Annotated in this window: 110 protein-coding genes, 1 pseudogene and 1 riboswitch; of the genes and pseudogenes, 75 read left to right on the top strand and 36 right to left on the bottom strand. The window is 73.5% G+C overall.

Annotated features, from left to right (window positions below):
• The first annotated feature begins 43 nt into the window (after positions 1 to 43).
• The 3 genes from VM95_RS01790 (at position 44) to VM95_RS01780 (ending at position 2517) form a co-directional block, all read left to right on the top strand.
• Complete coding sequence (locus tag VM95_RS01790; protein WP_052707089.1) at positions 44 to 478, top strand: DUF5304 family protein; 435 nt, start codon at positions 44 to 46, stop codon at positions 476 to 478.
• A 192-nt stretch (positions 479 to 670) separates the two neighbouring features.
• A complete protein-coding gene (locus VM95_RS01785) occupies positions 671 to 1612 on the top strand; it encodes an ROK family glucokinase (protein ID WP_045692161.1) in 942 nt (313 codons plus the stop codon).
• A 158-nt stretch (positions 1613 to 1770) separates the two neighbouring features.
• Entirely contained in the window at positions 1771 to 2517 is a 747-nt protein-coding gene (locus tag VM95_RS01780) for an endonuclease/exonuclease/phosphatase family protein (RefSeq protein WP_045692160.1), read from the top strand.
• A gap of 48 nt (positions 2518 to 2565) precedes the next feature.
• Here VM95_RS01780 and VM95_RS44005 read toward each other — a convergent pair whose 3' ends face one another.
• Positions 2566 to 3336 (bottom strand): hypothetical protein, encoded by a 771-nt coding sequence (locus VM95_RS44005; RefSeq protein ID WP_244178574.1) that lies wholly within the window; start codon positions 3334 to 3336, stop codon positions 2566 to 2568.
• Positions 3329 to 4123, bottom strand: coding sequence for an alpha/beta hydrolase (locus tag VM95_RS01770; protein ID WP_045692159.1), 795 nt, complete (start codon positions 4121 to 4123; stop codon positions 3329 to 3331). Before VM95_RS01770 ends, VM95_RS44005 begins: the two co-directional genes overlap by 8 nt.
• A 196-nt stretch (positions 4124 to 4319) precedes the next feature.
• Between VM95_RS01770 and VM95_RS01765 the strand changes: the two genes are divergently transcribed.
• Genes VM95_RS01765 through VM95_RS01755 form a run of 3 tightly spaced genes read left to right on the top strand, consistent with a single transcriptional unit; the run spans position 4320 to position 7097 of the window.
• Positions 4320 to 5135, top strand: coding sequence for a lysophospholipid acyltransferase family protein (locus VM95_RS01765; protein WP_063773435.1), 816 nt, complete (start codon positions 4320 to 4322; stop codon positions 5133 to 5135).
• A gap of 52 nt (positions 5136 to 5187) precedes the next feature.
• Complete coding sequence (gene macS / locus VM95_RS01760) at positions 5188 to 6405, top strand: MacS family sensor histidine kinase (protein ID WP_244178573.1); 1218 nt, start codon at positions 5188 to 5190, stop codon at positions 6403 to 6405.
• Positions 6402 to 7097, top strand: a complete 696-nt coding sequence (locus tag VM95_RS01755; protein ID WP_045692157.1) for a response regulator — start codon at positions 6402 to 6404, stop codon at positions 7095 to 7097. Before macS ends, VM95_RS01755 begins: the two co-directional genes overlap by 4 nt.
• 31 nt (positions 7098 to 7128) lie before the next feature.
• Here VM95_RS01755 and VM95_RS01750 read toward each other — a convergent pair whose 3' ends face one another.
• On the bottom strand, positions 7129 to 9063 hold the full coding sequence (locus tag VM95_RS01750) for an anthranilate synthase family protein (protein ID WP_045692156.1): 1935 nt from the start codon (positions 9061 to 9063) through the stop codon (positions 7129 to 7131).
• A 302-nt stretch (positions 9064 to 9365) separates the two neighbouring features.
• On the opposite strand from VM95_RS01750, the gene VM95_RS01745 reads away from it, so the two are divergent.
• Together VM95_RS01745 and VM95_RS01740 are read left to right on the top strand one after the other, a co-directional pair.
• Complete coding sequence (locus VM95_RS01745) at positions 9366 to 10700, top strand: class II 3-deoxy-7-phosphoheptulonate synthase (protein WP_045692155.1); 1335 nt, start codon at positions 9366 to 9368, stop codon at positions 10698 to 10700.
• Between the two features lie 270 nt (positions 10701 to 10970).
• A complete protein-coding gene (locus VM95_RS01740) occupies positions 10971 to 11276 on the top strand; it encodes a (2Fe-2S)-binding protein (RefSeq protein WP_045692154.1) in 306 nt (101 codons plus the stop codon).
• A 14-nt stretch (positions 11277 to 11290) separates the two neighbouring features.
• On the opposite strand, the gene bfr is transcribed toward VM95_RS01740, so the two are convergent.
• Positions 11291 to 11770: a bacterioferritin gene (gene bfr, locus VM95_RS01735; protein WP_045692153.1), complete on the bottom strand. Its 480-nt coding sequence runs from the start codon at positions 11768 to 11770 to the stop codon at positions 11291 to 11293.
• Between the two features lie 241 nt (positions 11771 to 12011).
• Here bfr and VM95_RS01730 point away from each other — a divergent pair, with 241 nt between their 5' ends.
• Positions 12012 to 12662 carry a sulfite oxidase-like oxidoreductase gene (locus VM95_RS01730; protein WP_045692152.1) on the top strand — a complete coding sequence of 217 codons (651 nt, stop codon included), beginning with the start codon at positions 12012 to 12014 and terminating at the stop codon, positions 12660 to 12662.
• A 24-nt stretch (positions 12663 to 12686) separates the two neighbouring features.
• Here VM95_RS01730 and pknB read toward each other — a convergent pair whose 3' ends face one another.
• The 4 genes from pknB to thiO form a co-directional block, all read right to left on the bottom strand.
• Positions 12687 to 14465, bottom strand: a complete 1779-nt coding sequence (gene pknB, locus VM95_RS01725; protein WP_244178583.1) for a Stk1 family PASTA domain-containing Ser/Thr kinase — start codon at positions 14463 to 14465, stop codon at positions 12687 to 12689.
• A gap of 91 nt (positions 14466 to 14556) precedes the next feature.
• Positions 14557 to 15354, bottom strand: a complete 798-nt coding sequence (locus tag VM95_RS01720; protein ID WP_045692151.1) for a thiazole synthase — start codon at positions 15352 to 15354, stop codon at positions 14557 to 14559.
• A gap of 2 nt (positions 15355 to 15356) precedes the next feature.
• Positions 15357 to 15566, bottom strand: coding sequence for a sulfur carrier protein ThiS (gene thiS / locus VM95_RS01715; protein WP_045692150.1), 210 nt, complete (start codon positions 15564 to 15566; stop codon positions 15357 to 15359).
• Complete coding sequence (gene thiO, locus VM95_RS01710; protein WP_425265274.1) at positions 15563 to 16747, bottom strand: glycine oxidase ThiO; 1185 nt, start codon at positions 16745 to 16747, stop codon at positions 15563 to 15565. The genes thiS and thiO overlap by 4 nt, the downstream gene beginning before the upstream one ends.
• Positions 16741 to 16854, bottom strand: a riboswitch (TPP riboswitch). (Overlaps the previous gene by 7 nt.)
• Positions 16855 to 16941: 87 nt before the next feature.
• Here thiO and VM95_RS01705 point away from each other — a divergent pair.
• The 3 genes from VM95_RS01705 (at position 16942) to thiE (ending at position 19219) form a co-directional block, all read left to right on the top strand.
• A complete protein-coding gene (locus VM95_RS01705; RefSeq protein WP_052707086.1) occupies positions 16942 to 18141 on the top strand; it encodes an NAD(P)/FAD-dependent oxidoreductase in 1200 nt (399 codons plus the stop codon).
• A 65-nt stretch (positions 18142 to 18206) separates the two neighbouring features.
• Positions 18207 to 18572, top strand: a complete 366-nt coding sequence (locus VM95_RS01700) for an Rv2175c family DNA-binding protein (RefSeq protein WP_045692147.1) — start codon at positions 18207 to 18209, stop codon at positions 18570 to 18572.
• Positions 18569 to 19219: a thiamine phosphate synthase gene (thiE, locus tag VM95_RS01695; RefSeq protein WP_045692146.1), complete on the top strand. Its 651-nt coding sequence runs from the start codon at positions 18569 to 18571 to the stop codon at positions 19217 to 19219. Before VM95_RS01700 ends, thiE begins: the two co-directional genes overlap by 4 nt.
• A 96-nt stretch (positions 19220 to 19315) precedes the next feature.
• On the opposite strand, the gene VM95_RS01690 is transcribed toward thiE, so the two are convergent.
• Positions 19316 to 20422, bottom strand: coding sequence for a polyprenyl synthetase family protein (locus tag VM95_RS01690; RefSeq protein ID WP_045692145.1), 1107 nt, complete (start codon positions 20420 to 20422; stop codon positions 19316 to 19318).
• A gap of 183 nt (positions 20423 to 20605) precedes the next feature.
• Between VM95_RS01690 and metF the strand changes: the two genes are divergently transcribed.
• Together metF and VM95_RS01680 are read left to right on the top strand one after the other, a co-directional pair.
• Positions 20606 to 21520: a methylenetetrahydrofolate reductase [NAD(P)H] gene (metF, locus tag VM95_RS01685; RefSeq protein ID WP_045692144.1), complete on the top strand. Its 915-nt coding sequence runs from the start codon at positions 20606 to 20608 to the stop codon at positions 21518 to 21520.
• 187 nt (positions 21521 to 21707) lie between these two features.
• Entirely contained in the window at positions 21708 to 22643 is a 936-nt protein-coding gene (locus VM95_RS01680; protein ID WP_052707085.1) for a hypothetical protein, read from the top strand.
• A gap of 13 nt (positions 22644 to 22656) precedes the next feature.
• On the opposite strand, the gene VM95_RS01675 is transcribed toward VM95_RS01680, so the two are convergent.
• Together VM95_RS01675 and VM95_RS01670 are read right to left on the bottom strand one after the other, a co-directional pair.
• Positions 22657 to 24180: a phytoene desaturase family protein gene (locus VM95_RS01675; protein ID WP_045692143.1), complete on the bottom strand. Its 1524-nt coding sequence runs from the start codon at positions 24178 to 24180 to the stop codon at positions 22657 to 22659.
• A gap of 22 nt (positions 24181 to 24202) precedes the next feature.
• Entirely contained in the window at positions 24203 to 24802 is a 600-nt protein-coding gene (locus tag VM95_RS01670; protein ID WP_045692142.1) for a DUF4126 domain-containing protein, read from the bottom strand.
• A 550-nt stretch (positions 24803 to 25352) separates the two neighbouring features.
• Here VM95_RS01670 and VM95_RS01665 point away from each other — a divergent pair.
• The 3 genes from VM95_RS01665 to VM95_RS01655 all read left to right on the top strand — a co-directional run bounded on the left by VM95_RS01665 (position 25353) and on the right by VM95_RS01655 (position 27568).
• Positions 25353 to 25913 (top strand): SAV_6107 family HEPN domain-containing protein, encoded by a 561-nt coding sequence (locus VM95_RS01665; protein WP_045692141.1) that lies wholly within the window; start codon positions 25353 to 25355, stop codon positions 25911 to 25913.
• Between the two features lie 58 nt (positions 25914 to 25971).
• Positions 25972 to 26724, top strand: coding sequence for a methyltransferase domain-containing protein (locus tag VM95_RS01660; protein ID WP_045692140.1), 753 nt, complete (start codon positions 25972 to 25974; stop codon positions 26722 to 26724).
• A 454-nt stretch (positions 26725 to 27178) separates the two neighbouring features.
• On the top strand, positions 27179 to 27568 hold the full coding sequence (locus VM95_RS01655) for a DUF3040 domain-containing protein (RefSeq protein ID WP_045692139.1): 390 nt from the start codon (positions 27179 to 27181) through the stop codon (positions 27566 to 27568).
• A 120-nt stretch (positions 27569 to 27688) separates the two neighbouring features.
• On the opposite strand, the gene VM95_RS01650 is transcribed toward VM95_RS01655, so the two are convergent.
• The 4 genes from VM95_RS01650 to VM95_RS01635 all read right to left on the bottom strand — a co-directional run bounded on the left by VM95_RS01650 (position 27689) and on the right by VM95_RS01635 (position 33273).
• The gene (locus VM95_RS01650; RefSeq protein ID WP_045692138.1) at positions 27689 to 30109 is read right to left on the bottom strand and encodes a transglutaminase TgpA family protein; all 2421 of its coding nucleotides are present in this window, start codon (positions 30107 to 30109) and stop codon (positions 27689 to 27691) included.
• Positions 30106 to 31425, bottom strand: coding sequence for a DUF58 domain-containing protein (locus tag VM95_RS01645; protein ID WP_045692137.1), 1320 nt, complete (start codon positions 31423 to 31425; stop codon positions 30106 to 30108). Before VM95_RS01645 ends, VM95_RS01650 begins: the two co-directional genes overlap by 4 nt.
• 1 nt (position 31426) lies before the next feature.
• A complete protein-coding gene (locus VM95_RS01640; protein WP_045692136.1) occupies positions 31427 to 32470 on the bottom strand; it encodes an AAA family ATPase in 1044 nt (347 codons plus the stop codon).
• Between the two features lie 257 nt (positions 32471 to 32727).
• Positions 32728 to 33273 (bottom strand): beta-class carbonic anhydrase, encoded by a 546-nt coding sequence (locus tag VM95_RS01635; protein ID WP_045692135.1) that lies wholly within the window; start codon positions 33271 to 33273, stop codon positions 32728 to 32730.
• 538 nt (positions 33274 to 33811) lie between these two features.
• Between VM95_RS01635 and rsmH the strand changes: the two genes are divergently transcribed.
• The 16 genes from rsmH (at position 33812) to VM95_RS01555 (ending at position 52347) form a co-directional block, all read left to right on the top strand.
• Positions 33812 to 34786, top strand: a complete 975-nt coding sequence (gene rsmH / locus VM95_RS01630; protein ID WP_045692134.1) for a 16S rRNA (cytosine(1402)-N(4))-methyltransferase RsmH — start codon at positions 33812 to 33814, stop codon at positions 34784 to 34786.
• Between the two features lie 157 nt (positions 34787 to 34943).
• Positions 34944 to 35459, top strand: coding sequence for a cell division protein FtsL (gene ftsL / locus VM95_RS43535; RefSeq protein WP_063773431.1), 516 nt, complete (start codon positions 34944 to 34946; stop codon positions 35457 to 35459).
• Complete coding sequence (locus VM95_RS01620; RefSeq protein WP_244178572.1) at positions 35456 to 37774, top strand: peptidoglycan D,D-transpeptidase FtsI family protein; 2319 nt, start codon at positions 35456 to 35458, stop codon at positions 37772 to 37774. Before ftsL ends, VM95_RS01620 begins: the two co-directional genes overlap by 4 nt.
• Positions 37775 to 37867: 93 nt before the next feature.
• Entirely contained in the window at positions 37868 to 39433 is a 1566-nt protein-coding gene (locus tag VM95_RS01615) for a UDP-N-acetylmuramoyl-L-alanyl-D-glutamate--2,6-diaminopimelate ligase (protein WP_045692133.1), read from the top strand.
• On the top strand, positions 39430 to 40833 hold the full coding sequence (locus VM95_RS01610; RefSeq protein WP_045692132.1) for a UDP-N-acetylmuramoyl-tripeptide--D-alanyl-D-alanine ligase: 1404 nt from the start codon (positions 39430 to 39432) through the stop codon (positions 40831 to 40833). Before VM95_RS01615 ends, VM95_RS01610 begins: the two co-directional genes overlap by 4 nt.
• The gene (mraY, locus tag VM95_RS01605) at positions 40833 to 41894 is read left to right on the top strand and encodes a phospho-N-acetylmuramoyl-pentapeptide-transferase (protein WP_045692131.1); all 1062 of its coding nucleotides are present in this window, start codon (positions 40833 to 40835) and stop codon (positions 41892 to 41894) included. The genes VM95_RS01610 and mraY overlap by 1 nt, the downstream gene beginning before the upstream one ends.
• Positions 41891 to 43342, top strand: a complete 1452-nt coding sequence (murD, locus tag VM95_RS01600) for a UDP-N-acetylmuramoyl-L-alanine--D-glutamate ligase (RefSeq protein ID WP_045692130.1) — start codon at positions 41891 to 41893, stop codon at positions 43340 to 43342. The genes mraY and murD overlap by 4 nt, the downstream gene beginning before the upstream one ends.
• Positions 43343 to 43417: 75 nt before the next feature.
• Positions 43418 to 44758: a putative lipid II flippase FtsW gene (gene ftsW, locus VM95_RS01595; protein WP_045692129.1), complete on the top strand. Its 1341-nt coding sequence runs from the start codon at positions 43418 to 43420 to the stop codon at positions 44756 to 44758.
• A 6-nt stretch (positions 44759 to 44764) separates the two neighbouring features.
• On the top strand, positions 44765 to 45871 hold the full coding sequence (murG, locus tag VM95_RS01590) for an undecaprenyldiphospho-muramoylpentapeptide beta-N-acetylglucosaminyltransferase (RefSeq protein ID WP_045692128.1): 1107 nt from the start codon (positions 44765 to 44767) through the stop codon (positions 45869 to 45871).
• Positions 45864 to 46640, top strand: coding sequence for a cell division protein FtsQ/DivIB (locus VM95_RS01585; protein WP_052707084.1), 777 nt, complete (start codon positions 45864 to 45866; stop codon positions 46638 to 46640). Before murG ends, VM95_RS01585 begins: the two co-directional genes overlap by 8 nt.
• 366 nt (positions 46641 to 47006) lie before the next feature.
• Positions 47007 to 48233: a cell division protein FtsZ gene (ftsZ, locus tag VM95_RS01580; RefSeq protein ID WP_045692127.1), complete on the top strand. Its 1227-nt coding sequence runs from the start codon at positions 47007 to 47009 to the stop codon at positions 48231 to 48233.
• Positions 48230 to 48961, top strand: coding sequence for a peptidoglycan editing factor PgeF (gene pgeF, locus VM95_RS01575; protein WP_208615388.1), 732 nt, complete (start codon positions 48230 to 48232; stop codon positions 48959 to 48961). Before ftsZ ends, pgeF begins: the two co-directional genes overlap by 4 nt.
• Positions 48961 to 49749 (top strand): YggS family pyridoxal phosphate-dependent enzyme, encoded by a 789-nt coding sequence (locus VM95_RS01570; RefSeq protein ID WP_078859510.1) that lies wholly within the window; start codon positions 48961 to 48963, stop codon positions 49747 to 49749. Before pgeF ends, VM95_RS01570 begins: the two co-directional genes overlap by 1 nt.
• A gap of 214 nt (positions 49750 to 49963) precedes the next feature.
• Positions 49964 to 50566, top strand: a complete 603-nt coding sequence (locus VM95_RS01565; protein ID WP_031071810.1) for a cell division protein SepF — start codon at positions 49964 to 49966, stop codon at positions 50564 to 50566.
• A gap of 102 nt (positions 50567 to 50668) precedes the next feature.
• Positions 50669 to 50950, top strand: a complete 282-nt coding sequence (locus VM95_RS01560) for a YggT family protein (RefSeq protein ID WP_045692126.1) — start codon at positions 50669 to 50671, stop codon at positions 50948 to 50950.
• Positions 50951 to 51009: 59 nt separating this feature from the next.
• Positions 51010 to 52347 carry a DivIVA domain-containing protein gene (locus VM95_RS01555; protein ID WP_045692125.1) on the top strand — a complete coding sequence of 446 codons (1338 nt, stop codon included), beginning with the start codon at positions 51010 to 51012 and terminating at the stop codon, positions 52345 to 52347.
• Positions 52348 to 52506: 159 nt separating this feature from the next.
• Here VM95_RS01555 and ileS read toward each other — a convergent pair whose 3' ends face one another.
• Entirely contained in the window at positions 52507 to 55638 is a 3132-nt protein-coding gene (ileS, locus tag VM95_RS01550) for an isoleucine--tRNA ligase (RefSeq protein WP_045692124.1), read from the bottom strand.
• A 622-nt stretch (positions 55639 to 56260) separates the two neighbouring features.
• Here ileS and VM95_RS01545 point away from each other — a divergent pair.
• The 4 genes from VM95_RS01545 to VM95_RS01530 all read left to right on the top strand — a co-directional run bounded on the left by VM95_RS01545 (position 56261) and on the right by VM95_RS01530 (position 59001).
• Positions 56261 to 56725, top strand: a complete 465-nt coding sequence (locus VM95_RS01545) for a TraR/DksA family transcriptional regulator (RefSeq protein WP_244178571.1) — start codon at positions 56261 to 56263, stop codon at positions 56723 to 56725.
• 165 nt (positions 56726 to 56890) lie between these two features.
• On the top strand, positions 56891 to 57541 hold the full coding sequence (gene lspA, locus VM95_RS01540; RefSeq protein WP_078859508.1) for a signal peptidase II: 651 nt from the start codon (positions 56891 to 56893) through the stop codon (positions 57539 to 57541).
• Between the two features lie 60 nt (positions 57542 to 57601).
• Positions 57602 to 58540 carry an RluA family pseudouridine synthase gene (locus VM95_RS01535; RefSeq protein WP_045692122.1) on the top strand — a complete coding sequence of 313 codons (939 nt, stop codon included), beginning with the start codon at positions 57602 to 57604 and terminating at the stop codon, positions 58538 to 58540.
• The gene (locus VM95_RS01530; protein WP_045692121.1) at positions 58540 to 59001 is read left to right on the top strand and encodes a GNAT family N-acetyltransferase; all 462 of its coding nucleotides are present in this window, start codon (positions 58540 to 58542) and stop codon (positions 58999 to 59001) included. Before VM95_RS01535 ends, VM95_RS01530 begins: the two co-directional genes overlap by 1 nt.
• Before the next feature lie 98 nt (positions 59002 to 59099).
• Here VM95_RS01530 and VM95_RS01525 read toward each other — a convergent pair whose 3' ends face one another.
• Complete coding sequence (locus VM95_RS01525) at positions 59100 to 60122, bottom strand: mechanosensitive ion channel family protein (RefSeq protein WP_244178569.1); 1023 nt, start codon at positions 60120 to 60122, stop codon at positions 59100 to 59102.
• Between the two features lie 139 nt (positions 60123 to 60261).
• On the opposite strand from VM95_RS01525, the gene VM95_RS01520 reads away from it, so the two are divergent.
• The 3 genes from VM95_RS01520 (at position 60262) to VM95_RS01510 (ending at position 64592) form a co-directional block, all read left to right on the top strand.
• Positions 60262 to 63039, top strand: a complete 2778-nt coding sequence (locus tag VM95_RS01520; protein ID WP_045692119.1) for an alpha/beta fold hydrolase — start codon at positions 60262 to 60264, stop codon at positions 63037 to 63039.
• Positions 63036 to 63893: an ABC transporter permease gene (locus VM95_RS01515; RefSeq protein WP_045692118.1), complete on the top strand. Its 858-nt coding sequence runs from the start codon at positions 63036 to 63038 to the stop codon at positions 63891 to 63893. Before VM95_RS01520 ends, VM95_RS01515 begins: the two co-directional genes overlap by 4 nt.
• 99 nt (positions 63894 to 63992) lie before the next feature.
• Positions 63993 to 64592 carry a dienelactone hydrolase family protein gene (locus VM95_RS01510; RefSeq protein ID WP_045692117.1) on the top strand — a complete coding sequence of 200 codons (600 nt, stop codon included), beginning with the start codon at positions 63993 to 63995 and terminating at the stop codon, positions 64590 to 64592.
• Positions 64593 to 64677: 85 nt separating this feature from the next.
• On the opposite strand, the gene VM95_RS01505 is transcribed toward VM95_RS01510, so the two are convergent.
• A complete protein-coding gene (locus VM95_RS01505; RefSeq protein ID WP_045692116.1) occupies positions 64678 to 65943 on the bottom strand; it encodes an MFS transporter in 1266 nt (421 codons plus the stop codon).
• A 120-nt stretch (positions 65944 to 66063) separates the two neighbouring features.
• Between VM95_RS01505 and VM95_RS01500 the strand changes: the two genes are divergently transcribed.
• The 3 genes from VM95_RS01500 to VM95_RS01490 all read left to right on the top strand — a co-directional run bounded on the left by VM95_RS01500 (position 66064) and on the right by VM95_RS01490 (position 67349).
• The gene (locus VM95_RS01500) at positions 66064 to 66477 is read left to right on the top strand and encodes an ArsR/SmtB family transcription factor (protein ID WP_045692115.1); all 414 of its coding nucleotides are present in this window, start codon (positions 66064 to 66066) and stop codon (positions 66475 to 66477) included.
• A 69-nt stretch (positions 66478 to 66546) separates the two neighbouring features.
• Positions 66547 to 67008, top strand: coding sequence for a hypothetical protein (locus VM95_RS41165; protein WP_045692114.1), 462 nt, complete (start codon positions 66547 to 66549; stop codon positions 67006 to 67008).
• A gap of 194 nt (positions 67009 to 67202) precedes the next feature.
• The gene (locus VM95_RS01490; RefSeq protein WP_208615387.1) at positions 67203 to 67349 is read left to right on the top strand and encodes a hypothetical protein; all 147 of its coding nucleotides are present in this window, start codon (positions 67203 to 67205) and stop codon (positions 67347 to 67349) included.
• A gap of 48 nt (positions 67350 to 67397) precedes the next feature.
• Here the strand turns inward: VM95_RS01490 and VM95_RS01485 are convergent, their stop codons facing one another.
• Positions 67398 to 68429, bottom strand: coding sequence for an aminoglycoside phosphotransferase family protein (locus VM95_RS01485; RefSeq protein WP_045692112.1), 1032 nt, complete (start codon positions 68427 to 68429; stop codon positions 67398 to 67400).
• A gap of 87 nt (positions 68430 to 68516) precedes the next feature.
• On the opposite strand from VM95_RS01485, the gene VM95_RS01480 reads away from it, so the two are divergent.
• Positions 68517 to 69209, top strand: coding sequence for an alpha/beta fold hydrolase (locus tag VM95_RS01480; RefSeq protein ID WP_045692111.1), 693 nt, complete (start codon positions 68517 to 68519; stop codon positions 69207 to 69209).
• Here the strand turns inward: VM95_RS01480 and VM95_RS01475 are convergent.
• Positions 69206 to 69508 carry a DUF6191 domain-containing protein gene (locus tag VM95_RS01475; RefSeq protein ID WP_157881967.1) on the bottom strand — a complete coding sequence of 101 codons (303 nt, stop codon included), beginning with the start codon at positions 69506 to 69508 and terminating at the stop codon, positions 69206 to 69208. The genes VM95_RS01480 and VM95_RS01475 overlap by 4 nt on opposite strands.
• A 297-nt stretch (positions 69509 to 69805) precedes the next feature.
• Here VM95_RS01475 and VM95_RS01470 point away from each other — a divergent pair, with 297 nt between their 5' ends.
• Together VM95_RS01470 and VM95_RS44000 are read left to right on the top strand one after the other, a co-directional pair.
• Positions 69806 to 70552: a class I SAM-dependent methyltransferase gene (locus tag VM95_RS01470; RefSeq protein WP_045692110.1), complete on the top strand. Its 747-nt coding sequence runs from the start codon at positions 69806 to 69808 to the stop codon at positions 70550 to 70552.
• An 82-nt stretch (positions 70553 to 70634) separates the two neighbouring features.
• Complete coding sequence (locus tag VM95_RS44000) at positions 70635 to 71336, top strand: signal protein (RefSeq protein ID WP_244178568.1); 702 nt, start codon at positions 70635 to 70637, stop codon at positions 71334 to 71336.
• Positions 71337 to 71420: 84 nt separating this feature from the next.
• Here VM95_RS44000 and VM95_RS41160 read toward each other — a convergent pair whose 3' ends face one another.
• Together VM95_RS41160 and VM95_RS01455 are read right to left on the bottom strand one after the other, a co-directional pair.
• Entirely contained in the window at positions 71421 to 71885 is a 465-nt protein-coding gene (locus tag VM95_RS41160; protein WP_045692109.1) for a hypothetical protein, read from the bottom strand.
• Between the two features lie 25 nt (positions 71886 to 71910).
• Positions 71911 to 73005: a hypothetical protein gene (locus tag VM95_RS01455; RefSeq protein WP_052707082.1), complete on the bottom strand. Its 1095-nt coding sequence runs from the start codon at positions 73003 to 73005 to the stop codon at positions 71911 to 71913.
• Positions 73006 to 73130: 125 nt separating this feature from the next.
• Here VM95_RS01455 and VM95_RS01450 point away from each other — a divergent pair, with 125 nt between their 5' ends.
• Positions 73131 to 73445: a hypothetical protein gene (locus VM95_RS01450; RefSeq protein ID WP_045692108.1), complete on the top strand. Its 315-nt coding sequence runs from the start codon at positions 73131 to 73133 to the stop codon at positions 73443 to 73445.
• Between the two features lie 44 nt (positions 73446 to 73489).
• On the opposite strand, the gene VM95_RS01445 is transcribed toward VM95_RS01450, so the two are convergent.
• Entirely contained in the window at positions 73490 to 74032 is a 543-nt protein-coding gene (locus VM95_RS01445; RefSeq protein WP_045692107.1) for a HEAT repeat domain-containing protein, read from the bottom strand.
• A gap of 218 nt (positions 74033 to 74250) precedes the next feature.
• On the opposite strand from VM95_RS01445, the gene VM95_RS01440 reads away from it, so the two are divergent.
• The gene (locus tag VM95_RS01440; protein WP_157881966.1) at positions 74251 to 74538 is read left to right on the top strand and encodes a hypothetical protein; all 288 of its coding nucleotides are present in this window, start codon (positions 74251 to 74253) and stop codon (positions 74536 to 74538) included.
• A 57-nt stretch (positions 74539 to 74595) separates the two neighbouring features.
• On the opposite strand, the gene VM95_RS01435 is transcribed toward VM95_RS01440, so the two are convergent.
• Entirely contained in the window at positions 74596 to 75114 is a 519-nt protein-coding gene (locus tag VM95_RS01435; RefSeq protein WP_045692106.1) for a DinB family protein, read from the bottom strand.
• Between the two features lie 58 nt (positions 75115 to 75172).
• Here VM95_RS01435 and VM95_RS01430 point away from each other — a divergent pair, with 58 nt between their 5' ends.
• The 7 genes from VM95_RS01430 to dnaE all read left to right on the top strand — a co-directional run bounded on the left by VM95_RS01430 (position 75173) and on the right by dnaE (position 84335).
• Complete coding sequence (locus VM95_RS01430) at positions 75173 to 75838, top strand: MOSC domain-containing protein (RefSeq protein WP_045692105.1); 666 nt, start codon at positions 75173 to 75175, stop codon at positions 75836 to 75838.
• 216 nt (positions 75839 to 76054) lie between these two features.
• Positions 76055 to 76483: a hypothetical protein gene (locus tag VM95_RS01425; RefSeq protein WP_045692104.1), complete on the top strand. Its 429-nt coding sequence runs from the start codon at positions 76055 to 76057 to the stop codon at positions 76481 to 76483.
• 153 nt (positions 76484 to 76636) lie between these two features.
• Positions 76637 to 77824, top strand: coding sequence for a hypothetical protein (locus VM95_RS01420; RefSeq protein ID WP_052707080.1), 1188 nt, complete (start codon positions 76637 to 76639; stop codon positions 77822 to 77824).
• Between the two features lie 134 nt (positions 77825 to 77958).
• Entirely contained in the window at positions 77959 to 78315 is a 357-nt protein-coding gene (locus VM95_RS01415; RefSeq protein ID WP_045692102.1) for a hypothetical protein, read from the top strand.
• 5 nt (positions 78316 to 78320) lie between these two features.
• Complete coding sequence (locus tag VM95_RS38450) at positions 78321 to 79526, top strand: hypothetical protein (RefSeq protein ID WP_052707079.1); 1206 nt, start codon at positions 78321 to 78323, stop codon at positions 79524 to 79526.
• A 24-nt stretch (positions 79527 to 79550) separates the two neighbouring features.
• Positions 79551 to 80636 (top strand): hypothetical protein, encoded by a 1086-nt coding sequence (locus tag VM95_RS01405; protein ID WP_045692101.1) that lies wholly within the window; start codon positions 79551 to 79553, stop codon positions 80634 to 80636.
• A gap of 156 nt (positions 80637 to 80792) precedes the next feature.
• The gene (gene dnaE / locus VM95_RS01400; protein WP_045692100.1) at positions 80793 to 84335 is read left to right on the top strand and encodes a DNA polymerase III subunit alpha; all 3543 of its coding nucleotides are present in this window, start codon (positions 80793 to 80795) and stop codon (positions 84333 to 84335) included.
• A 46-nt stretch (positions 84336 to 84381) separates the two neighbouring features.
• Here dnaE and VM95_RS01395 read toward each other — a convergent pair whose 3' ends face one another.
• Positions 84382 to 85269, bottom strand: coding sequence for a LysR family transcriptional regulator (locus VM95_RS01395; protein ID WP_045692099.1), 888 nt, complete (start codon positions 85267 to 85269; stop codon positions 84382 to 84384).
• 72 nt (positions 85270 to 85341) lie between these two features.
• On the opposite strand from VM95_RS01395, the gene VM95_RS01390 reads away from it, so the two are divergent.
• From VM95_RS01390 to VM95_RS39835, 6 genes are all read left to right on the top strand, one after another.
• Entirely contained in the window at positions 85342 to 86232 is an 891-nt protein-coding gene (locus VM95_RS01390) for a dihydrodipicolinate synthase family protein (RefSeq protein ID WP_045692098.1), read from the top strand.
• A 102-nt stretch (positions 86233 to 86334) separates the two neighbouring features.
• Positions 86335 to 87381, top strand: coding sequence for an aspartate-semialdehyde dehydrogenase (locus VM95_RS01385; RefSeq protein WP_045692097.1), 1047 nt, complete (start codon positions 86335 to 86337; stop codon positions 87379 to 87381).
• Positions 87382 to 87624: 243 nt separating this feature from the next.
• On the top strand, positions 87625 to 88935 hold the full coding sequence (locus VM95_RS01380) for an NYN domain-containing protein (protein WP_045692096.1): 1311 nt from the start codon (positions 87625 to 87627) through the stop codon (positions 88933 to 88935).
• Between the two features lie 83 nt (positions 88936 to 89018).
• Positions 89019 to 90017 carry an ABC transporter ATP-binding protein gene (locus tag VM95_RS01375; protein ID WP_045692095.1) on the top strand — a complete coding sequence of 333 codons (999 nt, stop codon included), beginning with the start codon at positions 89019 to 89021 and terminating at the stop codon, positions 90015 to 90017.
• Entirely contained in the window at positions 90014 to 90823 is an 810-nt protein-coding gene (locus tag VM95_RS01370) for an ABC transporter permease (RefSeq protein ID WP_045692094.1), read from the top strand. Before VM95_RS01375 ends, VM95_RS01370 begins: the two co-directional genes overlap by 4 nt.
• Positions 90824 to 90880: 57 nt before the next feature.
• On the top strand, positions 90881 to 91636 hold the full coding sequence (locus VM95_RS39835) for a hypothetical protein (protein WP_208615386.1): 756 nt from the start codon (positions 90881 to 90883) through the stop codon (positions 91634 to 91636).
• Positions 91637 to 91654: 18 nt separating this feature from the next.
• Here VM95_RS39835 and ybaK read toward each other — a convergent pair whose 3' ends face one another.
• The 3 genes from ybaK to VM95_RS01350 form a co-directional block, all read right to left on the bottom strand.
• Positions 91655 to 92149, bottom strand: a complete 495-nt coding sequence (gene ybaK / locus VM95_RS01360) for a Cys-tRNA(Pro) deacylase (RefSeq protein WP_045692093.1) — start codon at positions 92147 to 92149, stop codon at positions 91655 to 91657.
• An 18-nt stretch (positions 92150 to 92167) separates the two neighbouring features.
• Positions 92168 to 92905, bottom strand: coding sequence for an LON peptidase substrate-binding domain-containing protein (locus VM95_RS01355; protein WP_167352884.1), 738 nt, complete (start codon positions 92903 to 92905; stop codon positions 92168 to 92170).
• A gap of 66 nt (positions 92906 to 92971) precedes the next feature.
• Entirely contained in the window at positions 92972 to 94555 is a 1584-nt protein-coding gene (locus tag VM95_RS01350; RefSeq protein WP_045692091.1) for a hypothetical protein, read from the bottom strand.
• 95 nt (positions 94556 to 94650) lie between these two features.
• On the opposite strand from VM95_RS01350, the gene hisD reads away from it, so the two are divergent.
• From hisD to hisF, 8 genes are read left to right on the top strand one after another with little or no spacing between them, the layout of a single operon-like run.
• Positions 94651 to 95958 (top strand): histidinol dehydrogenase, encoded by a 1308-nt coding sequence (gene hisD, locus VM95_RS01345; protein ID WP_045692090.1) that lies wholly within the window; start codon positions 94651 to 94653, stop codon positions 95956 to 95958.
• The gene (locus VM95_RS01340; protein WP_045692089.1) at positions 95955 to 97055 is read left to right on the top strand and encodes a histidinol-phosphate transaminase; all 1101 of its coding nucleotides are present in this window, start codon (positions 95955 to 95957) and stop codon (positions 97053 to 97055) included. The genes hisD and VM95_RS01340 overlap by 4 nt, the downstream gene beginning before the upstream one ends.
• 4 nt (positions 97056 to 97059) lie before the next feature.
• Positions 97060 to 97653: an imidazoleglycerol-phosphate dehydratase HisB gene (gene hisB / locus VM95_RS01335; protein ID WP_045692088.1), complete on the top strand. Its 594-nt coding sequence runs from the start codon at positions 97060 to 97062 to the stop codon at positions 97651 to 97653.
• Entirely contained in the window at positions 97650 to 97802 is a 153-nt protein-coding gene (locus VM95_RS43130; RefSeq protein ID WP_045692087.1) for a hypothetical protein, read from the top strand. Before hisB ends, VM95_RS43130 begins: the two co-directional genes overlap by 4 nt.
• Positions 97803 to 97838: 36 nt before the next feature.
• The gene (gene hisH, locus VM95_RS01325; protein WP_045692086.1) at positions 97839 to 98474 is read left to right on the top strand and encodes an imidazole glycerol phosphate synthase subunit HisH; all 636 of its coding nucleotides are present in this window, start codon (positions 97839 to 97841) and stop codon (positions 98472 to 98474) included.
• A gap of 22 nt (positions 98475 to 98496) precedes the next feature.
• A complete protein-coding gene (gene priA, locus VM95_RS01320; RefSeq protein WP_208615385.1) occupies positions 98497 to 99231 on the top strand; it encodes a bifunctional 1-(5-phosphoribosyl)-5-((5-phosphoribosylamino)methylideneamino)imidazole-4-carboxamide isomerase/phosphoribosylanthranilate isomerase PriA in 735 nt (244 codons plus the stop codon).
• Complete coding sequence (locus VM95_RS01315) at positions 99228 to 99683, top strand: Rid family hydrolase (protein WP_045692085.1); 456 nt, start codon at positions 99228 to 99230, stop codon at positions 99681 to 99683. Before priA ends, VM95_RS01315 begins: the two co-directional genes overlap by 4 nt.
• The gene (gene hisF / locus VM95_RS01310; protein WP_045692084.1) at positions 99680 to 100450 is read left to right on the top strand and encodes an imidazole glycerol phosphate synthase subunit HisF; all 771 of its coding nucleotides are present in this window, start codon (positions 99680 to 99682) and stop codon (positions 100448 to 100450) included. The genes VM95_RS01315 and hisF overlap by 4 nt, the downstream gene beginning before the upstream one ends.
• A gap of 93 nt (positions 100451 to 100543) precedes the next feature.
• On the opposite strand, the gene VM95_RS01305 is transcribed toward hisF, so the two are convergent.
• Positions 100544 to 101320: a VOC family protein gene (locus VM95_RS01305; RefSeq protein ID WP_045692083.1), complete on the bottom strand. Its 777-nt coding sequence runs from the start codon at positions 101318 to 101320 to the stop codon at positions 100544 to 100546.
• 228 nt (positions 101321 to 101548) lie between these two features.
• Here VM95_RS01305 and VM95_RS01300 point away from each other — a divergent pair, with 228 nt between their 5' ends.
• From VM95_RS01300 to VM95_RS01290, 3 genes are all read left to right on the top strand, one after another.
• A complete protein-coding gene (locus tag VM95_RS01300; RefSeq protein WP_052707078.1) occupies positions 101549 to 102610 on the top strand; it encodes a helix-turn-helix domain-containing protein in 1062 nt (353 codons plus the stop codon).
• Between the two features lie 118 nt (positions 102611 to 102728).
• Positions 102729 to 103331 (top strand): RICIN domain-containing protein, encoded by a 603-nt coding sequence (locus VM95_RS38445; RefSeq protein ID WP_052706909.1) that lies wholly within the window; start codon positions 102729 to 102731, stop codon positions 103329 to 103331.
• A gap of 155 nt (positions 103332 to 103486) precedes the next feature.
• The gene (locus VM95_RS01290; protein WP_045692082.1) at positions 103487 to 103777 is read left to right on the top strand and encodes a hypothetical protein; all 291 of its coding nucleotides are present in this window, start codon (positions 103487 to 103489) and stop codon (positions 103775 to 103777) included.
• A gap of 59 nt (positions 103778 to 103836) precedes the next feature.
• On the opposite strand, the gene VM95_RS01285 is transcribed toward VM95_RS01290, so the two are convergent.
• The 4 genes from VM95_RS01285 to VM95_RS38440 form a co-directional block, all read right to left on the bottom strand.
• Positions 103837 to 104571, bottom strand: coding sequence for a dienelactone hydrolase family protein (locus VM95_RS01285; protein WP_045692081.1), 735 nt, complete (start codon positions 104569 to 104571; stop codon positions 103837 to 103839).
• Positions 104572 to 104756: 185 nt separating this feature from the next.
• The gene (locus tag VM95_RS01280) at positions 104757 to 105206 is read right to left on the bottom strand and encodes a hypothetical protein (protein WP_045692080.1); all 450 of its coding nucleotides are present in this window, start codon (positions 105204 to 105206) and stop codon (positions 104757 to 104759) included.
• 212 nt (positions 105207 to 105418) lie between these two features.
• Positions 105419 to 105601, bottom strand: coding sequence for a hypothetical protein (locus VM95_RS01275; RefSeq protein ID WP_045692079.1), 183 nt, complete (start codon positions 105599 to 105601; stop codon positions 105419 to 105421).
• On the bottom strand, positions 105589 to 106314 hold the full coding sequence (locus VM95_RS38440) for an ATP-binding protein (protein WP_052707077.1): 726 nt from the start codon (positions 106312 to 106314) through the stop codon (positions 105589 to 105591). The genes VM95_RS01275 and VM95_RS38440 overlap by 13 nt, the downstream gene beginning before the upstream one ends.
• A 320-nt stretch (positions 106315 to 106634) precedes the next feature.
• On the opposite strand from VM95_RS38440, the gene VM95_RS01265 reads away from it, so the two are divergent.
• Positions 106635 to 107948, top strand: a complete 1314-nt coding sequence (locus VM95_RS01265) for an NsdA family TPR-like regulatory protein (protein WP_045692078.1) — start codon at positions 106635 to 106637, stop codon at positions 107946 to 107948.
• Here the strand turns inward: VM95_RS01265 and VM95_RS01260 are convergent, their stop codons facing one another.
• Positions 107949 to 108974 (bottom strand): NAD-dependent epimerase/dehydratase family protein, encoded by a 1026-nt coding sequence (locus VM95_RS01260; RefSeq protein ID WP_045692077.1) that lies wholly within the window; start codon positions 108972 to 108974, stop codon positions 107949 to 107951. It abuts the gene before it with no gap.
• A 143-nt stretch (positions 108975 to 109117) separates the two neighbouring features.
• Between VM95_RS01260 and VM95_RS01255 the strand changes: the two genes are divergently transcribed.
• The gene (locus VM95_RS01255; RefSeq protein WP_045692076.1) at positions 109118 to 109477 is read left to right on the top strand and encodes a hypothetical protein; all 360 of its coding nucleotides are present in this window, start codon (positions 109118 to 109120) and stop codon (positions 109475 to 109477) included.
• Positions 109478 to 109502: 25 nt separating this feature from the next.
• Entirely contained in the window at positions 109503 to 110003 is a 501-nt protein-coding gene (locus VM95_RS01250; protein ID WP_045692075.1) for an NUDIX domain-containing protein, read from the top strand.
• A gap of 121 nt (positions 110004 to 110124) precedes the next feature.
• Here the strand turns inward: VM95_RS01250 and VM95_RS01245 are convergent, their stop codons facing one another.
• The gene (locus tag VM95_RS01245; protein WP_045692074.1) at positions 110125 to 110769 is read right to left on the bottom strand and encodes a TIGR03085 family metal-binding protein; all 645 of its coding nucleotides are present in this window, start codon (positions 110767 to 110769) and stop codon (positions 110125 to 110127) included.
• A gap of 1081 nt (positions 110770 to 111850) precedes the next feature.
• Positions 111851 to 112220, bottom strand: a pseudogene (locus VM95_RS01240) (hypothetical protein); the annotation flags it as partial.

The raw sequence follows: 112220 nt of genomic DNA, 5'->3' as shown, positions 1-112220 counted from the left end.
GCGGGGGCCGCGCGGTGCGGCCACGGCTGAGGAGGCGCCCGCGATGACCAGCACCGACGACCGTACCGAGCCCGTCGAGCCGCCCGTCGAGCCGCCCGTCGAGCCGTCCGCCGACGCGAACGCGGCCGGGGCCGGCGAGGGCGGCGGTGCGCCGGGCAGCCCGTTCGGGCCGGAGCTGGGCCCGCTGGTGGACGAGGTCCGCCGCTTCGCCGGCGCGGTCGGCGAGAAGGCGCAGGCGGCCGGCGCCGACACCCTGATCACCCTCGCCGGGCTGGCCGACCGCCTGCGCACCCAGCAGCCGGAGGTCTACGCCCACCTCGCCGCCGCCGGTTCCGGGCTGGCCGCCGCCGGGGCCGAGCTGCTGGCCGCCTACCGCGCCGCCGTGGCCGGCCACGAGAGCCGCTGGACGGCCGGCCCGGGCGCCCCCGCGGAGAAGATCGACCTCGACACCCCTGACGGGCCCTCCGCCAAGCAGTGAATCCGTAGATTCCGAAGCGTGATCGCCTCGCTCGCGTGCGTCACGAGGGGGGGAGATTGATACGACTTTTAAAGGATTCCGGCCCGGTTGTGCCGGAATTGTCTTCGGATAATGTATGCGGGGAGGTGTACGGGGGCTGGGTTGGGCGGTACCGTTCCGTCCAGCGGGAACGAGTGAATAGCTGAGGGACACATGGCTCTGACCATCGGCGTCGATGTCGGCGGGACCAAGATCGCGGCAGGCGTGGTCGACGAGGCGGGCGCGATCCTCGCCCGGACCAGGGTGCCCACCCCGGCGGACCCGCAGTGGGCGGTCGACGCCATCGCGCAGGCCGTGCGCGAGCTGAAGGAGCAGCACCCCGGCGTCGCCGCGGTCGGCGTCGGCGCCCCCGGCTTCGTCGACAGCAACCGCTCGACGGTGATCTTCGCCCCCAACATCGACTGGGAGAACGAGCCGCTGCGCGGCCGGATCGAGGAACTCACCGGCCTGGACACCGTCGTCGAGAACGACGCCAACTGCGCCGCCTGGGCCGAGTTCCGCTTCGGCGCGGCCGCCGACCACCAGGACATGGTGCTGATCACCGTGGGCACCGGCATCGGCGGCGGCATCGTCCTGGACGGGCGGCTGCACCGCGGCCGCTTCGGCGTGGCCGGCGAGATCGGCCACCTCAACATGGTCCCGGACGGCCTGCCGTGCGGCTGCGGCGGCAAGGGCTGCTGGGAGCAGTACGGCTCCGGGCGGGCGCTGCGCCGCTACGGCCGGGAGAAGGCCGCCGCCGACCCGGTGCGCGGCAAGCGGATGCTGGAGCTCAACGACGGCGTCGCCGAGACCATCCGCGGCATCCACATCACCGAGGCGGCCGAGGCCGGCGACCCGCTCGCCCTGGAGTGCTACAGCGAGCTCGCCGACTGGCTCGGCCGCGGCATGGCCGACCTCGCCGCGCTGTTCGACCCGGCGGTGTTCGTGCTCGGCGGCGGCGTCTCCGACTCCGGCCGGCTCCTGCTCGACCCGGTCGCCAAGGCCTTCGAGCACTACCTGACCGGTGGCGTGCACCGCCCCCGCGCCGAGGTCGTGCTGGCCTCGATGGGCTCCGCGGCCGGCATCGTCGGCGCGGCGGACCTCGCCCGCACCTGACGGTTGCTCCCCCTTCGCCTCAGGGGGAACCAAGCCCGCCGGCGGCGGTGCGACCGGGCCCCGACCAATCCCGGACGCGCCGCCGCCGACGCATGCCGGGCGGGAACCGCCGTCGTCCGACTACGGTCGGGGGCAGTGCCGTCGTCCCGGGGAGGACCATGCCCGCCGCGCCCGTCGAACCGCCGCCGCCCGGCCCGCGCCGGCTGCGCCTGCTCAGCTACAACATCCGCTCGCTGCGGGACGACCGGCGGGCGCTGGCCCGGGTGGTCCGGGCCTGCGCGCCCGACCTGGTCTGCGTCCAGGAGTCGCCGCGCTACTGGCGGCCGGAGGGCCAGGCGGCCTGGCTGGCCCGGAGCACCGGGACGGTCGTGCTGGCCGGCGGCGGACGGACGGCCGCCGGGCCGCTGCTGCTCGGCCGGCCCGGCGCGGTGCGGGTGCTGGCCGTCCACGACCGGCTGCTGCCCAAGACCCGCGGCCTGCACGCCCGGGGCTTCGCGAGCGCGCTGCTGCGGCTGCCCGGCACGGCGCCGTTCACCGTCACCAGCTGCCACCTCAGCCTGGACGCCGAGGAGCGGTACGGGCAGTTCGAGCTGCTGCTCGACCAGCTGCGGATCGCCGAACTCGGCATCGTGGCGGGGGACTTCAACGAGCACCCGGACGGGCCGGGCTGGCGGCTGCTGGCCTCCCGGCTGCAGGACGGCCACCCGACCGCGCCCTGGGGCGGCGAGTTCACCTCGGTGCCCGAGCGGCCGTACCAGCGGATCGACGCGGTGTTCGCCACGCCCGGGATCACCGTGCTCGGCTGCGGCGTCCCGCACGGGCTGCCCGGCGTCACCGAGGCCGACCTGCGGGCCGCCACCGACCACCTGCCGGTGCTCGCCGTGCTCGAACTGCCCGAAGGCTAGGCCCTGTTCGCCTGGGCTCTGTTCGCCTGGGCTCTGTTCGGGGCGGACCTACACCACCGCGCCGTGGTTCGGGTCCTCCGGCTCGTCGTCGTCGCGGTCCTTCATCCGGGCGACCAGGGTGACGAAGCCGCCGAGGAAGGCGGTGATGCCGACCCAGGCCGGCCAGCCGGAGACCTCCTGCCAGACCACCGCGTCGATCAGCAGCAGCGCCGGGCCGCCGAGCACCGCCAGCCAGGCGAACCGGCTGGTCACGTCGCCGGTCGGCAGCGGCGGGGGCTCCGGCGGGACGAAGTGGTCGTCGTCGCCGTCCTCGGCGAGCTCGAAGTCGCGCGGGCCCGAGCCGCCCGCCGGGAGCACCGGCCGGCCGGAGCGGGGGCGGGGCTGCGGGGCGAGGTCGGAGTGGTCGCCGGGGTCGGCCTCGCGGTCCGGGCCGTCCTTGTAGCCGCCCTTCAACTCGTTCTGGGCGCGGAGGTTCTCGATCTCGGGCCAGTTCGGGTTGTTCAGGTCGACCGGGTCGTCGAACTGGGCGACCAGGGCGGCGAAGATCTCGTCCTGCTCGGCCTGGCTGCGCTCGGGGGTCCGGTGCGGCCGGGGCCGGGCGGGGGCGGCGGGGCCGCCGTCCGCGGGCGGCGGCGTCGCGCCGCCGTCCGCTTCGGCCTCGCTGCCGGGCGCGGCGCCCGTGGGCGCGTCCGCCGCGGGCGCACCGCCCGTGGGTACGTCCTCCCGGGCCGTGCCGCCGTTGGTCGCGCCGTCCTCGCGAGGTGCCTCGTCCCCGCCGCCCGCCGTGCTGCTCTCGTGCACTTCCGGCCCTTCAGCCATGGTGATCGTCCGATTCGACCCGGGTGACGCCCGCCGCGTCCGCGGGGGCCAGCCGATGGATGAAGTCCAGGCTCGCCGCGAATATTTCCGCCGCGTCGTGGTCCAGCGTCGCGACGTGGAAGCTGCGCTCGCACAGCCGCTCCGTCACATCGGTCGAGGATATCCGGGCGAGCACCAGTTCCGAGTTGGCGGGCGAGACCACGTGGTCCTGCGGACTGTGCAGGAGCAGCACCGGCTGGGTCACCTCCGGCAGCCGCCGCTGGACCTCCCGCCACAGCCGGGCCAGCGACCAGGCGGCGTGCAGCGGCGTCCGGTCGTAGCCGTGCTCGGTCACGCCCGGTGCGGCGATGTCGTCCGAGATCCCCGGCACGCTCGGGACGAGGTGGCGCAGCACCGGAAGCAGCACACTCGCGGGGGTGTCCGAGCGCACCGAAGGGTTGACCAGCACCAGCCCGCTGATCCTCGGGCCGTGCAGCGCGGCCAGCCGCAGGGCCAGGGCGCCGCCCATCGACAGCGCGCAGACGAAGACCTGCTCGCACTCCTCGGCCAGGACCAGCAGCTCGCGCTCGACCTCGGCGTACCAGTCCTCCCAGCGGGTGAGCTGCAGGTCCTGCCAGCGGGTGCCGTGTCCGGGCAGCAGCGGCACCGAGACGGTCAGGCCGGCCGCGGCCAGTTCCTCGGCCCACGGCCGCAGCGAGGCCGGCGACCCGGTGAAGCCGTGGCACAGCAGCACCCCCACGCGTCCGCCGCGGTGGCGGTACGGTTCGGCACCGGGCAGCAGCGGCATGGGCGGGCTCCTTCGCGGGCGGACGGCGCTGGGGGAGGGGACGCTGGAGGGGGACGGGCTGCGGGAATTCGCATCGTCCCACGCCGCGCGCCGGGCCGTACACCCCCTTACGGCGGGCCCGGGCACGGCCCGCGCCCACGGGGCATTAGGATCGACCGGTCCGCATAACAGGAGGCCCGGGTTGTTCTACCGACTGATGAAGTTGATCGTCGCGCCACTGCTTCGGATCTTCTTCCGGCCGTGGTTGGAGGGCGAGGAGAACATCCCCGCCGAGGGTGCGGCGATCATCGCGAGCAACCACCTGTCGTTCTCGGACTCGTTCTTCTTCCCCGCGCTGATCAAGCGCCGGGTCACCTTCATCGCGAAGGCCGAGTACTTCAACACCCCGGGCCTCAAGGGCCGGCTGACCGCCGCCTTCTTCAAGGGCGTCGGCCAGCTGCCGGTGGACCGCTCGGGCGTGCGCGGCGCCGGCGAGGCGGCGATCCGCAGCGCCATCGCGGTGCTGGACCGCGGCGAGCTGTTCGGCGTCTACCCCGAGGGCACCCGCTCGCCGGACGGCAAGCTGTACCGCGGCAAGGTCGGCGGCCTGGCCCGCGTCGCGCTGGCCACCGGCGCGCCGGTCATCCCGGTCGCGATGATCGACACCGAGAAGGTACAGCCGCCCGGCCAGGTGATCCCCAACTTCGGCATCCGCCCGGGCATCCGGATCGGCCGCCCGCTGGACTTCTCCCGCTACCACGGCATGGAGAACGACCGCTTCATCCTCCGTTCGGTGACGGACGAGGTGATGTACGAGATCATGCGGCTCTCCGGCCAGGAGTACGTGGACATCTACGCCACGGCGGCCAAGCGGCAGATCGCGGACGACAAGAAGAAGGCGGACGCCGAGCGCAAGGCCGCCGCCAAGGCCGAGAAGGCCGAGGCGGAAGCGGAGAAGGCCGAAGCCGAGAAGGCGGAGGCCGAGAAGGCCGCCGCGGAGAAGGGCGAGCAGAAGGAGGGCGGGTCGGCCTGACCCGCCCGGCGGGGCGAGCCCCACGGCGGGGACGGGGAAGGGCTGGGCGGGGATGACGGACGACGGGCACGGCAGAGCTGCTGTCGGCGGCACGATCGCCGCCGGGGGCATGTCGGTCGAACTGCCGCTCTGGCGGGCCATCTCCTACTTCCGGGTGCTGGCCCTCGGCTACGCCCTGCTCCGCTACGTCAACTCCTACCTGCACTTCCTGCACCCCGTCTCCGGCTGGATCTACTTCGGCGCGCTCACCCTGTGGACGCTCGCCAGCACCCGCGCCTTCGGCGACCCGCGCCGCTGCACCTGGTGCGTCCTCGGTTTCGACCTCGCCCTGGTCGTCACCGGCATCGTGATGAGCGGCATGATCGACGCCCCGGCGCGGATCAGTCACGGCGCCCCCACCCTGCCGACGATCTTCGCGGCCGGCACGGTGCTCGGCTTCGCCGCCAAGGGCGGCTGGCGCCCGGCGGCCGCCTCCGGCTCGGTGATCGGCGTCGCCAACATCCTCGGCCACGGCGGCCCGACCGGCGACAACATCCACAACATCGTGCTGCTGCTGACGGCCGGCTGCGCGATCGGCTACGTGGTCGAGCTGGCCCGGGCCAGCGAGGCCACCCTCACCCGGGCGCTGCAGGTCGAGGCCGCCACCCGGGAGCGCGAGCGGCTCTCCCGGGACATCCACGACGGGGTGCTGCAGGTGCTCGCCCTGGTCCAGCGGCGCGGCACCGAGAGCGATACCGGGAGAGGCGCCGGGAGCGGCGCCGAGGGCCTCGCCGAGCTCGGCCGCCTGGCCGGCGAACAGGAGCGCGCGCTGCGGGCGTTGATGACCGGCGGCCCGCTGCCCGCGCAGCGCGCCGCCGAGCCGACCGCCGCCGGGCCCGGCGACCTCACCGCTTTGCTGCGCCCGTACACCGACGAGCGGATCACGCTGTCCGCGCCCGGCACCCCCGTGCTGCTGCCGGGCCCGGCGGCCGGCGAGCTGGCGGCGGCGGTCGGCGCGGCCGTGGACAACGTGCGCCGGCACGCCGGGGAGGCGGCCCGCGCCTGGATCCTGGTCGAGGACGAGCCGGAGGCCGTCACGGTCAGCATCCGCGACGACGGGCCCGGCTTCGCCCCCGGGCGGCTCGGCGAGGCGGAACGGGCCGGGCGGCTCGGCGTCTCCCAGTCGATCCGCGGCCGGCTGGCGGACCTCGGCGGCACGGCCGAGCTGTACTCGGCGCCCGGGGAGGGCGTCGAGGTGGAACTGCGCGTCCCGAGGAAGGCCACCCGATGACTGATCAGGGCACGACCGAGCAGCCGAGCACCGACCGGCCGGTGCGGGTGATGGTGGTGGACGACCACCCGATGTGGCGCGAGGCCGTCTCGCGCGACCTGGCCGAGGCCGGGCTGGACGTGGTGGCCACGGCCGGGGACGGCGAGGAGGCCGTCCGCCGGGCCCGGGCCAGCTCGCCGCAGGTCGTCGTGCTGGACCTCAACCTGCCGAGCCTGCCCGGCGCCGAGGTGTGCCGCCAGGTGGTCGCGCACGACCCGGCGGTGCGGGTGCTGGTGCTGTCGGCCAGCGGCGAGCACCAGGACGTGCTGGAGGCGGTGAAGTCCGGGGCGACCGGGTACCTGGTGAAGTCGGCCGGGCGGGAGGAGCTGCTGGACGCCGTACGGCGCACGGCCGTGGGCGACGCGGTGTTCACCCCCGGGCTGGCCGGCCTGGTGCTCGGCGAGTTCCGCCGGCTGGCCGCCGAGCCGGCCCCGGCCTCGGCGCCGGACGTCCCGAAGCTGACCGCCCGGGAGACCGAGGTGCTGCGGCTGGTGGCGAAGGGCCTGTCGTACCGGCAGATCGCCGACCGGCTGGTGCTGTCGCACCGGACGGTGCAGAACCACGTGCAGAACACCCTGGGGAAGCTGCAGCTGCACAACCGGGTGGAGCTGGTGCGCTACGCGATCGAGCAGGGGCTGGACGAGGAGCTGTAGTCGGCCCGGCTACAGCTCCCCGCCCGACCGCTCAGCGCCGTACGGCCGTCGCGGAGCGCAGCAGGCCCGCGACGATGTCCGCGCCCTCGCGGGTGAGCACCGACTCGGGGTGGAACTGCAGGCCCGCGAAGCCGGGCCCGCGCAGCGCGTGGACGTCCCCGGTGGCGGCGTCCCGGGCGACCTCGACGCCCCGGGCGGCCAGCCGCTCCGCGTCGGCGTCGGAGCAGCGCGCGGTGAAGGTGTTGTAGAAGCCGACCGTCCGCTTGGTGCCGAACAGGTCGACGGTCTCCTGCGCCCCCTGGTACGGGACGGCCTTGCGGGCGAGCGGGAGGCCGAGCTCGGCGGCGAGCAGCTGGTGGCTGAGGCAGACGGCGAGCAGCGGGGCCGTCCGCTCGCCGGAGCGGACGGCGGCCAGGGCGTCGGCGACGACCGGCCGCAGCAGCGCCATCTTCGGGTCGTCGGCGAGCGCCGGGTCGCCCGGGCCGGGGCCGAGCACCAGCGGGCCGCGGTGCGCCGCGACCAGCTCGCGCAGGCCGGGCCGGTCGAAGCGGACGACGCCGACCTGGTGGCCGAGCGAGGTGAGCAGGTGGGCGAGCATCGCGGTGAAGGTGTCCTCGCCGTCGACGACCAGGGTCGGCTCGGGCTCGGTGACCTCGGCGGGCGACTGCATCCGCAGCCAGAACGGTGCGAGGTCGGCCCGGCGCGAGTCGAGCGCGGCCTGCACCCGGTGGTCGTCGGCGAGCCGGGGGCCGGTGGGGCCGGGCACCCGGGCGGTGGCGGGCCGGGCGCCGATGGCGGTGAGCACGCCGGCGGCCTTGGCGTGGGTCTCGGCGACCTCGGAGTGCGGGTCGGAGTGGCGCACGAGCGTCGCGCCGGCCCGGACGACCAGGCGGCCGGTGGCCGCGTCGATGTCGGCGGTGCGGATGCAGATGGGGGAGTCGAGCAGCTGCCCGCCGCTGGCGGAGCGGCCGATCAGGGCGAGCGCTCCGGAGTAGTAGCCGCGCCCGGTGGGTTCGTAGCGCTTGATGACCCGGGTGGCGTTCTGCACCGGGCTGCCGGTGACGGTGGCGGCGAACATGGTCTCGCGCAGCACCTCGCGGACGTCCATCGAGGTGCGGCCGCGCAGCTCGTACTCGGTGTGCGCGAGGTGGGACATCTCCTTGAGCCGGGGGCCGAGGACCTGGCCGCCGAGGTCGCCGACCGTGCACATCATCTTGAGCTCTTCGTCGACGACCATGGTCAGCTCTTCCAGCTCCTTGGGGTCGTGCAGGAACTGGAGCAGCGAGTCGAGGTCGGCGCCGCCGGCCGGGTAGCGGTAGGTGCCGGAGATCGGGTTCATCACGACGGTGCCGCCGCTCTGCCGGACGTGCACCTCGGGGGAGGCGCCGACCAGGACGCGTTCGCCCGTGTGCACCAGGAAGGTCCAGTAGGCGCCGCGCTCCTGCTCCAGCAGCCGGCGGAAGAGCGTGAGGGCCAGCGCGGGGGAGAAGTCCTCCAGCGTGGCGTGGAAGTCGCGGCGGATGACGAAGTTGGCGCCCTCGCCGTTGCCGATCTCCTCCTCGATCACCCGCTGGACCATCGCGGCGTACGTCTCGTCGTCGACGTCGAACCCGCCGCCGGTCAGTGAGACCGGCAACTGGGGTAGCGCGGCGGCGAGTTGGGCCAGGGGCAGGGCGTGCTGCTCGGCCACCGAGAGGGCCAGCAGCGGGGTGCCGTCGTCGTGCGCCTCGAAGCCGCGCTCGCGGATCTGCCGGTACGGGACGAGCGCGAGCAGGTCGTGCACCGGGCCGCCGGGCGGGGCGCCCTCGGGTACGGGCAGGTCGGCGAGGTGCTCGTAGGCGTCGACGGTGCCCAGCAGCACCTCGACGGTGTCCGGGGCGTGCCGGGGCGTGCGGCGGTGCAGCAGGGCGAAGGCGGGGGCGCCCGGGGCGGTGAGACGGGCGAGCAGCTCGGCGGCGGTGGTCACAGTACGGCTTTCCTTCCGGGGTGGATGGCGAGGGCGGTGCTGGGTCCGCTCCCGGAGGGCCGTCTGTTCCAACGTCGACGGCCGCCCCGAGGGGCGGCCGTCGTGTCGTCTAGGAACGCGCGATCGGTGGGCCACCCTCGGGGGAGGCCCACCACCAGGAGTGGCTGTGGGGCGCGTGCATGGGGCCGAGCGTAACGGATGGGGCCGAGCGGGTGAGCTCGGGAGCGGCGATTGTCCGGAAGGTGTCTCACCCAGCGAGCAAAGGGCACGGATCGTCGCCGTCACCCCGTAGCCTTGGCGCTGTGACCGTGACGAATCTCCACTCCTGGCAGTCCCTGCCCGCGGCGCAGCAGCCTGAATGGCCGGACCAAGAGGCTCTGCGCAAGACCCTTGCGGAGCTCGCCTCCTATCCGCCGCTCGTCTTCGCCGGCGAGTGCGACCAGCTGCGCGCCAGGCTCGGAGCCGTGGCGCGTGGGGAGGCGTTCCTGCTCCAGGGCGGCGACTGCGCCGAGGCCTTCGACGGCGTCTCGGCGGAGCACATCCGCAACAAGCTGAAGACCCTGCTCCAGATGGCCGCCGTGCTGACGTACGCGGCCTCCGTGCCGGTCGTGAAGGTCGGCCGGATCGCCGGCCAGTACTCCAAGCCGCGCTCCAAGTCGACCGAGACCCGTGACGGCGTGACGCTGCCGGTGTACCGCGGCGACTCGGTGAACGGCTTCGAGTTCACGCCCGAGTCCCGCATCCCGGACCCGGAGCGGCTGAAGCGGATGTACAACGCGTCCGCCGCGACGCTGAACCTGGTGCGCGCCTTCACCACCGGTGGCTACGCCGACCTGCGCCAGGTGCACGCCTGGAACCAGGACTTCGTGCGCAACTCGCCGGCCGGCCAGCGCTACGAGCAGCTCGCCCGGGAGATCGACAACGCCCTGGCCTTCATGAACGCCTGCGGGGTCGCCCCGGAGGAGTTCAAGACGGTCGAGTTCTTCTCCTCGCACGAGGCGCTGGTCCTGGACTACGAGACCGCGCTGACCCGCGTGGACTCGCGCACCGGCGAGCTGTACGACGTCTCCGGCCACATGGTGTGGATCGGTGAGCGCACCCGGCAGCTGGACCACGCGCACATCGAGTTCGCGTCCAAGATCCGCAACCCGATCGGGGTCAAGCTCGGCCCGACCACCTCGGTGGACGAGGCGCTGACCCTGATCGAGAAGCTGGACCCGGAGCGCGAGCCGGGCCGCCTGACCTTCATCACCCGGATGGGCGCGGGCAAGATCCGCGACCACCTGCCCACCCTGGTGGAGAAGGTCACCGCCTCCGGCGCCCAGCCGGTGTGGATCTGCGACCCGATGCACGGCAACACCTTCGAGGCCTCCAGCGGCCACAAGACCCGCCGCTTCGACGACGTGCTCGACGAGGTCAAGGGCTTCTTCGAGGTGCACCGCGCGCTCGGCACCCACCCGGGCGGCATCCACGTGGAGCTGACCGGCGACGACGTGACCGAGTGCGTCGGCGGCGGCGACGAGGTGCTGGTCGACGACCTGCACCAGCGCTACGAGACGGCCTGCGACCCGCGGCTCAACCGCAGCCAGTCGCTGGACCTGGCGTTCCTGGTGGCGGAGATGTACCGGGGTCAGTGAGCCCCCCCGCCCCGAGCCGAAGGGCCGCGCCGGTGCCGAAAGCGACGAGCGACTAGCGACGAAGGAGCGCCGGAGCGAGGAGTGTCGGCACCGGGTCGGAGCGGCCCGGAGGCGAGCGGGCGAGTAACTGTGACGAAAGCCCCTCCGGATTCGGGATTCCCGAGGCCGGAGGGGCTTTTTCGTACCCGGTTCGCCAGGTAAGGTGAGGCTCAGTGAACTAAGGCTTGCCTTAGTCAAGATCCACTCCGCTCCACCCCGGGAGAGACCGCGATGTACGTGTGCATGTGCCATGCGGTCACCGAGGCCCGGGTGAAGCAGGAGATCGACGGGGGTGCCAGCACCCCCCGCCAGATAGCCAAGGGCTGCAAGGCCGGCACCGACTGCGGGTCCTGCGTCCGGCGGATCCAGGCGCTGCTCGGCGAGCACGGCGCCCGGCCCTGCCCCACCGCCCGGCTGGCGGCCAAGCTGGGCCTGGCCGATCCGGAGGCCGAGGCCGCGCCGGCCGACCCCGCACCGGCCCCGGCGGCTCCCGCCACGATCGCCGTGGCACCCGTGCTGCCGCTCCGGGTGGCCTGAGCCTCAGGACCGCCTCAGGACTCCGGCTGCTCGATCAGCTGGGCGATGTAGAGCGCCTCGCCGAGCTTCTCCAGCAGTTCCAGCTGGGTGTCGAGGTAGTCGATGTGGTGTTCCTCGTCGGCCAGGATGTCCTCGAAGATGTTCGCCGAGGTGACGTCGTTCTTGGCCCGCATCACCACGATCCCGCGCTTGAGCCGGTCGATCGCCTCGACCTCGATCTGGCGGTCCGCCTCGAACATCTCCTTGACCGTCTGGCCGATCCGGACGTGGAACAGCCGCTGGTAGTTGGGCAGGCCCTCCAGGAACAGGATCCGGTCGGTGAGCGTCTCGGCGTGCTTCATCTCGTCGAAGGACTCGTGCCGGGTGTACTTGGCGAGCTTCGTCCAGCCGAAGTTCTCCTGCATCTTGGCGTGCAGGAAGTACTGGTTGATGGCGGTCAGCTCGGCGGTGAGCTGCTCGTTGAGGAACTCGATGACCTCCGGGTCGCCCTGCATGGCGGTGCCTCCCTGCGTAAACGTCCTGCGGTGCCCGGCGGTCGGGCCTGCGCTGGGCATCCTGGCACCGCGATGGGAAGAAATTCCAGTAAGTGCACACTCACTAGGACATGTGTCGGAATATCCGATTTGTGCGGAAGTGGAGGGGTGGACGATCGACCGTTGGCCCGTACGGGCGGGGCGCGAACCGGCGCCAAGGGGCGCGCGTGGGGCGCCGCCCGCCGTCTGTCACCATGGAGCCATGGGTCAGTCCGAGCAAGAACCGATTCCGCCGTCTGACCCGGGCCGGCCCGAGGCCGAGGCCGAGCTCCCGCCGGGGCAGCGCGTGCAGCGCGGCTGGCCCGCCCTGCACTACGGGCCCGTCCCCCGGTTCAACCGGCTGACCTGGGACCTCCAGGTGTTCGGCGCCACCGCCTCGGCCGAGAAGCACAGCTGGGACTTCGCCGCCTTCAACGCCCTGCCCCGCACCACCGTCCGCGCCGACCTGCACTGCGTCACCAAGTTCTCCGTGCTCGGCAACGAGTGGACGGGCGTGCCCGCCGCCGCCCTGCTCGACCTCGCGCCCCCGGCGCCGGGCGTCACCCACGTGATGGTCTGGGCCGAGTACGGCTACAGCGCCAACCTGCGGCTGGCGGACTTCGCCGACGAGCGCACCCTGCTCGCCACCCACCGCAACGGCGAGCCGCTGACCGCCGAGCACGGCTTCCCGGTGCGGCTGGTCGTCCCCCGGCTGTACGCCTGGAAGGGCCCCAAGTGGGTCCGCGCGGTCGAGTACATGCGGGCCGACCGGCGCGGCTTCTGGGAGGAGCGCGGCTACCACAACCTCGCCGACCCGTGGCGCCAGCAGCGCTACTCCCACCAGGAGGAGCCCGGGGACGGGCCGCTGCGCTGAACCGCGTCCTTCTGTCGAACCGCTCTAGATGAACGGGAAGTTGACCGTCACGACGGACCGCTGCGGGCGCCGCTCGCCGGCCGCCGGGGACTGGCCGGACACCTTGCCGGTGCCGAACAGGTTCACCCCGCTGGTCTGCATCGTGAACCCGGCCGCCTGGAGCGCCTTCTGCGCGTCCTCCTTGCTCATCCCGGTCACGTCCGGGACGGGCACCATGCCCTTGCTCACCACCAGCGACACCGCGGTGTTCTCCGGCAGCTGCTGCCCGGCGGCCGGCGAGCTGCTGATCACCGCGCCCTCGGCCACGGCGTCGTTGTAGGTCTCGGTGACCGTGCCCCTGGTCAGCTGGACGCCGGTCAGCGCGGCGGCGGCCTGGTCGGCGGGCTTGCCGACGAGGTCCGGCACCGCGATCCGCTTGGGACCCTTGGAGACGGTGACCGTCACGGTGTCGCTGCGGCGGGTGCGCGTGCCCACCCCGGGGTCGCTGGAGATCACCTGCCCGGCCGGCACGGACTCGCTGTACACCTCGACGAACTTCCCGTGCATGCCCTCGTCGTCGAGCAGGCGCTGCGCCTCGGCGCGGTCCTTGCCGAGCACGCCGGGCACCGGCCCGTACAGGCCCTGGGTCAGCCCGTACGTGGCGCCGCCGACCGCCAGCACCAGCGCGGTCAGCACGGAGGCCCAGATCAGCGGCTTGCGGGGGAGGCGGCGCGGCCGGCCCGGCCGGCGCACCCGGGCCGGGGCCGGCTCGTCGTACGGGCGCGGCTCGGCGAGCAGCTGGTCCATCAGCTCCGGCGGCACGTCCAGCACGCTGGTGCGCTCGGTCGGCGGGGCGTCGGCGGGCCGGGGCAGCGGCTGGATCACCGAGGTCGGCTCGCTGGTCGGGTAGCGCGGGCTGGGCCGGGTGGAGGCGGGCGGTTCGGCGTCCAGCTCCGCCGGGGTGAGGCCGCGGCGCACCCGCTGCAGCGCGGCGAGCAGCTCGACCGCGTCGTACGGGCGGGCCTCGGGGCTGCGGGAGCAGGCGCCGGCCACTATCGCGTCCAGCGCCGGGGCGACGGCGGGGGCGACCAGCGAGGGGGCGGGGACGTCCTCGTGCAGGTGCTTGTACATGACCTGGACGGGGTTGTCGCCGGTGTGCGGGCGGCGGCCGGTGAGCATCTCGTACAGCAGGATGCCGGCCGCGTAGACGTCGACCCGCTGGTCGGTGGGCGCGTCCGGGAGGATCTGCTCGGGGGCCAGGTAGGAGACGGTGCCGAGGACGGTGGCGCCGGTCGCGGTGGTGGCCGAGGTGGGGGCGCCGTCCGCGCTGCCCAGCACCCGGACCAGGCCGAAGTCGGCGACCTTGACCAGACCGCTCTCGGTGATCAGCACGTTCTCCGGCTTGACGTCCCGGTGCACCAGCCCGGCCCGGTGGGCGGCGCCGAGCGCGGCGAGCACCGGCTCCAGGACGTCCAGCGCGGCCCGCACCGACAGCGCGCCGCGGTCGCGCAGCAGGTCGCGCAGGGTGCGGCCGGGGACGTACTCCATGGCGAGGAAAACGTTTCCGCCGTCCGCGCCCTGGTCGAAGACGTTGACCACGTTGGGGTGGGTGAGCCGGGCGACGGCCTTGGCCTCGCGGATGAAGCGGGCGGTGAACCCCTCGTCGCCGGCCAACTGCGGGTGCATCACCTTGAGCGCGACGACCCGGTCGAGCCGGGTGTCGGTGCCCCGGTAGACGGTGGCCATCCCGCCGGTCGCGATGCGCTGCTCGACCCGGTACCGGCCGTCGAGCAGGGTACCGGTCAGCGGGTCGTGCGATGCCATGTCCACCCGGGGGAGTCTAGTGGCGGTCCCGGACCGCCGGTCCCGGCGCACACCGCTCCGGGACCGGCTTGTGACATGGCCGACAGGAGCCCTAGAAGGCCGGGTGCTCGCGGGTGTCCAGGTCGGCCCGGCCGGCCATCGCGGAGGAGGCCTCGGCGTGGAAGCGGCGCGGGATGCGGCCGGCCCGGTGCGCCAGGCGCCCGGCCTCGGCGGCGTGCCGCATCGCCTCGGCCATCAGCACCGGGTCCTGGGCCCGGGTCACCGCGGAGGCGAGCATCACCGCCGAGCAGCCCAGCTCCATCGCCAGCGCCACGTCGGAGGCGGTGCCGGCGCCCGCGTCCAGGATGACCGGGACGCCCGCGCTCTCCACGATCAGCTGGAAGTTGTGCGGGTTGCGGATGCCCAGGCCGGAGCCGATCGGCGAGCCCAGCGGCATGATCGCCGCGCAGCCGACGTCCTCCAGCTTGCGGGCCAGCACCGGGTCGTCGTTGGTGTACGGGAGCACGGTGAAGCCGTCGTCGACGAGCGTCTCGGCGGCGTCCAGCAGCTCGATCGGGTCGGGCAGCAGGGTCCGCTCGTCGGCGATCACCTCCAGCTTCACCCAGTCGGTGCCGAGCGCCTCGCGGGCCAGCCGGGCGGTCAGCACGGCCTCCCCGGCGGTGAAGCAGCCGGCCGTGTTGGGCAGCACCCGGATGCCGTTGCGGGTCAGCACGTCCAGCACGGAGCCCTGGGTGCCGGCGTTCACCCGGCGCATCGCCACCGTGGTCAGCTCGGTGCCGGAGGCGAGCAGCGCCCGCTCCAGGATTTCCAGGCTGGGGGCGCCGCCGGTGCCCATGATCAGCCGGGAGGAGAAGGTCGTCCCGGCGATGGTCAGCAGGTCGTCGGCCATGGTCAGCCTCCCTGGACGGCGGTGAGGATCTCGATCCGGTCGCCGCCGCTGAGCGTCGTCTCGGACCACGAACTGCGCGGCACCACGGCCTCGTTGAGCGCGGCGGCGACGCCGGTGTTGGCGGCGCTGACGGTGGCCACCAGCTCGGCGAGGGTGGTCGTGGCGGGCAGTCGGCGGGGCTCGCCGTTGACGGTCAGGGCGATCTCGGTCATGCGGAGGCCTTCGTGACGGGGTGGTCCTGGGCGAACCGGGCGGGCGTGAACGGCCGTGCCAGCTCCGGGACTTCGCCGGTGGTCAGGTAGTCGGCGAGCAGGTCGGCGGTCACCGGGGTGAGCAGCACGCCGTTGCGGTAGTGGCCGGTGGTGGCGACCAGGCCGGGCAGCGAGGTCGGGCCCAGCAGCGGGGCGTTGTCCGGCGAGCCCGGGCGCAGCCCGGCCGAGGTCTCCAGCAGCGGGAGTTCGGTGATCCCCGGGACCAACTCATGGGCGTCGCGCAGGAGTTCGTACACGCCGCCGGCGGTGACGGTGGTGTCGTAGCCCTGCTCCTCGGTGGTCGCGCCGACCACCATCTCGCCGTTCTCGCGCGGGACGAGGTAGATGTGCCGGCCGCGCACCACGGCGCGCACGTTGCGGGAGAGGAACGGCCGGTAGGCGTCCGGTATCCGCAGCCGCAGCACCTGCCCCTTCACCGGGCGGATCGCGGGCAGCACGCCCTCGGGCAGGCCGGGCAGCCGGTGGCTGTGCGGGCCGGCGGCGAGCACGACCTGGTCGGCGCGCACCGTCTCCCCGGTGCGGAGCCGGGCGCCGACCGCGCGGCCGTCCTCGACCAGCAGCTCGACGGCCTCGGTGCGGTGCAGCAGCACGTCCGTCCGCTCGCAGGCGGCGACCAGCGCGGTGAGCAGCCGCCGGGGATCGACCTGGTGGTCGTCCGCGACGTGCAGGCCGCCGCGCACGCCGGGGGCGAGCATCGGCTCCAGCTTGCGGGCCTCCCGGCCGCTCAGCCAGGTCGAGTCCAGGCCGAGCCGCTGGTGGAAGGCGTGCAGTTCGCGCAGTTCCTCGCGGTCGTCGGAGTCCAGCGCGACGGCGACCGTGCCGCAGCGGCGGTAGCCGGTCTCCGCGCCGCCGCTCGCCTCGGTGAGCTCGGCGGCGAAGGCCGCGTACCGCTCGTTCGAGGCCGTGCCGAGGCGCAGCAGCGGCTCCTCGCCGTACTGCAGCTCGGTGACCGGGGCGAGCATTCCGGCCGCGACGGCGGCCGCCCCGCCCCCGGGGGAGGGGTCGACCACGATCACGGTCCCCGCGCCGCGCTGCGCGGCGCGCCAGGCGACGGCGAGGCCGATGATGCCCCCGCCGATCACCAGCACGTCGGCGCGGGCGCCCGATGGCAAGCGTGACAAAGCTGCTCTGCTCCCTTCGCCGGTATGACCCGGATCAGGTTCGGACGGTCGCGGGCCGTGCCAGCCCGCCTCTCAGCCCGGTTCGCCGGGCTCCCGTGTGTGCCACCACCTTAACGCCGGGGGTCGGTGCGGCCGAAGGGCCGTACGCAGGGCGGCCGGCGGGGCCGTGAAGGGCCCTGAGTACAGTGACGGGCGTGGCAGAGCTGAGCGGAACGGACCAGGTGGTCGTCGTCGTCGGAGCCGGGCTGGCCGGGGCGCAGTGCGCCCTGAAGCTGCGGCAGGGCGGCTGGCGGGGGCGGATCGTGCTGGTCGGCGAGGAGCCGCGCGCGCCGTACGACCGGCCGCCGCTCTCCAAGGACGTGCTCCTCGGCAAGGCCGACGCCACCACCCTGGACATCGACTACGACGAGCTCGGCGTCGAACTGCTGCTCGGCCGCCGTGCCACCGGCCTGGCCCCCGGCGTGCTGCACACCGACGCCGGCGAGCTGACGTACGACGCGCTGGTGATCGCCACCGGCGCCGTCCCCCGCGCCCTGCCCGGCGCCGACCGGGCCCACCTGCTGCACACCCTGGACGACGCCCTGGCGCTGCGCGCGCTGCTGCGCCCCGGCCGCCGGCTGGTGCTGGTCGGCGCGGGCTGGATCGGCGCCGAGGTGGCGACGGCCGCCCGGCAGGCCGGCTGCGAGGTGACCGTGGTGGAGGCCGGCCCGGCGCCGCTGCCGGGCGCGCTGCCGGTCGAGGTGGGCTCGGCGATGGCCGCCTGGTACGCGGAGGCCGGGATCGGGCTGCGCTGCGGCGTCGGGGTCGAGGCGGTGGAGCCGGGCGCGGTGCGGCTGGCGGACGGCTCGCACCTGGCCGCCGACGAGGTGGTGGTCGGCATCGGCGCCCGGCCCGCGACCGGCTGGCTGGCCGGCTCCGGCGTCGAGCTGGACGCGACCGGCGCCGTCGTCGTGGACGGGCGGCTGCGCACCAACCTGCCCGGCGTCCTCGCGGTCGGGGACTGCGTCAGCTACCCCTCGGCCCGGGCCGGCGGCCGGCTGGCCGTCCAGCACTGGGACCACGCCCTGCAGTCCGGCGAGGCGGCCGCCGCCGCGGTGCTCGGCGCGGACGCGCCCGCGTACGACCCGGTGCCGTACTTCTGGTCCGAGCAGTTCGGGCGGATGGTGCAGTACGCCGGCCGGCACGCCGAGGGCGACCGGCTGGTGTGGCGCGGCAGCCCGCAGGACGCCTCCTGGGCGGTGCTCTGGCTGCGCGACGGCGTGCCGAGCGCGCTGCTGACCGTGGACCGGCCGCGCGACCTCACCCAGGGGCGGAAGCTGATCGAGCGCGGCACGGCGCTGGACCCGGCCCGCGCGGCCGACCCGGAAGTGCCGCTCAAGGCGGCGGTGCGCTGACCTCACGGGTGCCCGTGACCGGGCCCTTGGTGCGCGGGGCCCCGTGGAGGTGGCAGTCTGGTGCCGTGAGTGAGATCGATGCCAAGACTGACGCCCTGGTCCCCGAGTGGCTGTACCTGCCCGACATCTCCGAGCGGTGGGGTGTGCTGGTCACCGAGGTCCGCAACATGGTCAAGAAGGGTGACCTGATCGCGGTCCGCCGCGGTCCCAACAAGTCGCTGCAGGTCCCGGCGGCGTTCATCGACGAGGACGGCCCGGTCAAGCACCTGGTCGGCCTGCTGACCGTGCTGCGGGACAGCGGCTTCAGCGACGACGAGATCATCGCGTGGATGTTCACCGAGGACGCGTCGCTGCCCGGCACCCCGGTGCAGGCCCTGTGGGAGAACCGCGCGACCGAGGTCAAGCGCCGCGCCCAGGCCATGGCGCTGTGACGACCGACCGCCGCGCCCGCCTGGCGGACGCCCGGCTCTACCTGTGCACCGACGCCCGTCGCGCGCAGGGCGACCTGGCCGACTTCCTCGACGAGGCGCTGGCCGGCGGGGTGGACATCGTCCAGCTCCGCGACAAGGGCCTGGAGGCGAAGCAGGAGCTGGCGGCGCTGGAGGTCTTCGCCGACGCCTGCCGCCGGCACGGCAAGCTGCTGGCCGTCAACGACCGCGCCGACGTCGCCCACGCGGCCCGGCCGGACGTGCTGCACCTGGGCCAGGACGACCTGCCGGTGCCGGCCGCCCGGGCGATCCTCGGCGAGGACGTCCTGATCGGGCGCTCCTGCCACGCCGAGTCCGAGGTGGACGCGGCGATCGCCGAGCCGGGCGTGGACTACTTCTGCACCGGCCCGGTCTGGCCGACCCCGACCAAGCCGGGCCGCCACGCGCCGGGCCTCGGCCTGGTCGGGTACGCCGCGAAGCAGCCCACCGACCGGCCGTGGTTCGCGATCGGCGGGATCGACCTCGGCAACCTCGACGAGGTGCTGGCGGCCGGCGCCCGCCGGATCGTGGTGGTCCGGGCGATCACCGCGGCGGACGACCCGCGGGCGGCCGCCGCCGAGCTCGCCCGCCGGGTGCGCGCGGCGGTCTGAGCCGAACGACGCCGAACGACGCCGAACGACGCCGAACGACGCCGAATGACCGGGCGCCGTCGCCGTCCGCCCGTACGGACTCCAGTACGTACGGACTCAGTACTTGCGGACGGTGGCGGCCTCGGCCAGCGCCAGCAGCACCTCGCGGGCCCGCTCGTCCGCCAGCGGCGCCGCCGCCAGCGCGGCCAGCGCGTGCCGCATCAGTTCGGCGATCCGCTGCTCCACGCGCTCGGGCGCGCCGCTGCGGGCGACCAGCTCGCGCAGCTCGACGACCTCGGCCGCGGCCAGGTCCGGCGCGCCGAGCCGGCGGTCCAGGTGCCGGGCCTCGTCGGGCGACAGGCCGCGCATCGCGTGCGCGACCAGCAGGGTGCGCTTGCCCTCGCGCAGGTCGTCCCCGGCGGGCTTGCCGGTGACCGCCGGGTCCCCGAAGACGCCGAGCAGGTCGTCCCGCAGCTGGAAGGCCTCGCCCAGCGGCAGCCCGAACGCGCCGAGCGCCTCGACCAGCTCCGGTCCGGCGCCGGCCAGCAGGGCGCCGACCTGCAGGGGGCGCTCGATGGTGTACTTCGCCGACTTGTAGTGCAGCACGGTCTGCGCGCGCTCCAGCGCGCCGTCGTCGGCCGAGTCGCCGGCCACCGGCTCCAGCACGTCCAGGTACTGGCCGACCATGACCTCGGTGCGCATCAGGTCGAACACCGGCTTGGCGGCCAGCACGGCGGCCGGCTCCAGGCCCGAGCGCAGGAACAGCTCGTCGCACCAGATCAGCAGCAGGTCGCCGAGCAGCACCGCGGCCGAGGCGCCGTACTGCTCGCGGTCGCCGCGCCAGCCGCTGTCCCGGTGCAGCGCCTCGAAGCGGCGGTGCACGGAGGGCAGGCCGCGGCGGGTGTCGCTGCGGTCCATCAGGTCGTCGTGCACCAGGGCGCTGGCCTGCAGCAGCTCCAGCGCGGCCGCCGCGTGGGCGATCCCGTCGCCGGCCGCCGGGCCGCCCGCGGCGCGCCAGCCCCAGTAGCAGAAGGCGGGGCGCAGCCGCTTGCCGCCGTCCAGCAGGAAGTCGCGCAGCGCCTCGGTGGCGGGCGCCAGCTGCGGCGAGATCTTGTCGAGCAGCGCGGCCTGGCCGTCCATGAACCCGGCGAGGGCGTCGTTGACGCGGGTACGGACGTCCTCCACGTCGATGGGGTTGGCCGGCCGGTTGCTGGACGAGGTCACGATGGGGCTCCGCTGATTCACTCGGGTGCAGCAAGCGTAGCGGGGCGGCTGGGAACATCCGTGCGAGCCGGCGCCGGGGCCGTACCGGCCATGGCCGGACATAGCCGGAATACCGCCCATCGACCGTCTCACCAGGTGGGACCGGGTTGTCGGCCGCCCGAACCCGGCCGATAGCCTGTCAGCATGGCACTCGGTATCGCTTCCACCCGGACGGACCGCGCACTGACGGTCCGCGAGCTGCTGGCGGCCGGCAAGCGGTCCTTCTCGTTCGAGTTCATGCCGCCCCGCACCGAGGTGGGCGAGCAGAAGCTCTGGGACGCCATCCGCCGCCTCGAACCGCTCGACCCGAACTTCGTCTGCATGACGTACGGCGCCGGCGGCTCCTCGCGCGAGCGCACCGTCAACATGGTCGGCCGCATCGCCACCGAGACGACGCTGACCCCGGTCGCCCACCTGACCGCCGTGGACCACTCGATCGCCGAACTGCGCAACATCATCGGCCAGTACGCCGACCAGGGCGTGCGCAACGTCCTGGCCGTCCGCGGCGACCCGCCCGGCGACCCGATGGGCGAGTGGGTCCGGCACCCCGAGGGCGTCACCTACGCGTACGAGCTGGTCGAGCTGATCAAGGGGATCGGCGACTTCTGCGTGGGCGTCGCCGCCTCGCCGAACATGCACCCGCGCTCCACCGACTGGGACGAGGACATCCGGCACTTCGTCGGGAAGATCCGGGCCGGCGCGGACTACGCCATCACCCAGATGTTCTTCGAGGTCGACGACTACCTGCGGCTGCGCGACCGGGTCGCGGCGGCCGGCTGCGAGGCGCCGATCATCCCGGAGATCATGCCGGTCACCAACGCCAAGCAGTTGGAGCGCTTCCCGCAGCTCAGCGGCTCGGCCTTCCCGGCCGAGCTGGAGGCCCGGCTGCGCGCGGCCATCGACGACCCGGCGGCGCTGCGGGCGGTCGGCATGGAGCACGCCACCGCGATGGCCGAGCGGCTGCTCGCCGAGGGCGCGCCCGGCCTGCACTTCATCACGCTCAACCACTCCACCGCGACGCTGGAGATCTACCAGAACCTCGGCCTGCACGTGCGCTGAGCGGGGCCTTCGTGCCCGTTCACGAGCCCGTTCACGAGCCCGTCACCGTCCGGACGGTGACGGGCTCGGTCGTGTGCGGCCGGGGCCCGGGGCGGAGGGAACGCGATGCGGTACCTCGGCCGTTGAACCGGTACAGTCGCCGCACACGCGCGGCGCGCGCGGGCACGCGACTGGAGGTAGCGGGCGGATGGGCATCGGATACCTGCTGCTGTACGTCGCGTTGGCGGTGGTGGCGCTCTGGCTGGTCGCCGAGGTGCTGCTGCAGAACCGGGCGCCGCTGCACTGGCGCCTCCTCGCGCTGGCCGGCTTCCTCGGCGTCGCCGCCGGCATGACCCTCGGCTCGGTCGTGGTGATCGGTGCCGGGGCCGTCCTGTTCGCGGTCGGCCAGACCTTCGTCACCCTCTCGGTCAAGCGCGGCTACCAGGCCGGCTGGTCCCTGCGGAAGGCGGACGGCGCCCTGCCCGGTCCGCTCGCCAAGGTGCCCCTGCTCGGCGCCCTGACCGGCGGCGCCGCCGTCGCCGCGGCGGCCGCGGCCGCCGAGGAGCGGGTCGGCGAGGTCGGCTCGGTGGAGGAGGCGGCCCCGGACGAGGTCGCGCAGGACGTCCCGGAGGTCGAGCGGACGGCCGCCTTCGAGCCGCAGGGCCTCGCCGAGGACGGCGTCTACGCGCCCGGCTACTACGAGCAGCAGCCGGAGGCCCAGCCCCAGGCCGGGCAGCACCAGGACTTCCAGCCCCAGGCCGGGCAGCACCAGGACTTCCAGCACCAGCAGCAGGACCCGTACGCCGGCGCCTACCAGGCGGGCTACGACCAGCAGCAGTGGCAGACCCAGCAGCAGCCGGCCTACGCCTCCTACGACCAGGCGTACGGCGGCTACCCGCAGCAGCACCAGGACCTCCAGCACCAGCAGCAGGACCCGTACGCCGGCGCCTACCAGGCGGGCTACGACCAGCAGCAGTGGCAGGCCCAGCCGCAGGGGTGGGACCAGAACGCCCAGCAGCAGTGGCAGCCCCAGCAGGCCGTCCCCCAGCAGGCCGTCCCCCAGCAGGCCGTCCCGCAGCAGCCGGGCTACGACCAGCACCAGCACTACGGCTACCAGCAGCAGAACACCTGGCAGCAGGGCTGATCCGGCCCGGCCGTCACGCCGGGCCGATCAGGCCGGCCGTGATGCAGGCCGACATGCCGACCCGGGCCAGTCCACCGCCCGGGTGGGCGCCGCCGCCGACCAGGTAGAGGCCCGGGACCGGCGACTCGTTGGCGGCCTTCAGGCCCGAGGACGGCGCGACGGAGCCGGCGAGCACCGGCTGGGCGACGGCGCCGAACAGCGCGCCGGTCTCCCGCCGGGTGTCCTCCGGGGTGCGCACCACCCGCCACAGCACCCGCTCGCGCAGGCCGAGACCGGCCGCGTCGACGTGGGCGAGCAGCCGGTCGGCGTAGTGGTCGGCGAAGCCGGGGGCCGTCCAGTCGACCTCGTCCTGGGCCGGGACGGTCGCGGTCAGCACCACGCTCTCGTGCGCGTCGTCCGGGCGCAGCGTCGGGTCGTCCGGGCGCAGCACCTGGACGGTCGGGCGCTCGCAGGGCGGCTCACTGAGGGTGAGCGCGTTCGCCTCGGCGGCCGGGTCCGCGGCGTGCACGACCGTCCGGTGCACGGTGCCGGCCGGCCGGCCGCCGCGCAGGGCCAGCAGCACGCTGAACCGGCCGGGCACCTCGACCGGCTCCCACTCCCGGGGCGGCACCCCCGGCCAGTCGGCGATGCCCTGGCGGAACAGCGCGTCCGTGTCCATCGCGGAGATCACCACGTCCGCGGCGATCCGGCCGTCCGCCGTCTCGACGCCGCGGGCCCGGCCGTCCTCGACGACCACCCGGGTGACGGGCGTGTCGAAGCGGAACGCGACCTTGCGCAGCTCGCAGCGCCGGTACACCGCGTCCGCCAGCGCCCGCAGCCCGCCCCGGACGTACCAGACGCCGAAGGACTGCTCCATGTACGCCAGCACGGCGGCCCCGGCCGGGGCCTGCCCGGCGGTCAGGCCGTACCGCAGCGCGGGCTCGCCCAGCAGCGCGGTCAGGCCCGGGTGGCCGCCGAGCTGCCGGTGCGCCACGGTGTCGAGCGTCCAGCGGACCGGCCTGCGCAGCCGGGCCAGGCCGGTGCGCGGCGGGACGGGGTACGGGTCGGTGTCGAACACCGCGCGGTCGGCCGGGGTCAGCACGCCGTGCTCGGACGGCAGCGGCTCCTCCAGCAGCGGGCGCCGGGTGGCCTCCCAGACCGTGCGGCCGTGGTTCATCACCGCGCTCCAGCGGGCGCCCGAGCCGGCGCCGAAGGCGGCGTCCAGGGCCTGGCTGACGCCGCCGCGCGAGGCGTTGGGCAGGGTCAGGTCGGTGCCGTCCGGGAACAGGTGCCGGCTCTCCGGGTCGACGGGCGTCAGCTCGACCAGCTGCTCCAGCGGCTCCTTGCCGGTCTTCAGCGCGAGGTCGCGGTAGACGGCGGGCAGGGTGAGCAGGCCGGGGCCGGTGTCGAAGGCGAAGCCGTCGCGCTCGTACCGGCCGACCATGCCGCCGTACGTGCCGCTCGCCTCGCAGACCGTCACCCGGTGGCCGAGGGTCGCCAGCCGGGAGGCCGCCGCGAGCCCGCTCATTCCTGCACCGATGACGACGATCTCTGCCATGGCACCCGATCCTAGATCGCCGTCAGACGTGGGCCTGCGCCCGGGCGGCCCGGCGCTCGCGGCGGCGGGCCCGGAAGGCCCGGATCCGGGAGACGGCCAGCCACACCAGCAGCAGGCCGGCGGCCAGCAGCGCGGCGGCGATCGAGGCGGCCGGCCACGGGTGGAAGATCGCCAGGGTGACCAGGCCGCCCACCGACAGGTCCTCCAGCAGGCTGACCGCGATGTTGCTGGCCGGCTCGGGCGAGGTGTTGACGGCCATCCGCAGCGAGGCCTTCACCAGGTGGGTGACCAGCGCCGTGGTGCCGCCCACCGCGCCGGCGGCGACCTCGCCGAGCGACCCCGGGTCGTGGCTCGCCATCAGCACGCCCACGGTGGCGCCGGCGATCGGCCGGATCACGGTGTGCACCAGGTCCCAGACGCTGTCCACGTACGGGATCTTGTCGGCCACCGCCTCCAGCAGGAACAGCAGCGCCGCCGCGACCAGCACGTCCGTGCGCTCCAGCGCGGGCGGCACCGACTCCGCGCCGGCGAAGCGGCCCAGCAGCCCGAGCAGCAGCACCACCGCGTACGCGTTGATGCCGCTGGCCAGCCCGCTGGTGAAGATCAGCGGCACGATCGTCATCGCACTCCCATGGTTCGGACCCCGGCCGTACCGTACCGGCCCGCCGACCGGGACGTCCGCGCAGGTCGCGGTGGTTCCCGGGGCGGTCGGCCGGTCGGGGCGGATCTGAGTACGAGTACTCAGATCCGGGGTTGAGTAGCGGAGCGGATGCCCGCGCACCCGCCGGGACGGGAGAGTGGTGGCACCCGGGAGGCCGGCGCGTCGGGCGTCCGACCGCCCGGGGGTGGCGGACCCGTCCGTCCCCGGCCGCGACGGCCGGCGGACGGCGGCGGAGGTCCGTCGAGGGCGCCGGTCACGGGCCCCGCACCGCCGGCACGGGGCGGCGGAGCGGGCCGGGGGGAGACCGGCCGACCCGGGGGAGTTCGCTCCGCCGCCCGCGGGGGGACGGCGGAGCGGGGCACACGGCGGCGGCGCGGAGCGGGGGAACGGTTCGCGCCCGCCGCCGGAATGCTGCCCGAAGCACCGTCAGGACCGCGTTGTCAGTGGTCCCGTTCACGATGGAGGAGCACGGGCCGCCCGGTCCGCGCGCTGCCTCGGAACGGGGGAGACCATGACCATCAGCCGTCCTGAGCCCGTCACCGCCCGCCTCCACTCCGCCGCCCTGCCGTACGACCGGGGCCCGCGCCCCGCCGGCGGCGACGTCCACCCCGTGCTGCGCCGGATCGCCGCGCCGCCCGCAGCCCTCGACCTGCTCACCGACGCGCACCGCACCCTCGCCCGGGCCCGGGCCCTGGAGGACCCGCTGGAGCGCTACGCCACCGCGCACCTGGCCGCGCTGCGCACGGTGGCGGCCGTCCTGGCGGTGCGCGGCCGGCCGGAGAAGAACCCGCGCCGGCGCAAGGCGATCCGCAGCGCCTGGGAGGTGCTGCCCGAGGTGGCCCCCGAACTCGCCGAGTGGGCGGTGTACTACGGCGCCGGCGCCCGCCGCCGGGCCGCCGCCGAGGCCGGGATCCGGGGCGCGGCCTCCGCCCGCGACGCCGACGACCTGATCCGCAACTCCGCCCTGTTCCTGCGGCTGGTCGAGCGGCTGCTCGGCCTGCGCGCGGCCCCGCCCGCGCCCCGGCTGCCGCTGGACGCCGGTGACCCGAGCGGGGGTGGGCCGAGCGTGTGACGACCCGGTCTAAGGTGGAGGCGTTCTGATCGAACTCCACGTGCCAAGGAGCCCGACCGTGTACCCGACGCGTCCCCGCAGTTCCCTGCGTACCGCCGTGGTGTGGGAGGTGGTGCGGGCAGCCCTGGAGAAGCGGGCGGCCGAGCTGGACCGGCCGGTGCTCGACGTGGTCGACACCGGTGGCGGCACCGGCAACTTCGCCGTGCCCGTGGCCAAGCTCGGCCACCGGGTGACCGTGGTCGACCCGAGCCCGGACGCGCTGTTCGCGCTGGAGCGCCGGGCCGCCGAGGCCGGGGTGACCGACCTCGTCCGGGCCGTCCAGGGCGACACCCAGACGCTGCCCGAGGTGGTCGACCCGGGCAGCGTGGACGCGGTGCTCTGTCACGGCGTGCTGGAGGTCGTCGACGACCCGGCCGAGGCGCTCGGCAGCCTGGCCGCCGCCCTGCGCCCGGGCGGGTTCGTCAGCCTGCTGGCCGCCAACCGCAACGGCGCCGTGCTGGCCCGCGCGCTGGCCGGGCACTTCACCGAGGCCCGCACCGTGCTCTCCGCCACGGACGGCCGTTGGGGCGAGCAGGACCCGATGCCGCGCCGCTTCACCGGCGAGGAACTGGGCCGGCTGGCCGAGGCCGCGGGCCTGCGGGTGGAGTCGGTGCACGGTGTCCGGGTCTTCGCCGACCTCGTTCCCGGCGTGCTGGTGGACACCGAGCCGGGCGCCATGGAGGCGCTGCTGAAGCTGGAGGAGGCGGCCGCCGCCCAGCCCGCGTTCCACGCCGTCGCCACCCAGCTGCACCTGCTGGCCACCCTGGCCTGAAACCGCCGCGGAGCCCCCCGCCCGCCGCTGTCCCGGCCGTCCGCCGCCGTACGGTTCGCACCCCGTCCGGCGGCGGTTCGCCGCGCGGACGCCTTCCGGACGCCCTGCGCCCGCTTCGGGTCGCGCCGTGGCCCGTTCGTGAAGCTCCCCAGGTCCGGGCCGATTCCACCCGTTCGGGCACTTGTCCGGCTCGCACGGCGTTGAGCCGGGTGCGGCCCCGACCGGCCGAAGTGGCCCGTCCCACGCGGCGCAGACCACTCCGGAACCGGCTCGTGGACCGTATGATCTGGGTAAAGCCGGAAAGCATGACCGCCGGACGCGTGGGGCATATGGCTGACACGGGCCGGGCCCCCGCACAGGCGTCCGACCACGTGCCCCAAGGCTGATTTGGACTGGCCGCCCCGACCGGGGTGGCGGACCGGTCGCACCCGCGACCGACGAGTAGGAGGACTCCGTGCCGCTCTCGGAGCACGAGCAGCGACTGCTCGACCAGATGGAGCGAGCGCTGTATGCCGAAGATCCCAAATTCGCGTCGGCGCTCGAAGGATCCGGGCTGCGCACCTACACCCGTCGGCGGGTCTACCTGGCCGTCGCCGGCTTCGTGGTGGGCATCGGCCTGCTGATGGGCGGCATGGTCGTCCCGGACCAGATCTGGGTCAGCGTCGTGGGCTTCCTGGTGATGCTCGGCTGTGCGGTGTTCGCCGTGACCGGTTGGCGGCGCGGGCCCGCGGGCCAGAGCTCCGGCCCCCGTCCGGCCGCCGCGCCGCGCCGCAAGGCCGGGATGATGGACCGGGTGGAGCAGCGCTGGCAGCGCCGCCGGGACGAGCAGACCGGCGGGTTCTGAGCCCACCGCCCACCGAAGCCTCGAAACGCCGGGGCGGGCAGTCGATCCGACTGCCCGCCCCGGCGTTTCGCTGTTCCCCGGCCGGGGGCCCCGGAGACGCGTGCTCCGGGGCCCCGGTGCTCAGGGCTTCGGGCGCCGGGTGAACGCCCGCCGCACCGGTCCGAGGACGGCCGCCGAGACCCGCTCGGCGCGGGCGCCGAGCGCGGCCCGGCCCGCCCGCACCGCGTCGGAGGCCCGCCACCACAGCTGCACCGAGGACGGCGGCAGCAGCAGCGCGCGCAGTCGCCTGCCCCGGCCGGCGTTGGCCCGCAGGACCTGCTGGACGGCCCGGACGTCGGCCGTCAGCGGCGCGGTGGTGACCTGACCGGACGGGGCGTAGAGCGCCCGCTCGGTGGCCAGCGCCACCCGGCCGGTGGCCGCCGCCGTGTCCGGGTCCAGCCGCGAGGCGTCGCTGATCCGGCGGGCGGTCGCCCGCGGGGTGCGCGACTCGTCCGGCGGCAGCCCGAGATCCCAGGCCGAGTCGACCAGCTCCTGCCAGGCGGCCAGCACCTGGGCGTCGGTGAGCTCCGCCGGACCGTCGCCGCCGGGGCGGCGCCGCCCGCCGCCGCCGAGCCGGCGCCGGCGCAGGGCGCCCCGCCAGAGCATCGGGACGAGCAGCAGGACGATCACCAGCAGCACCGCGGCGAGGGTGACCAGCAGCTGCCAGGACGGCAGCCAGGACTCGTCGGCGGTGTGGGTGACGGTCTTGGTCTGCCCGCCGCAGTCGCCCAGCTGCTGCTGCTTGCCGCCGCAGGCCTTGCTGGCGCTCGGCGTCGGCGTGGCACCGGCGGTCGGCGCGGCCGTGGTCGGCGCCGCGGTCGGCGCGGTGGTCGGGGTGCTGGACGTCTCGGTGTACTTGGGCGCGACGCCGCGGCTCGGCGTCGGCTCGAAGCGCAGCCAGCCGTAGCCGGAGAAGTACAGCTCGGGCCAGGCGTGGTACATCTTGCCGCTCACCGAGTAGACGCCGCCGCCCTTGGTGTCGCCGGGGGTGAAGCCGACCGCGACCCGGGCCGGGATCTTCAGGGTGCGGGCCATCGCCGCCATGCTGGAGGCGAAGTGCACGCAGAAGCCCTTGCGGTCGCGCAGGAAGACCGCGATGGCGTCGTTGCCGGTGCCGCCGGAGATCGAGGTGTCGTACGTGAACTGCGGGCTGGTGAAGTACCGCACCAGCGCCGTCGCCCGGTCGTAGTCGTTGTGCGCGTCGGCGGTGATCGCCTTGGCCTGCTCGGCGACCACCGGAGGGAGGCCGTCCGGCAGCGCGGTGTAGCGGTCCCGGATGTCCTGCGGCGGGAGCGCCGCGGTGCGCAGCTCGTTGGCGGTGGGGCGCAGGTCGTACGAGGTGACGTGGTAGTTCAGGTCGCGGATCGCGTTGTCGCCGACCGGCACGACGGTGCGGGTCAGCGGGTCGAGCTTCCACTCGCTCCGGTTGGGGACCTGGACGGACGAGGCCGGGTACGGCATCGGCAGCCAGCTCTTGCCGCCCAGCTTGTCGCCGACCCGGAAGTCGCTCTCGATCCGGGGGACCATGGAGTCCCGCAGGCCCTCGGGGTTGGGCAGGTTGGTCGGCAGGTCGTTGACCGTGGTGCTGCTGAGCTTCCAGCTGGTGCCGTCGAACTGGTCGAGCGAGCCGGTGCGCAGGTAGGTCTGGTCGGCCTGGGCGCTGTCCATGCTGTACGTGAACAGCACGGTGTCGTTGGGCTTGGTGATCGCCGCTTCCAGGCTGACCATCGGGTCGAGGCTGCTCGCGGTGCCGCCGCCGGTGCCGTTGCCGCTCCCGGAGGACGACCCGCCGGAGCCGGAGCCCAGCAGGCCGGCGCCGACCTGCGGGATCAGGACGGGCAGCAGCAGGGCCACCGCCAGCGCGAGCACGCCGACCTGCCGGCCGCCCGGGCTCACCGAGGTGGCGCCGCCGACGCCCTGCGGGCCGCGGAAGACCTTGCCCCAGCGGGTGGCGCGGTCCTGGCCCTCGGCGAACAGCAGGACGAGGTAGCCGAGCGCGGCCAGGGCGAACCAGATCCAGCTGCCGCGGTCCTTGGCCAGCCCGTTGCCGACCGAGTACAGCGCCAGCAGCGGCAGCCCGGCCAGCGCCGCGCGCCGGTAGGTGACCGCGAGGGTGTCCACCACGATGGCGATCAGGCCGACCGAGGAGACCAGGATCAGCCGCAGGCCGGCCGTGGGCGGCGCCGGCATCGCGTACTGCCCGATGTCGTAGACGCCGTCCGAGAAGGTGTTGCTGAGGTGGCGCATGGTCGTCGGCCCGGGCACGAACCCGCCGCCGAAGCCGATCAGCAGGAGCAGCAGCAGGAGCAGCAGCTGGGCGATCGGCACGCTCCACCGGAACAGCGGGGAGCGGCGCAGGCCGGCGCCGGCGGCCGCGAGCACGGCGATCACCAGCAGGCTGAAGGTGAGCCAGCTGCGGGTGGTCAGCAGCGGGAGCAGGCACAGCGAGGCGAGGGCGGTGGCCAGCGCCGAGTAGACGGTCAGTTTGGCCCGGGTGGTCACGCGCCGGCCCCTTCTCGATGGTGGGCGGTCGTCTTGGCGCCGTCGACGCGCTGCCAGAGGTCGGGCAGGGAGTCGCCGGCCCGCACGGGCAGGACGGTCCAGCCGGCCTCGCTCAGCTGGCGGGCCCGGGCGCGGAACTCGTCGCCGCCGGTGTGCGGGGCGAGCATCCGCAGACCGGTCCAGGTGCCGGTGTCCAGCAGGACGGCGATCGCCCCGCCGGTGCGGCCGCGCAGCCGGGCGAGCCGGGCGGCCTGGGTCTCGTCCAGCTCGCCGAGGACGGCGACCAGCAGGCCCTCGCCGGTGGCCCGCAGCGGCTCCTCGGCGCGGGAGAGCCCGCCGCCGTCCGACAGGTCGGCGACCGCGAGGGCGTCCAGGATCAGTCCGGAGATCTCGGCGGGCTGGTGGCTGCCGCTGTCCGGGCCGGGCACCCAGTGGCCGGTGTCGGTGAGCAGCTGGGTCTGGTAGCCGCGGTGCAGCAGGTGCGTGGCGACGGAGGCGGCGCAGCTCACCGCCCACTCGAAGGAGGAGGCGGGGCCGCTGCCCCGGTGGGCGATCTCCCGGGTGTCCAGCAGGACGGTGGCGCGGGCCTTCTGCGGCTGCTCCTCGCGGCGCACCATCAGCTCGCCGTAGCGGGCGGTGGACTTCCAGTGCACCCGGCGCAGGTCGTCGCCCGGCCGGTACTCGCGCAGGATCACGTCGTCGTCGCCGGCCAGCGCCAGGGTGCGGCTGCGGCTCTCGCCCTGGCCGGCCCACTCGCCGCTGATCCGCACGTGCGGCAGGGCCTGGGCCTGGGGGACGACGGTGAGCACGTCGTGGGCGGCGAAGGCGCGGCTGACCTCGCACATCCCGAACGGGTCGGTCAGCCGCAGGTGCAGCGGGCCGAGCGGGTAGCGGCCGCGCAGGTCGGAGCGGACCCGGTAGGACACCTCGCGGAATCCGTGCGGCTCGACCCGGTCCAGGACGAAGCGCGGGCGCGGCCCGAGCACGTACGGGACCTTGTCCTCCAGCAGCAGCACGCCGGTGGGCACCCGCGAGACGTTGTCGATCCGCAGGTGGACCCGGGCCTCCTGGCCGGCGACGGCCCGGTGCGGGCTGAGCCGGCGCCCGCTGGCCACCCGGTAGCGGGTGTTGGCGACCACCAGCACGGCGACCACCGGCAGCACGGCGAGCAGCACGCCGACGCGCAGCAGGGCGTCCTGGCCGAGCACGTAGGAGCAGGCCATCGCGGTGAGCCCGGCGGCCAGGAAGGAACGGCCCCGGGTGGTCAGGCCGCGGATTCCGGCCCGTAGCCCCGAGGCCTGGTCGGATGCCGTCACCTCAGCCCCTCCGGACGGCCGGGCCGCCCTGCGGGCGCGGCAGCGGCACCCGGGAGACCAGCTCGGCCACGATCTGCTCGGTGGTGCGGCGGTTCAGCTGGGTCTCGGCGGTCGGCATCAGGCGGTGCGCGAGGACCGGGACGGCCATGCGCTGCAGGTCGTCCGGGATGACGTAGTCGCGGCCGTCCAGCGCGGCGGCGGCGCGGGCGGCCCGGACCAGGTGCAGGGTGGCGCGGGGCGAGGCGCCCAGGCGCAGCTCGTGGCTGGTGCGGGTGGCGCCGACCAGGTCGACGGCGTAGCGGCGGACCGGGTCGGCGATGTGCACGGAGCGGACGAGGTCGATCAGCTTGAGGATGTCGGAGGCGTGCGCGACCGGCTGCAGGTCCGCCAGCGGGTCGGCGCCGCCGTGCACGTCCAGCATCGCGAACTCGGCCTCGGGGCTGGGGTAGCCGATCGAGATCCGGGCCATGAAGCGGTCGCGCTGGGCCTCGGGCAGCGGGTAGGTGCCCTCCATCTCGACCGGGTTCTGGGTGGCCACGACCATGAACGGCGAGGGCAGCTCGTAGCTGGTGCCGTCGATGGTGACCTGGCGCTCGGCCATCGACTCCAGCAGCGCGGACTGGGTCTTCGGCGAGGCGCGGTTGATCTCGTCGCCGACCACGATCTGGGCGAAGATGGCGCCAGGGCGGAACTCGAAGTCGCGCTGGTGCTGGTCGTAGATGTTGGTGCCGGTCACGTCGGACGGCAGCAGGTCGGGCGTGAACTGGATGCGGCGCACGGTGCAGTCGACCGAGCGGGCGAGCGCCTTGGCCAGCATGGTCTTGCCGACGCCGGGCACGTCCTCCAACAGGAGGTGGCCCTCGGCGAGCAGGACCGTGAGGGCGATCCGGACGGCCTCCGGCTTGCCCTCGATCACGCTCTCGATGTTGGCGCGGACCTTGTCCACGACGGCGGCGAGTTCGGGAAGCCCGACCCGGTGGTACCCGTCCGTCCCCTGGCCCCCCGCAGGACCGCCGAGACCGGCCTGATCGTTGTAGCTCGTCACCCGTTTACGCTCCCTGACACCCTGTCCCGCCTCACCCCGAGGCCGGACCCCACCCCTGCTGGACGCGGCCGGCCCGAGGGCGGTTCCGAGGGTGGAATCCGGCGCCGTGGGTGGCCTGCGGCCGCGCCGGCCCCAGGTGGTTCGGGGTCCGACCGGCAGGCGCATTCTCCCCCCTGGGGTGGCCGGAAGTCACCCCAGGGTTCGGTGCGGACGGAGGTGCCCGGGATGCCCCGGGATGCCCGGGGCGGGGGCGCTCGCTAGTGGATCTCGCGCAGCAGTCCGGTGTGGACGTCGAAGACGAAGCCGCGGACGTCGTCGGTGTGGAGGAGGAAGGGAGAGGTGCGCACCCGCTGCATGGACTGGCGGACGTCGCCGTCCAGGTCGACGAAGGCCTCCACCGCCCACTGCGGGCGCTGGCCGACCTCCGCCTCCAGTTCGCGGCGGAAGTCCTCGGTGAGGCCGAGCAGGCCGCAGCCGGTGTGGTGGATCAGCGCGATCGAGCGGGTGCCCAGGGCGCGCTGGCTGATGGTCAGGGAGCGGATGGTGTCGTCGGTGACGACGCCGCCGGCGTTGCGGATGACGTGCGCGTCGCCGAGTTCGAGGCCGAGCGCGGCGAACAGGTCGAGGCGGGCGTCCATGCAGGCCACCACGGCGATCTTCTGGACCGGGCGGGCGTCCATGCCGCCGTCCTGGAAGGTCACCGCGTACTCGCGGTTGGCGCCCACGAAGCGGTCGATGATGGTGGGTGCGGCGGGATTGGCAGCGGCGGCGTGCGGCGTGGGCCGGTCAGGGGTCACTGTCATGGGGGTGACGTTAGTGCGATCCGCGGGGTTGCGGAGGGGGGAAGAGCTACAGAACCCGAGGCTGTGACCGAGCGCATAGCCACAACGGGAGGGTTTGTCCGGGCTGGTCCCCGCGGGGGTCGCGAGCGGGGTCCGGGCGGGGGCGCGCGGCGGCCCGCGAAGGCCCCCGGACGTGGCCGCCCGCAGCCCACCCCAACGGCCGCGACCTGCGGTGATCCGTACCGCCGCCCGGGTGGTGCGCCGGAGCGGACCATTGACTGGCAGGGTCCGCGCGATAGAGTTCGTGGCGCGGTCGAGCACAGCCGCCGGAGCCCGTCAACCGGGCCTTCCCGGCCGGTGCGGCTCCACCGACGCGGCCCGTGGCCTCCACCCGCTCCGTGCTCTCCTGGCGCACCTTCCCCGGTGCCGGGCGCGCGCGTCCTTCCCCTCGAGCGGGCGGGGACCACGGGCCGCGTCGTGCTGCCGGGGGCCGGTGGGCGAGAATGGCCGCAGCTCCCGGACGTCGGGCGCTCCGCACCGAGGAAGGGCGCCACCGCGCATGACCAGCAACGAACCCGGCCCCAAGCACGTTCCGGTGATGCTGCAGCGGTGCATGGACGCGCTGGCGCCGGCGATCTCGCGCCCCGGGGCGGTGGTGGTGGACGCCACCCTCGGCCTCGGCGGGCACAGCGAGGCCCTGCTCACCCAGTTCCCGGAGGTCCGGCTGGTCGCGGTGGACCGCGATCCGCAGGCGCTGAAGCTGTCCGGCGAGCGGCTGGCGCGCTTCGGCGACCGGGCCACCCTGGTGCACGCGGTCTACGACGAGATCCCCGAGGTGCTGGAGCGGCTGGGCATCGACCGGGTGGACGGCATCCTGTTCGACCTCGGCGTCTCCTCGATGCAGCTGGACGAGGCGGACCGCGGCTTCGCGTACGCGCAGGACGCGCCGCTGGACATGCGGATGGACCAGACCCGGGGGATCAGCGCGGCCGAGGTGCTGAACACCTACAGCCATGGCGACCTGGCCCGGATCCTCAAGGTGTACGGCGAGGAGCGGTTCGCCGGGAAGATCGCCTCGGTGATCCTGCGGGAGCGGGAGAAGGAACCGTTCACCAACAGCGCGCGTCTGGTCGAGTTGGTGCGCAACGCCATCCCGGCGGCGACCCGCCGCACCGGCGGGAACCCGGCCAAGCGGACGTTCCAGGCCCTGCGGATCGAGGTCAACGGCGAGCTGGAGGTGCTGGACCGGGCGATCCCGGGCGCGCTGGACGTCCTCGCGCTCGGCGGTCGGATCGTCGTGATGTCCTACCAGTCGCTGGAGGACCGCCTGGTGAAGCAGTACTTCGCCGCCGGGGCGACCAGCACCGCCCCGCCGGGGCTGCCGTTCATCCCGGAGGAGCACCAGCCCTGGCTCAAACTGATCACCCGCGGTGCCGAGCTGGCCACCGAGGAGGAGATCGAGGAGAACCGGCGCGCCGCGCCCGTACGGCTGCGGGTGGCGGAGAGGATCAGGGACCGTAACAAGCGGGGCTGACACGACGGCCCCGGCGGGGTCCGAAGGGCGGAGGAAAGCGGTGGGGCCGGTGGCCGGTGGGGTCCGGACGGGGCGGGGAACACTCCCGGGGCAGGGCAGGGCGCGGATCACGGTCCGGCCGGGGCGGCGCCCGGTACGGGGGCGCACGCCGTTCGCCGTGCTCGTGGTGGTGCTGCTGGCCGGCGGGCTGTTCGGGCTGCTGGCGCTGAACACCGCCCTCAACGAGGGCTCCTTCGAGCTGTCCCGGCTGCAGAAGCAGACCACCAAGGCCACCGACGAGCAGCAGGGCCTCCAGCACGAGATCGACCAGTCCTCCGCGCCGGACGCGCTGGCCAAGCGGGCCGCCGAGCTGGGCATGGTGCCGGCCGGCGGGATGGCCTTCCTGGACGTCCCGAACGGCGGCAAGGTGCTCGGCACGCCCGGGCCGGCCCAGGACAGCCCGCCGGTGAAGCGCTCGACGGCCGAGCCGTGGCCGATGAAGCCCGCGCCGCAGGCGGGCGGCCAGCCGAGTGGTCAGCCGACCCCGCCGGCGACCGCCCCGGCGGCCGCGCCCTCCGGTGCGCCCAGCCCGGCGGCGTCGAGCAGTGACCCGGTGGTCCAGCTCAACCCCGCCGCCCCGGCGACCCCGGCCGCGCCCGCGCAGCCGCAGCACAGCGGGGGTGCGGCCCGGTGACCACGCCCCGCCAGCCCTCCGGCGGCTCCGGATCCGGCAACGGCTCCGGCAGCGGCCGCCGCCAGCCGCCCCGCGCCGGCGCCCCGCGCCAGGGCGTGCCGCGCGAGCGCTCCGCCACCGGCCGGCCGCAGCCGGCCAAGGGCCAGCCCGCGAAGCCGCAGCCCGCGAAGGGGCAGCCGGTCCGGGGGCAGTCCGCGAAGCCCGCGTCCGCGAAGGCCGCCGCCGCGAGACCCGCGGCGCCGAAGGGCCAGCCCGCCCGGTCGGCGCAGCCCGGCCGCGGCCCCGCCGCCAAGGCGCAGCCCGCCAAGGCCGCCGCCGCCCGTACCCCCCGCGCGCCGCAGCAGCGCCGCCCCGAGGGCCGCCCGCCGGCCCGGGGCCAGGCCGCCGTCCGGCCGCGCCCGAAGCCGCGGCTGCCGCAGCGGCCCAAGGCCCTGCGGCTGGCCGAGCCCAAGCGCCGGCTGCGGGTGATCACCGTGGTGATGTCGCTGGTGTTCTCGGTGTTCGCGGGGCGGCTGGTGCAGCTCCAGCTGCTGGACTCCGACGCGCTGGCCGCCGACGCCAACACCAACCGCTACCAGAACATCCCGATCACCGCCGAGCGCGGCTCGATAACGTCCTCGGACGGCGTCGCGCTGGCCGCCACCGTCGACGCGTACGACATCACCGCCGACCCGGCGATGTTCACCCCGGAGTCGACCGGCATCCCGGACGCCCCGGAGCAGGCCGCCGCGCTGCTGGCGCCGATCCTCGGCGTGTCCAAGGAGAAGATCGCCGCCGACCTGCACACCCCCAAGACCCGCTACAAGCGGCTCGCCGCCCAGCAGACCCCGGCCGCCAAGAACCAGATCAGCGACCTCAAGGCGAGCCTGGAGAAGCAGGCCGGCTCGCGCACCTGCCAGGCGCAGCGCAAGCTCCTGACCAAGCCCGCCGAGCAGGGCGGGCGCACCCGGATCGACAACGAGTGCGCCAACCCGCTCGCCGGGGTGTTCAACCGGGAGACCCAGAAGCGGATCTACCCGGCCGGCGGGCTGGCCGCCAACCTGGTCGGCTTCGTCAACGGCGAGGGCGAGGGCGCGGGCGGCCTGGAGCTGCAGTTCCAGAAGCAGCTCGCCGGCAAGGACGGCCACAGCAGCTACGCCCAGGCGGGCGGGCGGCTGGTGCCCACCGCGGGCGGATCGCGCGAGCCCGCCGTGCCCGGCAGCGACATCAGGCTGACCATCAACCGCGACATCCAGTGGGCCGCCCAGCGGGCGATCACCGACCAGGTGGCCAACTCCGGCGCGGAGAAGGGCTACGTCGTCGTCCAGGACGTGAAGACCGGCCAGGTCCTCGCGATGGCCACCGCGCCCGGCTTCAACCCGGGCGACCTGTCCAGCGCCAAGCAGTCCCAGCTGGGCAACGCGGCGCTCCAGGACGCGTACGAGCCGGGCAGCACCGCCAAGCTGATGAGCCTGGCCGCCGTGCTGGACACCGGCAAGGCCAACTGGGACACCAAGGTGACGGTGCCGTACCCGCTGGTCCGGGCCGGGCAGCAGTTCAAGGACGACGTCGAGCACGGCACCTGGTACCTGACCCTGGCCGGGGTGCTGGCCAAGTCCTCGAACATCGGCACCATCGAGGCGATCGAGACCCTCGGCGACGGCGACCAGCTGAAGGCCAACCAGGTGCTGGACGGCTACATGCGCAAGTTCGGGGTGGCCCAGCCGACCGGTCTGAACTTCCCGGGGGAGACCCCGGGCAAGCTCAAGAAGCCGGAGGACCTGGTCGCCTCGGAGAAGTACAACATCTCCTTCGGCCAGGGCCCGATGCAGATGAACGCCCTGCAGGCGACGTCGGTGTACTCGACCATCGCCAACGGCGGGGTGCGGGTCGCGCCCAGCATCGTCCAGGGCGTCACCGGCCCGGACGGCACGTACACCCCGACGCCGCCGGGGGCGCGGACCCAGGTGGTCAGCGAGCAGACCGCCAAGACCCTCACCTCGATGCTGGAGTCGGTCGTCGACGACGAGCAGGGCACCGGCGGCAAGGCCGCGATCCCCGGCTACCGGGTCGCCGGCAAGACCGGCACGGCCAACCGGGGGGCCGCCAACGGGGTCGGCTACGACGGCTACACCGCCTCGTTCATCGGCTTCGCCCCCGCCGACGCCCCCCGGTACACCGTCTCCTGCACCCTCCAGGGCCCGGTCAACGGGCACTTCGGCGGCCAGCTGTGCGGGCCGGTGTTCAAGCAGGTGATGGAGTTCACCCTGAAGACCATGCAGGTCCCGCCGAGCGGCAGCCAGGCGCCGAACCTGGCCGTCGACTGGAAGCCGTGAGCGCGCATGAGCAACCAGCGGACCGGGCGGGACGACGGCGCGGCGCAGGGCCGGTTTGGCCCTGGACGCCCTTCGGCGGATAGCCTTCCCGCCGTGCCGAAACCCGATCAAACCACCGTGAGTCCGCCCCGCCCGACCGGGACCGCCGCCCTGCCGCTCGCCGAGCTGGCCGCCCGGCTGGGCCTGCCGCCCGTCGAGGGCGGCGCCGTCACCGGCGTCACCCACGACTCCCGCGCGGTGCGCCCGGGCGACGTGTACGTGGCCTTCCCGGGCGCCAACCACCACGGCGCGGCCTTCGCGGCCAAGGCCGCGGACGCCGGCGCGGTGGCCGTGCTCACCGACCCGGCCGGGGCCGAGCTGGCGGCCGGCACCGGCCTGCCGCTGCTGGTCGTCGACCGGCCGCGGGCCCGGATGGGCGAGCTGGCCGCGATCGTCTACGGCCACCCGTCCGAGCGGCTGCTGATGATCGGGCTGACCGGCACCAACGGCAAGACCACCACCTCCTACCTGGTCGAGGGCGGTCTGCGCGGCGCCGGGCGCAGCCCCGGCGTGATCGGCACCGTCGAGATGCGGGTCGGCGCCGAGCGGATCAAGAGCGAGCGCACCACCCCCGAGGCCACCGACCTGCACGCGATCCTCGGCGTGATGGCCGAGCGCGGCGCCGACGCGGTGACCATGGAGGTCTCCAGCCACGCCCTGGTCTTCGGCCGCACCGACGGGGTGGCGTACGACGTCGCGCTGTTCAACAACCTCACCCCCGAGCACCTCGACTTCCACCCGGACATGGAGGACTACTTCCAGGCGAAGGCCCGGCTCTTCCAGCCCGGCAAGTCCCGCCGCGGCGTGGCCAACCTGGACGACGAGTACGGCCGCCGGCTCGCCGCCGAGGCCGAGATCCCGATGACCACCTTCTCCGCGACCGGCGCCGCCGAGGCCGACTGGCGGGCCGTGGACGTCCAGCTCGGGCCGGCCGGCTCCACCTTCCGGGTGCTCGGCCCGGACGGCGCCGAGGCCGACGCCGCCGTCCCGCTGCCCGGCCCGTTCAACGTCGCCAACGCGCTCGCCGCGATCACCGCGCTGGTCACCGCCGGGCTGCCGCTGGAGCGGGCCGTGGCCGGCGTCGCCGCCGTCCCCGGCGTGCCGGGCCGGCTGGAGCGGGTGGACGCCGGGCAGCCGTACGTCGCCGTCGTCGACTACGCGCACAAGCCGGACGCCCTGCGGGCCGTCCTCGCCTCGCTGCGCGAGGTCACCAAGGGCCGGCTGCACGTCGTCGTCGGCTGCGGCGGCGACCGCGACCCGCACAAGCGCGGCCCGATGGGCGACATCGCCGCCCGGCTCGCCGACACCGCCCTGCTGACCAGCGACAACCCGCGCAGCGAGGACCCGCTGGCGATCCTCGCCAGCATGCTGACCGGCGCCGCCGCGGTGCCCGAGGCCGAGCGCGGCGCCGTCCTGGTCGTCCCCGACCGGGCCGAGGCGATCCGCCTCGCCGTCGCCCGCGCGCAGGCCGGGGACACCGTGCTGGTGGCCGGCAAGGGCCACGAGCTCGGCCAGTACGTACGAGACGAGATCCGCCCCTTCGACGACCGGGAGGTGCTGCGCGAGGCGATCGCGCGGGCCACGGCCGCCCGGGGCGACCGAGGAGTAGAGCAGCAGTGATCGCACTGACCCTCGCCGAGGTGGCCGCCGCAGTCGGGGGCTCCCTGGACGGCGCCGACCCGGACACCCTGGTCACCGGCCCGGTCGAGGTCGACTCGCGCAAGGTGAACCCCGGCGGCCTGTTCGCGGCCTTCGTCGGCGAGAACGTGGACGGCCACGACTACGCGGACACGGCGGTCGCCGCCGGCGCCGTCGCGGTGCTGGCCTCCCGCCCGGTCGGCGTGCCCGCCGTCCTGGTCGACAGTGTGGTGGACGCGCTCGGCAAGCTGGCCCGCGCCGTGGTCGCCCGCGCCGAGGACACCGCCGTGGTCGCGCTGACCGGCTCGGCCGGCAAGACCAGCACCAAGGACCTGATCGCCCAGCTGCTCCGGCGCCTCGGCGAGACCGTCTACCCGCCCGGCTCGCTGAACAACGAGATCGGCCACCCGATGACCGCGCTGCGGGTCGAGGCCGGCACCCGGCACCTGGTCATGGAGATGGGCGCCCGGCACAAGGGCGACATCGAGTACCTCACCTCGATCACCCCGCCCCGGATCGGCCTGGTGCTGAACGTCGGCACCGCGCACGTCGGCGAGTTCGGCTCGCAGGAGGCGATCGCCGAGGCCAAGGGCGAGATCGTCGAGGCGCTGCCCGCGCACGGCACCGCCATCCTCAACGCGGACGACCGGCTGGTGCGCGCCATGGCGACCCGGACCAGGGCGAAGGTCGTGTACTTCGGCGAGTCCCCGGACGCCGACGTGCGGGCCACCGGAGTTCGTCTGGACGCCACCGGACGGCCATCGTTCACGCTCACCACCCCGGCCGGTTCCGCGCCCGTGCAGCTGCGCCTGTACGGTGAGCACCACGTCTCGAACGCCCTCGCCGCCGCCGCGGTGGCGATGGAGCTCGGGATGTCCGTCGACGACACCGCGGCAGCCCTGGGCGAGGCGGGTGCGCTGTCCCGCTGGCGCATGGAGGTCGTCGACCGGGCCGATGGTGTCACCGTCGTCAACGACGCCTACAACGCGAACCCCGACTCGATGCGGGCCGCGCTGCGGGCGCTGGTCTCGATGGGGGGCCGGGGCCCGGAGCGCCGCCGCACCTGGGCGGTGCTCGGCGAGATGCGGGAGCTCGGCGAGGACAGCCTGGCCGAGCACGACGCCATCGGACGGCTCGCCGTCCGGCTGGACGTCACCAAGCTGGTGGCGGTCGGCGGACGCGAGGCGGCCTGCATGGAACTCGGCGCGAGGAACGAAGGTTCGTGGGGTGAGGAGTCGGTGCTGGTGTCCGACGCGGACGCGGCGGTCGAGCTGCTGCGCAGTCAGCTGCGGCCGGGGGATGTGGTCCTGGTGAAGGCGTCCCGTTCGGTGGGGCTGGAGAAGGTGGCCGAGGCCCTCCTGGCGGACGGTGCTGCCCGATGATGAAGCAGATCCTCTTCTCCGGGATGATCGGCCTGATCCTCTCGCTGGTCGGCACCCCCGCCCTGATCAAGCTGCTCGCCCGGCGCGGCTACGGCCAGTACATCCGCGACGACGGCCCCAAGGCGCACCACAGCAAGAAGGGCACGCCCACCATGGGCGGCATCGCCTTCATCCTGGCGACGCTGATCGCCTACTTCGGGACCAAGGCGATAACGGGCGAGGCCCCGACCGCCTCCGGGCTGCTGGTGCTCTTCCTGACCGCGGGCCTCGGCCTGGTCGGCTTCCTGGACGACTACATCAAGGTCGTCAAGCGCCGCTCGCTCGGCCTGCGGGCCAAGGCCAAGCTGGCCGGCCAGTCCATCGTCGGCCTCGCCTTCGCCATCCTGGCCCTGCAGTTCCACGACAGCCGCGGACTCAGCCCGGCCTCGGAATCGCTGTCCTTCGTGCGCGACTTCAAGTGGGCGATCGGCCCCGTGCTGTTCGTCATCTTCGCCTACTTCATGATCGCCGCCACCTCCAACGGCGTGAACCTGACGGACGGTCTGGACGGCCTCGCCACCGGCGCCTCGGTGATGGCCTTCGGCGCCTACACCTTCATCGGCGTCTGGGAGTACGGGCAGAGCTGCGCCTACGCCGCCACCGCCACCGTCAGCTGCTACGACGTCCGCGACCCGCTGGACCTCGCCGTGGTGGCCGCCGCCCTGATGGGCTCCTGCTTCGGCTTCCTCTGGTGGAACACCTCGCCCGCCAAGATCTTCATGGGCGACACCGGCTCGCTCGCCCTCGGCGGCGCGCTGGCCGGTCTGGCGATCTGCTCGCGCACCGAGCTGCTGCTCATCCTGCTCGGCGGCCTCTTCATGATCATCACCCTGTCGGTGATCATCCAGGTCGGCTCCTTCCGGATGACCGGCAAGCGCGTGTTCAAGATGGCACCCCTGCAGCACCACTTCGAACTCAAGGGCTGGAGCGAGGTCCTGGTCGTGGTCCGCTTCTGGATCATCCAGGGCCTGTGCGTGGCCGTCGGCCTCGGCCTCTTCTACGCGGGATACCGGACCGGATGACGAACAATCCCCAGGTGATCAAGTTGGAGTTTGCCGACCTTCCCGTCGTGGTCGCCGGGCTCGGCGTCTCCGGCATCAGCGCCGCGCGCGTGCTGCGCGGCCTCGGCGCCGCCGTCACCGTCGTGGACGGCGGCAGCGGCGAGGGCCTGAAGGCCCGCGCCGCCGAGCTGGAGGCACTCGGCGTCGCCGTGCGCCTGGGCGACGGCGCGAGCCTGCCCGAGGGCACCCGGCTGATCGTCACCTCGCCCGGCTGGGCCCCCGACAGCGCGCTGTTCGCCGCCGCCGAGGCGGCCGGCGTCCCGGTCTGGGGCGACGTCGAGCTGGCCTGGCGGCTGCGCAAGCCGCTGCCGGCCACCGGCGAGCCGGCCCCCTGGCTGGCCGTCACCGGCACCAACGGCAAGACCACCACCGTCCAGATGCTCGCCTCGATCCTCACCGCCGCTGGCAAGCGCACCGCCGCGGTCGGCAACGTCGGGGTCTCGGTGCTGGACGCGGTCCTCGCCGAGGAGCCGTACGACGTGCTCGCCGTCGAGCTGTCCAGCTACCAGCTGCACTGGGCGCCCTCGCTGCGCCCGTACTCGGCGGCCGTGCTCAACCTGGCCCCCGACCACCTGGACTGGCACGGCTCGATGGAGGCGTACGCCGCCGACAAGGGCCGGATCTACGAGGGCAACGTCGTCGCCTGCGTGTACAACCTGGCCGACCCGGCCACCGAGGCGCTGGTCCGCGAGGCCGACGTCGAGGAGGGCTGCCGGGCGGTCGGCTTCGGCCTCGGCGCGCCGAGCCCGTCGAACTTCGGCGTGGTGGACGGCCTGCTGGTGGACCGCGCCTTCGTCGAGGACCGGGCCAAGAACGCGGCCGAGCTGGGTTCCGTCGAGGACGTCAACCCGCCGGCCCCGCACAACATCGCCAACGCGCTCGCCGCGGCGGCGCTGGCCCGGGCCTACGGGGTCGAGCCGAAGGCCGTCCGCGAGGGCCTGCGGGCCTTCCGCCCGGACGCGCACCGGATCGCCGAGGTCGCCACCGTCCGCGAGGTCGCCTACGTCGACGACTCCAAGGCCACCAACACCCACGCCGCCGCCGCCTCGCTGGCCGCCTTCCGGCCGATCGTCTGGATCGCCGGCGGCCTGGCCAAGGGCGCGACCTTCGACGACCTCGTCCAGGGCGCGGCCGAGCGGCTGCGCGGGGTGGTGCTGATCGGCCAGGACCGCGCGCTGATCCGGGAGGCGCTGGAGCGACACGCTCCGGATGTGCCGGTGATCGAGGCGGCCGAGGGCCAGACTGGCGCGGTGGCGATGGCCGAGATCGTTCGAACGGCCGCATCGCTCGCTCGATCGGGTGACACGGTGCTGCTGGCGCCGGCCTGCGCCTCGATGGACATGTTCACCAACTACGGCGAGCGCGGCGACCTCTTCGCGGCGGCCGTGCGGGAGCTGGCGAACGGCTAGGGCCGCTGGCGGTCAGGGGCTCGAGAAGGAACGGGTAGGGGCGGCGTGGCGGGGCAGGGCAGGGCGGAATCCGGCGTGGGGGAGCGGGACGCCGCCGAGCCGTGGCGCGTGATCTCCGCCACCACGACCAAGTACAAGTCGGCCGGTCCGCTGGCCCGGCTGCGGGCCTTCCGGCTCCGCGTCGGGTACTGGCTGGACCGGCCGCTCACGCCCTACCTGCTGATCCTCGGCACCGTCCTGCTGCTGGTCGTGCTGGGCCTGATGATGGTCTTCTCGGCCTCGCAGATCCTCGCCCTGAACCAGCACCACACCGCCCAGTACTACTTCCTCAAGCAGCTGATCGCGGCCATCCTCGGCCTCGTCCTGCTGGTCGGCTTCGCCTCCGTCCCGGTGGCGGTGCTGCGGGTGATCGTCTACCCGGTGATGTTCGGCGTGATCGGCGCGCTCGCGCTGGTCGCGGTCCCCGGCATCGGGGTGCGGATCAACGGCAACCAGAACTGGCTGGACTTCGGCTTCTTCCAGTTCCAGCCCTCCGAGTTCGCCAAGCTCGCCCTGGTGCTCTGGGGCGCCGACCTGCTCGCCCGCAAGCAGCGGACCGGCACCCTCGGCTCGTGGAAGCACCTGCTGGTGCCGCTGGTGCCGGGGGCCCTGCTGCTGCTCGCGCTGATCATGATCGGCGGCGACATGGGCACCTCGATGATCCTGGTGGCCATGGTCTTCGCGCTGCTCTGGATGGTCGGCGCACCGCTGCGGCTGTTCGTCGCCACCCTCGGGGTGGCGGTGGTGGTCTGCACCGCCCTGGTGATCACCGTCCCGCACCGCGCGGAGCGCCTGGGCTGCATCGGCATCACCAAGCTCGACCCGGACGGCGCCTGCTTCCAGGCCCTGCACGGCGTCTACTCGTTCGCCCTCGGCGGCGGCTTCGGCACCGGCCTCGGCGCCGGCGTGGAGAAGTGGGGGCAACTGCCCGAGGCGCACACCGACTTCATCTTCGCCGCGACCGGCGAGGAACTCGGCCTCGTGGGGACGCTGTCGGTGATCGGTCTCTTCGCGGCACTAGGCTACGCGGGTATCCGTGTGGCCATCGGTACGAAGGACCCCTTCGTCAGGTACGCCGCGGGAGCCGCCACCACCTGGATCATGGCGCAGGCCATGATCAACCTGGGGTCGGCGCTGGGACTGCTGCCGATCGCGGGCGTCCCGCTCCCGCTGTTCTCCTACGGCGGTTCCGCCATGCTGTCGGCCATGTCCGCGATCGGAGTGCTGCTGTGCCTGGCGCGCAGCTCCTCGGGCGCGAAGGCGGCCCTGGCCGCCCGGAGCAAGAACTCCCGGATCAGGAAGCGACTGGCCCGGGTGCTGCCACGACGACGAACCACAGCGCGCCCGGCCCCGGGGCCGGCACGCAGGGAGCGGTGAATTTCGGTGCATGTCGTACTCGCCGGCGGGGGGACCGCCGGTCACATCGAGCCGGCCATGGCCCTCGCGGACGCCCTCCGCAGGCACGACCCGTCAGTCGGGATCACCGCCCTGGGCACCGAGAGGGGTCTGGAGACCCGGCTGGTACCCGAGCGCGGCTACCAGCTGGAGCTGATCCCGGCCGTCCCGCTGCCCCGCAAGCCCACCCCCGAGCTGATCACCGTCCCCGGCCGGCTGCGCGGGACCGTCCGGGCCGCCCAGGAGATCATCGAGCGGGTCAACGCCGACTGCGTCGTCGGCTTCGGCGGCTACGTCGCGATGCCCGCCTACCTGGCCGCCAAGCGGGCCGGCGTGCCGATCGTCGTGCACGAGGCCAACGCCCGCCCTGGCCTGGCCAACAAGATCGGCGCCCGCTACTCCGACTTCGTCGCGGTCTCCACCCCGGACAGCAAGCTGCGGGACTCCCGCTACATCGGCATCCCGCTGCGCCGCACCATCGCCACCCTGGACCGGAACGCCTCCCGCCCCGAGGCCCGCCAGTACTTCGGCCTCGACCAGCGGCTGCCCACCCTGCTGGTCTCCGGCGGCTCGCAGGGCGCGCGCCGGCTGAACGAGACGATCACCGCGATCGCTCCGCGGCTGCAGCAGTACGGCGTGCAGATCCTGCACGCGGTCGGCCCGAAGAACGAGCTGCCGCAGGTCGCGGACGTCCCCGGGATGCCGCCGTACCGCCCGGTGCCGTACATCGACCGGATGGACCTCGCCTACGCGGCGGCCGACCTGATGCTGTGCCGGGCCGGCGCCATGACGGTCGCCGAGCTGGCCGCGGTCGGCCTGCCCGCCGCCTTCGTGCCGCTGCCGATCGGCAACGGCGAGCAGCGGCTGAACGCCCAGCCGATGGTCAAGGCCGGCGGCGGCCTGCTGGTGGACGACGCCGAGCTGACCTCCGACTGGGTGCTGCAGAACGTGCTGCCGGTGCTCACCGACCCGCAGCGGCTGTGGGACATGAGCCGCGCCGCCGCCGAGTTCGGCCGCCGGGACGCCGACGACCTGCTGGTCGGCATGGTCTACGAGGCCATCCAGGCCCACCGCGGCGGCCGCCGCCGTGGCTGACGGCCGGCTCGCCGACCCGCTGGACAGCGAGCTGGAGGACGAGGAGCCCGCTCCTCGCCTCCGGCTCTCCCGGCGGGGCATCGTGGTGTTGAGCGTGCTCGGCGCCGCGGTGCTGGGCGTGCTGGCCTGGCTGGTGTTCCTCTCCTCGGTGCTGGACGTGCGCGACGTCGCCGTCCAGGGCGCGACGGACGACAAGCTGACGTCGGACCAGGTCCGGGACGCGATCGGCGGCCTGGCCGGCGGACCGCTGGCCCGGGTGGACCTGGACGGCGTCCGGCAGCGGGTGGAGGCGATTCCCCGGGTGGCCAAGGCCGAGGTGTGGCGGGGTTGGCCGCACACCCTGCAGGTGAAGATCGTCCAGCGTACCGCCGCGGCCGCTGTCAAGGGGGAGGACGGCCAGTTCACCCAGGTGGACGCCACCGGAGTGAGCTTCGCCACCGAGGCGGCCCCGCCGGAGGGCGTGCCGGTGGTGGAGCTGCGGCTCAGTCAGCAGGCGAAGGACGTGGACGGAGTGATCTCCCGTCCGCAGCTCGTGCAGGGTGCGGTGGCGGTGGCCGCCGGGCTGCCGCCCGAGGTGGCCAAGCGGGCCGGCTCGGTGCTGGTGCACTCGTACGACGACATCGAACTGCAGCTCAGCGGGGGTGCGACGGTGCGCTGGGGGAGCCCGGAGCAGAACGACCGAAAAGCGCGGGTCCTGGTGGCACTGCTGAACCAGAAGGGCACGAACTTCGACGTGAGTGCGCCGGAGGCGCCGGCGGTGTCCGGATGATCCGGTAGGTTCTGTGGCTGAGGGAGGGGTTGACGCCTTGGAGTGTCGGCCCGACCCTTGGTGGTCACCCCGGTTTCGTATGCCGGCCGATGATCACATAGGCTCAAAAGAAAAAGGGAAGCTCGGCGTGTTCGTTGAAACACGTGCCCAGGGCCACCTAGTGTCCTGTGTCACCAGACTGTGTCCCTTGGTGATGTGACGGAGGCACAGGACTAACCCTAAAGGTCAAGTTTAGGGTTGGGGTCGGTGGTCGGCATTTCAGACATTCAGTCAGAAACCAGGCTCCCTACCCATCGACATCCGTCGGTTTACGTCCCCTTCACCGGGTCGGACCGACCCGGAATCTCGAGGCGAGAGGCCTTCGACGTGGCAGCACCGCAGAACTACCTCGCAGTCATCAAGGTCGTCGGTATCGGCGGCGGTGGTGTCAACGCCATCAACCGGATGATCGAGGTCGGTCTCAAGGGCGTCGAGTTCATCGCGATCAACACCGATGCGCAGGCCCTCCTCATGAGCGACGCCGACGTCAAGCTCGATGTGGGCCGTGAACTCACCCGGGGCCTCGGCGCCGGCGCCAACCCCGAGGTCGGCCGCAAGGCCGCCGAGGACCACCGCGAGGAGATCGAGGAGGTCCTCAAGGGGGCCGACATGGTCTTCGTGACCGCCGGCGAAGGCGGTGGCACGGGCACGGGCGGCGCGCCCGTCGTCGCCAACATCGCCCGCTCGCTGGGCGCGCTGACCATCGGTGTGGTCACCCGCCCGTTCACCTTCGAGGGCCGTCGCCGGGCCAACCAGGCCGAGGACGGCATCGCGAGCCTGCGCGAAGAGGTCGACACCCTCATCGTGATCCCCAACGACCGGCTGCTGTCCATCTCGGACCGCCAGGTCAGCGTGCTCGACGCGTTCCGCTCGGCCGACCAGGTCCTGCTCTCCGGTGTCCAGGGCATCACCGACCTGATCACCACCCCGGGTCTGATCAACCTCGACTTCGCCGACGTCAAGTCCGTCATGTCGGACGCCGGCTCGGCGCTCATGGGCATCGGCTCGGCCCGCGGCGAAGACCGTGCCAAGGCGGCCGCCGTGATGGCGATCTCCTCGCCGCTGCTGGAGGCCTCGATCGACGGCGCCCGCGGCGTGCTGCTGTCCATCTCGGGCGGCTCCGACCTCGGCCTGTTCGAGATCAACGAGTCGGCCCAGCTGGTCAGCGAGGCCGCGCACCCCGAGGCGAACATCATCTTCGGCGCCGTCATCGACGACGCGCTCGGCGACGAGGTCCGGGTCACCGTCATCGCGGCCGGCTTCGACGGCGGGCAGCCGCCGGCGATCGTCCGCGACCCGGTCGTCAAGGCCACCGCCTCGGCCCCGGCCACGCCGCCGGCCGCCCCGGAGCGCCCGGCCGGCCGGCCGTCGTACGGCGGCATCGGCTCGGTGACGTCCCGGTCGGAGGGGGAGTCCTCGACGCCCGCCCGTGCGACCGAGACCCCGGCCACCACCACCGCGGCCGCCCCGGTGCCGCCGCAGGTGCAGCCCGCCCGGCAGCCGTTCGTGGAGAGCCCGGCCGAGGAGCTCGACGTGCCGGACTTCCTTAAGTGATCGATCACGCGGTACGCGACGGTGCTCACTTCGCCTTCACCGACCGGTGGGGCGGGGTGAGCACTTCGCCGTACGGGGCGCTGAACCTCGGTGGCGCGGTGGGGGACGACCCCGGGGCCGTCCGGGAGAACCGGGCGATCGCCGCCCGGGAGCTGGGGCTGGACCCGGCCGACGTGGTGTGGATGAACCAGGTGCACGGGGCCGAGGTCGCCGTGGTGACCGGGCGCCAGCCGCTCGGCCAGGCGCCCACCGTCGACGCGGTGGTCACCGACCGGCCGCTCGCGCTGGCCGTCCTGACCGCCGACTGCACCCCGGTGCTGCTGGCCGACCCGGTGGCGGGCGTGGTGGGCGCGGCCCACGCGGGCCGGCCCGGGCTGGCGGCCGGCGTGGTGCCCGCGGCCGTGCGGGCGATGGTCGAACTGGGGGCCGAGCCGGCGCGGATCACCGCCGCCACCGGCCCCGCGGTCTGCGGCCGCTGCTACGAGGTGCCGGCCGAACTGCGCGCCGAGGTCGCCGCCGTGGTGCCGGAGGCGTTCGCCGAGACCTCGTGGGGAACGCCGGCCCTGGACGTGCCGGAGGGAGTCGCGGCCCAGCTGGCCGCGGTGGGGGTCACCGGACTGGTGCGCTCACCGGTCTGCACCCTCGAATCCGCCGATCACTACTCCTATCGCCGTGAGCAGCGCACGGGTCGGCTCGCGAGCTACGTCTGGTTGGGCTCTGAACAGTGATGACGAACGACATCTACGGACCGTTCCCGGGGAGCGCGGAGTTCTCGGCCGCGCTGACGGAGGGCCAGCGGGCCCGGTACGAGGAACTGGGGACCAACCTCGACGTGGTCGAACGCCGGATCGTGGACGCCTGCGCGGCCGCCGGGCGCCCGCGCGGGGAGGTCACGCTGATCGTCGTCACCAAGACCTACCCGGCCGAGGACACCGCGCTGCTGGCCGGACTGGGGGTGACGGACGTCGCGGAGAACCGCGACCAGGACGCCGCGCCCAAGGCGGAGCAGTGCAGAAACCTTCCTCTTGACTGGCACTTCGTCGGGCAGCTGCAGACCAACAAGGTCCGCTCGGTCGTCCGGTACGCGAACCACGTGCACTCGGTGGACCGGCCGCGGCTGGTCGAGTCGCTCTCGGCGGCGGTGCTCAAGGCCGAGCGGCCGGAGCTGGGCTGCCTGGTGCAGGTGGCGCTCGACAAGGAGCACGGAGAGGGCGAGCACCGGGCCGGGGTCGCGCCGGAGGACGTCGCCGAACTGGCCGACGCGATCGCCGACACGCCCGGGCTGCGACTTGACGGTGTGATGACCGTCGCTCCGCTGGCCGGTCCGCTGGCCGGCGACCCCGCCCGGGCCTTCGATCGGCTGGCGGAAATCGCAACCGCCGTACGGGCGGCCCATCCGGCTGCCACCATGGTCTCCGCAGGGATGAGCGGGGACCTGGAGCAGGCGATTGCCGCCGGTGCGACACATGTGCGCGTCGGAACGGCGGTACTCGGAGTGAGGTCACCCCTCAGGTAACGTCACCGGGTAAGTAGATCAGACTGCAGGACAAAATAGGACAGAATCTAGCAGCTCCTCGGGGCGGCTAGCGAACCGTGGATCGCAGCTCCGCGGCCCCCACTCCACGAACTCTGACAGGTCGTCGACCTGACGCGCCGTCGTGGGGGGACTGCGGAATCCGCTGAGCAGGGCCGTGGCCCGGCGGTCCACCACAAGCGGAGGAGACAGGAGCATGGCCGGCGCGATGCGCAAGATGGCGGTCTACCTCGGCCTCGTGGAGGACGAGACGTACGACGGCCAGGGGTACGACCCCGACGACGACTACGACGCGGACCCCGAGCCGATCCGCACGGGCCAGCGGACCGAGGACATTCCGCGGCCGGCCGCCGCGCCCGCTCCGGTCTCCTCGATCACCCCCCAGCCCGTCCCGGCCGCGGTGCCGATCCGGCAGGAGACCCCGAGGATGGCCCCAGTGTCGTCCATCACACCCGAACGCCGCCACAACCTGGAGAAGAGCGCCCCGGTGATCATGCCCAAGGTAGTGAACGAACGAGAGCCCTACCGCATCACCACGCTGCACCCGCGGACCTACAACGAGGCCCGTACCATCGGGGAACAGTTCCGTGGCGGCACCCCGGTGATCATGAATTTGACCGAGATGGACGACACGGACGCGAAGCGGCTCGTAGACTTCGCCGCTGGACTCGTCTTCGGTCTGCACGGCAGTATCGAGCGCGTGACACAGAAGGTGTTCCTGCTGTCGCCTGCTAACGTCGATGTCACGGCGGAGGACAAGGCTCGGATCGCCGAGGGTGGGTTCTTCAACCAGAGCTGACCCGGCCACGACTTTACGTGTGGATCTGATCAACAGTGGGTCAACGACAGGTGACGAGCGAGAGGCCGGCCCCAGGGCCGCGACCGGGGAGAGGGAAGCGCGATGAACGTCGTGTGGGCGGTGCTCTACTACGCCCTGCTCGTCTTCCTGGTGTTCCTGCTCGTGCGGCTGGTGATGGACTGGGTGTTCCAGTTCGCCCGTTCGTGGCGGCCCGGCAAGGCCATGGTCCTGGTCCTGGAGGCCACGTACACTGTCACGGATCCGCCGCTCAAGCTTCTTCGGCGGTTCATCCCGCCGTTGCGTTTCGGTGGCGTGGCAGTCGACCTGTCCTTCTTCGTACTGATGATCATTGTGTATGTCCTGATCTCGCTTGTGCACCCCTAGTCGTAGGTGAGCGATGCGACAGGATGCCGGTGTGCCGACGATCACGTTGAGGTGAAGAGATGCCATTGACCCCCGAGGACGTTCGGAACAAGCAGTTCACGACCGTCCGCCTGCGTGAAGGCTATGACGAGGACGAGGTCGATGCCTTCCTCGACGAGGTCGAGGCGGAGCTGACCCGCCTCCTCCGGGAGAACGAGGACCTGCGGGCCAAGCTGGCCGCCGCGACTCGCGCCGCCGCGCAGAACCAGGCCAACATGCGGAAGGAGCCGCCGCAGGAGGCGCCCCGTCAGGGTGGCGCTCCGGTGCCGGCCGCCATATCCGGCCCGCCGGTCCCCGGCCAGCAGGGCCCGGGTGGACCGCAGCAGATGGGCCCGGGTGGTCCCCAGCAGATGGGCCCCGGCGGTCCGCAGCAGCAGATGGGCAACCAGCCCCTCGGCCTGCCCTCCGGCGCCCCGCAGCTCCCGGCCGCCCCCGGCGGTCCGATGGGCGGCCCGCAGCAGCAGATGAACCAGACCATGGGCGGCCAGCAGCAGCTGGTCCAGCCGATGGGCGGTCAGATGCTCCAGCCCATGGGCGGCCCCGGTGGCCCGCAGCAGATGGGCAACCCGATGGGCCAGGGCATGGGCCAGCAGCAGATGCAGCCGATGGGCGGCCCCATGGGCGCGCCGCAGCAGATGGGCGGCCCGCTCGGCGGCCCCGGCCCGATGCAGCAGCAGGCCCCCGGCGGCGACAGCGCTGCCCGCGTGCTCGCGCTCGCGCAGCAGACCGCCGACCAGGCGATCTCCGAGGCCCGCTCCGAGGCCAACAAGATCGTCGGCGAGGCGCGCAGCCGCGCCGAGGGCCTGGAGCGGGACGCCCGCGCCAAGGCCGACGCGCTGGAGCGGGACGCGCAGGAGAAGCACCGGGTCGCGATGGGGTCGCTGGAGTCGGCCCGCGCCACGCTGGAGCGCAAGGTCGAGGACCTGCGGGCGTTCGAGCGTGAGTACCGGACGCGCCTGAAGTCGTACCTGGAGACCCAGCTGCGCCAGCTGGAGTCGCAGGCCGACGACTCGCTCGCCCCGCCGCGGATCCCCGCCACCGCGTCGCTGCCGCCGGCGGCCTCGTCGATGGCGCCGGCCGGTGCCGGTGCGATGGGCTCCGGTGCACCGTCCTTCGGTGGGAACCAGCCGTCCTTCGGGGGCAGCACGCCGTCCTTCGGCGGGCAGAACTCCTTCGGCGGGAACGCGCCGGCGCCCAGCTTCGGCGGGCAGGCGGGCGGCGGCAGCGGGGCTCCGCAGATGCAGCCGGCCGGGATGACCCAGCCGATGGCGGCCGTCCGGCCGCAGCCGCCGCAGCCGATGCAGCAGGCTCCGGCGCCGATGCGGGGCTTCCTGATCGACGAGGACGGCGACAACTGAGGTTGTAGCTCGGCTCTTCGAGGGCGCCCCCTCTCCGACCTCCGGGTCGGGGAGGGGGCGCCCTTTTGGTTCTTCGGGAGCCTGATCGGGGGAGGGCGCGGAACAAAAGGAACCGCCGCCCGGCTCCGGGGAGCGGGGCGGCGGTTCCGGTGGTGCGGGTCAGACCTTGCGGAGTTGGAAGGTCAGGCCGAGGGACTCGTCGGTGAAGGACTCGGAGGCCCAGTCGGCCGCGCCGGCGGCGAAGTCGGTGGCGAGGACCTCCTCGGCGACGAGGGGGCCGTGCTCGGCGATGGCCTCGGCGGTCTCCTCGTTGGCGGCGCGCCAGCGAAGGACGATGCGGTCGGCGACGTCGAGGCCGGAGTTCTTGCGGGCCTCCTGGATCTGGCGGATGGCGTCGCGGGCGATGCCGAGGCGCTTCAGCTCCGGGGTGATGGCCAGGTCGAGGGCGACGGTGGCGCCGGACTCGTTGGCGACGGCCCAGCCCTCGCGCGGGGTCTCGGTGATGATCACCTCGTCGGGGGAGAGGGCGATCGTCTCGCCGTCCAGGTCGACGGAGGTGGTGCCCGAGGCGCGCAGGTCGGCGGCGAGCCGGGCGGCGTCCGCGGCGGCGACCGCCTTGGCGACGTCCTGGACGCCCTTGCCGAAGCGCTTGCCCAGCGCGCGGAAGTTGGCCTTGGCGCTGGTGTCGACCAGGGAGCCGCCGACCTCGGCGAGCGACTCCAGGGTGGCGACGTTGAGCTCCTCGGCGATCTGCGCGCGCAGGTCGGCGGGCAGCTCCTCCCAGCCCTGGGCCGCGACCAGCGCGCGGGACAGCGGCTGGCGGGTCTTCACGCCGGACTCGGCGCGGGTGGCCCGGCCCAGTTCGACCAGGCGGCGGACCAGCGCCATGTGCTTGGAGAGCTCGGCGTCGATCAGCGCCTCGTCGGCGACCGGCCAGGTCGACAGGTGCACCGAGGCCGGGGCGTCCGGGGCGACCGGGACGACCAGGTCCTGCCAGACCCGCTCGGTGATGAACGGGGTGAGCGGGGCCATCAGACGGGTGACCGTCTCCAGTGCCTCGTGCAGGGTGGCGAGCGCGGCGGCGTCGCCCTGCCAGAAGCGGCGGCGGCCGCGGCGGACGTACCAGTTGGACAGGTCGTCGACGAAGCCGGAGAGCAGCTTGCCGGCGCGCTGGGTGTCGTAGGCCTCGAAGGCGGCGTCGACCTCGCGGACCAGGGTGTTCAGCTCGGAGAGCACCCAGCGGTCCAGCTGCGGGCGGTCGGCCGGGGCCGGGTCGCTCGCGGACGGCGCCCAGTTCGCGGTGCGGGCGTACAGGGCCTGGAAGGCGACGGTGTTCCAGTAGGTGAGGAGGGTCTTGCGGACCACCTCCTGGATCGTGCCGTGGCCGACCCGGCGGGCCGACCAGGGCGAGCCGCCGGCCGCCATGAACCAGCGGACCGCGTCGGCGCCGTGCTGGTCCATCAGCGGGATCGGCTGCAGGATGTTGCCCAGGTGCTTGGACATCTTGCGGCCGTCCTCGGCCAGGATGTGGCCCAGGCAGACGACGTTCTCGTAGCTGTTCTTGTCGAACACGAGGGTGCCGACCGCCATCAGCGTGTAGAACCAGCCGCGGGTCTGGTCGATCGCCTCGGAGATGAACTGCGCCGGGTAGCGCTTCTCGAACAGCTCCTTGTTCTGGTACGGGTAGCCGTACTGGGCGAAGGGCATCGAGCCCGAGTCGTACCAGGCGTCGATGACCTCGGGCACGCGGGTGGCGGTGCCGCCGCAGTCGCGGCAGGCGAAGGTCACGTCGTCGATGAACGGGCGGTGCGGGTCGAGGCCGCTCTGGTCGGTGCCGGTGAGCTCGGACAGCTCGGCCAGCGAGCCGACGCAGGTGAGGTGGTCCTCCTCGCAGCGCCAGATCGGCAGCGGGGTGCCCCAGTAGCGGTTGCGGCTGAGCGCCCAGTCGATGTTGTTGTTCAGCCAGTCGCCGAAGCGGCCGTGCTTGACCGTCTCCGGGAACCAGTTGGTGGCCTCGTTCTCGCGGATCAGCGCGTCCTTGACGGCGGTGGTCCGGATGTACCAGGACGGCTGCGCGTAGTAGAGCAGCGCGGTGTGGCAGCGCCAGCAGTGCGGGTAGCTGTGCTCGTACGGCAGGTGGCGGAAGAGCAGGCCGCGCTCCTTGAGGTCCGCGACCAGGGCCTCGTCGGCCTTCTTGAAGAACTGGCCGCCGACCAGCGGGACCTCGGGGGCGAAGGTGCCGTCCGCGAGGACCGGGTTGACCACCGGCAGGCCGTACTTGCGGCAGGTCGCGAGGTCGTCCGCGCCGAAGGCGGGGGACTGGTGGACGATGCCGGTGCCGTCCTCGGTGGTGACGTAGTCGGCGTTGAGGACGTAGTGCGCGTCCTCGATCTCGACCAGGTCGAACGGGCGCCGGTAGGCCCAGCGCTCCATCTCGGCGCCGGTGAAGGACTCGCCGGTGGTCTCCCAGCCCTCGCCGAGGGCCTTGGCGACCAGCGGCTCGGCGACGACCAGCCGCTCGGTGCCGTCGGTGGCCACCACGTAGGTGACCTCCGGGTGGACGGCGGCGGCGGTGTTGGAGACCAGGGTCCACGGGGTGGTGGTCCAGACCAGCAGGGCGGCCCGGTCGGCCAGCGGGCCGCTGGTCAGCGGGAAGCGGACGAAGACCGAGGGGTCGACGACGGTCTCGTAGCCCTGGGCCAGTTCGTGGTCGGACAGGCCGGTGCCGCAGCGCGGGCACCAGGGGGCGACCCGGTGGTCCTGGACCAGCAGGCCCTTGTCGAAGATCTGCTTGAGCGACCACCAGACGGACTGGACGTACGAGGGGTCCATCGTCCGGTAGGCCTCGTCGAGGTCGACCCAGTACCCCATGCGGGTGGTCAGCTCGGCGAAGGCGTCGGTGTGGCGGGTCACCGAGTCGCGGCACTTGGCGTTGAACTCGGCGATGCCGTACGCCTCGATGTCCTGCTTGCCGGAGAAGCCCAGCTCCTTCTCGACGGCCAGCTCGACCGGGAGGCCGTGGCAGTCCCAGCCGGCCTTGCGGGCGACGTGGTAGCCCTTCATCGTCCGGTAGCGGGGGAAGACGTCCTTGAAGACGCGGGCCTCGATGTGGTGGGCGCCGGGCATGCCGTTGGCGGTCGGCGGGCCCTCGTAGAACACCCACTCGGGGCGGCCCTCGGACTGCTCCAGGCTGCGCTGGAAGATCTTGTTGTCCTGCCAGAACGACAGGATCTGGTGCTCCAGGGCAGGCAGGTCCACCTGCGCCGGGACGGGGTTGTAGGAGCTGCTCATCGCGGGCGTCTACCTCCGGCGGATGCTGGGACTGGATCCTCCGGAGGGACGAGACGGCCTTCGCCGACCCGCGGTACCACCCTCCTTGGCCGCGGTGGTGCGCTGCGGCCCTCTTGTTTGGGGTTGCTGCCGGGTCTAGTGGGCCGCCTGGTGGCGGCCGTTCTTCCGGCGGCTCCGGGGTGATCTTCCCGCCGTGCACACCCCCGGGCTCGCACCGTCCCCGGGTCGCTGGTGGCTGCGTACGTCGGTACTCGTCCCATCTGCGCCTTGCAAGGGCCAGTGTATCGGCCCGCGGCAAGTCGATTCCGCCACGCGGCTCCGGGCCCGGTCAGGGGCGGTTTCGGGAGGTGGTTAGGCGGGGGTGATCTGGGCACAACCTTGCTAGCGCGAGGGGCGTGGTGGCTGGGGCGGCTGCCTGGGTGGGATCGTTGTGAGGCGTCGGTATGTCATGTTGTGACCGGTTTTGATCGGGATTATCGTTCCGGCACTGGAGGCCGCCGGGAACCGGCGGCTCGATTCGTTCGTAGATGGGGTCGAAGCCATGGCTGAGAAGGGAACCGGCGCGGGTACCGCCACCAAGCGGGCACGCAAGGCCGTGGCGGTCGATCCAGGGGAGGGGATTGTGACCACAACCGCACCGAAGAGCGGCACCGACACCGTGACCGTTCCGCGTGGCGCCGAGTCCGTCGATCCGGCCACGCTGCCGGTCCGGCCCGGCGAGGAGCCGTGGACCGCCGACGAGGTCCACGAGCTGCACGACGAGCTGATCAGCGACCTGGAGCGGCTGCGCGGCGAGATCGACGCCGCCGACGCCGCCATCGCGGGCCTGATGCGCGACTCCAACGACGGAGCCGGCGACGACCAGGTCGACGCCGGTACGAAGAACATCTCGCGGGAGAGCGAACTGGCCCTGGCCAACAACGCCCGCGACAGCCTCGCCCAGACCGAGCGGGCGCTGGAGCGGCTGGAGGGCGTCGGCTTCGGCATCTGCGAGTCCTGCGGCCAGGCCATCGGCAAGGCCCGGATGCAGGCCTTCCCCCGGGCGACGCTCTGCGTGCAGTGCAAGGCCAAGCAGGAACGCCGCTGAACCGGGTCACCGGGGCGACGCGGGGGGTCGGGCTTGCCGTACGCTCGACCCCGTGACGTCGCCCGGCGTGCCCGGACCGGCTGGACCGGGTGATTTCGGGCGGGCGTCGGCCCCCAGCACCTCCTCCGGCTCCGGACCGGGGGAACTCCATCGGCAGCGGAGCGGATCATCAGTACGCAAGGTTCCCCCCAGACCCGGGACGACGCCGTCCCGAACCCCGCCGATGACGTGGAGGTGCCCGTGGCCGATCCCGCCGAGCCGGCGGAGGCGGCACCCGCGAACGGGGCCACGGCGGCGGAGAAGCCCAAGGGCCCGCGGCGGATCGGCGTCCTGCTGGTCATCGCGGTGCTCGCCTTCCTGATCGACCTCGGCAGCAAGCTGCTGGTCGTGGCGCGGCTGGAGAACCACGCGGCGATCAAGGTGGTCGGCGAGGTCGTCACCTTCCAGGTGATCCGCAACTCCGGCGCGGCCTTCGGCATGGGGCAGGCGCTCACCGTCGTCTTCACGATGATCGCCGCGGCCGTCATCGTCGTCATCTGGCGGATCGCCCGCCGGCTGTACAGCCTGCCCTGGGCGATCGCGCTCGGACTGCTGCTCGGCGGGGCGCTGGGCAACCTCACCGACCGGCTGTTCCGCACGCCGGGCGTCTTCCGCGGGCACGTCGTCGACTTCATCTCCGTCCAGCACTTCGCGGTGTTCAACCTCGCCGACTCGGCGATCGTCTGCGGCGGGATCCTCGTCGTCCTCCTCTCCTTCCGGGGCAGCAACCCGGACGGGACCGTCCACCAGCAGGCGGAGAAGGACGAGAAGGAGTAGCGGGAGGGCGGCCGGCCTCCGATGGGAGGCGTGGGCCGCGTTTCCGGCATACTCGTACGGGTGAGTACCGCAGCGCAGATCCGCAGCCTCCCCGTACCCGACGGCCTGGAGGGCGAGCGCCTCGACGCCGCCCTCGCCCGGATGTTCGGGTTCTCCCGGACCAAGGCCGCCGAGCTGGCCGCCGAGGGCAAGGTGACGCTCGACGGCGCGGTGGCCGGCAAGTCGGACCGGGTCACCGCCGGCGCCTGGCTGGAGGTCGAGATCCCGGCCCCCGCCGCCCCGGTCCAGATCGTCGCCGAACCGGTCGACGGCATGCGGATCGTCCACGACGACGAGGACATCGTGCTCGTCGACAAGCCGGTCGGCGTCGCCGCGCACCCCAGCCCCGGCTGGACCGGCCCCACCGTGATCGGCGGGCTCGCGGCCGCCGGCTACCGGATCTCGACCTCGGGCGCGGCCGAGCGGCAGGGCATCGTGCACCGGCTGGACGTCGGCACCTCCGGCCTGATGGTCGTCGCCAAGTCCGAGCGGGCGTACACCGACCTCAAGCGGCAGTTCCACGACCGGATCACCGAGAAGCGGTACCACACGCTGGTCCAGGGGCACCCGGATCCGATGAGCGGGACCGTCGACGCGCCGATCGGGCGGCACCCCAGCTCCGACTGGAAGTGGGCCGTCACGCGCGACGGCAAGCCGTCCGTCACCCACTACGACCTCATCGAGGCGTACCGGGCGGCCTCGCTGCTCGCCATCAAGCTGGAGACCGGGCGCACCCACCAGATCCGCGTCCACATGTCCGCGCTGCGGCACCCCTGCGTCGGCGACCTCACCTACGGCGCCGACCCGACGCTGGCCAAGCGGCTCGGGCTCACCCGGCAGTGGCTGCACGCCGTCTCGCTCGGCTTCGAGCACCCGGCGGACGGGCAGTGGGTCGAGTTCCACAGCGAGTACTCGGACGACCTGCGCAAGGCGCTCGACGTCATCGCGGCCGAGAGCTGATGGGATTCGTCCTGCGGACCGCCCGGGGGGAGGCGGACCTCGCGCTGGTGCGGGCCGTCCGCCGGGACGTGTTCATCGTCGAGCAGAACGTGCCGGAGGAGCTGGAGTACGACGAGTACGACGCCACCGCGGTGCACGTGCTGGCGCTGGCCGAGGACGGGACGGCGCTGGGCACCGGGCGGCTGATCTTCGGCGCGCAGGCGGCCGAGCTGACCGGGGGCGTCGAGGGGCGGGTGCTGCTCGGGCGGCTCGCCGTCCGGGCCGCCGCGCGGGGCACCGGGCTCGGGGCCGCGCTGGTGCGGGCGATCGAGGCGGCCGGGGCCGAGCGCGGGGGCGTCGAGGTCGAGCTGCACGCGCAGGTGCAGGCGCTCGGATTCTACGAGCGGCTGGGGTACGCGGCGGACGGGCCGGTGTACGACGACGCCGGGATTCCGCACCGGACGATGACGAGGGTGCTCTAGCCCTTCGGGGGCCGGGGTTCCGTGATGAGCGGGCCCGCGGCTGAGTGCATGGCTGGTCGCGCGGTCCCCGCGCCCCTTTCGGGGCGCGGGGCTTCGTGCTACTCGGGCGTGGTGCGCAGGCGGGGCAGGGCCTGGGGGTGCTCGTCGCGGAGGTGGGCGACGAGGTGTTCGCGGATGTCGAAGCGGAGCCGGGCCGCGTCGTCGGGGTTGCGGGCCGTCATGGTGGCGCGGACGACGATGGTGCTGGGGGTGGTGTCGGTGACGTGGAGGGCCCACTCGGCGCCGTCCCAGAGCGGGTGCTGTTCCAGGTAGGCGTGCAGGGCGCTGCGAAGGGCGTCGACCGGGGTGCTGTGGTCGAGGTGGAGCAGGACGGCGGCGAGCAGGCCGGGGTCGCGGCGGGTCCAGTTCTCGAACGGCTTGCTGACGAAGTAGGAGACCGGGACGATCAGCCGGCGGTAGTCCCAGAGCCGGACCACCAGGTAGGTGAGGGTGATCTCCTCGACCGTGCCCTGCTGGCCGTCCACCACCACGGTGTCGCCGATCCGGACGGTGTCGCCGAAGGCGATCTGCAGGCCGGCGAAGAAGTTGCCCAGGGTGCTCTGGGCGGCGATGCCGGCCACGATGCCGATGATGCCGGCCGAGGCGAGCAGGCTGGCGCCGAGGGTGCGCATGGCGGAGAAGGTCAGCAGCATCACGGCCGCGGTGACCACGACGATCACCGCGCTGACCGCCCGGCGCAGCATGCTGATCTGGGTGTGGACGCGCTGGACGCGGGCCGGGTCGTCGGAGACCGTCCGCTCGTAGCGGCCGAGCAGCGCCTCCAGGACGGCGGCCACCACGCGGACGGTGAGCCAGCCGAGGGAGGCGAGCAGGAGCAGCAGGACGAGGTGGTGGGCGCCGTCGTCGTCCTGCCGGCGGAAGATCCGCCCGACCGGATTGGTGACGAGCAACAGGGCTGACACCAGGGCGAGTTGGAGGGGGATCCGGGAGCGGCGCAGGAGCGACCAGACCGGGGCCTCGGGGTGGTTCGCGCTGATCCGCTGGAGGGCCTGGTCGACGATCCAGCCGACCGCGAGGACGCCCGCGGCGGTGGCGAGCAGGGCGATCAGCGGCCAGAGCACGGGCACCTTCTCGGGGGTGGGGGAGCCGGGTGAGCCGTACGATACCGGCGTTCACCGGTGCGAACCGGGCAAAAGGTGCGGTGGCTCGGGGGGTGGCCTTATCGGACGCCTACCGGGGCGGCCGATACGATCAGCGGCCATGGAGTTCGGTGGGGCGTGGCGGCGTTGGCGCGGCCGGAAGACGTCCGTGAGACGCAGGGTGCTGGCCGGGGCGGTGGCCCTGGTGGCGGTGGCCGGGGTCGGCACGGCCACGGTGGCCTCGGGCGGCGAGCGGACGGTCCGTGAGGAGGACCGTTTCCTCAGCATGCCGGAGACGCCCGGCAGCACCCAGCAGGTCCAGCTGGACACCTCGTTCTTCACCACCGGCGACAGCCCGCGCCCGGCGGTGCTGCTCGCGCACGGCTTCGGCGGCTCGAAGGAGGGCGAGCGCGAGCGCGCCCAGCAGCTCGCCCGGCAGGGGTACGCGGTGCTGACCTGGTCGGCGCGCGGCTTCGGGCACTCGGGCGGGAAGATCGGGCTCAACGCGCCGGACCGCGAGGTCGAGGACGTCAAGCACCTGGTGGACTGGCTGGCCCAGCGCCCCGAGGTGCAGCTCGACGGGCCCGGCGACCCGCGGGTCGGCATCACCGGCGCCTCCTACGGCGGCGCGATCTCGCTGCTCGCCTCCGCGTACGACCACCGGATCAAGGCCGTGGCCACCCAGATCACCTGGTGGAACCTGGCCGACGCGCTGTTCCCGCAGGGCGTGCAGGGCTCGGGCGCGGCGGACGGCGTGTTCAAGAAGCTGTGGGCCGGGATCTTCTTCACCACCGGCTCCGCCGGCGACCTCGGGCCCTCCGGCGGTGCGCCGCGCGCCGGCGACAAGCCGCAGCAGGGCGGGGACGGGCCGGTCGGCTGCGGGCGGTTCCTGGAGTCGCTGTGCCAGATGTACAACCGGGTGGCCACCGCCGGGCACGCCGACCCGGAGGCCGTCGCGCTGCTCGACCGCTCCAGCCCGTCCTCGGTGGCCGGGCAGCTCAAGGCGCCGACGCTGGTCGTGCAGGGGCAGCAGGACTCGCTGTTCCCGCTCGACCAGGGAGACCGGATCGCGCGGGCCGTCGCGGCCAACGGCGCGCCCGTCGCGGTGGACTGGTTCGCGGGCGGGCACGACGGCGGGACGGACACCAGTGCGCGGGTGGACGACCGGGTGACGGCCTGGTTCGACCGCTACTTGAAGGGCTCTGGTGGCGGCGACACCGGGCCGGCGTTCCGGGTCACCCGGACCGGGGGCGTCGACTCGACCGGATTCCAAGCGGTGCTGCGCGGGGCCACGGCGGACCGGTACCCGGGGCTCGGCGGGACGGGGACGCGGACGGTGGAGCTGGCCGGCGGGGAGAAGACCGTCGCCAACCCGCCCGGCGGCGCGCCGCCCAACATCTCGACGCTGCCCGGCATCGGCGCGCTCAGCCAGGCGGCCTCGCTCGGCGCCGGGCTGTCGCTGGACTTCCCCGGGCAGAACGCCGCCTTCGACTCGGAACCGCTGGACAAGGCGCTGCACCTGACCGGGCAGCCGACCGTGCCCGTGCGGGTCAAGGCCGACCGGTCGGACGCGGTGCTGTTCGCGAAGCTGTACGACGTCGGGCCGGACGGGAAGGCGGTGCTGCCGCAGCAGCTCGCCGCCCCGCTGCGGGTCACCGGCGCGGACGCCGGGCGGACGGTGACGGTGGCGCTGCCCGCCGTCGACCACGACTTCCCGGCCGGGCACCGGCTGCGCCTCGTGCTCGCGGCCACCGACCTGGCGTACGCCTCGCCCGCCGAGCCGGCCACCTACCAGGTCACCCCGGCCGGGGCGCTGAGCGTGCCGACCGTCGAGGAGCTGGTCACCGAGGCGGCGCCGCTGCCCGCCCGGACCTGGGCGCTGCCGCTGGTCGCCGTGGCGGTGGCGGCCGCTCTTCTGCTGGTGCCCCGGCTGCGGCGTCGGAGGGTCGCTGATGTGGAGTTCGATCCGGAGCTGGCCGGGGTGCCGCTGCAGATCACCGGGCTGAGCAAGCGCTACAAGGGCTCCCAGGACCGCTACGCCGTACGGGAGTTGGGCTTCCGGGTGGAGCAGGGGCAGGTGCTCGGGCTGCTCGGCCCGAACGGCGCCGGCAAGACCACCACGCTGCGGATGCTGATGGGCCTGATCCGGCCGGACGCCGGGGAGATCCGGATCTTCGGACACCTCGTCCGGCCCGGCGCCCCCGTGCTCTCCCGGGTCGGCGCGTTCGTCGAGGGCGCCGGCTTCCTGCCGCACCTCAGCGGACGGGCCAACCTGCGGCTGTACTGGCAGGCCACCGGGCGACCGGAGGCCGACGCGCACTTCGCGGAGGCGCTGGAGATCGCCGGCCTCGGCGAGGCGCTGGAGCGCGCCGTGCGGACGTACTCGCAGGGCATGCGGCAGCGGCTCGCCATCGCCCAGGCCATGCTCGGCATGCCGGACCTGCTGATCCTCGACGAGCCGACCAACGGGCTCGACCCGCCGCAGATCCGCGAGATGCGCGAGGTGATGATCCGGTACGCGGCCGGCGGGCGGACCGTCATCGTCTCCAGCCACCTGCTGGCCGAGGTCGAGCAGAGCTGCACCGACCTGGTGGTCATGGACCGCGGACGGCTGGTCACGGCCGGGCCGGTCGGCGAGATCGTCGGCGCCGGCGAGCTGCTGATGATCGGCGTCGCGGCGGGCTGCGACCCGGAGGACGTCGCCGGGAAGGTCGGCGCGCTGGCCGGGGTCGGCTCGGCGGAGGCCGTCGAGGGCGGACTGCTCGTCCGGCTGGACGGGCTGGCGGCGAGCGACCTGCTCGCCGAGCTGGTGCGGCTCGGGGTGCCGGTGGAGAGCGCCGGGCCGCAGCGCCGGCTGGAGGACGCGTTCCTGTCGTTGATCGGAGGAGGTGCGGCGTGAGCTCTGTGGTCGCTACGGATCATGCCGAGGGGTACCGGGCGGGCCGGACGCTGCCGCTGCGGGTGGAGGCGATGCGGCAGCTGCGGCGTCGCCGCACCATGGTGGTCGGCGGGGTGCTCGCCGTCATGCCGTTCGTCATCCTGGCCGCGTTCCAGATCGGCGGCACCCCCAGCCGCCCGGACCGGACCACGTTCATCGAACTGGCCACCGCCTCCGGCGCCAACTTCGCCGTCACCATGCTGTTCGTCGGCACCGGCTTCCTGCTGGTGATCCCGGTCGCGCTGTTCTGCGGCGACACCGTCGCCTCGGAGGCCAGCTGGTCCTCGCTGCGCTATCTGCTCGCCGCCCCCGTGCCCAGGGCGCGGCTGCTCGCCCGCAAGTTCGCGGTCGGGCTGGCGTTCTCGGCGGTCGCGGTGGTGCTGCTGCCCACGATCGGGCTGGCCGTCGGGACGGCGGCGTACGGGTGGGGCGACCTGAAGCTGCCCGCCGGGGCCAGCCTGCCGGCCGGGGAGGCGCTGCCCCGGATCGCGCTGGCGGTGGCCTTCGTGTTCCTGAGCGAGGTCGTGATCGCCGCGCTGGCGTTCTGGCTCTCGACGGCGACGGACGCGCCGCTCGGGGCGGTCGGCGGGGCGGTGTTCGCGTCGATCATCACGGCGGTACTGGACACCATCACCGCGCTCGGCGACCTGCGGCAGTGGCTGCCCGCGCACTGGCAGTACGCCTGGGCGGACGCGCTGCAGCCGCAGCTGGAGTGGGGCGGGATGCTGCAGGGCGTGTCGCTGTCGCTCTCGTACGCGGCGGTGCTGCTGGCGCTGGCGTTCCGCGGGTTCGCGCGCAAGGACGTGGTGTCCTAGGACGGTGGCGGTGGCGGTGGCGGTGGCGGTGGCGGGGGATCGCGGGTGGGGGATCATGGGTGGGTACCGCTGATCTCGTCTGGTGAAGGACCCGAAACCGTGGCCCAGATCGTCCTCTTCCACTCCGCCCACGGGCTGCGCCCGGCCGTGCACGCCGCCGCCGACCGGCTGCGCGCCGCCGGGCACACCGTGCACACGCCGGACCTGTTCGACGGGCGGACCTTCGACGACACCGAGGCGGCGACCGCGTACGAGGCCGCCGGCGCGTACCAGGAGGAGATCGGCGGCAGCGAGGAGCTGCTGCGGCGCGCGGTGACGGCGGTCGCCCCGCTGTCCGCGGACGGGCTGGTGTACGCCGGGTTCGCGCTCGGCGGGGCCGTCGCGCAGAACATGGCGCTGGCCGACGAGAAGGCGCGCGGGCTGCTGCTCCTGCACGGCACCTCGGACCTGCGGGAGGACGCGGCGACCGAGATCCCGGTGCAGCTGCACATGGCCGAGCCCGACCCGTTCGAGCCGGAGGACTGGCTGAACGCCTGGTACCTGCGGATGCTGCGGGCCGGGGCGGACGTGGAGGTGCACCGCTACCGGGGCGCCGGGCACCTGTTCACCGACCCGGACCTGCCGGACTTCGACGCCGAGGCGGCGGAGCGGGCCTGGGCGGCGGCGCTGGACTTCCTGGCGGAGCTGGACGGCCGGTAGAGCCGGACGGTCGGTGGAGCCGGACGGTCGGTAGAGGGGTGCGGCCGGGGGCGGTCGGTCGCCCCCGGCCGCACCCGGCGGTGGTTCACGCGGGGTCGGTGACCCGGCGGCGGGTGGCGCGGACCAGCAGGCCGCCGAGGACGGCGAGGGCCAGCAGGACCAGGCCGAACACCGTGGCGCCGGTGGTCAGGCCGACCGCGTCGCTGAGGTAGCCGGCCGAGACCGGCAGGAGGCCGGCCGGGAGGTAGCCGCCGACGTTGAGCGCGGCGTTGGCCTCGGCCAGGCGCTGCGGCGGGACGGCCGAGTTGAGCAGCGACAGGCCGCCGAGCTGCCCCATGCCCTGGCCGGCGCCGGCCAGCAGCGCGGCCAGGACGAGGAGCGCCACCGCCTCGGTGCGCACGGCGGCGACCAGGGTGAGCATGCCGAGCGCGGTGGTCGCGGCGCCGGCCGTCAGGATGGTGCGGCGGCGCAGCCGCTGGACGGCGAACTGCACGCCGGTGGCGGCGAGGAACATCACGAAGGCCATCGCGCCGGCGACGATCCGGCTGCTGGTGCCGAGCAGGCCCGAGAGCAGCGAGGGGCCGAGCGAGAGCACGAACGAGGTCGCGGTGATGCCGGGTGCGAACACCGCGATGCCGAGGGCGAGTTGGCGGCCGGTGCCGGCCGGCACACCGGGGACGCGGATCCAGGGGCCGGTCGGCTTCGGCTGGGGGCGTCGCTCGGACCGGGGCAGTGGCATGCGGAGCACGGTGAGGACGGCGGTGGCCAGCAGGACGGCCTCGACCGCGAAGACGGTGGTGGTCGGCGCGGGTGCCAGTTCGGAGAGCACGCCGGCGAGCAGCGGGCCGAGCCCGGCGCCGAAGACCATCGCGCAGGAGGCGAGCAGGGCGGCCGTCCGCCTGCGGGCCGGGCCGGCCACGTCGGTGACGGCGGCCATGCCGGCCGAGACGACGGCGCCGACCGCGATCCCGGTGAACAGCCGGGCCACGATCAGGGCCGCGACGCTGGTCGCGGTGCCGAAGACCAGGCAGGCGGCGAGGGCGAGGACGAGCGCCGGGAGCAGGACGGGCTTGCGGCCGATGCGGTCGGAGAGCACGCCGGAGACCAGCAGCGAGCCGATCAGGCCGACGATGTAGAAGGCGAAGACGACGGTCAGGGTGCCCTTGGAGAAGCCGATGTCGTGCTGCCACAGGACGTAGAGCGGGGTGGCGGCGTTCGAGAGGACGAAGACGGCGGTGACCGGCCAGGCGGCGAGCCAGATCCACCACAGGGGGGTGGTGGTCGGTGCCGCCCCGGTGGTGGGGGCGGTGGCGGTAGCGGGCGGCGCGGGCGCGGTGGCGGTTCGGGGCATGACGGTGTCTCCCGTTCGGGTCGGGCTGCCTCATCAGTACGAGTCGAGTCGAACTTAGCATGCAGTACGATTGGAGTCGTACTGGAAAGCCGGATCGATGCGCGGTGTGAGGAGTCGTCAATGGCTGGTGCTGCGAAGGGTGTTGCGGCCTTCAAGGTGATCGCGGAGCCCACTGACCTGCCCGAACCGCTGGCCGAGCCGGGTGTCGACGAGCTGCGGCTGGAGACCGTGCTGGGCGCGCTCAGCGACCCGCTGCGGCTCACGATCGTGCGCAAACTCCTGCTGGAGTCCGAGGACTTCGACCACTCCTGCGGCTGGTTCGGCCTCGACCGGCCCAAGTCCTCGCTCACCCACCACTTCAAGGCGCTGCGCGAGGCCGGCGTCACCCGGCAGCGGCAGTACGGGCTGGAGCGGCGCAGCCACGTGCGGGTGGACGACCTGAACGCGCGCTTCCCCGGGCTGCTCGACCTGGTGGCGGCCTGGACGCCGCAGGGGCGACGGGCGGCTGCCGGGCTCGGCCCAGGGGCGCCTTGACCTCAAGGCGGCTTGAACTCCTAGCGTGAAGACGTTCGGCGGGGGTTCGACGAGAGGGAGGGTGCTCGCGTGGCAGTCGAGGAGTACGCGCATGAGGTACTGGCCGGGCAGCCGATCGGGGCGTGGAGCGGCGAGGTGTACCGGCGGGTGGTCGGCGGACTTCGTGACCAGTTGGCGGTGGAGGGCCTTGCGCAGCCGCACTGGTGGACGCTCAACCACGTGGCCGGGGCGCCGGGGGCGTGGACCCGGGCGACGCTGGTCGACCGACTGGCGCGGTACGAGGACCTCGGGCTCGACTTCGACGCCGTGTTCGACGATCTGGTCGCACGGGAGTGGCTGGTCGAGGGGGCCGAGGGCGCCATGACGCTGACCGAGGCGGGCGAGGCCGGGCGGCTGCGCGCCCGGGAGCGCAACCTGCGGGTGCACCTTCGGACGCACGAGGGGATCGATCCGGAGGACTTCGTGACGACGATCAACGTGCTGCGGAGGATGGTCGACAACCTGGGCGGGGACGGGAACCTGCCCGCGTGAGGCGGTGGCGACTGCCGGGAGTTGCCGGAGAGGATGGGGGGATGGACGAATCCGAGTGGGTGACCCTGTTCTGCTTCCCCAACGTCTCCGGCAGCCCCAAGCCGTGGCAGCTGACCGCGGTTTGACTGCGTGACCGGGGGATCGACTGGTACCCGTTCGCGGGGGAGGACGTCCGGATCGACCTGATCTGCGGCGTGGGCGCGGACGGGCACTGGCACGGCACGGTCGCCGTTCGCTTCCGGGCCGAGGTGCTGCGGCGGCTGGGGCTGCACCCGGACCAGCCGACCTCCGCGCCGGCCGACCCGCTGCCGCCCAAGTGGTGGGGGCCTTGGGGGCGTTGAGCCGCGCGGCGGGTTGGGCGGGGCTGGCCGTGACGGCCGTGACGGCCGTTACGGCCGCTTCGCCGGGAGCGGGCGGATGGTCGGCCAGCGCGTGAGCATGGCCCGGCGGACGGCCGCGGCGAGCCGGCCGAGGTGCCGGAGGTCGTCGCGGTCGGCCGCCAGGCCGTCGACGACGGCGAGGCGGTGGGCCAGGCGCTGGCGGGCCGTCGCCGTGCCCCACGTCCAGTCCCGCGCCGGGAGTTCGGCCAGGTGGTCGGTGGCGCCCCGGCGGGCGCGCTGGACGAGGGCGTCGCCGCGCAGCAGCCAGCCGGCGCAGGCGTCGGTGAGGTCGCCGTCGACGTCGGTGCCCGTCGCGTCGCGCCAGGCCGTCCGGTAGGCGGCCTCCGCCGCGTCGAGCAGGGCCGGCGGCGGGGCGGTGGAGCACCAGCAGGTGGGGAATCCGATGCGCAGGTAGGCGAGTTCGACGATGCCGTGGCCGAGCGAGGCCTGCTCGAAGTCGATGAAGCGCACGCCGTGGGTGGTGTGCAGGTCGTTGCCGGGGCAGGGGTCGCCGTGCAGCAGGGCGTGGCCCGGGGTGCGGTGCAGGCGGGCGAGGAGGCCGTCGAGTTCGGCGCGGACGGCGGACGGGGCCTCGACGCCGAGGGCGGTGGCGAGGTGGAGGAAGGACTCGGTGTCGCGCTCGGTCGGGCCGGACCAGGCGGGGAGCGCGCCGCCCGCGTCGGCGGGGCCGGTGGTCGCGTGGAGGCGGGCGAGCGTCGTGGCGTAGTCGATCAGCCAGTCCTCGCGGGGCTGTTGGTGCTCCAGGAGTTCGAGGACGAGGACGCGCTCGGCCGGGTCGGTGCCGAGCAGCCGCGGTGTGACGGGAGGGCCGGAGCGGGCGGCGAGCCGCAGGGCGGTGACCTCGCGGGCGTAGCGCTCGTCGGCCTCCGGGCCGTCGACGAGCTGCTTGACGACGACCGGAGTGCCGTCCACCTCGGCCCGCCACACCCGGGACCGCGGGCTGCTCTCCAGGCGGCAGCTGCGGCGGGGCGTGCCGAGCTCGGCGCGCAGGTCCGTTCCGAACGGCATCGTCGACGACATGGCCGGATCCTCGCACGCGGTGAATGTCGGTGTCCTCTGGAATAGTTGGGGCTCAGGGGCACTCTGCTGACGCTCGGGGGAGAACCGATGGCGACGTACGTGCTGATTCATGCCGCGGCGGTCGACGCGTGGTACTGGGGGCCGCTGGCCGCCGAGTTGCGCGGGCGGGGCCACGAGGTGGTCGCGCCGGACCTGCCGTGCGAGGACGAGTCGGCCGGGCTCGCCGAGTACGCGGACGCGGTGGTGGCGGCGATCGGCGAGCGGCGGCGCGAACTCGTTCTCGTGGCACACTCGTTCGGCGGGTTCACCGGGCCGCTGGTGTGCGACCGGGTGCCCGTCGACCTGCTGGTGATGCTGCAGGCACAGGTGCCGGCGCCCGGCGAGTCGCCGGGGGAGTGGTGGGGGAACACCGGCTACGGGGCGGCCCGGCAGGAGGCCGACCGGCGGCGCGGCGTCGCCGAGGGCGTCGAGGAGGACGTGCGGACGCTGGTGCTGCACGACACCCCGGCCTCGCTGGCCGCCGAGTTCGTCGCCGGGCACCAGCGGGTGCAGTCGGCGGCGCCGTTCGGGAGTCCGTGGCCGCTGGCGGCGTGGCCGGAGGTGCAGACCAGGGCCCTGTTGGCGCGCGACGACCGTTTCTTCCCGGCCGAGTTGATGCGACGGGTCGTCGCGGAGCGGCTCGGCTTCCGGCCGGACGAGATGCCGGGCGACCACTGCCCGATGCTCGGGCACCCGAAGGACCTGGCGGACCGGCTGGAGGCGTACCGGGAGGGGGTCTAACGCCGGGGGACGGTCACGGTGCCGTTGTCGAGGTCGATCCGCAGGCCTCGGGGCGGGGCGCCGTCGCCGTGGTCGTCGTCGCGCAGGAGGAGCCGGGTCTGGCGCTGCTCGATCTGGACGCGCTTGTTGGCGTTGAAGAGGGCGTGCAACTCCTCGGTCGCGGTGGCGCCGAGGCCGAGGCCGGTGGCGGACCGGCGCCGGGCGGAGAGGCGGCGGGCCAGCCCGGCGGGACGGCCGGAGCGGACCACGACGTAGCGGGCCGAGGCCAGCAGGAACGGCACCAGGACCGGGAGGGACATCAGGAGCACGCTCGCCGTCATCAGCATGGTGGGTCAACGGGTGTGAGGCGGCCGGGAGTTCCGGTGGCGGGGCCGGAGGAAACCCGTCGGAACCCGTGGGCCGGGCGCGGGCCGGAAGTGGCCCTCGGCGGGGCTGTGGGGGTGCGCCGGCGGGTGCGGGGGCGGGCGCCGGGGTGGGGCGGCCCACCGCGGCGGGCGGGGCCCGTGGCGGGCCTTCACGGGATTCGGCACATGGTGCCTGACCTGGTCTTTTCCCGTTCCCCGGCCTAGGGTCGGAGGCATTCGAGAGGGGGCCGAATGGATCGGACCGTACGGACCGTCGAGGACGTTCTCGCGCTCCTGGACGGGCTCTTCGCAGCGGAACCCCGGGCCGGGGGCGCGCCCTTGCGGACCGGTGACGGGCGGGAGTTCTGGGACGGCTTCTACGCGGACCGGTCGCGGCCGGTGCCGTTCTTCGCGGCGAAGCCGGACGAGCACCTGGCCGGGTACGTGGAGGGCGGGTCGATCGCGCCCGGGCGGGCCCTGGACCTGGGGTGCGGGCCCGGGCGGAACGCGCTGTACCTCGCCTCGCGCGGCTTCGAGGTGGACGCCGTGGACCTGTCGCCGGTGGCGGTGGCCTGGGCGCGGGACCGGGCGCGGGAGGCGGGGGCGGACGTCCGGTTCCTGTGCGGTGACGCGTTCGCCCGCGCGGGAGGGGAGTTGGCCGGTCCGTACGACCTGGTCGTCGACTCCGGGTGCTTCCACCACCTGGCGCCGCACCGGCGGGTCGGCTATCTGGCGCTGCTGGAGCGGGTGTTGGCGCCGGGCGGCCTCCTCTCGCTGACCTGCTTCGCGGCCGGGGAGGGCGGCATGGGGTCGGAGCTGGGCGACGCGGACCTGTACCGGGCGGGCTCGCTGCAGGGCGGGCTGGCGTACTCGCCGGAGGCGCTGCGGTGGATCTTCGACGGCTACGAGGAGGTCGAACTGCGCCGGATGCGGGAGGAGCCGCCCGATTCGGCGCGCTTCGGGGCACCGTTCCTGTGGGCCGGGCTGTTCCGCCGGTAGGGGCGGGCGGCGGGCGCCGCAGCGCGGGACGTCGGGTGGGCCGACTTCCGGTGCGGCGGGTGGGGCCTCGTACGCTTCGCGCATGCACATCAGAAGATCCATAGCCCTGCTGGTCGGCGCGACGGCGCTGGTCGGCGCATGCTCCAGCGCGCCCGCCGCGCCCCACCCGGACGCGAGCACGCCGGCGCCCGCGGCGTCTGCGGGCGCCGGGGCGTCCGGGACGTCCAGTGCCTCGGGTGCGTCGCCCGGGGCGTCCGCTGCCGGTTCCGGCGGCGCGCCGACGAAGCTGAGCGCGGCCGAGGTGCAGGGCCGCTGGTGGACCTGGGCGGCGTCGAGCGCCAGTGACGTGAACCCCGTCTCGGACCGGGACGGCCACCTGTGCGCGCAGGGGCAGAAGGGCGGCATCTGGTTCCTGGCCGGCAGCTTCGGCGAGACCGTGACGCGCTCGTGCACCGTGCCCGCCGGCGTGCCGGTCGCGTTCCCGCTGGTGAACCTCGTCGGCGAGGCGGCCGACTGCGAGGCGTTCATGGCGACGGCGAAGGGGAGCGCCACCCTGGACGGCAAGGCGCTGGAGCCCGACCGGTACGAGGGGACGACCGTGGCTATCAGCGGCGTGGAGGGCAATCCGCTCACCCAGCGCGGGGGCCGGTTCAGCACCCGGGCCTGCGGGCTGTGGGTGCAGGCGGAGCCGCTGGCGCCCGGCAGCCACACACTGAGCATCAGGGGGTCGTCGGGGTCCTTCGCGGTCTCCGTGGACTACGCGCTCCAGGTCTCGGCCGGCTGAGGGGCGGCCCGTGCTGCCGCGCGGGACGTCGGACGGGCCGACTTCCCGCGCGGCCCGCCCGGCAGGACGGGCCGAGTCCAAGCCCTAGCGGCCGAGGTGGGTGGCGAGGGACTCGATGGTGCGGCGGCGGGCGGTGAACAGGGATACGGCGGAGCCGTCGGTGAAGTGGAGGCGGAAGCGGGCCATCAGTTGGAGCCTCGGGCGGCGTTCGATCCGCTGGATCAGGTGGCGGGGGGCGTGCCACATGACCTGGCCGGGCTTGCGGCGGTCGACGGAGGACGTGACGAAGGCGAGCCGCTGGTCGGTGACCATCAGCAGCCTGTGCATCACCGTGCCGTCCGTGCTCGGGAAGCCGCTCGCGATGCTGCCCGACTGCCCGGTCACCGCGCCGAGTCGGGCCAGGGCGTTGCCGACCTTGGCGCCCGTGCCGTCCCCGATGCCCTTGGCCCCGGACACCGGCACGACCGTGGCGACGTCCAGCAGGCGCTCGCCCGGGGCGAGGAGCGGTTCCACGGCCTGGCGGTGGAGGTTCATCAGGGCTTCGGTCATGCGGCACAGGGTAGGGGAGAAGTGATCATGACCTGGCCGCGGGGTGGGACCGGAGCGCCGCGAGGCCGCGGGCGAGGTCGAAGGCCGCGACGGGGTCGCCCTCGTCCGTCCACGGCTTCGCGCCGCACCAGGGGCCGATGCGACGGAACTGCTCCAGCGCGGCGTCGTAGCGGCGCGCCCTGAGCAGGTACTGCGCCAGGTGGTGCCGGAGGCCCTGCAGGTCGGGGTCGTCGTCGGGGACCTGGTTCAGCGAGCGGGCGACGGTCTCCAGCAGGTCCTTGGCCGCGCGCGAGGACGGGAGGGCGGAGAGGCCCTTGCGCCGGGTGAGTTCCCGCAGCGCGTGCAGGTGGACCGCCGCGAGCGGGCTGCCGGCCGGTGCCTTGTGCACGGCGCGTTCGGCGAAGTCGAGCATCAGCTGGTCGCTGCCCGCCCACTTCGCGCACCAGTACTGCAGGGCCTGGGCGTGGCCCTCGTAGTGGTGCGGGGCGCGGGCGACGAGTTCCTTCCAGAGCGGGCGGAACTCCTCGCGGTCGTACCGGAGTCCACGGGCGGCGGTGACCATGACCACCCAGGGCCCGGGGTCCTCGGGCGCGAGCGCGGCGGCCTGCTGCGCGGCGTCCATCGCGGCATTCGACTGGACCATGAACCGGGCCATCCGGCCGGCCGGGACGTTGTGCGCGTAGTCGGCGCCGCGGACCGCCCACGCGCGGTGCAGGAGCAGCTGGGCGCGGACGGTGGCGGCGGTGCCGTCGCCGGGGCGGGCGCCGAGCCAGGCGTTCAGCCAGGTGTCGTCCTCGGCGGCGAGCTGCTGGAGGAGTTCGTGCCGGGACCAGCGTTCGTCCCAGTCCTGGCCGGCGGCTTCGACGAAGGCGGCCGCGGCCCGCCAGTCACCGTCCCGGGCGTCGTTCGCGAGGGCCCGGATCTCCTTGCGCTCGTGGGTGGGCGGCGGCCCGGCCCGGTGCGCGTTGAGCTGTTCGCGGGGCGGGAGCCCGTACGCGGCCGGGTCGAAGCGGGGGCCGACCCAGCGCGTCAGGCCGAACTGCCGCAGGCGGGAGCCGAGTCGGTAGCGGTAGGCGAGCGGCACGGCGAGGCCCAGGACCAGGATGACGAGGACGTTCACGGGCGTGATCATCCTGGGGATCGCCGTGCCTGACAACAGTTCCCGGGTGGTGCTGTCGCCCGAGGGGGTACGGCGGTGCCCGCCGGGTGCGCGGGCCGTGCCCCGGATCCGGCAGGCTTCGGGGCATGGCGATCGCGAAGAAGGGCACGCGGGGCCTCGTCGTCGACGGGGCCCGGTACCGCTGGGTGGTCTCGCCCGGTGACGAGGCCGGGGTGGGGGTCGTCGTCCTGGGCGAGGACGGCGACGGGCAGCGCGTGGTGGCGTGGTTCGAGCACGGGGTGGTGGTGGCGCCGGGGTTGGTGGCCGGCGTCGTCCGGGAGGCGTTGCTCCACCACGGGTGGACGCCCCGGGCGCGCGGTCGGCAGCTCACGTTGCGGTGCCCGGGCCGGAGCCCGGATCCGGCGCGGCCGGGGCTGGTCGCCCGGCCGCCTGCGGCTTGAGCGAAGTGGTCGCGTGGGACGTCGGCCGGGCCGACGTCCCACGCCTACCGGAGGGCGCGCGGGGCGGTGCGCTCGTAGATGGTGCCGCCGGGGAGGTACCAGCCGGCCTTCTTCCGGACGGCCGGGCTCGGGTCGTCGGCGTGGCAGGCCCGGAGCGCGGCGAGGGCCCCGGCGTCGGTGTGGGCGAACTTGCCGACGAGTTCGGCGGCCCGCGACCGGACCTGCGGGTCGGGGTCGGCGGCCAGGTGGCGCAGGGCGGGGTCGAGGACCCGGTCCGCGCCGGGGGCGCAGGTGTCGCCCTTGCAGCGGTCGCAGGCCAGGGCGTGGAAGGCGGCGATCCGCACCCGCGCGTCGGGATCGTCGGCCATGGTGATGAGTTGGGCCATGGAGTCGGTGTCGACGAGGTGGTCGAGGAGGCGGCAGCAGCCCTCGCGGACGGCGGCGTCCTCGTGGGACAGGCCGGCGCGGATGGCGTCGCGCGCGTCGTGATCGCGGCGCAGCAGCTCCCGGTAGGCCGCCACGGCGCGCTGTGGGTCGCCCAGGGAGGCGACGAGGGCTTCGTTGTCGGTTCTGGGGAATCCGAGCATGCGGCCAGTGTCGGGCCCCGATGCGCCTCGGGGCAAAGGGATTTGGCGTCGGTGGGAGCGGCCGGCCGCGAACGGGGACGCGGTGTTCGCGGGGTCGGACCGGGAGCGTCCGTTCGAGGGGCTGTCGGGGGTGTTCCGGCAGGGGCGGGACCCGCGGGGAATCCATCGGCGGTGGAGGCGCCGCGTACGGTCGCGCGCCCGTGGAAAGGAGAACGATCATGCGTCGTCGTTTCGTGGGGGCCGGCCTGCTGGCGGCCGCCGGGGTGCTCGCGCTCGCCGTCCCCGCCCAGGCCGCGACGGGGGCCCTGGTGGTCAACGGGCAGGCCCAGGAGAATCCGCGGCGGGGGTGCTACGCGACGCCCTCGCCGCGGGTCTTCGTCGAGAACCGCACGGACTCACCGGTCCTGGTGCACGCCGCGGCGAACTGCCAGGGGCCGGTGACGGCGGAGGTGGACCCCGGGCAGACCGTGCAGACCTCCGGGGCGAGCTACTTCGTCCTCGACTGAGCCCGGGCCGTGGCACAGGAAGTCGGACCGGCCGACTTCCTGTGCCATCGGCGGTGGCTACGAGCCGGTGACGCCGTCGGTGAGCTCCCGGACGATGTCCAGGTGGCCCGCGTGGCGGGCGTACTCCTGCAGGACGTGGAACAGGATCCAGCCGAGGGTGGGCCGCGGGGTGCCGTCGTCCGGGAAGCGGCCGCCGGCCGCGGCGACGGTGGACAGCGGCACGCCCGACGCGACGGACCGGGTGTACGCGCCGCCCGCGTGCAGTGCGGCGAGCAGGTCGGCGGCCGTCTCCTGCGGGCCGACGTGCCAGCGGTCCTCGGGGCCGCGGTCGCCCCAGGGCGCCGGGACGTCCTCGGCCCGGAAGCCCCAGCGCAGCCAGCGCTGTTCCATGTGGACGAGGTGCTTGAGCAGTTCGAGCGTGGACCATCCGGACGGGAGCCGGGCGGCGCGCAGGTCCGCGTCGGACATCCCCTCGATCCGGGCGCCGATCGCGGACCGGTAGTAGTCGAGGTAGTCCAGCAAGAGCACGCCGGGATCGGAGAGTTGCGTGTCCGGCTCGGGCAGGGGGGAAGTCATGGCCCCGAGTCTGCCATCGCGGTGGCCACCGGCCGCCCGCCCGCCGTACGGTCGGATCATGGACGTACGTGCGCGGCTGCTCTCGGTCAACGTCGGCAGGCCCCGGCCGAACCCGTGGAAGAGGGGCATCGGGCTCACCGGGATCGACAAGCGCCCCGTGGACGGCCCGGTCGCGGTGGCCGCGCCGGGGCCGAAGGGGACGGGGGCGGTCGGCCTGGCCGGGGACCGGGTGTACGACCTGCGGAACCACGGCGGCGACGACCAGGCGGTGTACGCCTACGCCCGGGAGGACCTGGACGGCTGGCAGGCGGAGCTGGAGCGGGAGTTGGCCGACGGCTCGTTCGGCGAGAACCTGACGACGATCGGACTGGACGTCAACGGCGCGCTGATCGGGGAGCGCTGGCGGATCGGCCCGGAGGTGGTCCTGGAGGTGTCCTGCGCGCGCATCCCCTGCGGCACCTTCCAGGGCTGGCTCGCGCGCGAGGGCTGGATCCGGCGCTTCACCGAGGCGGCCCTGCCGGGCGCCTACCTGCGGGTGGTCGAGCCGGGCGAGTTGCGCGCGGGGGACGCGGTGGAGGTGGTGCACCGCCCGGAGCACGACGTCACGGTGGCCCGGTCGTTCCGCGCGGTGACCACCGAACCGGGGCTGCTGCCGGGCCTGTTGGCGGCGCAGGCGCTGCCGGAGGAGGTCAAGGAACTGGTGCGGCGGCGGATCCGTGGCTAGGGCCTTAGGGCCTGCCTCCTGGATCCTTGCCGGGTGGGGACCTGGGCCGGTCGAGCGTATGCGTAGCGTCGGCCGGTGTTTCCCCCGCGCCCGCCCGTGGCGGCTGGCCTAGCGTTGCCCTCGCCCCGGTGATCCGGGGCGAACTCGCAGGTGGGCGCCCCCTGTCGACCCGACATCCGGTCATGACTCGTCATGCCTCAGCGAAAGTGGAACGACATGGCACTCGCAAAGACGCTCGGCGCCCTCGGCACCGCGTCGGTCCTGGCCCTCTCGGCCGTGGGCGCGTTCACCTCCGCCGCGCACGCGGACTCCGCGGCGCAGCCCGCCCTCACGGCGTACTCCGGCACCTCCTCGCAGACCGTGACCTCGCCCGAGCTCACCCTCCAGAAGGCGAGCGACACTCCGGCCGTCCACAGCAACGGGATCACCTCGGGCAACAAGCCGGCGAACCTCGCCTGCGGGGACTTCGCGTTCAGCGGGCCCTACTTCTGGGAGACCTGCAGCGGCCCCGCCTGGCAGCCCTTCATCGACTGCTCGGACGGCAACGAGTACGTGGCCAACATCATCTTCCACGGCCTGTGGAGAGTCCGGCTGACGTGCCCGGTCGGCTACGCCACCGGCGGCGGCGCCTTCGACCTGTCGTGACCGGTACGAGAAGTCGGACCGGCCGACTTCTCGTGCGGCCCCTCGTGCGGCCCCTCGTGCTCGGGGCGAGCGCGGGGGGCCGTCGCCCGGCCCGGGGGGCCTACCGCCGGCGGCGCGGCGGGGGCCGGGTGCGCATGCGGCACGATGGACCCCATGGCAGAACGGCGATACGAGTACGCACCGGCGAACACCCTGCTCGGACTCCTCCAGCGGGGCCGGGGCCAGGGCGCCCTGATCGCCTCCGAGGACCCGGCCGCCGCGACCGAGCTCGTCCACGCCTGCATCCGCTACGAGTGGGCCTGGGAGCCGATGCTCGACCAGCGGGCCCGCTACCACGCCCGCCTCGTCCGGGACCTGAAACTGGAGATCGGACCGATCGCCGAGCTCCTGTCCGCCGACGCGCACGCCTTCCGGCGCGCCCTGGACGTCCTCGCACTGCTGGCGGGCGCCGACGCCGACGCCCGCGAGGCCCTGCGCGCGTACGTCCGCGACGGCGAGCGCTGGATCACCGTCCTGGAGCGGATGGCCGAGGACTGGCCGGTCGAGTGGTGGGACGACCTCGCCGATACGGCCCGGCGGCGCATCGTCGACGGCGGCCGGCCGAACGCCTGGGGCCGCTGCTGGGAGCGCTGGGGCATCCCCGTCCCCCCGCGCGACCCGCTCCCCGCCCGCGCCCGGCTCCCCGAGCTGCCGAACGACGACCTGCTGCGCCTGCTCGCCGACCCCGCCGAGCCCGACGAGCGGAAGTCCGACGCCCTCGACCAGCTCTCCTGCCGGGCCCCCGACCCCCGCATCCTCCCGCTCGTCCCCACGCTCGGCGCCGCCCACGGAGCCCTGACGGGCGTCGTCCTCGGGCTCGACGCCCTCGCGCTCCCCGCCGCCCGCGAGTGGGTCACCTCCACCGACCCCTGGCCGGCGAAGCTCGCCCACGTCGTCCTCGCCCGCTTCGGCGACACCCGGGACGTCCCGGCCCTCCTCGACGCCCTGGAGCGGGCCTGGGCGAACCGGACCTGGTCCGGCCCCGGTTACCTCGCCGCCGCCCTCGCCCGCTCCGGCCCGGCCGCCGCCGACGCCGCCTCCCTGCTGCGCCGCTTCTGGCTGCACACCCCGCACTCCCGCGACCGCGCGGCCTACCTGGAGGCGCTCGCCGCGATCGGCGCCGCCGGACTGCCGGAGGCGTACCAGGAGTCCCTGTGGGACTGCGAGGCGAACGCCCGTCTGCTCGGCGTCGAGCGCGCCCCCGACCGGCCGTACGCCCTGCGCCGGATCGCCGACCTCCGCGACGACCCGATGGAGGAACCGGAGGTCCGCAGGGCTGCCGAGGTGCGGCTCGCCGGCTGACCGGCCGGCTCGTCACAGTCCCTCAACCAATCCCGAACTTCGGGGTTTCGTGCCGTCGTTGGGCCCTATTGTGATCCCCGGGTGTGCACCGGGTGGCCAGGCCGACCCGGATGCCGGCGACGTTTGGGGGGCGCATGCGCGAGTGGGACGGGTTCCTGGCGGCGGACGACTACGGCGCGACCGAGGGCAGCGCCTCGCTCGCCTACTCCGAGACCGAGGCCGTCGAGGTCGCGGTCGAGGTCGCGGTCGAGGTCGACGTGAACGTGAACGAGGTGTACGTGGCGGAGGCCGTCGAGGTGGTGGCGGTCGCGGAGGCCGGTTTCGAGAGCTACCTCTCGGTGTCGGAGAGCTACGGCGCCGCGGGATCGTCCGAGTCCGAGGCGTCCCTCGGCCACGCCTCCGACGACGACGGCCTCGCGCACGCCCACGACTACGGCCATGACGACGGCCATCACGGCGACGCGGCGTTCGACGGCCCGGACGTGTTCTGACCCCGATGATCCCCAGTGGTCTCCCGAACGGGACGAGGAACAACGGCCTGGCGGGCTGGGCGGGCACCACCCACGTCCGGTTCGTCTCGGCCGCCGGCCTGGCGGTGCTCGACATGCCCGCGGTCGGCGCGCTGCTGGCGATCCCCGCGCTGATCGCCTCCGAGCAGGCGTCCGCGGGCCGGGCGCCCTCACTGCCGGACACGCTCAGGGCGAAGGTGTTCGAGCTCGCCGCGCTGATCGAGGCCGGGCTCTCCCGGGGCCGGTACGAGGTCGACACCGTGGAGGTCCCGGCCGAGCACGAGCTCACCTTCCAGTTCCTGTACCAGCAGGCGGCGATGCGCTCCCGGCTGCCCGTGCGCACGCTGTGCGTCTGCCGGGACTGCAAGCACGCCAAGGTCGTCAACCTGGACCTGAAGCGGCTGCAGACGAGGAACCGCCGCATCAAGATGCTGGTGTCCGTGCTCGGCGCGACCGCCGGACGCGACCCCAACCCCTTCCAGCTCTTCAGCACGGTGTTCCGCCAGGCCAAGCTGGAACCCGACTTCATCTGCTCCCGCTGCGAGAGCACCGAGGCCCACGAGCGCCCCGTCACCTTCTGCCCCGGGTGCGGCGACCAGCGCGACGAGGCCGTGCTCACCACCTGCGGCAAGTGCCGGCACGACTTCCGCACCCTGGTGCGCGGGGTGCGGGTCTGGGCCGACGCGCCGCCGGTGCCGCCGATGCCGTTCGTGCCTCCCGCGCCGCCGCCCCCGCCGGTGGCCCCGCCGCCCCCGCCGATGCCGCCGGTACCGCCCGCGGCCCCGGCGGCCCCGGCGACCCCGCCCCCGCCCGCCACGCCGCCCGCGCAGCCGCCCGTCACCGGGTTCGGGCCCCCGCCCGCCGACTACCCGGCGCCGACCGCACCCGCGGCCGCGCCCGTGCCCCAGCCGGTGCCGCCGCTGTCCCCGCCGTGGGCCTCCCCGACGCCGGACAACCCGTACGCGCCGCCCGCCGACGCACATCCCGCCGACGCACATCCCGCCGACGCACATCCCGCCGAAGCGCCGCCCGCCGACGCGGGGCGCAGGCGGTTCTGCACGGTCTGCGGCCGGCCGTCCGAGGTGCTGTGGAGCGTGCGGGTCCCGCGCGACGGCGCCTGGCAGCGGCTGACGGTCTGCGCGAGCAGCCCGGACTGCTCCCCGCCGTCCGCGACCGGGGCCGTCCGGGTCTGAGTGGGGCCTGACACGATGGGGCGCATGCCCGACGAGACCGAGGACGACGATCACTACGCCCCGCCGAGCACCCTCCTCGGCCTGCTCCAGCGCGGCCGGGGCGAGGGCGCGCTCCGAGCAGTCGCCGACCCCGCCGAGGCGGCCGACCTGGTCCACGCCTGCGTCCGCCACGACTGGGTCTGGGACATCCTGGTCGACGAGCGCGCCCTCTACCTCGCCCGGCTCCTGCGGGACCTGGAGCTGCCGCTCGACCCGGTGGTCGAGGTGCTGACCGCCGGCGACGAGTACCACCACGACCGGGCCGCCGAGATCCTGCGCCTGCTGGCACGCGGCGGATCCGAGGAGGCCCAGGAGGTCGTGCGGCTGCACGTCCGTGCGGAGGAACCGTACCCGCCGGTCCGGAAGAAGCCGCAACAGCCCAACCCCCTGGCCGACTTGGACAATCCCCGGCTCCTCGCCCTGCTGGCCGACCCGGGCGTCCCGGAGGACGAGAAGACCGAGGTGCTGAGGGTCCTGCGCCGCCGTGACCCCGACCCCGGCCTCGTCCCGCTGATCCCCTCGCTCGCCACGGCGGACGGCCTGCGCCCGCTGGTGCTGCTGGGCGACCACATCCGCGGGCTCGGCGCCCTCGCCGTGCCCGCCGCCCGCGACTGGGCCGCCTCCGGCACGCGCTGGCTGGCCTGGGAGGGGTTGCGGGTACTGGCGTCCCACGGCGAGGAGCGGGACCTCCCCGTGCTCCTCGCCGAGCTGAGGCGGCAGTGGGCGGACGACGTCTGGTGCGGCCCGATGGACATGGCGCGCGGCCTCGCCCGGTTCGGGCCGAAGGCCGCCGAAGCCGTCCCCCTGATCCGCGGCTACTGGTACGACACCCCGCACTCGTACGAGCGCCCCGCCTACCTCGAAGCACTGGCGGAGATCGACACCGGCGGACTGGACACCGCGTACGCCGTGTCCCTCTGGGACTGCCAGTCCGATGCCCGCCTCCTCGGCGTTCGGCGGGCCCCGGACCAGCCTCCGGTGCGCGAGCGCCTGGCCTACCTGCGGGACGACCCGATGGAGGATCCGGAGGTCAGGAACGCCGCCGCCGCGCGACTCGCCGGGCTGGGATGAACCCCGCCGGAGGGGGCTAGAGTAGACGCGTGAACGTGTGAGTGATGGTCCGGACCCCGCGAGGCGGTCCGGGCCACATCCATTTCCAGGGGTAACCCCTGTGACCTGCGCGTTCGCCGGCCCACCAGACCAGCACCAGACTCCGGAGGCCCCGCCTTGAGCGATCAGCCGTTCGCGCATCTGCACGTCCACACCGAGTACTCGATGCTGGACGGTGCCGCCCGGCTGAAGCAGATGTTCAAGGAGGTCGAGCGGCTGGGCCAGACCCACGTCGCGATGACCGACCACGGGAACATGTACGGCGCCGCCGAGTTCCACAAGCAGGCCACGGCCGCCGGGATCACCCCGGTGATCGGCATCGAGGCGTACGTCGCGCCGGAGTCCCGCTCCAACACCAAGCGCATCCTGTGGGGCCAGCCGCACCAGAAGAAGGACGACGTCTCCGCGTCCGGCGCGTACACCCACAAGACCATCTGGGCCCGGAACAAGGAGGGCCTGCACAACCTCTTCAAGCTGACCTCGCGCTCCTACGCCGAGGGCTGGCTGGTGAAGTGGCCCCGGATGGACAAGGAGCTGATCTCCGAGCTGTCCGGCGGCCTGATGGCGACCACCGGCTGCCCGTCCGGCGAGGTGCAGACCCGGCTGCGGCTGGGCCAGTTCGACGAGGCGCTGAGGTCGGCCGCCGACTACCAGGACATCTTCGGCAAGGAGAACTACTTCCTGGAGCTGATGGACCACGGCCTCGACATCGAGAAGCGGGTCCGCGACGGGCTGCTGGAGATCAGCAAGAAGCTGAACATCCCCCCGGTCGTCACCAACGACTCGCACTACACCACCGAGGCCGACGCCGGCGCGCACGACCTGCTGCTCTGCGTGCAGACCGGCAAGAACCTGTCCGACCCGGACCGCTTCCGCTTCGACGGCACCGGCTACTACATCAAGTCCGCCGCCGAGATGTACGCGCTGGACTCCTCGGACGCCTGGCAGGAGGGCTGCCGCAACAGCCAGCTCCTGGTCGCCTCGCGGGTCGACACCGAGGGCATGTTCAAGTTCAAGAACCTGATGCCCCGCTTCCCCATCCCGGAGGGCTTCGAGTCCGAGGCGGACTTCTTCAGGTCCAAGGTCTGGGAGGGCATGGACTGGCGCTTCCCGGAGGGCTACGACGAGGAGCACAAGAAGCTCGCCGAGTACGAGATGGACACCATCATCCAGATGGGGTTCCCGGCGTACTTCCTCGTGGTCGCCGACTTCATCATGTGGGCGAAGAGCCAGGGCATCGCGGTGGGCCCCGGCCGTGGTTCGGCGGCCGGCTCGCTGGTCGCGTACGCGATGGGCATCACCGACCTCGACCCCATCCCGCACGGCCTGATCTTCGAGCGCTTCCTCAACCCCGAGCGCATCTCCATGCCCGATGTCGACATCGACTTCGACGAGCGCCGGCGCGGTGACGTGATCCGGTACGTGACGGAGAAGTGGGGATCCGACAAGGTCGCCATGATCGTCACGTACGGCACCATCAAGGCGAAGGCCGCCATCAAGGACTCCTCCCGGGTCCTCGGCTACCCGTACGCGATGGGCGACCGGATCACCAAGGCGATGCCGCCGGACGTCATGGGCAAGGGCATCCCGCTGTCCGGCATCACGGACAGCAGCCACCCGCGCTACGGCGAGGCCGGTGAGATCCGCGGGCTGTACGAGAGCGACCCGGACGTCCGGAAGGTCATCGACACCGCGCGCGGCATCGAGGGCCTGATCCGCCAGCCCGGCGTGCACGCGGCCGGCGTCATCATGTCCGCCGAGCCGCTGACCGACCACATCCCGGTCTGGACCCGGCACACCGACGGCGTCACCATCACGCAGTTCGACTACCCGACTTGTGAAGGCCTCGGCCTCCTCAAGATGGACTTCCTCGGCCTGCGCAACCTGACGATCATGGACGACGCCGTCAAGGCGATCGAGAAGAACAAGGGCGAGAAGATCGAGCTGCTGAAGCTGCCGCTCGACGACAAGCCGACCTACGAACTGCTGGCCCGCGGCGACACGCTCGGCGTCTTCCAGCTCGACGGCGGGCCGATGCGCTCGCTGCTGCGGCTGATGAAGCCCGACAACTTCGAGGACATCTCCGCCGTCCTGGCGCTGTACCGACCCGGCCCGATGGGCGTCAACTCCCACACCAACTACGCGCTGCGCAAGAACGGCCAGCAGGAGATCACCCCGATCCACCCGGAGCTGGAGAAGCCCCTGGAGGAGGTGCTCCGGCCGACCTACGGCCTGATCGTCTACCAGGAGCAGGTGCAGAAGGCCGCGCAGATCCTCGCCGGCTACTCGCTCGGCCAGGCCGACCTGCTGCGCCGCGCGATGGGCAAGAAGAAGAAGGAGATCCTGGAGGCGGAGTTCGTCCCCTTCCAGAAGGGCTGCCGCGAGCGCGGCTACTCCGACGCGGCCATCCAGGCGGTGTGGGACGTCCTCGTCCCCTTCTCCGGCTACGCGTTCAACAAAGCGCACACCGCCGGGTACGGGCTGGTCTCGTACTGGACGGCCTACCTCAAGGCCAACTACCCGGCCGAGTACATGTCCGGCCTGCTGACCTCCGTCAAGGACGACAAGGACAAGTCCGCGGTCTACCTCAACGAGTGCCGCAAGATGGGCATCCAGGTGCTGCCGCCGGACGTCAACGAGTCGGACTCGGACTTCACCCCGCACGGTGACACCACCGTTCGCTTCGGGTTGACGGCCATCCGCAACGTCGGCGGGCCGGTCGTCGAGTCGATGATCCGGACCCGCAAGGCGAAGGGGAAGTTCACCTCCTTCCCCGACTTCCTCGACAAGGTGGAGTCGGTGGTCTGCAACAAGCGGACCGTCGAATCCCTCATCAAGGCCGGCTCGTTCGACTCCCTCGGCCACACCCGCAAGGGGCTGAGCGCGCAGTTCGAGCCGATGATCGACAACGTGGTGGGGGTGAAGCGGAAGGAGGCCGAGGGGCAGTTCGACCTCTTCGGCGGCGACGCCGCCGCGGACGAGCCGAGCTTCGGGCTCGACGTCGTCTTCTCCGAGGAGGAGTGGGAGAAGTCCTTCCTGCTCACCCAGGAGCGGGAGATGCTCGGCCTGTACGTCTCCTCGCACCCGCTGCACGGCATCGAGCACGTGCTCGCCGATAAGGCGGACTGCGCCGTCGCCGACCTCGCCGACCGGCCGGACGGGACGATCGTCACCATCGGCGGCATCATCTCGGGCCTCCAGCGGAAGATGACCAAGCAGGGCAACGCCTGGGCCATCGCGACGGTGGAGGACCTGGCCGGCTCCATCGACTGCATGTTCTTCCCGGCGAGCTACCAGCTGGTCTCCTCGCAACTCGTCGAGGACGCCGTGGTGTTCGTGCGCGGCAAGCTCGACAAGCGGGAGGACGTGCCGCGGCTGATGGGCATGGAGCTGTCCGTGCCCGACCTGTCGAACGCGCACGCCGAGGCGCCGATCGTGATCAACATCCCGAGCGGGAAGGTCACCCCGCCGCTGATCGCCCGGCTCGGCGAGGTGCTCGGCAGCCACCGCGGGACGACCGAGGTGCGGCTGCGGCTGGAGAGCCGGAACAAGACGACGGTGCTGCGGCTCGACCGGCACCGGGTGAAGTCGGACCCGGCGCTGTTCGGGGACCTGAAGCAGCTGCTCGGGCCCAGCTGCCTGGCCGGCTCGGCGAGCTAGCGGGGCTGGACGCGGCCCGGAGTGCCGACAGCGCTCCGGGCCGTTCTCAGGACCCGCCGCCCAGGCCCGGGGGCACGGCCGTGTGCAGGGCCGAGACGAAGGCCGAGATGGCCGGGTGGGAGCCCGCGCCGGCGCGGAAGGCGGCGCGGGTGCGGCGGTACATCGGCAGCCGGGTGAGGACGACCCCGGGCGGCTGCCGGTCCGTGCCCAGGTGGGGGACCAGGGCCACCCCCTGGCCGGCCGCGACCAGCGCCAGCACGGTGGTGAAGTCGTCGATCTGGTGCCGGACGCGCGGCGCGAAGCCCGCCGCCTCGCAGGCGCGGACGGTCATGGTGTGGCAGAGCGTGCCGGGCGGGGACATGATCCACGGCGCGGCGCGCTGCTCGGCGATCGTGCCGGGGGCGCGCCCGGCCAGGTACATCGGCTCGGTGAACAGCGGCCGGGTCAGCGCCAGGCCCGGCTCCGGGTCGGCCGGGACGAGGTCGTACTCGTGCACCAGCGCCACGTCCAGCTCGCCCGCGCGCAGCGCCGCGCCGACGCCCGCCGGGTCGACCTCGGTGACCATCGGCTCCAGCCCGGGGTGCCAGGCGGCCAGCTCGGCGAGCGCCCCCGGGATGATCGCGCGGGCCGCCGAGGGGTAGGTGCCGATCCGCAGCGGTCCGGCCAAGCCCCGCTTGGTGTGGGCGAGTTCGGCGCCCGCCTGCTCCAGCAGGGCGAGCACCGCCTCGGCGTGCCGGACCAGCCCGAGCGCGGCCGGGGTGAGCGTCACCCGCCGCCCGGTGCGCTCCAGCAGCGGGACGCCGGCCTCCTTCTCCAGGACGGACAGCTGCTGGGACACCGCCGAAGGGCTGAAGGACAGCGCCTCGGCGACGGCGGCGATGGTGCCGAGGTGGGCGAGTTCGCGCAGCAGGCGCAGGCGTCGGACGTCGAGCATCGGCTCAGCTTACGAGAAGCGTCACACATGTGAACTGGACCTGGTGATCGGCCCGGCCGCAGGATCGTGGGCATGGACCTCAAGGGCATCTACGTCCCCCTGATCACCCCGTTCGCCGCCGACGGCTCCGTCGCCCTCGACGCGCTGGAGAAGCTGGCCGCCGAGGTGCTCGACGCCGGCGCGGCCGGCCTGGTGGCGCTCGGCACCACCGGCGAGCCCGCCGCGCTCACCGCCGAGGAGCGGGACGCCGTGGTCGACGCCGCCGCCGCCGTCTGCGCCGCGCGCGGCGCCCGGCTGATCGTCGGCGCGTCCGGCGGCGACACCCGGGCGGTCGGCGAGGCACTGGCCGCGCTCGGCGCCCGGGTGCCGCGGGCCGCCGCCGCGCTGGTGACCGTGCCGGCCTTCGTCCGGCCCGGCGAGGCGGGCACCGTCGCGCACTTCCGGGCGCTGGCCGCGAGCAGCCCGCTGCCGCTGGTCGTCTACCACATCCCGTACCGCACCGGGCAGCAGCTGTCCGCCGCCGCGCTGCGCGAACTCGCCGCGATCGACGGCGTGGTGGGCGTCAAGTACGCGACCGGCGGCCTCGACCAGGCGGCCGCGGAACTGCTCGCCGACACCCCCGAGGGGTTCGCCTTCCTCACCGGCGAGGACGCCTTCCTGGCGCCGATGCTGGCGCTCGGCGCGGCCGGCGGCATCCTGGCCTCCGCGCACCTGGCCACCGGCCGGTTCGTCGAGCTGTACGAGGCCTGGCGGGCCGGGGACGCCGAGCGGGCGCGGGCGCTCGGGCACCGGCTGACCGGCCTGGCGCTGGCCGCCTTCACGGCGCCGAACCCGGCGGTGACCAAGGGCGTGCTGCACGCCCAGGGCCGCATCCCGACCCCGGACGTGCGGCTGCCGCTGCTGCCGGCGGGGCGGCCCGAGGTGGAGGCGGCGCTGGCGCTGGCCAGTGGTCTGGACCAGTAGCGCGGCTCTCACCCAGTGAAATGGCTGGTCGCGCGATGCCCGTGACAAGGCATGATGGGCAGCGTGCGGCTGTAGACAGCACCATCCAGAGGAGTAGTCGGAATGAAGATCGGCATTGTCGGGGCCACCGGCCAGGTCGGCGGCGTGGTCCGCGAGATCCTGGCGGAGCGCGCCGGGCTTCCCGGTGGTATCGGCCCGGTCGAGCAGCTGCGGCTGTTCGCCTCGGCCCGCTCGGCCGGGCGCACGCTGCCCTGGCAGGGCACCGAGGTCACCGTCGAGGACGCGGCCACGGCCGACTACACCGGCCTCGACATCGTGATCTTCTCCGCCGGCGGCTCCACCTCCAAGGCCCTCGCCCCCAAGGTCGCCGCCGCCGGTGCCGTCGTCATCGACAACTCCTCCGCCTGGCGCCGCGACCCCGAGGTCCCGCTGGTCGTCTCCGAGGTCAACCCGGAGGCCGTCGCCGACCGCCCCAAGGGCATCATCGCCAACCCCAACTGCACCACGATGGCCGCCATGCCCGTGCTGCGCCCGCTGCACGAGGAGGCCGGCCTGGCCGCCCTCGTCGTCTCCACCTACCAGGCCGTCTCCGGCAGCGGCGTGGCCGGCGTCGCCGAGCTGCGGGACCAGGCCGCCAAGGTCGTGGACGGCGCCGCCGGCCTCGCCCACGACGGCGGCGCCGTCGAGTTCCCCGAGCCCAAGGTCTACCGGCGGCCGATCGCCTTCAACGTGGTGCCGCTGGCCGGCTCCATCGTCGAGGACGGCTCCAACGAGACCGACGAGGAGCAGAAGCTCCGCCACGAGAGCCGCAAGATCCTCGGCATCCCGGAGCTGAAGGTGTCCGGCACCTGCGTGCGCGTCCCGGTCTTCTCCGGCCACTCGCTGCAGATCAACGCCCGCTTCGAGCGCCCGATCAGCCCCGAGCGGGCCGTCGAGCTGCTCACCGGCGCCCCCGGCGTCGAGCTGTCCGAGATCCCCACCCCGCTCCAGGCCGCGGGCAAGGACCCGAGCTACGTCGGCCGCATCCGCGCCGACGAGACCGTCGAGCACGGCCTGTCGCTGTTCCTCTCCAACGACAACCTGCGCAAGGGCGCCGCGCTCAACGCCGTCCAGCTGGCCGAGCTGGTCGCCGCGGAGCTGCGCGGCTGACGCCCGCGGTGACGTTTGGCGGGCCCCGTCGTTGAACGGGGCCCGCCTTCGCGTTTCTTTGCGGATCGTTGGGGCGGCTGTTGCGGTACCGGGACATCCCCCGTGGTTCGGCAGGTGAACCAGTGGGAAAAGGTGACCCAACGATCGGGCGGCCACGGGGGCCCCTCACCCCACACGCCCGGACGACGGGCGACCGCCCACCCAGTCGGAACCCCCGAGGGCGAGCGGAAAGAAGGTGCGCGGATGGACCGCTGTGTCGTCCTGGTGGATGCCGGATACCTGCTGGGCGCCGCCGCCAGCCTGCTCGCCGGAGACCCGTCCCGCTCCAGAGTCACCGTCGACCACACCGCGCTGATCAGCGCCCTGCGCGAACGCGCCGAGGCCGAGACCGGCCTGCCGCTGCTGCGCATCTACTGGTTCGACGCCGCGCCCGACCGGCGCCCGATGCCGGAACACCGGCGGCTGCGCGTCCTGCCCCGGGTCACCGTGCGGCTCGGCGCGCTCACCCGGGCCGAGGGCCGCTGGGTGCAGAAGGGCGTCGACGCCGCGATGCACGCCGAGCTCTCCGAGCTCGCCCGCAACCGGGCCTGCGCCGACGTCGTGCTGATCACCGGCGACGGCGACCTGCTGCCCGGCATGATGACCGCCAAGGAGCACGGCGTCGCCGTCCACCTGTGGGCCCTGCAGGCCGCGGACGGGGACTTCAACCAGTCCGAGGACCTGGTCGGCGAGGCCGACGAAAGGCGGGTGCTCGACCGCGAGTGGATCGAGGGCTCGTTCTCGCTGCGGGAGACCCCCACCGTCTTCCCGGCGCCCGGGTCGGGCGCCGCCCGGCACGAGATCGCCAAGATCCTCGCCGCGCCGCCCGCCGTCCCGTCCGTCGTGCCCGGCGTGGTGCCGCCGGCCGTCGAGCCCGCCGCCGCGGCCGCCCCCGAGGCCCCCGCCGCGAACGGGGCGCCGCAGCCCGCCGCCGCCACCCTGCGGGTCGTCCCGACGCCCAAGGACCTCGCCGGGCGGGTCCCGTCCGTCACCCCGATCACCCCGGCCGTCAACGGCCACTCCGCCGGTCACGCCAACGGCCATGCGAACGGCCACGCGCACGGGCACGTCAACGGCAGCGGCGGCGCGGGCGGGCCGGTGCTGCGGTGGTCCTCCGACCGGGGCTGGGTGGACCGGCCCGCGCCGGAGCCGTCCGTCACCGCCGGCGACAGCCTGCCGACGCTGGCCCAGCTCACCACCGCCGAACAGCGCTGGGCCGACCGCGAGGAGGACATCACCTCCATCGGCGGCGACGCCCACGAGGTCGGGCAGGTCTTCGCCCGGCGCTGGAGCGACCGGCTCGGCGACGTCGAGAAGCTCACCGTGCTCTGGCCCGACTACCCGCGCATCCCGCACCGCGTCGACGGCGAGCTGCTGCGCTACGCCGCCCGCTTCGGGCTGCTCGCGCACAAGGACGACCAGATCGACGAGCACGACCGGTACGCGATCCGGGCCGGGTTCTGGAAGGAACTCGCCGCCCGGGTGCCCGGCGGGTCCATGGTGGTCGAGGACTAGCAACGCCGTGCAGTCTCGGGTGGTGGACGGCGGCCGGTGCCCGGTGTCCGGTCGGCGCGTGTGAGCGCGTAGAGTCTTCGGTCGTGAACGAGACGGCCGGGAGAGCACCCCAGGACACCCCGCCGTGCGTCGCCGTACGCGACCTCGTCCGGACGTACCGCGGCGGGCGCGGCGCCTCCGCCACCGAGATCCGGGCCAACGACGGCATCAGCCTCACCGTCCGGCAGGGCGAGATCTTCGGGCTGCTCGGCCCCAACGGCGCCGGCAAGTCCACGCTGGTGCGCCAGCTCACCGGGCTGCTGCGGCCGGACTCGGGCTCGGTCGAACTGCTCGGGCACGACATCGTGCGGCACCCCGAGCGGGCCGCGCGGCTGCTCGGCTACCTCGGGCAGGAGTCGACGGCGCTGGACGAGCTGACCGTCGCGCTGGCCGCCGAGACCACCGGCCGGCTGCGCGGGCTCTCCCGGGCGGCCGCCCGGGCCGCGGCCGCCGAGGTGCTGGCCGAACTCGGGCTGGAGCCGATCGCCGCCCGGCCGCTCGCCAAGCTGTCCGGCGGGCAGCGGCGGCTCGCCTGCTTCGCGGCCGCCCTGGTGGGGGAGCGGCCGCTGCTCGTCCTCGACGAGCCGACCACCGGGATGGACCCGGTCGCCCGGCGGGCCGTCTGGAGCGCCGTCGACCGGCGCCGGGCCGAGCACGGCACGACCGTGCTGCTCGTCACCCACAACGTGATCGAGGCGGAGACCGTGCTCGACCGGGTCGCCGTGATCGACGAGGGCCGGGTGATCGCCTGCGACACGCCCGGCGGGCTCAAGGCGCTCGTCGACGGCGACGTCCGGCTCGACCTGGTCTGGCGCGACGAGGCGCCGACCGGTGTCCCCGCCGTCGCCGCGCTCGCCGCCCGGGCCGAACGCACCGGGCGCCGCTGGACCGTCCGCACCACCCCCGAAGAGGCCCGCGAACTGGTCGCCGCCGTCACCACCGGCCCGGCCTTCGCGGCGCTCGACGATTTCACCCTCGCCACCCCGAGCCTTGAGGACGCCTACCTCAAGCTCGGCGGCCGCCACGGAGGACTGGCCAAGTGACGCTGCTCTCGGTGCCGCCGCAGACCGACCGGCGGGCCGCCGCCCCGGCCCCGCTCGGCCCCTCCGCCCGGCTGCTGCCCGCGCTCGCCGCCGTCTACCGGGCGCAGCTCGCCCGGGCCCGGGTGGCGCGCATCCCGCTGCTGTTCGTCGCGACCTTCCAGTCGGTCGGCATCCTGGTGATGATGCGGGGCGTCGTCGACGCCGGGCAGACCTCGGCGGCGCGGTCGGTGGTCGCCGGGTCGAGCGTGCTGGTCGTCGCCTTCGTGGCGCTCAACCTGCTCGCGCAGTACTTCGGGAAGCTGCGGGCCACCGGTGGACTGGACCACTACGCGACGCTGCCGGTGCCGGCGGCCTCGGTGGTGCTCGGCGCGGCCGGTGCGTACGCGTCGTTCACGCTGCCGGGGACGGTCGCGACGGCCGTGATCGGCGGGGTGATGTTCGGGCTGCCGCTCGGGCAGCTGTGGGTGCTGCTGGCCGTCGTGCCGCTGGCCGGCGCGGCGCTGTCCGGGCTGGGGGCCGCCTGCGGGCTGCTGGCCCCCCGGCAGGAGATCGCCACCATGCTCGGGCAGCTCGGCATGTCGGCGGCGCTGCTGCTCGGCGTGCTGCCCGTCGACCACCTGCCGCAGCCGGTGCTGTGGCTGCGGGACCTGCTGCCGTCCACGTACGGGGTGGAGGCCTTCGCCCGGACGTTCGACCCCGACCCCGACTGGGGGATGGTCGCGGCGGACCTCGGGGTGTGCGCGGCGGTGGGTGTGGCGTCGCTGTCGATCGCCACCTGGGCCTACCGGCGGGCCGTCTCCCGGTAGGCCCCGCGCACAGGGCCGTTCCGTCGTCCCGGTGGCCGACGTGAAACGATGGGGACCGTGACCGTACCGAACACACCTCCGGATCGCTCCGACGCCGACACCGACGCCGACGTGCGGGCCGTTCCGGGCGCCGCCCCCGACCCGTTCGCGCCCCCCGCGGGTGCCCCGGAGGCCGGGGACGTCCTTCCGCCGCCCGCCGAGCTCGTGCCGGCGCCCACGGCCGGACAGCGGCTGGTGCCCGAACTGCGGGTCGGGGCCGGCGCGGTGCTCGCCTGCCTGCTGGCCGGTGTGGTCGTGGCCGGGCTGTGGGCCTGGCTCGCGCCCAAGGTGCCGCTCGTCGTCGACGGCGACCGGATCCTCTACGGGGACCCCGAGGGCGAACAGCGGGCCGGGGCCGACGCGGTGTTCGTCCTCATCGCGCTGGGCGCCGGGATCCTCACGGCGCTCGGGGCCTTCCTGGTCACCCGCAAGCGCGGGGGCGGGATCGCGGTCGCGGTCGGGCTCGCCGTGGGCGGGCTCCTCGGCTCGATCGGGGCCTGGCGGATCGGGACGTGGCTGGGGCCCAGCGACAACCTGATCGGCGAGGCGCGCCGAGTCGGCAACGGCGGGCACTTCGACGCGAGCATCGAGCTCGGGGCGAGGGGCGCGCTGCTGGTGTGGCCGATGGCGGCGATGGTGGTGCTGCTCGCGCTGTCGGCGATGTTCGGGAAGCGGGAGGAGGACCCGCCGCCGTACTGGGGGACGCCGGCGGGGACGTACGGGACGCCTCCGGCGGGGGCGCCCACGGAGCCGGAGGACCGGGTTCAGGGCTGATTGCGCCCCGGGCGTCCGTCAGCGGGCGATGGGGGCGGTGTCGGCGTTGGTGAGCGCGACGAGGTCGGCGGGGGAGAGTTCGACCTCCAGGCCGCGGCGGCCCGCCGAGACGTAGACGGTGGGGTGGCCGAGGGCGCTGGCGTCGACGACGGTGCGCAGGGGGCGGCGCTGGCCGAGGGGGGAGATGCCGCCGCGGACGTAGCCGCTGCTGCGTTCGGCGGCGGCCGGGTCCGCCATGGCGGCGCGTTTGCCGCCGACCGCCGCGGCGAGGGCCTTGAGGTCGAGCTGGCCGGCGACCGGGACGACGCCGACCGTGAGGGTGCCGTCGACGTCGGCGACGAGGGTCTTGAAGACCCGCTCCGGCGTGACGCCCAGCGCCTCGGCCGCCTCGCCGCCGTAGGAGGCGGCGGCCGGGTCGTGCTCGTAGGTGTGAACGGTGAACGGGACGGCGGCGGTCTCCAGGGCGACGGTGGCCGGGGTGCCCTGGCCGCCCTTCTTCGGCTTCTTGGCCATGGGGTGAGGGGTCCTGGTTCAGTTCGGGCTGAAGGACTGGCGGGTGAGGTCGACGGCCGGCAGCGAGGGCAGCCAGCTCAGCACCGCGGACTCGCGGCGCAGTAGGTCGAGTTCGCTGCGCAGCCGCTGGGCGGTGTCCGGGCAGGCGAGCAGCCGCTGCTTGACCGGCGTCTCGAAGACGGAGGCCGCGGCGACGAGGTAGGACAGCACCTGCGGGTCGTCGGGCAGCTCCTGGCGGCCGACGGTGCTGGCCTCGCGGGCGCCGGCCAGCCGCTTCTGGTAGACCCGGAACGCCCGCTCGACCTCGGCGGCCAGGGCGCCGGAGCCTTCGCCGGAGCGCTCCTCGACGGGCTCGATCTCGCCGGTGAGGTACGGTCCGGAGGCGTCGACCGAGCGCAGTACGAAGCGGGTGGTGCCGGTGACCAGCAGCTCGTAGCGGCCGTCCGGCTGCTGCGTGGCGGACGAGACGTCCGCCACGCAGCCGAGGTGGAAGACCGCCTCCAGCGGGTCCCCGGTGACGGTGCCGAGGCCGTCGAGCGGCCCGGCCGGGCCGTCCTCGGGGCGCACCGGGGCGACCTCGCGGCCGTCCTTGATGGCGACCACGCCGAACCGGCGCGGTTCGTCCTCGGGGCGTTCCAGCAGGTCGGCGACGAGACGGCGGTAGCGCTCCTCGAAGACGTTGAGGGGCAGCACCAGGCCCGGGTAGAGCACGGTGTTCAGCGGGAAGAGCGGGAGCCGTTCTGTCACGGCGGACAGCGTAGTTCCCCCGGGGCGGGGCGTGCCGCCCCGTTTCGCGCCGGGCGAGGATCCAGGAGACAGGCGCTACCCGCGCTGCAGCATCCTGGTGGCGCCGGCGACGAAGGTGGAGGCCAGCAGCCAGCCGACGACGACCAGTCCGGCGGAGAGCCACTGCTCGACTCCGCCCGGGTTCCAGGCGCCCTGGTTGAGGTCGATGATCGGCAGCAGCTCGTTGAGGGTGTACAGCACCGGATTCCAGTGCGGGTTCTCGTCCGCCTTCAGCGGCTGCAGCCGGTGGGTGGCGAACCAGGCGCTGCCGAGCGCCCAGGCGAGCAGCAGCCACAGGCCGGCCCGGCCGGGGCGGAAGCCGTAGCCGACCGTGACGTCCTGGACCAGGCCCCAGACGCGGGAGGGCAGCGGCAGGGTGGCCCGGCGGCGGCGCTGCTTGGCGTACAGCACCTCGCGGGCGTCGTCGTCGGCGCCGTCGCGGCGCAGGGCGGCGGCCAGCTGCTCGTACGACTCCGGCTGGAACTCCACCGAGGAGCCCTCCAGCCAGGCGATCCGCTGCTGGATGGTGAACGGCTCGGCCGGGCGCAGGCACTCGTACACGAAGCCGGTCAGGCCCAGGTGCTTGCCGCGCGGCCAGGCGCCCGGGGTGTCGACCAGGTTGCCGACCCGGGCGCGGGAGAGCGACACCGGGCCGGTCGGGCGGGTGCGGCAGGTGAAGCGCAGCTCGGGGGTGTGGATGCGGCGCAGCGACAGCTCGTCGCCGCCCTCGAGGTGGAACTCGCCGGAGATCAGGCAGGCGCCCTCGAAGCGGCTGTCGGAGAGCCGGACCCGGCCGTGGGCGCGGAACGGGGTGATCGGGCCGTCCGGGGACGGGTTCTGGCCGTAGCCGGAGCCGTAGTAGCTGCGGGAGCCGATCCAGCCGGTGTCCGCGGAGCCGGTCAGGTACAGGGTGTGGCCGACCGTGACGCGGACGGCGTTGAGGCAGGTGCGGTTCTGCGGGGCGGCCCGCAGCTGGGCGCCGCGCAGCGACAGCCGGCCGCCGATCCGGGCCGTGCGGATGCTCAACTCGCCGTCCACCTCGATGCGTTCGGCCTCGAAGTCCTGGTGGATGGTGATCCCGTCGGCGGAGATCGCGCGGCCGTAGCGGTCGCCGCCGACCTTGGCGAGGTTGAGCAGCAGGTCGGTGCCGATCTTGGCGTCGGTGAGCCGGATGCCCTCGGGGACGCGGCTGCGGGCCAGGTGGAGGTCGCCGCTGGTGGTCAGCCGGGAGGCCTCCAGACGGGGCAGCAGGCAGTCGACCAGGCGCAGGGTGCTGGCCTCGGCCTCGGAGACCAGGACCTTGTGGTCGAAGCGGCAGCCGTACAGCTCCAGGTAGTGGGATATCCGGCCGCCGGCCAGGTTGAGCGGGCCGGTGACCTGCACGCCGTTCATCCGCAGCGAGGCGACCCGGCCGGGGACGGCCTCCGGGCCGGCCAGCAGCAGCTGGGCCAGCACCTCGGCGCGCACGGTGCGTGACGGCCCCCACACCGCGTCGCCGAAGGGGTCGTCGGTGTCCGCGTCACCCGCCCGGCGGTCGAAGACGTTGCCGTGCCGGAACGCCTCCCAGAGCTCCCGCTCGACGTCGGACCAGCCCTCCGGAGCGTCTGGAACGCACTGCATCTACGGTCTCCCCCCGTCCCCCTGCTGTCTCGCCCTTCGTATCACGGACTGATATGCGGGACCAGCCGTTCCGGGCACTCCTTACACTGGGTGGCGTGATCTCTCGAATCGACCTCCGCGGCTCGCTGGACGACCCGCGTGACCTGCTGCCCCGTGCCGAGTTCGACGTGGCGGCCGCCCTGGAGAAGGTGCGGCCGATCGCCGAGGACGTACGCCATCGCGGGGTCGCGGCGCTGATCGAGATCACCGAGCGCTTCGACGGCGTCCGGCTGGAGTCGACCCGGGTCCCGGCCGAGCAGCTGACCGCCGCCCTGGAGACGCTGGACCCGAGGGTGCGGGCCGCGCTGGAGGAGTCGATCCGCCGGGCCCGCGCCGTGCACGCCGACCAGCGCCGCACCGGGCACACCACGCAGGTGGTGCCGGGCGGCACCGTCACCCAGCGGTGGGTGCCGGTCGAGCGGGTCGGGCTGTACGTGCCGGGCGGGCTGGCGGTGTACCCGTCGTCCGTGGTGATGAACGTGGTGCCGGCCCAGGAGGCCGGTGTGACGGGCATCGCGGTCACCTCCCCGCCGCAGAAGGAGTTCGGCGGCAAGGTGCACCCGACGATCCTGGCGGCCTGCGCGTTGCTCGGCGTCGAGGAGGTCTACGCGGTCGGCGGCGCCCAGGCCGTCGCGATGTTCGCCCTGGGCACCGAGGAGTGCGCGCCGGTGAACATGGTCACCGGCCCCGGCAACATCTACGTGGCCGCCGCCAAGCGCTACTTCTCCGGCCGGATCGGCATCGACTCCGAGGCCGGCCCGACCGAGATCGCCGTCCTCGCCGACGACAGCGCGCTGCCCTCCGACGTCGCCGCCGACCTGATCAGCCAGGCCGAGCACGGCCCCACCTCCGGCTCGGTGCTGGTCACCGACTCCCCGGCGCTGGCCGACGCCGTCGAGGCCGAGCTGGCCGTGCAGGTCGCGCGGACCAAGCACAGCGAGCGCGTCGCCGAGGCGCTCGGCGGCCGGCAGTCCGGCATCATCCTGGTCGACGACCTCGACCAGGGCCTGGCCGTCGTCAACGCGTACGCGGCCGAGCACCTGGAGATCCAGACCTGCGACCCGCACGCCGTCGCCGCCCGGGTGGTCAACGCGGGCGCGGTCTTCATCGGCCGCTGGACCCCGGTCTCGCTCGGCGACTACGCGGCCGGCTCCAACCACGTGCTGCCCACCGGCGGCTGCGCCTGCCACTCGTCCGGGCTGTCCGTGCAGACCTTCCTGCGCGGCGTGCAGGTCGTCGAGTACGACCGGGACGCGCTCGCGGACGTCGCCGCGCACGTCGTGACCCTGGCCGACGCGGAGGACCTGCCGGGGCACGGGGACGCCATCAAGGCCCGCTTCGACTGGACGGTTCCCGGCTCGTGACGCGCATCGACGATCTGCCCATCCGGGACGAGCTCCGCGGCCAGTCCCCGTACGGCGCACCGCAGTTGGACGTGCCCGTCCAGCTCAACACCAACGAGAACCCGTACCCGCTCCCCGAGGAGCTGGTCGCCCGGATCGCCGAGCGCGTCGCCGAGGCCGCCCGCGGGCTCAACCGCTACCCCGACCGGGACGCCGTCGAACTGCGCGAGGGCCTGGCCGCGTACCTGACCCGCACCACCGGCTTCCCGGTCGGGCGCGCGCAGGTGTGGGCCGCCAACGGCTCCAACGAGGTGCTGCAGCAGCTCCTGCAGACCTTCGGCGGGCCCGGACGCACGGCCCTCGGCTTCGAGCCCTCGTACTCGATGCACGCGCTGATCTCCCGGGGCACCGGCACCGGCTGGATCTCCGGCCCGCGGGGCGACGACTTCACCATCGACGTGGACGCCGCGCTCGCCGCCATCGCCGAGCACCGGCCCCACGTGGTGTTCGTCTGCTCGCCGAACAACCCGACCGGGACGGCGGTCTCGGCCGACACCGTGCTGCGGCTGTACGAGGCCGCGCAGGCCGCCCGGCCCGCCCTGGTCGTCGTCGACGAGGCGTACGTCGAGTTCTCGCACCGCGCCTCGCTGCTGCCGCTGATCGAGGGCCGCCCCAACCTGGTCGTCAGCCGCACCATGTCCAAGGCCTTCGGCGCCGCCGGGCTGCGCCTCGGCTACCTCGCCGCCGACGCGGCCGTCGTCGACGCCGTCCAGCTGGTGCGCCTGCCGTACCACCTGTCCGCCGTCACCCAGGCCACCGCGCTCGCCTGCCTGGAGCACACCGACACCCTGCTCGGGTACGTCGGCCGGCTCAAGGAGGAACGCGACCGGCTGGTCGACGCGCTGCGCGCGATGGGCCTGGAGGTGACCGACTCGGACGCCAACTTCGTCCAGTTCGGCCGCTTCGCCGACACCCACGCCGTCTGGCAGGCCATCCTCGACCAGGGCGTCCTGGTCCGCGACAACGGCGTCCCCGGGTGGCTGCGCGTCACCGCCGGCACGCCCGCCGAGAACGACGCCTTCCTGGACGCCGTCCGCAGAGTCACCAAGGAGCTGTAACCCCATGTCCCGCATCGGACGCGTCGAGCGCACCACCAAGGAGACCTCCGTCCTCGTCGAGATCGACCTCGACGGCACCGGACGGACCGACATCTCCACGGGCGTCGGGTTCTACGACCACATGCTCGACCAGCTCGGCCGCCACGGTCTGTTCGACCTCACCGTCAAGACCGACGGCGACCTGCACATCGACACCCACCACACCATCGAGGACACCGCGCTCGCCCTCGGCGCCGCCTTCAAGCAGGCGCTCGGCGACAAGGTCGGCATCTACCGCTTCGGCAACTGCACGGTGCCGCTGGACGAGTCCCTCGCCCAGGTCACCGTCGACCTCTCCGGCCGGCCGTACCTCGTGCACACCGAGCCCGAGGGCATGGCGCCGATGATCGGCGCCTACGACACCACGATGACCCGGCACATCCTGGAGTCCTTCGTCGCCCAGGCGCAGATCGCGCTGCACGTCCACGTCCCGTACGGGCGCAACGCGCACCACATCGTGGAATGCCAGTTCAAGGCGCTCGCCCGGGCGCTGCGCTACGCCGCCGAGCGCGACCCGCGCGCGGCCGGCATCCTCCCGTCGACCAAGGGTGCGCTGTGAACAACACCGCGATGATCCTCATCTTCGTCGGCCTCTTCCTGGCCGGCGGGGTGATCTCCTTCTGGAAGCAGAAGCAGTCCAAGAGCGTCATCCTGGTGCTCGCCATCGGCTCCGTGATGTGCCTGGCCTCGGGCCTGCTGCGCCTCTAGCCCGCCCGGCCCTGTAGAGAGACTGGACACCTGATCATGGGCAAGAACGTCGTCGTCCTCGACTACGGCTCCGGCAACCTCCGCTCCGCGCAGCGCGCCCTCGAACGGACCGGGGCCGACGTCACGGTCAGCTCCGACTACGACACCGCGATGGCCGCGGACGGCCTGCTCGTCCCCGGCGTCGGCGCCTTCGAGGCGTGCATGCGCGGCCTGAAGTCCGTCCGCGGGGACTGGATCATCGGCCGCCGGCTCGCCGGCGGCCGGCCCGTCATGGGCATCTGCGTCGGCATGCAGATCCTCTTCGAGAAGGGGGTCGAGCACGGCGTCGAGACGGCCGGCTGCGACGAGTGGCCCGGCACCGTCGAGCCGCTGGACGCCCCCGTCGTCCCGCACATGGGCTGGAACACCGTGGACGCGCCCGAGGACAGCCGGATGTTCGCCGGCCTGGACCCCGACACCCGCTTCTACTTCGTGCACTCCTACGGCGTGCGGCACTGGGAGCTGGAGACCCACAGCGCGCGGATCAACCCGCCGCTGGTCACCTGGGCCACGCACGGGCAGCCGTTCGTCGCGGCCATCGAGAACGGCCCGCTGTGGGCCACCCAGTTCCACCCCGAGAAGTCCGGCGCCGCCGGCGCCGCCCTGCTGACCAACTGGGTCAACACCCTCTGACCGTCTGAGAGTTGTGGAACTGATGAGCCTGAAGAGCCGCCTCGAACTGCTGCCCGCCGTCGACGTCCGCGACGGGCAGGCCGTCCGCCTGGTCAAGGGCGCCTCCGGCACCGAGACCTCCTTCGGCGAGCCGCTCGCCGCCGCCCTCGCCTGGCAGAACGCCGGCGCCGAGTGGCTGCACCTCGTCGACCTCGACGCCGCGTTCGGCACGGGCAGCAACTACGAGATGCTGCGCGACGTCACCGGCCGCCTCGACATCAAGGTCGAGCTGTCCGGCGGCATCCGCGACGACGAGTCGCTCGCCCGCGCCCTCGCCACCGGCTGCACCCGGGTCAACCTCGGCACCGCCGCCCTCGAAGCCCCCGAGTGGGTCGCCAAGGCCATCGCCGAGCACGGCGACAAGATCGCGGTCGGCCTCGACGTCGTCGGCACCACCCTGCGCGGCCGCGGCTGGACCCGCGACGGCGGCCAGCTCTTCGACGTGCTGCAGCGGCTGAACGACGAGGGCTGCGCCCGGTACGTCGTCACCGACGTCAACCGGGACGGCACCCTCACCGGCCCCAACCTGCAGCTGCTGCGCGACGTCTGCGCCGCCACCGACCGCCCCGTCGTCGCCTCCGGCGGCGTCTCCTCGCTCGACGACCTGCGGGCCATCGCCGGACTCGTCGGCGAGGGTGTCGAGGGCGCGATCGTGGGCAAGGCACTCTACGAGCAGAAGTTCACCCTCGAAGAGGCCCTGGAGGCGGTTTCCGGATGACGGACGGGCGGATCGTACGCGGGCAGGTCGTACGCGGGCGGGTCGGGGGCTTCTCTCCCTGGGAAGAGGAGTTCGGCTTCGCCCGGGCGGTCGCCGCGGGCGACCACGTGCACGTCGGCGGCTCCACCGCGTGGGTGGACGGCCGGATCGAGCACGAGGGCGACCCGTACCGGCAGGCCCTCGCCGCCTTCGGCGTCGGGCTCAGCGCCCTGGCCGCGTACGGTCTGACCGCGGACGACGTCGTCCGCACCCGGATGTACATCACGCACGTCCGCGACGCCGAGGAGGTGGGCCGCGCCCACCGCGAACTCTTCGACGCCGCACGCCCGGTGGCCACCATGGTGGTGGTCGAGGGCCTGATCGACTCCCGGATGATGGTCGAGGTCGAGATCGACGCGTACCGAGCCGGGCTGGCAAAGACCCTGGAAGTTTCGGAAGGCCAACAGACGTGACCCTCGCCGTACGAGTCATCCCCTGCCTGGACGTCGACGCCGGGCGGGTGGTCAAGGGCGTCAACTTCCAGAACCTGCGCGACGCGGGCGACCCGGTCGAGATGGCCAAGCTCTACGACGCCGAGGGCGCCGACGAGCTCACCTTCCTCGACATCACCGCCTCCTCGGGCGACCGCGAGACCACCTACGACGTGGTCCGGCGCACCGCCGAGCAGGTGTTCATCCCGCTGACGGTCGGCGGCGGCATCCGGGCCGTCGAGGACGTCGACAAGCTGCTGCGGGCCGGCGCCGACAAGGTCGGGGTCAACACGGCGGCGATCGCGCGGCCGGAGCTCGTCCGGGAGATCGCGCAGCGGTTCGGGCGGCAGGTGCTGGTGCTGTCGGTCGACGCCCGGCGGTGCCCCGAGGGCGTGGAGACGCCGTCCGGCTTCGAGGTCACCACGCACGGCGGGCGCCAGGGCACCGGCCTGGACGCCGTCGAGTGGGCCGGCCGCGCGGCGGAGCTGGGCGCGGGCGAGATCCTGCTCAACTCGATGGACGCGGACGGCACCAAGGACGGCTACGACCTGGACATGATCCGGGCCGTGCGCAAGGCCGTCTCGGTGCCGGTCATCGCCTCCGGCGGCGCCGGCAAGCTCGCCGACTTCGCGCCGGCCGTGGAGGCGGGCGCGGACGCGGTGCTGGCCGCCAGCGTCTTCCACTTCGGGGACCTGCGGATCGGCGACGTCAAGGGCGCGCTGCGGGAGGCCGGGCACCCGGTGCGGTGATCCGCCTTCGTGCCTTCGTGTTTTCGTGCGTTCGTGCCCGAGGGCCCGCCGTCCGGGGGTGGACGGCGGGCCCTCGCGGGTGTCCGCGCAGCGCTACTGCCGCGGCTCGCCCTTGATCAGCGCGAACGGGGCGCCGTGCGGGTCCGCCAGCCAGGCGATCCGGCCGACGTTCTCCACGTCCGAGGCCGGCATCATGACCGAGCCCCCGGCCGCCGTCGCTTTCGCGACCGTCGCGTCCACGTCGGCGGAGGCGAAGTACGGCGTCCAGGCGGCGCGCTGCTCCTCCTGCATGGTCGGGGCGATGCCGCCGAAGCTGGTGGCCTGCTGGTCGCCGTCCGCCGTCGAGATCACCCGGTAGCTCATGCCCGGGGACGGCTCGAACAGCTCCATCCGCCAGCCGAAGAGGCCCTTGTAGAAGGGGAAGGCGGCCTCCGGGTCGGGCGTGTGCAGCTCGGCCCAGCACAGCGCGTCGTCCACGGACGCGACGTCCAGGCCCTTGGTGCCCCCCGCCTGCCAGATCGCGAACTCGGCGCCCTGCGGGTCGGTCAGCGCCGCGAACCGGCCCTCCTGCATCACGTCCATCGGGGGGACCCGGACCGTGCCGCCGGCCTGCTCGACCGCCTTCACGGTGGCCTCCGCGTCGGTGGTCAGGAAGTACGTCGTCCAGGCGGAGTGGGCGCCCGCGTCGAGGTTGCCGAGCGCGCCCACGGTCTTGCCGTTCAGCTGCAGGAAGCCGTAGCCGCCCGCCTCGGGGACCTCCTGGAAGGTCCAGCCGAAGACCTTGCCGTAGAACTCGGCGGTGGCCGGGATGTTCGGGGTGCCCAGGTCGATCCAGCAGGGCGAGCCGGTGGGGAAGTCGGTGGTGAGCATGGAGTGGTGCCCCTTCGACGAATGAGACGGCCGGAGCCCTCCGGTCGGACCCCGGCCACCTGCGAGTCTGCACCCGCCCACGGACATCCGCAGCCGGGACACGGCCGCAGGCACCACGGAACCCACCGGTCCCGGTGGTGTCCCGCGGCCCCACGTCCCTCTGCCGTCACTTCCGCATCTTTTGGGCTGTTCCCAAGATCGGATCTCCCTCTTAGTGTGGATTCGGTGATGGCCTACCTGCTGGGTGTGAAGGACCTCGCCGCCACCCGGTGCGGCTACTCCCCGCTCCACGAGACCGTCCGCAGCCTCCGGTTACGGAGCCCGGACGGCGGACACGCCTTCCCCGAGCAGCGCGGCTGGGCGGCCGGCTGGGCGCGCGACCACGCCGGCCTGGACACCGACCTGCTGGACACCCTGCTCACCCCCGGGGGCCTCGCGCCCGAGGCGCTCACCCCGCGCCCCCGCGGCTGCCGGCCCTGCATCCAGGACGAGCTGTCGGCGCTCGCCGTCACGCCCGCCGACCGGCTGTGCGCCGACTTCCGGGCCGCCTACGCGCGCGACGGCAGCCCGCTGCCGCCGCTGCTCGCCCGACTGCTCGACGATCCGTACGCGCTGCGGGCCCGCCTGGTCACCGCCCTCGGCCAGTACTGGACGCGCTGCCTGGAGCCCGCCTGGTGGCCGCGCGCCCGCACCGTCCTGGAAGCCGACCTCGCCCACCGGGGGCGCCGGCTCGCCGAATCCGGCGTGGCCGGGCTGTTCGCCGACCTCGACCCGCGGGTCTCCTGGGCGGACGGCACGCTGCGCGTCCACGGCGACCCGAGCGGGGCCGACCCGAGCGGGGCGCCCGCGCCCGTACGGCGGGAGCCGATCGCCGGGCGCGGCCTGGTGCTGATGCCCACGCTCTTCGCCGACCGGGCGTTCGGCGAGACCTCGCCGAGCGGCACCCCGGCGATCGTCTACCCGGCCCGGGGCCGCGGCACCATGGCCGAGGGATCGACGGCCGAGGGGGCCACCCGCGCGGCGGCGTCCGGTGGGTCCGCGGTGTCCGGCGCGCTCGCGGAGCTCATCGGCGCGGCCCGGGCCCGGGTGCTCGGCCTGCTCGACACCCCGGCGACCACCACCGCCCTGGCCTACCGGCTCGGGGTCACGCCGGGCGCGGTCAGCCGCCACCTCGGGGCGCTGGCGGCCGCCGGGCTGCTGGAACGCACCCGCACCGGCCGGGCCGTGCACTACCGGCGCTCGCCGCTGGGCGAGTCGCTGGTCGGGGCGTCAACGTTGGTTCCGGCATGAACAATTGACCGGGAACCTCAAAGGATTCCGGTCGCCCGACCGCACCTCTACCTTGGGTCCGCTCGCCCGCGCCACCGGGCAACCCGCCCGGTCGCGGTCTCCTGCGACAGGGGTAACCATGCGTATCCGCACCACCGTCGCGGCTCTCGCCACCGCCGCCGCGCTCGCCGTCCCGCTGCTTCCGACCGCCGCTCAGGCCGACGCCCCCGCCGGGTCGTCCGACCGGCTGACCCTGGGACAGAAGGCCGCCCGGAGCGCCCAGCACGGGACCGGGCCGGCGCCCGCGATCGCGCCCGGCTACATCCGCATCCACAGCCTCTACCAGTACAACACCGGCCAGTGTCTCGACGCGGACGCCGAGGCCGGTGGCAACGGCACCAGAGTGCAGGTGTGGGGCTGCAACGGCCAATCCCAGCAGGAGTGGCTCTCCCGGAGCGACGGCAGCCTAGAGAACGTGCGCTTCCCGGGCATGTGCCTCGACGCCGACACCGGCCGCGCCGGCGGCAACGGCACCTGGATGCAGCTGTGGCAGTGCACCGGCGGCGCCAACCAGAAGTGGTTCACCCGCGCCAACGACCCGTCCATCTACAACCAGGCGTACAACAACAACCTGAACACCGTCGTCGACCGGGACACCGGCTGGGGCGGCGACGGCGCTTCGGCGCAGCTGTGGCAGAAGGTCAACCAGTCGCAGCAGTGGTGGCAGATCGTCCCGGCCTGATCGCCGGCCGCCCGCCCCGACTCCCTGCTCCGGGGAGTTGGGGCGTGCGGGGTCCGGTTCGCCTCGGGTGACGGGGTAGCCGGTCGGTGGGTACGGGAACCACTGGGGTGGCGACTTCGCCACCCCCCACCCACCCCGCCCACCGGGAGGATCCCTTGAAGCGCGTGCTCCACGCGGCCGGCGTCGCGCTGACCGCCGCCGCCCTCTGCCTGACCACCGCCACCAGCGCCGGCGCGGCCGCCGGCGCGATCATCCTCAACGGCCAGGCCATCCAGGACCCGTCCGGCTGCTACAACGTCCCGGGGTGGCCGGCGGTCGTCGACAACCAGACCGACCAGGTCGTCACGGTCTTCGGCAACGACGACTGCACCGGCCCGGTCAACGGCACGGTCGGGCCCGGCGAGATGGGCACCTTCGACTTCGGTGCGAGCGTCTTCGTGCCGTGACGGCTCGGCTTTTGTGCGGAGTGGGAAGTCGGCCGGGCCGACTTCCCACTCCGGGCGCCTCAGCTGCCGGTGAGGGTGTGGGCGAGGAGGGGGAGCAGCCGGTCCCAGTGGCGCTGCAGGCCGGCGGGGTCGTAGGCGTCGGTGTCGGACATGGTGAAGCCGTGGACGGTGCCCGGGTAGATCTCCGAGGTGTGGTCGACGCCCGCGGCGGCCAGGACCTGGTTGAGCGCCGCCAGGGCCTCGGGGGTCAAGTCGGTTGCGGCGTGCCCGAAGTGGACCCGGGCGGTGAGCTGGGCGAAGAGGCCGGGGCCGTCGACGTGCACGGGGGCGTGGAAGGCGGCGACGGCGGCGACCCGGTCGGGGTGGGCGGCGGCGGTGCGCGCCGCGAGGAGGCCGCCGAAGCAGTAGCCGGTGACCGCGACCGGGCCGGCGGCGACCTCGGGCTGGGCAGTGAGGAAGGCGAGGCAGGCGTCGGCGTCGCGCAGGGTGTGCTCGGTGGTGTGCGCCTCGACCAGCGGCATCAGCCGGGCGACGACCGCGTCCCGGGCCTCGCCGCCGATGTACGCGGGGAGCTCGACCACGGGCGTCGGGCCGTGCCGGTAGAAGAAGTTGGGCACGAGCACGTAGTACCCGTGGTCGGCCAGCTCCTGGGCCATCTCGTGCAGGACGGGCCGGATGCCGAGGGCGTCCGGGTACATCAGCACCCCGGGGTGCCGCTCGCCGTCGTCGGGGAAGGCGGCGAACGCGTCGGCCAGGCCGTCCGGGGTGGGAATCTGCAGGGTCTTGATGGGCATGGGTCCTCCGGTCGTGGTTGATGTGTCGAGCCCGTGATCAACGCGACGGAGGCGGAGCACGCGCGGCGGCTCCGGCCCGGGGGGCGCTCAGCGGAGCGCCGGGTCGCCAATTCGTGTGTGGCGCAAGGCCGTCCCGGTCGTCATGACTGTAGAACCTAGCCCACCGGGCCGGGGTGATGCCAACGTCATGGGCGATCCGGTGACCGGTAGAGGGATGCGGTGACCCAGCCGCTCGTCCCAGGCGCGCGCCGGGTGAACACCACGGAGACGCCGGCTTCCGTCCGGATCGCGAGCTGATCGTCGAAGCTCAGGGCGTCCTCGTGGCGCCACGCGCAGCCGCGTTGTGCGAGGCCGTCGATCAACACCTCACGGCTCGGGGCCTCGATCGGCTCCTGACCTCCCGCGCGGGCGAACCGCCCCTCGACGTCCACCGCGTCGTACCCGAGCAGGCACACCGTCAGGTCGCGGTCGACCCACACCTCCAGGCTGCCGTCCTTGAAGCCGACCGGCCCGTCGGCCAGACCGGTGCCACCGCCCAACAGTCGATCCGCCTCCTCACCGGCCATGCCGATCCGGAACGCGCCGATCTCACCGGTGGCCGCGAAGGAGATCATCGAACCGAGCATGCTGTCCATGGGGACGACGCTATCGGCTCCGGAACCGGGCCCACAGCTGGGCTGCCCCATGCAGGCGGGCGGTCCACGGGTCCGGATCGCCTCCGGCGATCTCGGCCCACAGGCGGGCCTGGGCCTGTGCGAAGGCGTCCACCACGGTCGGGTCGCCGGCCCGCCAGGCGGGAACCCTGGCGGCCCAGGCTCAGTCGACCAGCAGCGCGAGTCTTCGCGGATCAGGACGTTCTCGTTGCTGAGGTGCCGGCGGCGGCCGCAAGCCAGAACGGGATGTTGGCCCCGGAGTCGCGGGCGCACTCCAACTCCCGGAACCGCGGCTCGGACAGCTTGATGCCCTCCAGCCGGCCGGGTCGCAGTACAACGAAGCTGTCGAGGAACGGACTTGCGATCAGGTCGTGCACTTACCCTCCTCGGCTGAGCCATTCGGGTCGGTCCCGCTCACGGTGCCCGAGTAGCGCAGGTGGGCTTCGGCGGCCGACTCGGTGTAGAAGCGCTTGATCCGGTCCGAGGAGCCCGGAATGCGCACGTACTCGTGCTGCTCGCGGTCGTAGATCCCCCAGCACTCCAGCAGGCGGAAGTGCGGGCTCCGGGAGTCGATCAGGCGGACCTCGTACCGGGGCAATGTGACGGGGCCGGCATGGACCTGCGCCGCGAAGACCAGTGCGGCGAGCCGCGCGTCCCCGGTCACGGACTGGTCCGGCGCGACCTCGAACCACGTCACCTTGCCCACGCCGTTGGGGTGCCAGCCCCAGGAGTGGGCCAGCGCCTCCACCAGGAGCAGGCCCCGGCCGCTGGTGGCCATGTCGTCGGGCGCGCGCTTCACCGGCGGCTGCGCACTCCGGTCCGCGACCTCGACCCGCAGACGCTCGCCGGTCCACCGGACCGTCACGCCGCACGGTTCCCGCACGTGGTCGACGGCGTTGGCCAGCAACTCGGCGGCACACAACTCCACGTCCCGCAGGGAGCTGTCGGAGAACGGCAAGCCCCAGGATTCGGCGATCTGCCGGATCAGCCGACGTGTCGGCCGGACGGCTTCCGTGGTGGGATCGACATTCCAGGAACGCGGAATCGGGATCGTGGCAGGGGACTGCTCGGTGGCGGTGCTGCTGGGCATGCGAACTCCCAGAATGAACGGGCCGCTGGCAATCCGAAGTGAATACGGAGGCCTGCGGCTGAGCCGAGGTGTGGAATGTCACTCGCAAGTAACTTTCATGCAGTAGCGGGTGACTGATGAAGCGTCATGGAAGAATGGATGTCGTCGCCATCACTCGGCGGATGCCATCTGGACACCCCTTCCGGTGACCAACAGGGCATGGAAGTGTCGTCCGGGTGCCATGTGGTCGGACCGGGTTGCGTCGGGTGATGCCGGGCGGGTCCCCTGCGGGGGAGGGAGTTGACCCGGCGCTCTGCGCCAGATGTTCCTAGGGAGTCGCGATGCGCGAGGCACCCCAGACGCTTCTCAAGATCCTGGTGGATCAACGACGCTGGCGATACGTTGACTTCGAGCGCCACTTCCGACGCTCGGCGACCGAGCTCCTCGACGCCGGGGCCCGGAACCTCACGGTGTCCGAGTCGCAGTACCGCCGCTGGACCGCCGGCAGGGTTCAGACGCTGCCGGGGCCGGACGCCTGCCGGGTCCTGGAGTACATGTTCGGCATCGACGTCGCGACGTTGTTCGGCCCGCCTCCCTCGGATCTGCCTGCACCCGCGTTCAACCTGGAAGACGAGATCGACATGACCGCACGAGACGCCCAGAGTGAGGCCGGCGCGGCCGCTGCCGCGTCCATTTCCGATATCGCGCTCGACCAGCTTCGCGACGACGTCGCCACCTTGGCGCGCGAGTACGTCACCACCCCGACCTACGTCGTGTTCCAGAAGGCCAAGGAGATGCGGGAGTCGGCCGAAGCGAACCGCGAACGTACCCAGGTTCCTGCCCAGCAGCAGGAGCTGTTGATCGTCGCCGGGCAGGCGTGCGCACTTCTGGCAACCGCGGCCTTCGACCTCGGTTCACTGGACGGAGCGAGGCGGCTTTCCCGGTCGGCCGCACTGTACGGAGAGGCGGCCCGATTCGATCCGCTGCGGGCGTTCGCGGGTGGCACGCTCGCCTATATCGCCTACTTCTCCGGTCGGCCCGCTGAAGGTGTTCGTGTCGCGCGTGCGGCGCGGGCGTTCACCGGCCTGGGCGACGTGGCACGGCGCAGGCTGGCGGCGATCGAGGCCCGTGCCTTCGGCCACCTGGGAGACATTGCCTCCGCGCAAAGGGCCCTGGACGCGTCCACGGCGGACGGCAGCGGGCGGAGGGACGACCTTCACGACGAGGTGGGGGGCGAGTTCGGGTTCAGCCCGGAACGCCTGGCGATGTCGAACGCGTCCACCTGCCTTCTCATCGGGGACGGAGACCGGGCGGAGCGGATCGCAGTTCAGGCACTGGACCTGGCGCGATCGAGGCCTTCCGCCACCCGGTCCGTTCGAGTGGTCGGTGGCGCGGGTGCGGATCTGGCCGCCGCCCGGCTGCTGCGGGACGACCTCGACGGCGCGGCGCAGGCCCTCGAAGCGATGTGGCTCGTGCCGAAGGAGCAGCGCGCCACCGGGCTGTTGGCCCGGGCGGCGCGGGTGCGAAGCGGGCTCTCCAGCAGCCGGTACTCGCAGGCCGTGCTCGCTGCCGAACTGGGTGAGCGGATCGAGGACTTCACCAGGCAGTCGGCCCCGCGCCAACTCGGCGCGGGGCCGCTCGCCATCGAAGGCTGATCAGCTCATCGAAGCCAGAATCTTCGCTTCCTTGTCGGGGTCGATTCCGTGGGCCGCCCAGCGCGGGTGGTCCACGGGGCGGCCGTCAGCCTGCCACCACGCCCAGGTGTCCGCGATGGTGTCCCGCAGGGGGCGGCAGCGCAGCCCGGCTTCCACAGCTGTGTCGGCGTCCACTGCCCAGGCTCCGGAGTGGGTGCGCCACAGCGGCAGCTCCGTCCACTCCTTCACCCGCTGTTCCAGCAGGACCTCCGGTTCCGCCCAGACCGGGTGACCGGAGCCCCCGGTCACTTCCAGGCATGTTTCGACGAACTCGGCGAAGGAGATCGGGTCCGGATGAGCCACGTTGTGCGTGCCGCCCGTCCGTGCCTCGGCCTGGTTCAGAGCGAACGCTGCGACATCGCGCACGTCGACCGGCTGGATCGGTCGGTCGCCGGGTGCGGGAGCCAGGATCGCACCGCCGCGCTGCGCACGGGTCAACCACCAAGGGAGGCGGCCGACGTATTCTCCCGGCCCGAGAATCACGCCCGGTCGCAGTACACATGCCCGGGCCGCACCGAAAGCCGCGAGTACCGCCCGTTCGCAGCCGGCCTTCTGCCGACCGTAGTGGAGATTGGGCCCCGTCCAGCCTTCAGGGTTCCGCCCGTAGTCCTCGTCGGCGTCCGGAGGCCCGTCGAGTACCGCATCGCCGACCCGCAGTGGCAAATCGGGCCATCCGGCGTAGACGCTCACCGTGGAGATGTAGACGTACGTGCCGCTGACGGGCTCCAGCGCCCGGGTTCCCTTGAGGACGGCGTTCGGGGGCAGCTCGGACGCCGAGGTGTCCACCACGGAATCCCAGGGACCGTGCGCTGCAAGACGGTTGAGGTCATCGACGTTCGTGCGGTCGCCGTGGACGGCCTGTACCCCCTGGGCGTCAACGCCCGACAGGCCGCGGTTGAAGGTTGTTACGCTCCAGCCCCGGGCCAGCGCATCCGCCACAACGGCCCGACCCAGGAACCAGGTTCCACCCATCACCAGGATTCGCATGGTCACTGATCCTGCCCGCTCGCGGTTGGTTGCCGCTACCTCAAGCAGGTGGCACTCAAGGCCCACCGGCGTCCTCCGCACTGAGCAGTCAGATCGTAGGCCTGCCCGTGATCCGTCCTGAACGGACGACGAGAGGACTGAACATGGACAACGAGGACGGTCGGATCTTCCGCGAGGCGTGGATCGCCGGGGTCAAGAAGCATTTCCCCGGCGAGCCGAAGCCGGGCTACATCACGCCCTGGGACGAGACCCCGGACTGGGAACGCCAGTCGGCCGCGGCCGTGTTTGGCCAGGTCCGCGACTTCATCGCGGTGAGTGGCGGCAACACTGCCAAGCTGAGTCGGGAGCAGAAGGGCCGGTTCGTCGCCCTGTGCTGGATCGCCCAGATCCACAAGCACATTCCGGACCCGAAGCCCAGCTATGTCGCCGACTGGGATGCCTTGCCTGACTGGCAGAAGGAAACAGACGCCGACATCTTCGAGTACATCGAACAGGCCGTCTGAATCGCACAGAAAGGACTCGACCGACGTGGCTCAGCCGACCGTTGATCAGACTACTGCTCTCACATCCGCTACGGAGTCGATGACGTTGTTGGTCGCCGCCGTCATCGTTCACGACCTCGAAGCTCAGCGCGTTGTCCTCCTGCGACGAGGGCCCAAGGCCAAGTTCGCCCAAGGCCTGTGGGATCTGCCGGTCGGTAAGAGTGAACCCGGCGAACCGATCACGGAGACTGCGGTTCGCGAACTCCAGGAGGAGACCGGGCTCGTCGTCGCTCCTGAGGATCTGCGCCTGGCGAACGTCATCCACGGCGCCCGAGGTGTCGAGGCTCCCAACGGGTTCCTGACCGTCGTTTTTGCTACCAACCGGTGGTCCGGTGAACTTGAGAACGGAGAGCCGACCAAGCACTCGGAAGTCGCATGGGTCGACATCGACGCCGTACCGGGGGAGTTCGTCTCCACTACCAGGGAGGCTCTGATCAGCCATCTCAATAACGGCCGGAGTGTCTTCCTCGACTCGTGGCAGAGCTAGTCTCAGATCGACTTCTCCGGGTCTTTCTTGTGCGGCGCCCCCTCGGCTTGCCGAGGGGGCGCCGCAGTTTTCGTTGGTTCTGGTGTCGCCCCTCGGCTTGCCGAGGGGCGACACCGGCTTTTCACTTCTTGGGCAGCGGGAGGACGTGACGCAGGGCCTCGATGGCGTCCGAGGGGCCGTCGACGTCGAGGGTGGTGTGGGCGCCGCGGCCGAAGGTGAAGAGGACCAACTCGCCCGGGGCGCCGGTGAGGTGGACGGTGGGGGCGCCGGCGGGGCCGAGGGTGAGGGAGCGGCCGTCCGGGTGGTGGAGCTGGAGGCGGACGGGGGAGCGGCGGCCGACTTCGAGGCGGGCGAGCATGGGGAGGCGGCGCCAGAGGGCTTCGGCGCGGCCGGGCGGGACGGGCTGCTCGGTCCAGTCGTCGGCGGCGCGGAGGACGTCCTCGGCGTGGACGAAGTACTCGACGGTGTTCCCGGCCTCGTCGGCGCCGGGGAGGGCGAAGGGGGAGTAGATCGGCGGGCCGGAGCGGAAGAGCCGCAGGAGCTCTTCGTACGGGCGGGTGGCGAAGTCGTCCTGCACGCGCTTGGTCCAGCCTGCGAGGGCGGCGACGCGGATGCCGGGGGCGGCGTCCGGGCGGCGCTCGCGGATCACCAGATGGGCGGCGAGGTCGCGGGTGGTCCAACCGGCGCAGAGGGTGGGGGCGTCGGGGCCTGCGGCGGCCAGCAGTTCGGCCAGGCGGTGGCGTTCGGCGAGGGCGTGGTTCGACATGGCGGCAAGCCTAGGGGTGGAGCAGATCGCCGAGCTCGGGGTTGCCCGGTTTTGTTGCCTCGCCCCCTTGGCCCGCCAAGGGGGCGAGGCAGTCGATCGGCATGCCCAGCTTCGTTCGGCCGGTCGACCGGTGCCGCTCCCGAAGCTCCGAGAAGCGGCACCGAAGTCCTGCACTGGGAGGCCCACTCGGGGGCGCGGGTAGCTGTTGTCGATGCGGCTCGTCGACTTCCTTCCCGGCGTCGCCCTCCTAACTGGAAGAGGGCGACGCCGTGCCTCTCTCCCCCCGCCGGTCTTGGGTTGTTCAGTTCGTCTTCGATGGCGATTCCCCTTCGGCCTAGCGAAGGGGAATCGCGACCTTCTGCATACTTCTGTTGTCGTTCCCTCTTGCCTTTGATCCTGCGTTTGGTGTCACCGGTCTCGCCCTCCATGCCAGGCCGGTGACGTGTTTTTCATTGCATTGGGGCGCCGCTGTCGATTGGCTCTCTGTTTTGTCTCTTCGGTGCCTGAGGGGAATTTCCGACCGGCCTCCTCGATGAGGAGGCCGGGCGGAATCTAGGTCTTTTCTTGTGTTTTTCCTTGGGGTTGCCCCTTGGTGCGCCAAGGGGCAACCCCAAGGCTTTCGCCTATCCGTTCTTCATTCATGATTCGCTGCCCTTCCTTGCGCAAGGAAGGGCAGCGCCTTCCCCTTAGCTGGTCCCCCTCGTGGCCGGCCGCCCCGCCGTCGAGGCGGGGCGGCCGGCGGGGTCCAGGGGTTGAGCTGTTTTTAGCCTGATGCTTTTGTTTCGGTGCCCCTCGGCTCGCCGAGGGGCACCGAAATTTTCTACTCCATATCACCAGCTCTTGATTCACTCCTTTCTGGCCGCCTTGGGGGCTGGGTGGGGAGTGGCTGGCGTGGCTACGCTGGGCTGTTCCATAGGGGCGCCTCCCGGCTTGCCGGGAGGCGCCCCTATGGATTGAAATTCCATTTTCTGTTTATGATGCGTTGCCCCTCCTTGTCTGGGGAGGGGCAACGCATCATTGTTTCTCTTTTATTTTGAATTTCTCATTGCTTTTGCATGTGAGGAGGTGCAGGGCGTCGGGACTACGGCCGGAGGGGTCCCGTGAGTTTGGGGCCGCCGCGTTTGTCGCTGGCGGTGAGGGTGCAGGTGTAGTCGCGCCAGCCCTGTTGGTAGTTGGCTTGGGCGGGGCCGAACTGGCGCTCGTAGTAGGAGTGGCCGTCGGTTTGGCGGGCCTTGGCGGTGGCCTCGGCGGCCTTGCAGCCCTCGCGCATGGCGAGGGCGATGGGGATCTCGCCGGTGAGGCCGTCCGGGAGTTTGAGGTCGGCGATGGCCTCGCCGTCGTGGTCGCCGGCGCAGGGGCGTTCCTCGGCGCGGGTGATCACCGGGCTGAGTTGGGGGTGGTCGAAGCAGGTGCCGACCGGGAAGAAGGCGTACGGGGGTTGCGGCTTGGTG

The sequence above is a fragment of the Streptomyces rubellomurinus genome (genome assembly GCF_000961885.1).
GTDB lineage: Bacteria > Actinomycetota > Actinomycetes > Streptomycetales > Streptomycetaceae > Kitasatospora > Kitasatospora rubellomurina.
Note: the sequence above shows the minus strand (reverse complement) of the source record. Positions and strands in the feature narration are given on the sequence as shown.

Excerpts from the sequence above, each read along its gene's own strand:
- VM95_RS01790 (WP_052707089.1), top strand. The coding sequence starts at position 44 with ATGACCAGCACCGACGACCGTACCGAGCCCGTCGAGCCGCCCGTCGAG.
- VM95_RS01785 (WP_045692161.1), top strand. The coding sequence starts at position 671 with ATGGCTCTGACCATCGGCGTCGATGTCGGCGGGACCAAGATCGCGGCA.
- VM95_RS01780 (WP_045692160.1), top strand. The coding sequence starts at position 1,771 with ATGCCCGCCGCGCCCGTCGAACCGCCGCCGCCCGGCCCGCGCCGGCTG.
- VM95_RS44005 (WP_244178574.1), bottom strand. The coding sequence starts at position 3,336 with ATGGCTGAAGGGCCGGAAGTGCACGAGAGCAGCACGGCGGGCGGCGGG.
- VM95_RS01770 (WP_045692159.1), bottom strand. The coding sequence starts at position 4,123 with ATGCCGCTGCTGCCCGGTGCCGAACCGTACCGCCACCGCGGCGGACGC.
- VM95_RS01765 (WP_063773435.1), top strand. The coding sequence starts at position 4,320 with ATGAAGTTGATCGTCGCGCCACTGCTTCGGATCTTCTTCCGGCCGTGG.
- macS (WP_244178573.1), top strand. The coding sequence starts at position 5,188 with ATGACGGACGACGGGCACGGCAGAGCTGCTGTCGGCGGCACGATCGCC.
- VM95_RS01755 (WP_045692157.1), top strand. The coding sequence starts at position 6,402 with ATGACTGATCAGGGCACGACCGAGCAGCCGAGCACCGACCGGCCGGTG.
- VM95_RS01740 (WP_045692154.1), top strand. The coding sequence starts at position 10,971 with ATGTACGTGTGCATGTGCCATGCGGTCACCGAGGCCCGGGTGAAGCAG.
- bfr (WP_045692153.1), bottom strand. The coding sequence starts at position 11,770 with ATGCAGGGCGACCCGGAGGTCATCGAGTTCCTCAACGAGCAGCTCACC.
- VM95_RS01730 (WP_045692152.1), top strand. The coding sequence starts at position 12,012 with ATGGGTCAGTCCGAGCAAGAACCGATTCCGCCGTCTGACCCGGGCCGG.
- pknB (WP_244178583.1), bottom strand. The coding sequence starts at position 14,465 with ATGGCATCGCACGACCCGCTGACCGGTACCCTGCTCGACGGCCGGTAC.
- VM95_RS01720 (WP_045692151.1), bottom strand. The coding sequence starts at position 15,354 with ATGGCCGACGACCTGCTGACCATCGCCGGGACGACCTTCTCCTCCCGG.
- thiS (WP_045692150.1), bottom strand. The coding sequence starts at position 15,566 with ATGACCGAGATCGCCCTGACCGTCAACGGCGAGCCCCGCCGACTGCCC.
- metF (WP_045692144.1), top strand. The coding sequence starts at position 20,606 with ATGGCACTCGGTATCGCTTCCACCCGGACGGACCGCGCACTGACGGTC.
- VM95_RS01680 (WP_052707085.1), top strand. The coding sequence starts at position 21,708 with ATGGGCATCGGATACCTGCTGCTGTACGTCGCGTTGGCGGTGGTGGCG.
- VM95_RS01675 (WP_045692143.1), bottom strand. The coding sequence starts at position 24,180 with ATGGCAGAGATCGTCGTCATCGGTGCAGGAATGAGCGGGCTCGCGGCG.
- VM95_RS01670 (WP_045692142.1), bottom strand. The coding sequence starts at position 24,802 with ATGACGATCGTGCCGCTGATCTTCACCAGCGGGCTGGCCAGCGGCATC.
- VM95_RS01665 (WP_045692141.1), top strand. The coding sequence starts at position 25,353 with ATGACCATCAGCCGTCCTGAGCCCGTCACCGCCCGCCTCCACTCCGCC.
- VM95_RS01635 (WP_045692135.1), bottom strand. The coding sequence starts at position 33,273 with ATGACAGTGACCCCTGACCGGCCCACGCCGCACGCCGCCGCTGCCAAT.
- rsmH (WP_045692134.1), top strand. The coding sequence starts at position 33,812 with ATGACCAGCAACGAACCCGGCCCCAAGCACGTTCCGGTGATGCTGCAG.
- mraY (WP_045692131.1), top strand. The coding sequence starts at position 40,833 with ATGAAGCAGATCCTCTTCTCCGGGATGATCGGCCTGATCCTCTCGCTG.
- murD (WP_045692130.1), top strand. The coding sequence starts at position 41,891 with ATGACGAACAATCCCCAGGTGATCAAGTTGGAGTTTGCCGACCTTCCC.
- VM95_RS01570 (WP_078859510.1), top strand. The coding sequence starts at position 48,961 with ATGACGAACGACATCTACGGACCGTTCCCGGGGAGCGCGGAGTTCTCG.
- VM95_RS01565 (WP_031071810.1), top strand. The coding sequence starts at position 49,964 with ATGGCCGGCGCGATGCGCAAGATGGCGGTCTACCTCGGCCTCGTGGAG.
- VM95_RS01560 (WP_045692126.1), top strand. The coding sequence starts at position 50,669 with ATGAACGTCGTGTGGGCGGTGCTCTACTACGCCCTGCTCGTCTTCCTG.
- VM95_RS01555 (WP_045692125.1), top strand. The coding sequence starts at position 51,010 with ATGCCATTGACCCCCGAGGACGTTCGGAACAAGCAGTTCACGACCGTC.
- ileS (WP_045692124.1), bottom strand. The coding sequence starts at position 55,638 with ATGAGCAGCTCCTACAACCCCGTCCCGGCGCAGGTGGACCTGCCTGCC.
- VM95_RS01530 (WP_045692121.1), top strand. The coding sequence starts at position 58,540 with ATGGGATTCGTCCTGCGGACCGCCCGGGGGGAGGCGGACCTCGCGCTG.
- VM95_RS01520 (WP_045692119.1), top strand. The coding sequence starts at position 60,262 with ATGGAGTTCGGTGGGGCGTGGCGGCGTTGGCGCGGCCGGAAGACGTCC.
- VM95_RS01505 (WP_045692116.1), bottom strand. The coding sequence starts at position 65,943 with ATGCCCCGAACCGCCACCGCGCCCGCGCCGCCCGCTACCGCCACCGCC.
- VM95_RS01500 (WP_045692115.1), top strand. The coding sequence starts at position 66,064 with ATGGCTGGTGCTGCGAAGGGTGTTGCGGCCTTCAAGGTGATCGCGGAG.
- VM95_RS01485 (WP_045692112.1), bottom strand. The coding sequence starts at position 68,429 with ATGTCGTCGACGATGCCGTTCGGAACGGACCTGCGCGCCGAGCTCGGC.
- VM95_RS01480 (WP_045692111.1), top strand. The coding sequence starts at position 68,517 with ATGGCGACGTACGTGCTGATTCATGCCGCGGCGGTCGACGCGTGGTAC.
- VM95_RS01475 (WP_157881967.1), bottom strand. The coding sequence starts at position 69,508 with ATGTCCCTCCCGGTCCTGGTGCCGTTCCTGCTGGCCTCGGCCCGCTAC.
- VM95_RS01470 (WP_045692110.1), top strand. The coding sequence starts at position 69,806 with ATGGATCGGACCGTACGGACCGTCGAGGACGTTCTCGCGCTCCTGGAC.
- VM95_RS44000 (WP_244178568.1), top strand. The coding sequence starts at position 70,635 with ATGCACATCAGAAGATCCATAGCCCTGCTGGTCGGCGCGACGGCGCTG.
- VM95_RS41160 (WP_045692109.1), bottom strand. The coding sequence starts at position 71,885 with ATGACCGAAGCCCTGATGAACCTCCACCGCCAGGCCGTGGAACCGCTC.
- VM95_RS01450 (WP_045692108.1), top strand. The coding sequence starts at position 73,131 with ATGGCGATCGCGAAGAAGGGCACGCGGGGCCTCGTCGTCGACGGGGCC.
- VM95_RS01445 (WP_045692107.1), bottom strand. The coding sequence starts at position 74,032 with ATGCTCGGATTCCCCAGAACCGACAACGAAGCCCTCGTCGCCTCCCTG.
- VM95_RS01440 (WP_157881966.1), top strand. The coding sequence starts at position 74,251 with ATGCGTCGTCGTTTCGTGGGGGCCGGCCTGCTGGCGGCCGCCGGGGTG.
- VM95_RS01435 (WP_045692106.1), bottom strand. The coding sequence starts at position 75,114 with ATGACTTCCCCCCTGCCCGAGCCGGACACGCAACTCTCCGATCCCGGC.
- VM95_RS01430 (WP_045692105.1), top strand. The coding sequence starts at position 75,173 with ATGGACGTACGTGCGCGGCTGCTCTCGGTCAACGTCGGCAGGCCCCGG.
- VM95_RS01425 (WP_045692104.1), top strand. The coding sequence starts at position 76,055 with ATGGCACTCGCAAAGACGCTCGGCGCCCTCGGCACCGCGTCGGTCCTG.
- VM95_RS01420 (WP_052707080.1), top strand. The coding sequence starts at position 76,637 with ATGGCAGAACGGCGATACGAGTACGCACCGGCGAACACCCTGCTCGGA.
- VM95_RS01415 (WP_045692102.1), top strand. The coding sequence starts at position 77,959 with ATGCGCGAGTGGGACGGGTTCCTGGCGGCGGACGACTACGGCGCGACC.
- VM95_RS38450 (WP_052707079.1), top strand. The coding sequence starts at position 78,321 with ATGATCCCCAGTGGTCTCCCGAACGGGACGAGGAACAACGGCCTGGCG.
- VM95_RS01405 (WP_045692101.1), top strand. The coding sequence starts at position 79,551 with ATGCCCGACGAGACCGAGGACGACGATCACTACGCCCCGCCGAGCACC.
- VM95_RS01395 (WP_045692099.1), bottom strand. The coding sequence starts at position 85,269 with ATGCTCGACGTCCGACGCCTGCGCCTGCTGCGCGAACTCGCCCACCTC.
- VM95_RS01390 (WP_045692098.1), top strand. The coding sequence starts at position 85,342 with ATGGACCTCAAGGGCATCTACGTCCCCCTGATCACCCCGTTCGCCGCC.
- VM95_RS01385 (WP_045692097.1), top strand. The coding sequence starts at position 86,335 with ATGAAGATCGGCATTGTCGGGGCCACCGGCCAGGTCGGCGGCGTGGTC.
- VM95_RS01380 (WP_045692096.1), top strand. The coding sequence starts at position 87,625 with ATGGACCGCTGTGTCGTCCTGGTGGATGCCGGATACCTGCTGGGCGCC.
- ybaK (WP_045692093.1), bottom strand. The coding sequence starts at position 92,149 with ATGGCCAAGAAGCCGAAGAAGGGCGGCCAGGGCACCCCGGCCACCGTC.
- VM95_RS01350 (WP_045692091.1), bottom strand. The coding sequence starts at position 94,555 with ATGCAGTGCGTTCCAGACGCTCCGGAGGGCTGGTCCGACGTCGAGCGG.
- hisB (WP_045692088.1), top strand. The coding sequence starts at position 97,060 with ATGTCCCGCATCGGACGCGTCGAGCGCACCACCAAGGAGACCTCCGTC.
- hisH (WP_045692086.1), top strand. The coding sequence starts at position 97,839 with ATGGGCAAGAACGTCGTCGTCCTCGACTACGGCTCCGGCAACCTCCGC.
- priA (WP_208615385.1), top strand. The coding sequence starts at position 98,497 with ATGAGCCTGAAGAGCCGCCTCGAACTGCTGCCCGCCGTCGACGTCCGC.
- VM95_RS01315 (WP_045692085.1), top strand. The coding sequence starts at position 99,228 with ATGACGGACGGGCGGATCGTACGCGGGCAGGTCGTACGCGGGCGGGTC.
- VM95_RS01305 (WP_045692083.1), bottom strand. The coding sequence starts at position 101,320 with ATGCTCACCACCGACTTCCCCACCGGCTCGCCCTGCTGGATCGACCTG.
- VM95_RS01300 (WP_052707078.1), top strand. The coding sequence starts at position 101,549 with ATGGCCTACCTGCTGGGTGTGAAGGACCTCGCCGCCACCCGGTGCGGC.
- VM95_RS38445 (WP_052706909.1), top strand. The coding sequence starts at position 102,729 with ATGCGTATCCGCACCACCGTCGCGGCTCTCGCCACCGCCGCCGCGCTC.
- VM95_RS01285 (WP_045692081.1), bottom strand. The coding sequence starts at position 104,571 with ATGCCCATCAAGACCCTGCAGATTCCCACCCCGGACGGCCTGGCCGAC.
- VM95_RS01280 (WP_045692080.1), bottom strand. The coding sequence starts at position 105,206 with ATGGACAGCATGCTCGGTTCGATGATCTCCTTCGCGGCCACCGGTGAG.
- VM95_RS38440 (WP_052707077.1), bottom strand. The coding sequence starts at position 106,314 with ATGCCCAGCAGCACCGCCACCGAGCAGTCCCCTGCCACGATCCCGATT.
- VM95_RS01265 (WP_045692078.1), top strand. The coding sequence starts at position 106,635 with ATGCGCGAGGCACCCCAGACGCTTCTCAAGATCCTGGTGGATCAACGA.
- VM95_RS01260 (WP_045692077.1), bottom strand. The coding sequence starts at position 108,974 with ATGCGAATCCTGGTGATGGGTGGAACCTGGTTCCTGGGTCGGGCCGTT.
- VM95_RS01255 (WP_045692076.1), top strand. The coding sequence starts at position 109,118 with ATGGACAACGAGGACGGTCGGATCTTCCGCGAGGCGTGGATCGCCGGG.
- VM95_RS01245 (WP_045692074.1), bottom strand. The coding sequence starts at position 110,769 with ATGTCGAACCACGCCCTCGCCGAACGCCACCGCCTGGCCGAACTGCTG.